Source organism: Microbacterium candidum, from assembly GCF_030315975.1.
In the GTDB taxonomy this organism is placed as follows: Bacteria; Actinomycetota; Actinomycetes; order Actinomycetales; family Microbacteriaceae; genus Microbacterium; species Microbacterium candidum.
In genome coordinates this window covers 253194-368536 of sequence record NZ_JASXSZ010000006.1, presented here as the reverse complement: position 1 = coordinate 368536, position 115343 = coordinate 253194, and the positions used below count along the sequence as shown (strand labels likewise).

The 115343-nt window shown below is 68.7% G+C and carries 104 protein-coding genes and 2 tRNA genes (2 of these 106 cut by a window edge); 43 read left to right on the top strand and 63 right to left on the bottom strand.

Going from position 1 to position 115343, the window contains the following annotated elements:
- On the bottom strand, positions 1-640 hold the 5' portion of the coding sequence (locus QSV35_RS18100; protein WP_286290278.1) for a phosphotransferase family protein. It extends 296 nt beyond the left edge of the window; 640 of the gene's 936 nt are visible here — the first part of the coding sequence; its start codon is at positions 638-640; the stop codon falls past the left edge of the window.
- A 3-nt stretch (positions 641-643) separates the two neighbouring features.
- Positions 644-1138 carry a YbaK/EbsC family protein gene (locus tag QSV35_RS18095; protein ID WP_286290277.1) on the bottom strand — a complete coding sequence of 165 codons (495 nt, stop codon included), beginning with the start codon at positions 1136-1138 and terminating at the stop codon, positions 644-646.
- A gap of 42 nt (positions 1139-1180) precedes the next feature.
- Here QSV35_RS18095 and QSV35_RS18090 point away from each other — a divergent pair, with 42 nt between their 5' ends.
- Entirely contained in the window at positions 1181-3067 is a 1887-nt protein-coding gene (locus QSV35_RS18090) for a heavy metal translocating P-type ATPase (protein ID WP_286290276.1), read from the top strand.
- Here the strand turns inward: QSV35_RS18090 and QSV35_RS18085 are convergent.
- Positions 3051-3845, bottom strand: coding sequence for a methyltransferase domain-containing protein (locus QSV35_RS18085; protein WP_286290275.1), 795 nt, complete (start codon positions 3843-3845; stop codon positions 3051-3053). The genes QSV35_RS18090 and QSV35_RS18085 overlap by 17 nt on opposite strands.
- A gap of 140 nt (positions 3846-3985) precedes the next feature.
- Here QSV35_RS18085 and QSV35_RS18080 point away from each other — a divergent pair, with 140 nt between their 5' ends.
- Positions 3986-5572: an AMP-binding protein gene (locus QSV35_RS18080; protein ID WP_286290273.1), complete on the top strand. Its 1587-nt coding sequence runs from the start codon at positions 3986-3988 to the stop codon at positions 5570-5572.
- Positions 5573-5611: 39 nt separating this feature from the next.
- On the top strand, positions 5612-6478 hold the full coding sequence (locus QSV35_RS18075) for an LLM class F420-dependent oxidoreductase (protein WP_286290271.1): 867 nt from the start codon (positions 5612-5614) through the stop codon (positions 6476-6478).
- Position 6479: 1 nt separating this feature from the next.
- Here the strand turns inward: QSV35_RS18075 and QSV35_RS18070 are convergent, their stop codons facing one another.
- The 6 genes from QSV35_RS18070 to QSV35_RS18045 all read right to left on the bottom strand — a co-directional run bounded on the left by QSV35_RS18070 (position 6480) and on the right by QSV35_RS18045 (position 14349).
- Positions 6480-7691, bottom strand: coding sequence for an MFS transporter (locus tag QSV35_RS18070; protein WP_286290270.1), 1212 nt, complete (start codon positions 7689-7691; stop codon positions 6480-6482).
- Positions 7688-8320: an ArsR/SmtB family transcription factor gene (locus tag QSV35_RS18065; RefSeq protein ID WP_286290268.1), complete on the bottom strand. Its 633-nt coding sequence runs from the start codon at positions 8318-8320 to the stop codon at positions 7688-7690. The genes QSV35_RS18070 and QSV35_RS18065 overlap by 4 nt, the downstream gene beginning before the upstream one ends.
- Positions 8321-8383: 63 nt before the next feature.
- The gene (locus QSV35_RS18060; protein ID WP_286290267.1) at positions 8384-9565 is read right to left on the bottom strand and encodes a cation:proton antiporter; all 1182 of its coding nucleotides are present in this window, start codon (positions 9563-9565) and stop codon (positions 8384-8386) included.
- A gap of 71 nt (positions 9566-9636) precedes the next feature.
- Entirely contained in the window at positions 9637-11115 is a 1479-nt protein-coding gene (locus tag QSV35_RS18055; RefSeq protein ID WP_286290266.1) for an APC family permease, read from the bottom strand.
- 124 nt (positions 11116-11239) lie between these two features.
- Entirely contained in the window at positions 11240-13252 is a 2013-nt protein-coding gene (locus QSV35_RS18050; protein WP_286290265.1) for an APC family permease, read from the bottom strand.
- Between the two features lie 89 nt (positions 13253-13341).
- Positions 13342-14349 carry a helix-turn-helix domain-containing protein gene (locus QSV35_RS18045; RefSeq protein ID WP_286290264.1) on the bottom strand — a complete coding sequence of 336 codons (1008 nt, stop codon included), beginning with the start codon at positions 14347-14349 and terminating at the stop codon, positions 13342-13344.
- An 85-nt stretch (positions 14350-14434) separates the two neighbouring features.
- Between QSV35_RS18045 and QSV35_RS18040 the strand changes: the two genes are divergently transcribed.
- Positions 14435-14659 (top strand): hypothetical protein, encoded by a 225-nt coding sequence (locus QSV35_RS18040; protein WP_286290263.1) that lies wholly within the window; start codon positions 14435-14437, stop codon positions 14657-14659.
- An 18-nt stretch (positions 14660-14677) separates the two neighbouring features.
- Here QSV35_RS18040 and QSV35_RS18035 read toward each other — a convergent pair whose 3' ends face one another.
- The 3 genes from QSV35_RS18035 to QSV35_RS18025 form a co-directional block, all read right to left on the bottom strand.
- Positions 14678-15784 carry an NAD(P)/FAD-dependent oxidoreductase gene (locus QSV35_RS18035; RefSeq protein WP_286290262.1) on the bottom strand — a complete coding sequence of 369 codons (1107 nt, stop codon included), beginning with the start codon at positions 15782-15784 and terminating at the stop codon, positions 14678-14680.
- A 39-nt stretch (positions 15785-15823) separates the two neighbouring features.
- Entirely contained in the window at positions 15824-17506 is a 1683-nt protein-coding gene (locus QSV35_RS18030) for a sialidase family protein (RefSeq protein ID WP_286290261.1), read from the bottom strand.
- Between the two features lie 162 nt (positions 17507-17668).
- A tRNA-Ala gene (locus tag QSV35_RS18025) sits at positions 17669-17741 on the bottom strand.
- A 60-nt stretch (positions 17742-17801) separates the two neighbouring features.
- Here QSV35_RS18025 and QSV35_RS18020 point away from each other — a divergent pair.
- The gene (locus tag QSV35_RS18020; protein ID WP_286290260.1) at positions 17802-18992 is read left to right on the top strand and encodes an amidohydrolase family protein; all 1191 of its coding nucleotides are present in this window, start codon (positions 17802-17804) and stop codon (positions 18990-18992) included.
- Between the two features lie 41 nt (positions 18993-19033).
- Here the strand turns inward: QSV35_RS18020 and QSV35_RS18015 are convergent, their stop codons facing one another.
- The 3 genes from QSV35_RS18015 to galU form a co-directional block, all read right to left on the bottom strand.
- Positions 19034-19930: a large exoprotein gene (locus tag QSV35_RS18015; RefSeq protein ID WP_286290258.1), complete on the bottom strand. Its 897-nt coding sequence runs from the start codon at positions 19928-19930 to the stop codon at positions 19034-19036.
- Positions 19931-19996: 66 nt separating this feature from the next.
- Entirely contained in the window at positions 19997-20626 is a 630-nt protein-coding gene (locus QSV35_RS18010) for a GNAT family N-acetyltransferase (protein ID WP_286290257.1), read from the bottom strand.
- A gap of 16 nt (positions 20627-20642) precedes the next feature.
- Positions 20643-21527, bottom strand: a complete 885-nt coding sequence (gene galU / locus QSV35_RS18005; protein WP_286290256.1) for a UTP--glucose-1-phosphate uridylyltransferase GalU — start codon at positions 21525-21527, stop codon at positions 20643-20645.
- Positions 21528-21609: 82 nt separating this feature from the next.
- On the opposite strand from galU, the gene QSV35_RS18000 reads away from it, so the two are divergent.
- From QSV35_RS18000 to mscL, 3 genes are read left to right on the top strand one after another with little or no spacing between them, the layout of a single operon-like run.
- Complete coding sequence (locus QSV35_RS18000; protein WP_286290254.1) at positions 21610-22206, top strand: 5-formyltetrahydrofolate cyclo-ligase; 597 nt, start codon at positions 21610-21612, stop codon at positions 22204-22206.
- 14 nt (positions 22207-22220) lie between these two features.
- On the top strand, positions 22221-22475 hold the full coding sequence (locus QSV35_RS17995) for an FmdB family zinc ribbon protein (RefSeq protein ID WP_286290253.1): 255 nt from the start codon (positions 22221-22223) through the stop codon (positions 22473-22475).
- 34 nt (positions 22476-22509) lie between these two features.
- Positions 22510-22920: a large conductance mechanosensitive channel protein MscL gene (mscL, locus tag QSV35_RS17990; RefSeq protein ID WP_286290251.1), complete on the top strand. Its 411-nt coding sequence runs from the start codon at positions 22510-22512 to the stop codon at positions 22918-22920.
- A gap of 26 nt (positions 22921-22946) precedes the next feature.
- On the opposite strand, the gene QSV35_RS17985 is transcribed toward mscL, so the two are convergent.
- Together QSV35_RS17985 and QSV35_RS17980 are read right to left on the bottom strand one after the other, a co-directional pair.
- Entirely contained in the window at positions 22947-23162 is a 216-nt protein-coding gene (locus QSV35_RS17985) for a hypothetical protein (RefSeq protein WP_286290250.1), read from the bottom strand.
- Positions 23149-26823, bottom strand: coding sequence for an AAA family ATPase (locus QSV35_RS17980; RefSeq protein WP_286290298.1), 3675 nt, complete (start codon positions 26821-26823; stop codon positions 23149-23151). Before QSV35_RS17980 ends, QSV35_RS17985 begins: the two co-directional genes overlap by 14 nt.
- 212 nt (positions 26824-27035) lie before the next feature.
- Between QSV35_RS17980 and QSV35_RS17975 the strand changes: the two genes are divergently transcribed.
- The 4 genes from QSV35_RS17975 to QSV35_RS17960 all read left to right on the top strand — a co-directional run bounded on the left by QSV35_RS17975 (position 27036) and on the right by QSV35_RS17960 (position 29521).
- Entirely contained in the window at positions 27036-27545 is a 510-nt protein-coding gene (locus QSV35_RS17975; protein WP_286290248.1) for a methylated-DNA--[protein]-cysteine S-methyltransferase, read from the top strand.
- Between the two features lie 80 nt (positions 27546-27625).
- On the top strand, positions 27626-28477 hold the full coding sequence (locus QSV35_RS17970) for a LuxR C-terminal-related transcriptional regulator (RefSeq protein ID WP_286290245.1): 852 nt from the start codon (positions 27626-27628) through the stop codon (positions 28475-28477).
- A gap of 75 nt (positions 28478-28552) precedes the next feature.
- Complete coding sequence (locus tag QSV35_RS17965) at positions 28553-28903, top strand: histone-like nucleoid-structuring protein Lsr2 (protein ID WP_286290243.1); 351 nt, start codon at positions 28553-28555, stop codon at positions 28901-28903.
- A gap of 87 nt (positions 28904-28990) precedes the next feature.
- A complete protein-coding gene (locus QSV35_RS17960) occupies positions 28991-29521 on the top strand; it encodes a MarR family winged helix-turn-helix transcriptional regulator (RefSeq protein ID WP_286290242.1) in 531 nt (176 codons plus the stop codon).
- Positions 29522-29533: 12 nt separating this feature from the next.
- On the opposite strand, the gene mmsB is transcribed toward QSV35_RS17960, so the two are convergent.
- The 3 genes from mmsB to QSV35_RS17945 are packed head-to-tail and all read right to left on the bottom strand — an operon-like array spanning position 29534 to position 33083.
- Positions 29534-30433, bottom strand: a complete 900-nt coding sequence (gene mmsB / locus QSV35_RS17955) for a 3-hydroxyisobutyrate dehydrogenase (RefSeq protein ID WP_286290241.1) — start codon at positions 30431-30433, stop codon at positions 29534-29536.
- A complete protein-coding gene (locus QSV35_RS17950) occupies positions 30430-31584 on the bottom strand; it encodes an acyl-CoA dehydrogenase family protein (RefSeq protein WP_286290240.1) in 1155 nt (384 codons plus the stop codon). Before QSV35_RS17950 ends, mmsB begins: the two co-directional genes overlap by 4 nt.
- 2 nt (positions 31585-31586) lie before the next feature.
- The gene (locus QSV35_RS17945) at positions 31587-33083 is read right to left on the bottom strand and encodes a CoA-acylating methylmalonate-semialdehyde dehydrogenase (protein WP_286290239.1); all 1497 of its coding nucleotides are present in this window, start codon (positions 33081-33083) and stop codon (positions 31587-31589) included.
- 204 nt (positions 33084-33287) lie between these two features.
- On the opposite strand from QSV35_RS17945, the gene QSV35_RS17940 reads away from it, so the two are divergent.
- Positions 33288-34715 (top strand): cellulase family glycosylhydrolase, encoded by a 1428-nt coding sequence (locus QSV35_RS17940; RefSeq protein WP_286290238.1) that lies wholly within the window; start codon positions 33288-33290, stop codon positions 34713-34715.
- Positions 34716-34755: 40 nt separating this feature from the next.
- Here QSV35_RS17940 and QSV35_RS17935 read toward each other — a convergent pair whose 3' ends face one another.
- Genes QSV35_RS17935 through QSV35_RS17920 form a run of 4 tightly spaced genes read right to left on the bottom strand, consistent with a single transcriptional unit; the run spans position 34756 to position 37281 of the window.
- A complete protein-coding gene (locus QSV35_RS17935) occupies positions 34756-35190 on the bottom strand; it encodes a cupin domain-containing protein (protein ID WP_286290237.1) in 435 nt (144 codons plus the stop codon).
- A 40-nt stretch (positions 35191-35230) separates the two neighbouring features.
- Positions 35231-35869: an NAD(P)H-hydrate epimerase gene (locus tag QSV35_RS17930; protein ID WP_286290236.1), complete on the bottom strand. Its 639-nt coding sequence runs from the start codon at positions 35867-35869 to the stop codon at positions 35231-35233.
- A gap of 9 nt (positions 35870-35878) precedes the next feature.
- On the bottom strand, positions 35879-36622 hold the full coding sequence (locus QSV35_RS17925; RefSeq protein ID WP_286290235.1) for an alpha/beta hydrolase family protein: 744 nt from the start codon (positions 36620-36622) through the stop codon (positions 35879-35881).
- A 35-nt stretch (positions 36623-36657) separates the two neighbouring features.
- Complete coding sequence (locus QSV35_RS17920) at positions 36658-37281, bottom strand: DUF1684 domain-containing protein (RefSeq protein WP_286290234.1); 624 nt, start codon at positions 37279-37281, stop codon at positions 36658-36660.
- Between the two features lie 77 nt (positions 37282-37358).
- On the opposite strand from QSV35_RS17920, the gene QSV35_RS17915 reads away from it, so the two are divergent.
- Positions 37359-38291, top strand: a complete 933-nt coding sequence (locus QSV35_RS17915; protein ID WP_286290233.1) for an alkaline phosphatase family protein — start codon at positions 37359-37361, stop codon at positions 38289-38291.
- 108 nt (positions 38292-38399) lie between these two features.
- Here the strand turns inward: QSV35_RS17915 and QSV35_RS17910 are convergent, their stop codons facing one another.
- Positions 38400-40067 carry a serine hydrolase gene (locus QSV35_RS17910; RefSeq protein ID WP_286290232.1) on the bottom strand — a complete coding sequence of 556 codons (1668 nt, stop codon included), beginning with the start codon at positions 40065-40067 and terminating at the stop codon, positions 38400-38402.
- Positions 40068-40624: 557 nt separating this feature from the next.
- Here QSV35_RS17910 and QSV35_RS17905 point away from each other — a divergent pair.
- From QSV35_RS17905 to QSV35_RS17880, 6 genes are all read left to right on the top strand, one after another.
- Positions 40625-41491: a PucR family transcriptional regulator gene (locus tag QSV35_RS17905; protein WP_286290231.1), complete on the top strand. Its 867-nt coding sequence runs from the start codon at positions 40625-40627 to the stop codon at positions 41489-41491.
- A gap of 134 nt (positions 41492-41625) precedes the next feature.
- Positions 41626-43518 (top strand): Xaa-Pro dipeptidyl-peptidase, encoded by a 1893-nt coding sequence (locus QSV35_RS17900; protein ID WP_286290230.1) that lies wholly within the window; start codon positions 41626-41628, stop codon positions 43516-43518.
- A 586-nt stretch (positions 43519-44104) separates the two neighbouring features.
- Positions 44105-44353: a helix-turn-helix transcriptional regulator gene (locus tag QSV35_RS17895; protein ID WP_286290229.1), complete on the top strand. Its 249-nt coding sequence runs from the start codon at positions 44105-44107 to the stop codon at positions 44351-44353.
- Complete coding sequence (locus QSV35_RS17890) at positions 44353-45792, top strand: HipA domain-containing protein (protein ID WP_286290228.1); 1440 nt, start codon at positions 44353-44355, stop codon at positions 45790-45792. The genes QSV35_RS17895 and QSV35_RS17890 overlap by 1 nt, the downstream gene beginning before the upstream one ends.
- Positions 45793-45920: 128 nt before the next feature.
- The gene (locus QSV35_RS17885) at positions 45921-46754 is read left to right on the top strand and encodes a hypothetical protein (RefSeq protein ID WP_286290227.1); all 834 of its coding nucleotides are present in this window, start codon (positions 45921-45923) and stop codon (positions 46752-46754) included.
- A 3-nt stretch (positions 46755-46757) separates the two neighbouring features.
- A complete protein-coding gene (locus QSV35_RS17880) occupies positions 46758-47657 on the top strand; it encodes a Fic family protein (protein WP_286290226.1) in 900 nt (299 codons plus the stop codon).
- 64 nt (positions 47658-47721) lie between these two features.
- On the opposite strand, the gene QSV35_RS17875 is transcribed toward QSV35_RS17880, so the two are convergent.
- Positions 47722-48342, bottom strand: a complete 621-nt coding sequence (locus tag QSV35_RS17875; RefSeq protein WP_286290225.1) for a hypothetical protein — start codon at positions 48340-48342, stop codon at positions 47722-47724.
- Positions 48343-48462: 120 nt separating this feature from the next.
- Between QSV35_RS17875 and QSV35_RS17870 the strand changes: the two genes are divergently transcribed.
- Together QSV35_RS17870 and QSV35_RS17865 are read left to right on the top strand one after the other, a co-directional pair.
- Positions 48463-48642, top strand: coding sequence for a helix-turn-helix domain-containing protein (locus QSV35_RS17870; protein ID WP_286290224.1), 180 nt, complete (start codon positions 48463-48465; stop codon positions 48640-48642).
- 154 nt (positions 48643-48796) lie between these two features.
- Complete coding sequence (locus QSV35_RS17865) at positions 48797-49084, top strand: hypothetical protein (protein ID WP_286290223.1); 288 nt, start codon at positions 48797-48799, stop codon at positions 49082-49084.
- A 135-nt stretch (positions 49085-49219) separates the two neighbouring features.
- Here QSV35_RS17865 and QSV35_RS17860 read toward each other — a convergent pair whose 3' ends face one another.
- The 6 genes from QSV35_RS17860 to QSV35_RS17835 form a co-directional block, all read right to left on the bottom strand.
- Positions 49220-50872, bottom strand: coding sequence for an ATP-dependent nuclease (locus QSV35_RS17860; RefSeq protein ID WP_286290222.1), 1653 nt, complete (start codon positions 50870-50872; stop codon positions 49220-49222).
- Between the two features lie 282 nt (positions 50873-51154).
- Entirely contained in the window at positions 51155-52006 is an 852-nt protein-coding gene (locus QSV35_RS17855; protein WP_286290221.1) for a bacteriophage abortive infection AbiH family protein, read from the bottom strand.
- A 282-nt stretch (positions 52007-52288) separates the two neighbouring features.
- Entirely contained in the window at positions 52289-55267 is a 2979-nt protein-coding gene (locus QSV35_RS17850; RefSeq protein ID WP_286290220.1) for a DEAD/DEAH box helicase, read from the bottom strand.
- Positions 55264-56076 (bottom strand): Hachiman antiphage defense system protein HamA, encoded by an 813-nt coding sequence (locus tag QSV35_RS17845; protein ID WP_286290219.1) that lies wholly within the window; start codon positions 56074-56076, stop codon positions 55264-55266. Before QSV35_RS17845 ends, QSV35_RS17850 begins: the two co-directional genes overlap by 4 nt.
- Before the next feature lie 252 nt (positions 56077-56328).
- Entirely contained in the window at positions 56329-59067 is a 2739-nt protein-coding gene (locus QSV35_RS17840; protein WP_286290218.1) for an AAA family ATPase, read from the bottom strand.
- Between the two features lie 696 nt (positions 59068-59763).
- Positions 59764-60192 carry a very short patch repair endonuclease gene (locus tag QSV35_RS17835; RefSeq protein ID WP_286290297.1) on the bottom strand — a complete coding sequence of 143 codons (429 nt, stop codon included), beginning with the start codon at positions 60190-60192 and terminating at the stop codon, positions 59764-59766.
- Between the two features lie 311 nt (positions 60193-60503).
- Here QSV35_RS17835 and QSV35_RS17830 point away from each other — a divergent pair, with 311 nt between their 5' ends.
- The 5 genes from QSV35_RS17830 (at position 60504) to QSV35_RS17810 (ending at position 66911) form a co-directional block, all read left to right on the top strand.
- Positions 60504-62777, top strand: coding sequence for a hypothetical protein (locus tag QSV35_RS17830; RefSeq protein WP_286290217.1), 2274 nt, complete (start codon positions 60504-60506; stop codon positions 62775-62777).
- A 5-nt stretch (positions 62778-62782) separates the two neighbouring features.
- Positions 62783-64603 carry a DEAD/DEAH box helicase gene (locus QSV35_RS17825; protein WP_353618988.1) on the top strand — a complete coding sequence of 607 codons (1821 nt, stop codon included), beginning with the start codon at positions 62783-62785 and terminating at the stop codon, positions 64601-64603.
- A gap of 185 nt (positions 64604-64788) precedes the next feature.
- Positions 64789-65910, top strand: coding sequence for a DNA cytosine methyltransferase (locus tag QSV35_RS17820; protein ID WP_286290216.1), 1122 nt, complete (start codon positions 64789-64791; stop codon positions 65908-65910).
- A 165-nt stretch (positions 65911-66075) separates the two neighbouring features.
- Positions 66076-66711: a hypothetical protein gene (locus QSV35_RS17815; RefSeq protein ID WP_286290214.1), complete on the top strand. Its 636-nt coding sequence runs from the start codon at positions 66076-66078 to the stop codon at positions 66709-66711.
- 32 nt (positions 66712-66743) lie between these two features.
- A complete protein-coding gene (locus QSV35_RS17810) occupies positions 66744-66911 on the top strand; it encodes a hypothetical protein (protein WP_286290211.1) in 168 nt (55 codons plus the stop codon).
- Here QSV35_RS17810 and QSV35_RS17805 read toward each other — a convergent pair.
- A complete protein-coding gene (locus tag QSV35_RS17805) occupies positions 66908-67261 on the bottom strand; it encodes a PDDEXK family nuclease (protein ID WP_286290294.1) in 354 nt (117 codons plus the stop codon). The genes QSV35_RS17810 and QSV35_RS17805 overlap by 4 nt on opposite strands.
- 956 nt (positions 67262-68217) lie before the next feature.
- On the opposite strand from QSV35_RS17805, the gene QSV35_RS17800 reads away from it, so the two are divergent.
- Positions 68218-69348 (top strand): site-specific integrase, encoded by a 1131-nt coding sequence (locus QSV35_RS17800; protein ID WP_286290209.1) that lies wholly within the window; start codon positions 68218-68220, stop codon positions 69346-69348.
- 209 nt (positions 69349-69557) lie between these two features.
- On the opposite strand, the gene QSV35_RS17795 is transcribed toward QSV35_RS17800, so the two are convergent.
- A tRNA-Arg gene (locus tag QSV35_RS17795) sits at positions 69558-69629 on the bottom strand.
- A gap of 48 nt (positions 69630-69677) precedes the next feature.
- Positions 69678-71708, bottom strand: coding sequence for an MDR family MFS transporter (locus tag QSV35_RS17790; protein WP_286290208.1), 2031 nt, complete (start codon positions 71706-71708; stop codon positions 69678-69680).
- A gap of 205 nt (positions 71709-71913) precedes the next feature.
- On the opposite strand from QSV35_RS17790, the gene QSV35_RS17785 reads away from it, so the two are divergent.
- Positions 71914-72195: a HesB/IscA family protein gene (locus tag QSV35_RS17785; protein ID WP_286290207.1), complete on the top strand. Its 282-nt coding sequence runs from the start codon at positions 71914-71916 to the stop codon at positions 72193-72195.
- 77 nt (positions 72196-72272) lie between these two features.
- Here the strand turns inward: QSV35_RS17785 and QSV35_RS17780 are convergent, their stop codons facing one another.
- From QSV35_RS17780 to QSV35_RS17770, 3 genes are read right to left on the bottom strand one after another with little or no spacing between them, the layout of a single operon-like run.
- Complete coding sequence (locus QSV35_RS17780; RefSeq protein ID WP_286290206.1) at positions 72273-73022, bottom strand: SDR family NAD(P)-dependent oxidoreductase; 750 nt, start codon at positions 73020-73022, stop codon at positions 72273-72275.
- Positions 73023-73553, bottom strand: a complete 531-nt coding sequence (locus QSV35_RS17775; RefSeq protein WP_286290205.1) for a dihydrofolate reductase — start codon at positions 73551-73553, stop codon at positions 73023-73025.
- Positions 73550-74362, bottom strand: a complete 813-nt coding sequence (locus QSV35_RS17770) for a thymidylate synthase (RefSeq protein ID WP_419956867.1) — start codon at positions 74360-74362, stop codon at positions 73550-73552. Before QSV35_RS17770 ends, QSV35_RS17775 begins: the two co-directional genes overlap by 4 nt.
- 95 nt (positions 74363-74457) lie before the next feature.
- Here QSV35_RS17770 and QSV35_RS17765 point away from each other — a divergent pair, with 95 nt between their 5' ends.
- The 3 genes from QSV35_RS17765 (at position 74458) to QSV35_RS17755 (ending at position 75857) form a co-directional block, all read left to right on the top strand.
- Positions 74458-74895: a thioredoxin family protein gene (locus QSV35_RS17765; protein WP_286290202.1), complete on the top strand. Its 438-nt coding sequence runs from the start codon at positions 74458-74460 to the stop codon at positions 74893-74895.
- Positions 74888-75355 carry a DUF4395 domain-containing protein gene (locus QSV35_RS17760; protein WP_286290201.1) on the top strand — a complete coding sequence of 156 codons (468 nt, stop codon included), beginning with the start codon at positions 74888-74890 and terminating at the stop codon, positions 75353-75355. The genes QSV35_RS17765 and QSV35_RS17760 overlap by 8 nt, the downstream gene beginning before the upstream one ends.
- 76 nt (positions 75356-75431) lie before the next feature.
- Complete coding sequence (locus tag QSV35_RS17755; RefSeq protein WP_286290200.1) at positions 75432-75857, top strand: OsmC family peroxiredoxin; 426 nt, start codon at positions 75432-75434, stop codon at positions 75855-75857.
- A gap of 156 nt (positions 75858-76013) precedes the next feature.
- Here QSV35_RS17755 and QSV35_RS17750 read toward each other — a convergent pair whose 3' ends face one another.
- Both QSV35_RS17750 and dapB read right to left on the bottom strand, forming a co-directional pair.
- Positions 76014-76463 (bottom strand): hypothetical protein, encoded by a 450-nt coding sequence (locus tag QSV35_RS17750; protein ID WP_286290199.1) that lies wholly within the window; start codon positions 76461-76463, stop codon positions 76014-76016.
- 13 nt (positions 76464-76476) lie between these two features.
- A complete protein-coding gene (gene dapB / locus QSV35_RS17745; RefSeq protein WP_286290198.1) occupies positions 76477-77226 on the bottom strand; it encodes a 4-hydroxy-tetrahydrodipicolinate reductase in 750 nt (249 codons plus the stop codon).
- Between the two features lie 22 nt (positions 77227-77248).
- Here dapB and QSV35_RS17740 point away from each other — a divergent pair, with 22 nt between their 5' ends.
- Positions 77249-77725, top strand: coding sequence for a GNAT family N-acetyltransferase (locus QSV35_RS17740; protein ID WP_286290197.1), 477 nt, complete (start codon positions 77249-77251; stop codon positions 77723-77725).
- A 4-nt stretch (positions 77726-77729) separates the two neighbouring features.
- Here QSV35_RS17740 and QSV35_RS17735 read toward each other — a convergent pair whose 3' ends face one another.
- The 3 genes from QSV35_RS17735 to QSV35_RS17725 form a co-directional block, all read right to left on the bottom strand.
- On the bottom strand, positions 77730-78332 hold the full coding sequence (locus QSV35_RS17735) for a histidine phosphatase family protein (RefSeq protein WP_286290196.1): 603 nt from the start codon (positions 78330-78332) through the stop codon (positions 77730-77732).
- A gap of 94 nt (positions 78333-78426) precedes the next feature.
- Positions 78427-79497 (bottom strand): aldo/keto reductase, encoded by a 1071-nt coding sequence (locus QSV35_RS17730; RefSeq protein WP_286290195.1) that lies wholly within the window; start codon positions 79495-79497, stop codon positions 78427-78429.
- A gap of 234 nt (positions 79498-79731) precedes the next feature.
- Positions 79732-81999 (bottom strand): polyribonucleotide nucleotidyltransferase, encoded by a 2268-nt coding sequence (locus tag QSV35_RS17725; protein WP_286290194.1) that lies wholly within the window; start codon positions 81997-81999, stop codon positions 79732-79734.
- A 216-nt stretch (positions 82000-82215) separates the two neighbouring features.
- Here QSV35_RS17725 and QSV35_RS17720 point away from each other — a divergent pair, with 216 nt between their 5' ends.
- Entirely contained in the window at positions 82216-83415 is a 1200-nt protein-coding gene (locus QSV35_RS17720) for an aggregation-promoting factor C-terminal-like domain-containing protein (protein ID WP_286290193.1), read from the top strand.
- Between the two features lie 32 nt (positions 83416-83447).
- Positions 83448-83630, top strand: coding sequence for a DUF5302 domain-containing protein (locus QSV35_RS17715; protein WP_286290192.1), 183 nt, complete (start codon positions 83448-83450; stop codon positions 83628-83630).
- Positions 83631-83782: 152 nt separating this feature from the next.
- Here the strand turns inward: QSV35_RS17715 and QSV35_RS17710 are convergent, their stop codons facing one another.
- The 6 genes from QSV35_RS17710 to efeU all read right to left on the bottom strand — a co-directional run bounded on the left by QSV35_RS17710 (position 83783) and on the right by efeU (position 89712).
- Complete coding sequence (locus tag QSV35_RS17710; RefSeq protein WP_286290191.1) at positions 83783-84427, bottom strand: FMN reductase; 645 nt, start codon at positions 84425-84427, stop codon at positions 83783-83785.
- The gene (locus QSV35_RS17705; RefSeq protein ID WP_286290190.1) at positions 84424-85638 is read right to left on the bottom strand and encodes an LLM class flavin-dependent oxidoreductase; all 1215 of its coding nucleotides are present in this window, start codon (positions 85636-85638) and stop codon (positions 84424-84426) included. Before QSV35_RS17705 ends, QSV35_RS17710 begins: the two co-directional genes overlap by 4 nt.
- Positions 85639-85747: 109 nt before the next feature.
- Positions 85748-86203, bottom strand: a complete 456-nt coding sequence (locus QSV35_RS17700; RefSeq protein WP_286290189.1) for a GNAT family N-acetyltransferase — start codon at positions 86201-86203, stop codon at positions 85748-85750.
- Positions 86204-86219: 16 nt separating this feature from the next.
- Positions 86220-87509, bottom strand: a complete 1290-nt coding sequence (efeB, locus tag QSV35_RS17695; protein ID WP_286290187.1) for an iron uptake transporter deferrochelatase/peroxidase subunit — start codon at positions 87507-87509, stop codon at positions 86220-86222.
- The gene (gene efeO, locus QSV35_RS17690; protein WP_286290186.1) at positions 87506-88735 is read right to left on the bottom strand and encodes an iron uptake system protein EfeO; all 1230 of its coding nucleotides are present in this window, start codon (positions 88733-88735) and stop codon (positions 87506-87508) included. The genes efeB and efeO overlap by 4 nt, the downstream gene beginning before the upstream one ends.
- Complete coding sequence (gene efeU / locus QSV35_RS17685) at positions 88732-89712, bottom strand: iron uptake transporter permease EfeU (RefSeq protein WP_286290185.1); 981 nt, start codon at positions 89710-89712, stop codon at positions 88732-88734. Before efeU ends, efeO begins: the two co-directional genes overlap by 4 nt.
- Positions 89713-89888: 176 nt before the next feature.
- Between efeU and QSV35_RS17680 the strand changes: the two genes are divergently transcribed.
- The gene (locus QSV35_RS17680; protein WP_286290184.1) at positions 89889-90905 is read left to right on the top strand and encodes an isopenicillin N synthase family dioxygenase; all 1017 of its coding nucleotides are present in this window, start codon (positions 89889-89891) and stop codon (positions 90903-90905) included.
- A gap of 117 nt (positions 90906-91022) precedes the next feature.
- Here the strand turns inward: QSV35_RS17680 and rpsO are convergent, their stop codons facing one another.
- Positions 91023-91292 (bottom strand): 30S ribosomal protein S15, encoded by a 270-nt coding sequence (gene rpsO, locus QSV35_RS17675; protein WP_179437729.1) that lies wholly within the window; start codon positions 91290-91292, stop codon positions 91023-91025.
- 154 nt (positions 91293-91446) lie between these two features.
- Here rpsO and QSV35_RS17670 point away from each other — a divergent pair, with 154 nt between their 5' ends.
- Genes QSV35_RS17670 through QSV35_RS17660 form a run of 3 tightly spaced genes read left to right on the top strand, consistent with a single transcriptional unit; the run spans position 91447 to position 93903 of the window.
- The gene (locus tag QSV35_RS17670) at positions 91447-91668 is read left to right on the top strand and encodes a DUF167 domain-containing protein (protein WP_286290183.1); all 222 of its coding nucleotides are present in this window, start codon (positions 91447-91449) and stop codon (positions 91666-91668) included.
- Positions 91668-92978: an MFS transporter gene (locus tag QSV35_RS17665; RefSeq protein ID WP_286290182.1), complete on the top strand. Its 1311-nt coding sequence runs from the start codon at positions 91668-91670 to the stop codon at positions 92976-92978. The genes QSV35_RS17670 and QSV35_RS17665 overlap by 1 nt, the downstream gene beginning before the upstream one ends.
- A 43-nt stretch (positions 92979-93021) precedes the next feature.
- Positions 93022-93903: a DNA-3-methyladenine glycosylase family protein gene (locus QSV35_RS17660; protein ID WP_286290181.1), complete on the top strand. Its 882-nt coding sequence runs from the start codon at positions 93022-93024 to the stop codon at positions 93901-93903.
- A 64-nt stretch (positions 93904-93967) separates the two neighbouring features.
- Here the strand turns inward: QSV35_RS17660 and QSV35_RS17655 are convergent, their stop codons facing one another.
- The 5 genes from QSV35_RS17655 to QSV35_RS17635 form a co-directional block, all read right to left on the bottom strand.
- Positions 93968-94336 carry an FKBP-type peptidyl-prolyl cis-trans isomerase gene (locus QSV35_RS17655; protein WP_286290180.1) on the bottom strand — a complete coding sequence of 123 codons (369 nt, stop codon included), beginning with the start codon at positions 94334-94336 and terminating at the stop codon, positions 93968-93970.
- Between the two features lie 176 nt (positions 94337-94512).
- A complete protein-coding gene (locus QSV35_RS17650) occupies positions 94513-95985 on the bottom strand; it encodes an aspartate ammonia-lyase (protein WP_286290179.1) in 1473 nt (490 codons plus the stop codon).
- A 122-nt stretch (positions 95986-96107) separates the two neighbouring features.
- Complete coding sequence (locus QSV35_RS17645) at positions 96108-97031, bottom strand: phosphodiesterase (RefSeq protein ID WP_286290177.1); 924 nt, start codon at positions 97029-97031, stop codon at positions 96108-96110.
- A 24-nt stretch (positions 97032-97055) separates the two neighbouring features.
- Positions 97056-97388, bottom strand: coding sequence for a peptidase (locus tag QSV35_RS17640; RefSeq protein WP_286290176.1), 333 nt, complete (start codon positions 97386-97388; stop codon positions 97056-97058).
- Complete coding sequence (locus tag QSV35_RS17635; RefSeq protein ID WP_286290175.1) at positions 97385-98719, bottom strand: inorganic phosphate transporter; 1335 nt, start codon at positions 98717-98719, stop codon at positions 97385-97387. The genes QSV35_RS17640 and QSV35_RS17635 overlap by 4 nt, the downstream gene beginning before the upstream one ends.
- Positions 98720-98870: 151 nt before the next feature.
- Here QSV35_RS17635 and QSV35_RS17630 point away from each other — a divergent pair, with 151 nt between their 5' ends.
- Both QSV35_RS17630 and QSV35_RS17625 read left to right on the top strand, forming a co-directional pair.
- Positions 98871-100985: a S9 family peptidase gene (locus QSV35_RS17630; RefSeq protein ID WP_286290173.1), complete on the top strand. Its 2115-nt coding sequence runs from the start codon at positions 98871-98873 to the stop codon at positions 100983-100985.
- A gap of 275 nt (positions 100986-101260) precedes the next feature.
- Entirely contained in the window at positions 101261-102163 is a 903-nt protein-coding gene (locus QSV35_RS17625) for an endonuclease domain-containing protein (protein ID WP_286290171.1), read from the top strand.
- A gap of 254 nt (positions 102164-102417) precedes the next feature.
- Here QSV35_RS17625 and QSV35_RS17620 read toward each other — a convergent pair whose 3' ends face one another.
- From QSV35_RS17620 to QSV35_RS17605, 4 genes are all read right to left on the bottom strand, one after another.
- Entirely contained in the window at positions 102418-103446 is a 1029-nt protein-coding gene (locus QSV35_RS17620) for an ATP-dependent 6-phosphofructokinase (protein ID WP_286290170.1), read from the bottom strand.
- Positions 103447-103620: 174 nt separating this feature from the next.
- Positions 103621-105783 (bottom strand): DEAD/DEAH box helicase, encoded by a 2163-nt coding sequence (locus QSV35_RS17615; RefSeq protein ID WP_286290169.1) that lies wholly within the window; start codon positions 105781-105783, stop codon positions 103621-103623.
- A gap of 228 nt (positions 105784-106011) precedes the next feature.
- Positions 106012-108141: a heavy metal translocating P-type ATPase gene (locus tag QSV35_RS17610; RefSeq protein WP_286290167.1), complete on the bottom strand. Its 2130-nt coding sequence runs from the start codon at positions 108139-108141 to the stop codon at positions 106012-106014.
- Positions 108141-108347, bottom strand: coding sequence for a heavy-metal-associated domain-containing protein (locus tag QSV35_RS17605; RefSeq protein WP_286290166.1), 207 nt, complete (start codon positions 108345-108347; stop codon positions 108141-108143). Before QSV35_RS17605 ends, QSV35_RS17610 begins: the two co-directional genes overlap by 1 nt.
- Before the next feature lie 113 nt (positions 108348-108460).
- On the opposite strand from QSV35_RS17605, the gene QSV35_RS17600 reads away from it, so the two are divergent.
- Entirely contained in the window at positions 108461-109984 is a 1524-nt protein-coding gene (locus QSV35_RS17600) for a hypothetical protein (protein WP_286290164.1), read from the top strand.
- Positions 109985-110221: 237 nt separating this feature from the next.
- Here the strand turns inward: QSV35_RS17600 and QSV35_RS17595 are convergent, their stop codons facing one another.
- Genes QSV35_RS17595 through QSV35_RS17580 form a run of 4 tightly spaced genes read right to left on the bottom strand, consistent with a single transcriptional unit; the run spans position 110222 to position 114502 of the window.
- A complete protein-coding gene (locus tag QSV35_RS17595) occupies positions 110222-111085 on the bottom strand; it encodes an aldehyde dehydrogenase family protein (RefSeq protein WP_286290162.1) in 864 nt (287 codons plus the stop codon).
- On the bottom strand, positions 111082-112521 hold the full coding sequence (locus QSV35_RS17590; protein ID WP_286290158.1) for an aldehyde dehydrogenase family protein: 1440 nt from the start codon (positions 112519-112521) through the stop codon (positions 111082-111084). Before QSV35_RS17590 ends, QSV35_RS17595 begins: the two co-directional genes overlap by 4 nt.
- Before the next feature lie 11 nt (positions 112522-112532).
- Positions 112533-113540 (bottom strand): deoxyribose-phosphate aldolase, encoded by a 1008-nt coding sequence (gene deoC / locus QSV35_RS17585; protein ID WP_286290157.1) that lies wholly within the window; start codon positions 113538-113540, stop codon positions 112533-112535.
- A complete protein-coding gene (locus QSV35_RS17580; protein WP_286290154.1) occupies positions 113537-114502 on the bottom strand; it encodes a sugar-binding transcriptional regulator in 966 nt (321 codons plus the stop codon). Before QSV35_RS17580 ends, deoC begins: the two co-directional genes overlap by 4 nt.
- Positions 114503-114655: 153 nt before the next feature.
- On the opposite strand from QSV35_RS17580, the gene QSV35_RS17575 reads away from it, so the two are divergent.
- Positions 114656-115343 carry the 5' portion of a pseudouridine-5'-phosphate glycosidase gene (locus QSV35_RS17575; protein WP_286290153.1) on the top strand. 224 nt of this gene lie beyond the right edge of the window, so only the first 688 of its 912 coding nucleotides appear in the window; its start codon is at positions 114656-114658; its stop codon lies beyond the right edge, outside the window.

Below are 115343 nucleotides of genomic sequence, written 5' to 3'. Positions count from 1 at the left end.
AGCCGTCGGGGCGCACGAGGAGGTTGTCCGCGCGCACGTCGAGGTGCAGGAGCGACGCGCCGTCGAGGTCCGACAGCGCGACAGAAGCCGCCTCCGCCAGAGCCGGCAGCCGCGCTGACACCCACGCGTCGAGCCCGTCCGGCAGTGCCAGCACGACGCCGCCCGCATCGAACAACCGGCGCCATCCTCCGAACGGCGGCCCGTACGCATCGGCGATCGCAGGCAGCGGCACGTCCGACCCGACCTCCGCCCGAGAGATCTCATGCAGCGCATCGAGGACAGCGGTCAGCTCATCCATGCGCCACGGCGTGTCCGGATGCCGCCCCTCGACGTCCTCGAACGCGACCGCGATCACGTCTCCGCCGTCGACGACGCCGAGGAGCCGAGGCGCCGGAACCGAAGCCGGCAGCGCCACCGCGATGGCCGCCTCCATCCGGTGGATCTCGACGCACTCGGCGTTGACCGCCGCATCCCCCGTCTTCACGAACGCGCGGCGGCCGTCAGCCAGGAGCACGCGATCGGCTGAGCCCGGCGAGAACCCGCCCGCCTGCGACTGTGCGTCGACGACCGCCGAGCCGAGCATCCGCTCGACGTCCGCCCGCAGCCCTGCCGACAGCTCGATCCAGAGCGGGCGCGGCATCCGTCAGTCGACCTTCAGCACGGTTCCGTCGGTCAGCCGAACGAGCTCGTCGTACGTCAGCGGGAAGACCGTGTGCGGCGTGCCGCCGGCCGCCCAGATCTCGGGGTACGCCGCGAGCGCCTCATCGACCACCGTCACGAGCGGCGCGGGATGCCCCGTCGGGGCGACGCCGCCGATCGCCTGACCCGTCGCCTCGCGCACCTGTTCGGGGGTCGCGCGCTTGATCGACGAACGTCCGAGCCGCGCGGCGAGGGCCGACGTGTCGACGCGGTGCGCGCCGCTCGTCATGACCAGCAGCGGCTCGCCGTCCGACCAGAACACGAGCGAGTTCGCGATCGCGCCGACCTCGACACCGAGCGCCTCGGCCGCGAGCACGGCGGTGGATGCGGCATCCGGCAGCACGACGATCTCGCCCTGGATGCCGGCAGCGCGCAGCGCGTCGTGCACGAGCAGAGACCGAGCGGGCAGGGCGGGCAGAGAGGGAGCGGCATCCGTCATCACCCCACCATATCGACGCGCCCCGGGTGCCAGAGTGGACCCATGAGGTTCCTCCGGTGGATGGTGCGCTTCCCCTTGGTGTGGCTCACGATCATCGTCTTGGCGCTCGTGCTGATCCTCAGCGCATCGGGTGCTCTGCAGACAGCAAGGTGGATCGCGGTCGTCTACGTGTCCCTCGTCATCGCGTGGACGCTCTTCGGCATGATCCGCGACGTGATGCGCGGGCACGTCGGACTCGACGTCCTGGCGGTCGTGGCCATGGTCGCGACGCTCGCCGTCGGCGAGTACGTGGCATCCCTCGTCATCGTCCTCATGCTCACCGGCGGCGAAGCGCTCGAGGACTATGCGGGCCGCCGCGCGAAGCGCGAGCTCACCGCCCTCCTCGACCGCTCCCCGCAGATCGCGCACGTGCTCGTCCATCCGCACTCCGACAGCGACGAGATCCAGGATGTCGCGGCCGACGACGTCGAGATCGGCGACCTCCTCCTCATCCGGCCGTCGGAGGTCGTCCCCGTCGACGGCGTGCTCCTCTCCGACGAGGGCTCGTTCGACGAGTCGTCGCTCACCGGTGAGAGCCTCCCCGTGCACCGCCAGGCAGGTGAGGAGGTGCTCTCCGGCGCCGTCAACGGATCGCGCGCCGTGCGCGTCCGCGCCCTCCGCCGCAGTGCCGACAGCCAGTACCAGCAGATCGTCGCACTCGTGCAGCAGGCGCAGGACGACCGGGCGCCGACCGTCCGCCTCGCCGACCGCTTCGCCATCCCTTTCACCGCCGTCTCCCTCGTCATCGCGGGAGCGGCGTGGGGCATCTCCGGCGACCCGGCGCGGTTCGCGGAGGTCCTCGTCCTCGCAACGCCGTGCCCGCTCCTGATCGCGGCGCCCGTCGCGTTCCTCGGCGGGCTGTCCCGCGCTGCCAAGACCGGCGTCATCGTCAAGGGCGGCGCCGTGATCGAGCAGCTCGCGCGCGTGCGCTCGGCCGCGTTCGACAAGACCGGCACGCTCACCGAGGGCCGCCCCGACCTCGTCGCCGTCCGCGCCGCCGGCGGCTTCGACGAGGACGAGGTGCTCGTCCTCGCCGCCTCCGCCGAGCAGTACTCCAGTCATGTGCTCGCCGACGGCATCCGTCGCGCCGCGGAGTCGAAGGGGCTCGCGCTGCGCCCTGCCGAGCAGGCGAGCGAGGTCGCCACCAACGGTGTGACGGCCCTCATCGGCGGGCGCACGGTCGTCGTCGGGAAACCGGCCTACGTCGAGTCGCTCGCGCCGGACACCGTCCGCGCCGACATCGAGGCGGGACAGGCAGCAGCCTATGTCGCCGTCGACGGCCGGTTCGCGGGCGTCCTCCTCCTCGCCGACGACCCGCGTCCCGAGTCCGCGGCGGTGGTCGCGTGGCTCCGCGCGCACGACGTCGAGCGCGTCACGATGCTGACCGGCGACGCGCGGGCGACGGCCGAGTCCGTCGCCCATCTGGTCGGGATCGACGACGTGCACGCCGAGCTCCTGCCGCCGGAGAAGGTCCACCTGGCAGGCCAACTCCGCCCCCGCCCCGTCCTCATGGTGGGCGACGGCGTCAACGACGCCCCGGTCCTGGCCGCGGCGGACATCGGCATCGCGATGGGCGCGAAGGGTTCGACCGCTGCGGGGGATGCGGCGGATGCCGTCATCCTCACCGACTCGCTCGCCAAGGTCGCCGACGCCGTCTCGATCGGAAAGCACACTCTCCGCGTCGCGTACACCGCCATCTGGATCGGCATCACGATCAGCATCGCGCTCATGCTCATCGCGACGACCGGCGTGATCCCGGCCGTCGCCGGCGCCCTCATCCAGGAGGGCGTCGACCTCGCGACGATCCTCTATGCGCTGCGCGCGCTCACCGGCCCGCCGACCGGTCTCGTCGTGCCGACGTCGGACAAGGAGCTCAGCCCCGCGCGATGACCTCGCCGTGCGGCAGCAGGAGCCAGCCGTCCTCCGACGCCGCCCACTCGCGCCATCCGTCGGAGATCCGCTGCAGCGCGACCTCGTCGGCCACGCCGAGCGCCTGAGCGCGGCGGGCGAAGTCGGACGCCACGACGCGGTCGGCCCACATCCCGCCCCACCATGCACGGTCCTCGGCATCCTCGAACAGCCACGTCGAGGCGGATGCCGTGACGTCGGTGAAACCCGCCTCGCGCACCCATGCCTTCAGCCGCCGCCCCGCGGCGGGCTCGCCGGACGACCCCCGATGCACCTGCAGATACACGGAGAGCCACTCGTCGAGCGCCGGGATGAGGGGGTACCAGATGACCCCCTCGTAGTCGACGTCGCGGACCGCGAGGATGCCGTCGTCCTTCAGCACGCGGCGGAACTCCTGCAGCGCGTTGACGGGCCGCTCGAGGTGCTGCAGCACCTGGTGCGCGTGCACGACGTCGAAGAAGTCGTCCCCGGCGTCGAGCGCGTAGGCGTCGTCCACGACGAAGTCGACGTTGCGCACGTCCTCCTCGAGCATCAGGGCCGAGGCCTTCTCGACGATCGCGGGCGCCGCATCCACCCCGGTCACGTGCCCGGGCGCGACGATCCGCGCGAGGTCGATCGTGATCGTCCCCGGGCCCGCGCCCACGTCGAGCACGCGCAACCCGGAGCGCAGGTGCGGCAGCAGGTAGGCGGCCGAATTCTCCGCCGTCCGCCACTCGTGCGAACGCAGGACGCTCTCGTGATGCCCGTGGGTGTAGCTCATGTTCCGACCGTACTCCCCTGTCCTCCAGCCCCGGCCGCGAACGCGGAACCCAGTTCCACAGAACGTGAGACTCGGTCGCAGCACGCCCGCGCTGCATGGCATGATGGAGCGAACATCACGGCGATCAAAGGAGACGCATCGTGTTCAACAGCCCGTTCCCCGACGTCGAGATCCCCGAGCTCAGCGTCTACGACTACCTGTTCACGACCCTCGAGGACGACGATCTCGCACGGATCGCGCTGATCGATCCCGCGACGGGCGCCGAGACGACGTACGGCCAGCTGCGCGGGCAGATCGACGCCTTCGCCGGTGCGCTCGCCGCTCGCGGCGTCGAGGTCGGCACGGTGCTCGGGCTCCTGTCCCCCAACATCCCCGCCTTCGCGACCGTCATGCACGGCGCCCTCCGCGCCGGCGCCACGGTCACGACGATCAACGCGCTCTACACGGCCGGCGAGATCGAGAAGCAGCTCAAGGATGCGGGCGCCACGTGGCTCGTCACGGTCAGCCCGTTCCTCGCCCAGGCCGAAGCGGCGGCTGCCGCCAGCGGCATCCCCGCCGACCACCTCATCGTCCTCGACGGCGCCGAGGGCCACCCGAACCTGCGCGAACTCCTCATGGAGGGCAACCCCGCGCCGGAGGTCTCCTTCGATCCGGCCACCCACGTCGCGGTGCTCCCCTACTCGTCGGGCACGACCGGCATCCCCAAGGGCGTCATGCTCAGCCACCGCAACCTCGTCGCGAACGTCGCGCAGTGCCAGGTGAGCCTCGACCTCAGCCACGACGACCGCGTCCTCGCGGTGCTGCCGTTCTTCCACATCTACGGCCTCACGGTGCTGCTGAACCTCGCGCTGCAGAAGCGCGCGAGCCTCGTCACGATGCCGAAGTTCGACCTCGAGGCCTTCCTCACGAACATCCAGAACTACGGCTGCACCTATCTGTACATCGCCCCGCCGATGGCGGTGGCGCTCGCGAAGCACCCGATCGTCGACCAGTTCGACATCTCCACGGTGCACACGGTGTTCTCGGGCGCCGCTCCCCTCGACCAGGAGACGGCGGAGGCGGCGGGCCGCCGCATCCACGCCCGCGTCCTCCAGGGGTACGGCATGACCGAGTCGAGCCCCGTGTCGCACGCGATCCCGGTCGACCGCACCGACATCCCGGTGAGCTCGGTCGGCCCGCTCCTGCCGAACATGCAGGCGAAGCTCGTCGACACGCTCACGGGTGAGGAGATCACCGAGACCGGGCCGGACGGCGCGACGGCGCCGGGTGAGCTGTGGATGCGGGGTCCGAACATCATGACGGGCTACCTCAACCGCCCCGACGCGACCGCCGAGACCCTCGACGCGGACGGCTTCCTGCACACCGGCGACGTCGCGACGTGGCACGAGGGCGACTACTTCACGATCGTCGACCGTGCGAAGGAGCTCATCAAGTACAAGGGCTACCAGATCGCACCGGCCGAGCTCGAGGCGCTGCTGCTCAGCCACCCCAAGATCATGGATGCGGCCGTCATCGGCGTGCTCGACGACGACAAGCAGGAGATCCCCAAGGCGTTCGTCGTCGCCCGCCCCGACTCCGGCCTCACGGCGGACGAGGTGATGGAGTTCGTCGCGGGCCAGGTCGCGCCGCACAAGAAGATCCGCCGCGTCGAGTTCATCGACGTCATCCCGAAGTCGAGCGCCGGCAAGATCCTCCGCAAGGACCTTCGCGCACGCGAGAACGCCTGAGCCGCCCTGCGCGTAAGACGGCGGGCATAGCCTGACGTCATGCGCGCAGGAATCCACTTCTGGAACTACAACACCCCCGACGGCGAGCGGTCGATCGCTCGCGCCGTCGCCGACACCGCCGCCACGGCCGAGGCGGGCGGCTTCTCCCAGTTCACCGTCATGGACCACTGGTTCCAGATGGAGATGACGGGCGACCCTGCCCAGCCGATGCTCGAGGCGTTCACGACGCTCGGCTTCGTCGCCGCGCAGACGACCTCGATGCGGCTCGGTCCTCTCGTCACCGGCGTGACGTACCGCTATCCGGGCCTGCTCGCGAAGACCGTGACGACCCTCGACGTCCTGAGCGAGGGTCGCGCCATGCTCGGCCTCGGCGCCGCGTGGTACGAGCGCGAGCATCACGCCCTCGGCGTCCCGTACCCGGCCATCTCGGAGCGCTTCGAGCGCCTCGAGGAGGCACTGCAGGTCGCCGAGCAGATGTGGTCGGAAGACACCGGGCCGTACCACGGCCGCCACTACCGCCTCGAGGAGACGCTGAACAGCCCGCGGCCGGTGAGCACGCCGCATCCCCCGATCATGATCGGCGGACGCGGAGAGAAGAAGACGCTCCGCATCGCCGCGCAGTACGCCCAGATCGTGAACCTCACGGCGTTCGACCCGGACGACGTCGCTCATCTCCTGGATGTGCTCCGCCGACACTGCGACGCCGCCGGCACCGACTACGACGCGATCGAGAAGCAGGCCATGGCGACGCGCCTGAATCCGACCGCGCCGGAGTTCTGGCCCACGATGGAGCGGCTCGCCGGCCTCGGCATCGACCTCGTCGTGTTCGGTGTGCGCCCGGACGATCAGGTCACGACGACCGCCCGGCTCGCCGAGGGCGTACTCCCCCGGCTCGCCGAGCTCTGAGTCACGCCGCCGTCGTCGTCTTCGTGCGGGTCGCGAGGGCGATCACCGCGCCCCCGATGAGCGCGACGACCGTGACGCCGATGAGGATGCGGTAGTCGACCACTGCGAGCAGGCCCGCCCCGGCGATCGACACGACCGTCTGCGGCACGTTGAACGCGACGTTCCCGGCAGCCGCCGTGCGTCCCTGCAGCTCGTCGGGCGTCGAGCGCTGGCGGAGGGTCACGAACGAGACGACGACGATCGGGATGCCGATCCCCATGACGACCATGCCCGCCCCGGCGAGCCAGATCGAACCGCCCAGCAGCGGGATCGTCCCGATCGCGACGAGGACCATGCCGAGGGCGGCGGCACGCCCTTCGCCGACGCGCGTGACGATCGTCGCCGAGAGCAGCCCGCCGACGACCGCGCCGACGCCCTGCAGAGGCAGCAGCACGCCGAGGACCGCAGGATCGGCGTGGAGCGCGTCGATCACCGCGAACACGGCGATGTTGAGGATGCCGGTGGCACCGAACGCGATGACGATCGCGACCGTGAGGAGCCGCAGCGGCCGCACGCGGAACAGCTGCGCGAACCCCGCGCCGAGCTCACGCAGGTACTCCCGCGCACCGGAGATCTCGGTGCGCTCCAGCGTCTCGGTGATCCGCAGCCCCGAGAGGATCACCGCCGCGACCGCGAAGCACGCGGCGGTGAGCCACAGCACCGCGTCGGGGCCGAGCCACACGTACAGCCCGGTGCCGACGAGCGGCGAGACGAGGCGCAGCGCGTTGTCGATCGTGGAGAGGATGCCGTTGCCCGGCGCCAGCTGATCGTCGCTCAGCATCCCGCGCACGATGCCCGATTGGGCCGCGATCGTGAGGTAGCCGCACGAGCTGTACACGAGGATGGCGACGTAGACGATCCACACCTGCTGCGGGCCGGTGACGAGCAGCATCGACAGGATCACCGGGACCAATGCGATGTTGGATGCCACGACCAGGCGCTTGCGCGGCATCCGGTCGGCGAGCATGCCGAGGAACGGGGCGAGGACCGCCGGAACCCCGAGCGCGACGAACACGAACGCGCCCGCGACGTCCGAGCCGGTGAGCTTCTTCACCCACACCGCCGCCATGAGGAACAGCGCGCCGTCCGCGAGGTTCGTGAACACCCACGCCGTCGACAGGCGCCGGAACCCCGGCGCGGACCAGACGGATGCCGGACGTACAGCGGTGCTCATCGCCCGGCCTCCTCGGACGTCTCCGCGGGCTTCTCCCCCGCGAACGGGGAGGACCACGGCTCGGGGTTCGCGATGGCCACCATGCGCGAGAAGCGTGCGCCGGGCGGCCGCTTCGACGGGTCGGCGCTCCGCCCGGCGAACCGGTCGGTGATCGTCTGCAGATCGCGGCTCAGCTGTGCGAGCTCTTCGGCCGTCGCCCAGAACGTGGCGCGCGTGAGGATGGACGCCTGGATCCACTCGTCGGTCTCACCACTCGTCTGCGAGAAGAACTCCCGCGTCCGCTCCCATTCCGCATCGAGCGCCAGGAGAGCGACCTCCTGCAGGGCGCGCAGCGACCCGGGACTGTCGGGGTCGGGGCGCATGTCCCACGATCGGGCGACGGGCCTCCACGGCCGTTCCCGCCCGCGCGTCTCGGCACGCTCGATGAAGCCGTACTTCTCGAGCATCCGCAGGTGGAAGGAGCAGCTCGCCGCGGATTCGCCGACGATCTCGGCGCATTCCGTGGCGGTCGCCTCGCCGCGCTCGGTCAGGACGTCGAGCAGCTGGATGCGCAGAGGATGCGCGAGGGCCCGCAGGCGGGCGGGATCGGTCACGCGCTGGAAGGATGCATCCTGCTCTTCGTCGCTCATGGGAGCGATGTTAGATCCTAAAGAACTCTTTCGCAAGCGTTCTTTCGCAACACTTGTTTAGGATCATCCCGTCGCGGCGGGTGTCGGAGGAGCTGCAGGCGCGGCAGGCACGGGCGCCTTCCTGACGTGCCGGGCCGCGAGCCCCGCCGCCCCGGCGGAGAACGCGATCGTGAGCAGCGCACCGAGGAGGATCGCCGCCCCCTCCCCCGGCTGCAGAGCACGGGTCTGGATGCCGAGCGCCACCGCCGCGATCGGCACGCCGAGCTGACCGGCCGACGCCACCGCGTGCAGCCACGGCAGTCCCACGGCACGGGCGGCGAGGTGCGCAACCACGGCGCCGAGGCCCAGCAGCACGCCGAGCAGCACCATCGACGGGTGCTGCACGAAGGTGCTCAGATCGATGGAGGCGCCGAGCCACACGAAGAACAGCGGCGCGAAGAACCCCTCCGTGATGCCGAACACTTGGCGGGCGAGACGACGCGGCTCGCCGACGGCGGCGAGCATGAGCCCGAGGGAGAACCCGGCGACCATGACCGACACGTGGGTGAGCTGGGCGATGGCTGCGAGGACGAAGAGGATGAGGAGGCTGATGCGCAGCTCCAGCGCGAAGTGGCGCCGCTCGGAGTACTGATGGAACCTCTTGCGCGCGCCGGATCGCTCGAGCCGTGCGAACACGATCCCGAGGACGACCACGACGAGGGTGATCGCCAGCGCACCGATCGCCGCCTCCAGCGCGCGGGGCGGGTCCATGACGAGCGGCAGCGCGACGATGCAGGCGATGTCGGCGATGGCGATCTGCGCGATGAGGCGCGGGGCCGATTCCGCGGAGATCCCGAGCGACTGCAGCATCGGGAGGACGAGAGCGGCGGATGAGGACGCCAGCAGCACGGCGAACAGCGCGCCGTGGGCCGAGTGCACCACGAGCGCGATGAGCGGGCCGAGGATCGCCGCCGCGATGCCCACGACGACCGCCCCGAGCGCCCCCCGTCCGACGGCCCCCCGCACTCCCGGATCGCGCACCGGGATCTGCGAGCCGATCACGAGCATCGTGAGCCCGAAGCCGATCGACGCGAGGAACGAGAACGTGGGGTCCGCCGCATCCACGAGCTTGAAGCCGGAGAGGCCGATCAGAAGTCCGGCGAGCAGCTCACCGACGACGAGCGGGATGCGCCAGGATTCCCGCGCCGCGAGCAGCGGCCCGGCCAGGCCCGCCAGGACGATGAGCGAGAGGATCGCGTAGTTCACGCGGAAAACGTACCGCGCGCGAGAACGCGGGGGTGGATGCATCCACCCCCGCGTTTCCCGTCTTCAGAACGTCAGGCCGAGAAGTCCTCCGGGACCTCGAGCGGACGGCGCGTGAAGTAGTGCTCCTTCGCCTTGCGGTAGAAGAGCGCGAGCGGGATCACGCCGAGCACGAGGAGGCCCACCCCGAGGTAGTCGACGACGATCGCGTCGTTCACGATGTTGTCGATGAAGGCGGCGATGAAGATGTACAGCATGAAAGCTGCGCCGACGAGCGGCCATACGCCGATCAGCAGGAAGTTCTTCACCGACTTCGTCAGCACCTTGCGGAAGCCGATCACGACCGCGAAGCCCGCGAGCGAGTAGTAGAACGCGATCTGGAGACCGATCGAGGAGACGGCCCAGCCGAGGATCTGCCCGACGCTGTTGCCGAAGACGTTGGCAAGGACGAAGAGCAGCAGAGACACGACCACGACGACGAGCGTCGCGAACACGGGCGTCTTCCAGCGGCGGTTGATCCGGCCGAACGCGAACGGGATCGTGCGGTCGCGGCCCATCGCGAAGAGCGTGCGGCTGACCTGCACGAGGGTCGTCTCGAGCGTCGCGATCGTGGAGAGCGCGACGGCGATGATCATGATCTTGCCGCCGATGCCGGGCATGATCGCGTCGCCCAGGACGCCGAGCACGTTGGCGGCATTGTCCTGGATCGTCTTGCCCGGCAGCATCACGAGGGTCGTCGACGTGTAGATCTCGAACAGGATGAACACGATCACGATGCCCAGGATGCCGGCGAGGCCGGTGGTCTTGTGCGCGTTCTTCGTCTCCTCGCCGAGGTTGGCGGTGACATCCCAGCCCCAGTAGTAGAAGGCGGCGATGAGCGCGGCGGAGACGAACACTCCGGCACCCGTCAGGTGACCGAATCCGAACCAGCTCCACGAGAACGCCTCGCCGGGGTGCGAGCCGCTGAAGAGCTTCGGCAGCGCGATGACCGCGAACACGACCAGGATGCCCACCTCGATGACGGACATGATCCACTGCGCGCGCTCGGTCGTGTGCACGCCGAAGACGACTGCCGCGGCCATGACGAGGAACCAGACCGAGCCGACGAGCGTCACGAGAAGCGTGTCATTGGCCTTGTCCGGCGCGAAGAGCGCCACGGTCATCGCACCGGCGGGAAGGGCGCCTGCAACCATGAAGATCGTCGCCGAGATCACGACGGCCCATCCGGCGAAGAAGCCCAGCCACGGGGTCAGGCCTCGCGCGACCCAGGAGAACGACGCGCCGGCGTGCGAGTCGACGCGGGCGAGGTAGCTGAAGGCGAACGCGATGCCGAGCATCGGGATGCCGCACCACAGCAGTGCACCGGGCGCTCCAACGCCGGCGGCGCCGATGAGCAGCGCCGTGCTCGCGGCGATGGAGTAGGCCGGCGCGCTTCCCGCGACGGCCATGAGCGTCGAGCCCGCCTTGGACACGCCGCCGGACTGCAGCGCGTGTTCCTGGTACTCGATCGCTCGTTGGTGAGACGTCTCCGTCTCGAGTTCTTGATGCGACATTGCATCCCTCTCGCATTGTGTCGGGTATTACGAGGACGGAGCGACGCTAGCACGCACGGACCGTCCTGCAACACGCCATTGCGGCGACTCGCCGCTGTCATTGTGTACGGCGCGTCTACTTCCGTCAGACGACGTGTACGGCGGGTCGGCGGCGCACGTCCGGCTCCGCCTCGCGCAGCACTTCGCGGGTCACTGGAGCGACCTCGCCGACGCCGGTGATGAGGTACCGCCACATGTTCGACACGGGATTGCCCTCCGTCCATTCGAAGTACGCGGTGGGCGCGACCCCGGTCAGATCGCGTGCCGCCAACAGCACCGCCGCGATCGTGTTGGGCACGTTCGCGCTTGTGACCTTGAGGATCCGGTAGCCGTACTTCTTCACGCCGTGGACGACGAGATCCTCTTCGAAGTCCGACGTGTCACTGCGGTGCACCTCGATGAACAGCGTCCGGGCGTCGCCCGGGATCTTGCTGTACTTCCGCTCGTCCTTGTCCTTCTGGGAGTACTCGCGGTTGACGTCGACGTGCGGTTCGTGGGCGATGAGGTGCAGCTGCCCGGTGGCCGCGTCGTCGAGGAGGAAGCGCTGGGCCTCGGCATCCAGCGTCACGGAGGTGGCGCGCAGCTGGAAGGACCGTCCGACGCGCGAGACCAGCGAGATGACGAGGATTCCGAGGATGAACAGGGCTGCGATCCGGATGCCGTCCGGTCGCTCGAACACATTGAGGACGGTCGTGTAGATGAAGATCGCCGTCACGATCCCGAAGCCGATGACCTGCGCGCGCTGGCGCTTCCGCCACGCCGAGGCCGCCACGGCGAACGACGCCGACGTGATCAGCACGAGGACACCGGTGGCATACGCGCCGCCCTGCGCGTCCACGCTCGCGTCGAAGACCCACGTGATGATGAACGCGATCGCCGTGAACACGAGCACGAGGGGTCGCACCGCGCGCGCCCACTGCGGCGCCATGCCGTAGCGCGGGAGATACCGCGGAACGAGGTTCAGCAGGCCGGCCATCGCCGACGCGCCCGCGAACCACAGGATGAGGATCGTCGAGATGTCGTAGACCGTGCCGAACGCGTTCCCGATGTACATATGGGCGATGTACGCGAGCGCACGGCCGTTAGCGGGGCCGCCGGGCTGGAAGTCCTTCTGCGGGATGAGGAAGGTCGTCATGAAGCTCGACGCGATGAGGAAGACGCTCATGATGAGCGCGGCCGTCGTGAGCAGGAGCCCGGCTCCGCGGATGCGGGTCTTGGGGTAGTCCGCCGGGTCGGTGTCGGATCCCTTGATCTGCGGCATGACCGCGACGCCCGTCTCGAATCCGGAGAGACCGAGCGCGAGCTTCGGGAACACGATGAGCGAGATCGCGATCACCATCCACGGGCTGCCGTTCTGCACGAACAGCAGCGACCACCAGTCCTTGACGACGACGGGATGCGCCACGACATGGCCGATGCCGACGACGACGACGACCGCGTTCAGCGCCAGATAGGCGGCGACGAGGATGACGGCCACGCCGATCGCCTCGCGGAATCCGCGCAGGAAGACCGCGCCGAGCAGCGCGATCAGCAGCAGTGTGATCCACATGTTTCCGCCGTGGAACCAGGACGGCGCGTACGGGTTCTCGATCGCGTGGGCCGCCGCATCCGCCGCCGACAGCGTGATGGTGATCATGAAGTCCGTGGCGGCGAAGCCGAGCAGGACGAGCACGAACAGCTTGCCCGCCCACCACGGCAGGAGCCGCTCCAGCATCGCGATGGAGCCCGAGCCGCGGAAGCTCTCGCGCGCCACCCGGCGATAGACCGGCAGCGCGCCGAACAGGGTCAAGGCGACGAGCACGATCGTCGCGAACGGCGAGATGAGTCCCGCCGCGAGGGCGGCGATGGCGGGTTGGTAGCCGAGGGTCGAGAAGTAGTCGAGGCCCGTGAGGCACATGACCCGCCACCAGGAGCTCTCCTTCTCCGCGTGTCGCGCGTGCGGGCCCTGGTGGCTCGCGGCGTCGTCGATGAGACCCGTGAGGAACCAGTCCCGCACGGGACGGTGCGGAGCGATGGCCGTCGCGCCGCTGACGATCGTGACGGACCCTCCGTCCCGCGGAGTCGCCGCGTCGGGCTCGGCTGACTGATCGATGGCCATATGCGCCACGCTCCCCCATGTCGGACGATAGAGCCTAACGCCGTTGGGTCTGCGTTTCGTCACGGATTGCGCGACGTGCCTGCGCCCCGTCAGACGATGAGGGAGGCGTCCTCTCGGATCCGGACCGGCTCGGCGGGTGCGGCGCACGCGAACGACCGGCGATAGGCCGTCGGAGCGACACCGACCTCGCGCGCGAAATGGTGGCGGAGCAGCGTGGCGCTGCCGAATCCGGCGGACGCGGCGATGTCGTCGATGGATGCATCCGTCGTCTCCAGCGCGAGTCGCGCGTGCAGGACGCGCTGCGCCGTCAGCCACTGCATGGGTGTCACGCCGGTCTCCGCGACGAAGCGCCGCGCGAACGTCCTCGTGGACATGTGGGCGAGCCGCGCGAGCGAGTCGACGGAGTGCTGCTCGGAGAGCCGGTCGCTCATGTGCGCGAGGACATCGGCGAGGGCATCGCTCTCCGTCTCGGGGACGGGCCGGCTGATGTACTGCCGCTGTCCGCCGTCGCGCTGGGGCGGCACGACCATGTTGCGCGCGATGACGTTCGCGACGGCGCTGCCGAGCTCGCGCCGCACGAGGTGCAGGCTCGCGTCGATACCGGCGGCAGTGCCCGCACTCGTGACCAAGTCGCCGTCATCGACGAACAGCACATCCGGATCGACGCGGGCGCTGGGGTGCCGCCGCTGCAGCTCGTCCGCGTAGCGCCAGTGGGTCGTGCACGGCCGTCCGTCGAGGAGGCCGGCCGCGCCGAGCACGAACGCTCCCGAGCAGGCGCTGAGCAGGATCGCGCCGCGATCGGCCGCCCGCTGCAGCGCGGTGAGCAGCTCGGACGGGTATTCGTCGGCCGGGCGGATCAGCCCCGCCGGCACGGCGATGACGTCGGCGTCATCCATCGCCTCGAGGCCGTGCACGGGCGTCACCTGCGCGCCCACCTGTGTCGTCACGGGCACGCCGGCCTCGACGCCGCAGACCTTGAAGTCGAAAGCGGGCACGTCGGAGTAGACGCTGCGATCGAGCCCGAAGACCTCGCTGAGAAGCCCGAACTCGAAGACGGCGAGGCCGTCGATGACCGGAAGCGTGATGCTGCGGAGCATGCATCAAGAATAGTGGCTGGATCTTTGTGAAGATAGTCCTTCTGCCATCTCGTGGCGGGATCTGCATGATCGTAGCTTTGATGCCATGACCGAGACAGCAGCAGCGACAGTCCGTCTCCGCGCCGGCGCGACACGTTCGGCACACGCCCGCACCCGTCGGGTGGAGCAGGCAGAGCCTGCCCGGACGCGGAAGGTCGCTCTGTGGTGGTGGTCCCCGCGCGGGATCGAGGACCGCGGCGGAGCCCCGACCCGCGAGCACGAACGCGGCTATCGCGACCTCCAGGCCGCGCGCGACCGCAGCGACTGGTGACCGACGGCCGCGTGCGGCCTACAGCGCCGCGGAGGGGTCTGGCGGCGCGACCGGCGCGAGCAGCGGGACATCCTCCCCTGCGATCGCGCGGGAGAGTGCGTCGCCGAGCAGCGGGCCCATCGTGAGCCCCGCGGCGCCATAGCCCGTCGCGACGAACATCCCCGCCCGGCCGGGGACCGCCCCGACGATCGGCACACCGTCATCGGCGAGCGGACGGAGCCCGACGCGCGTCTCGATCACGGTCGCGTCGGCGAGCCCGGGTGCGATCGCGAGGGCGTCCTGCAGCACCTGCAGCTGACCGGCCGCGGTCACGCGCGGGTCGAATCCGACACCGCTCTCCCGCGTCGCCCCCACGGCGAGCCGGCCGTCGTCGAACGCCACCAGGTAGTTGTGGGCGAGCGGGGTCACACTCGGCCACGTCGAGGTGTCGACGCCCGCGATGCGGAGGTGGGTGATCTGGCCGCGCTGCGGCGTGACCTGTGCGGACCGGCCGAAGTCTCCCAGGAGATCACGCGTCCACGCACCCGCCGCCACGACGACGGCATCCGCCGACGCGGGTTCGCCGTCGATCGCGACCCCGGTGCCGTCGACGGACGCACGGCCGGCGTGCACGGTGCCCCCGAGCCGCGTTCCCGCCTCGATCAGCGCGTCGCGCAGCGTGCGACCGTCGACGCGGGCGCCGCCCTCGATGAAGACGGCGTCGAGGTGCTCGGCGAGCGGCGGAAAGAGCTCACGCGCGCGGGCTCCGCGCATCCTCTCGACCCGCCCCATGGCGTCCGCCGCTCCCGCCCGACGCGCTTCGAGACGCTCCTCGATCTCGTCGAGGACCGCGGCGTCGTGCGAGACCACCAGTCCGCCCGGCCGCCGGAAGTCGGTGCGCGTCACGCCTGTCTCGGCGAGCTGCGAGAGCAGCTCGGGATAGTACGCGGCGCCCGCCGCATACAGCTCGTAGAAGGCTCCCGTCGAGGACGATGACCACGGCTGGATGATGCCCGCGCTCGCCGCGGTCGCCTGGCCGGGATCGCCGGCGTCCACGAGGGTGACGCGTGCACCGCGGCGGGCGAGCGCGAAGAACGTGCTCGCCCCCGCGATTCCGGAACCGATGACGACGACGGATTCAGTCATGGGGCCCACTCTCTCACCGAGAGGGTGGGCCCTCTGGAGCTACCTCACCGATCCGACGTAGACATCCTGGTTCGCCGGTGTCAGACCCGGGTCGCCGCGGAAGTCGGTCCACGCCGCGTGTGCCACACCGTCCACACCCGTTGCGATCTGGGAGTAGTCGCCGATGAACGACCCGTCCGCGAACTGGATGTAGGGGTTCGATCCCTCACTCGTCAGCCGCTGCTCGCTCGCGAAGCCGTCGGCCGACGTGCGCGCCGCGTAGTCGAGACACACCGACGAGGCCACCGGCTCGACGTGGATGCCTGACCCCGCACCGGTGATGACGTTACAGAGCGCGGGGTTGTGCGTCGCCGTGTAATCGCGCGTGTAGTAGCTCGCGGAGACGACGCCTTTGTAGATCGAGACCCCCGGGAACACCTTGTCACCCGCTCCCTGGGTGATCGTCATCGGCCCCGCCAGTGACCCCCAGGCGCCCGTCACGAGCTTCACCTGCGCCGATGTGGTGCCGGTGAAGGTCGTGCCGCCCGTGCCGCACGTGCCGGCGCCCTGGTCATCAGCCCAGACGACCGCGAGCTGCCCCGTGGCCGGATCGACGCTGAACGACGGATAGCTGTTGAGCCGGAAGTGCTCACCGCTGAGCGTCTGCCTGCCCGCGTACATCGGGTAGCAGTCGAGATCGTCGTACACCCGCCCGACCTCGACGTTCTGGAACGACCGGCCGCCGTCCGTCGAGCGCGCGATGATCGTGGCATCCGTCTGTCCGTTGGCCGCCGTTCCCTCGTACGCGACGTAGAGCGTCCCGTGGCTGTCGTAGACCGGCATCGACCCCTGGTCGAACGGATGCGCGGCATCCGACACCGGCGACCCCTGGCGGTTCCAGCTCTTCCCGTAATTGCTGGAGTACGCCGCGACGATCGGCGAGCTGAGATAGGTGGCACCCTTCGGTCCCTGGTTGAACCTCGTCCACGTGATGGTGACCTGGCCGTTCGGGCCGGCGCCCACCCACGCCTTGTCGTTGAAGTAGTTGGCCGCGGCCTCGTACGTCACCATGTTCGGCTTGTCCCACGTCATCCCGCCGTCGTGCGAGACCGCGACGGCCACGCCGTTCACGTTCGACGATCGATTGAAGACGATGTTGCCGTAATAGAGCGTCCCGCTGCCGTCCGGCGCGAACGACAGGGAGGGGTCCCCACCCGAATCGACGGTCGAGAAGGCGCCCGTGCCGCCGGTCTCCTTGGTGAATCCCGGCACCTGCACGTTCTTCCAGGTGGTGCCGCTGTCCCAGCTGACGTAGGCCCACACGGTGCCGTCGTTGAGTCCCTGACTGTCGCAGCAGACGCGGTAGTCGTTCGCCCCGACCACGATGTGATTCGGGTGATTCGGGTCGACCGCGATCGTCGTCTCGTTCTGCGCCGTCTTGCACCCGAAGTTCGAGACGCCGGAGTTGTTGTCGGCGTCCTTCACGATGGCGTCGACGTTCGTCGTCGGTGCGTACGCGACCGCGGTGTCGAAGGGCGCAGACCGGCAGAGCCCGGCAGCCGCGACGGAGCTGTCGATCGACTCTCCGTCTCCGGAGGCCCATGGCGCGGTGATCGATGGCGTGAATCTGTCGCCGTGGGGCGAACTCGCCCACCCCGGCGCGGCACCGGCCGCGATCAACCCGGCGACCGCGAGCGCCGTCGCCGCGATCCGAACCCTGACGTGTGTAACTGATCTGCTCATGGCGACCAATCGGCTCAGCACAGAACCCCGCCGCGACCGGGGTCTTCGGCGGCGGCGTCAGCGAGGCACGTGAATCGTAACGCCGACGGAACCGCGGCATAAGGGGCTCTTCGCCACGGACAAGGGAAACCCCCGGCAGCGGCGCTGACCGGGGGTTTTCGGTGGACCTGAGGGGATTCGAACCCCTGACCTCTTCATTGCGAACGAAGCGCGCTACCAACTGCGCCACAGGCCCTTGAACCTCAGAAAGACTATCACGGCCCACACGGTGGTTCCGACCGCGAGGATGGATGCCATGAGCACCGATCGCATCTCCCGGCTCCGAAACGTCCGTCCCTGGGGAGGAGAGCTGGTCGATATCGACATCGACGCGGACGGCCTCATCGCGGCGATCAGACCCGCCGCGTCCGACCCCGCGACGGACGACGGCGCCGAGGACGGCCGCGGCCTCCTCGCCCTCCCCGGACTCGTCAACGCGCACGCGCACGTCGACAAGTCGTGGTGGGGCCGGCCGTGGGAGTCGTACGGCGGCGACCGCGGAACGGACGGCCGCATCCGCCACGAGCGCGCGCGACGGGAAGAGCTCGGCATCCCCGGACTCGAGGGCACGGGGAACGTGCTCGCCGAGTTCGTGAAGCACGGCACCACCGCTATCCGCACGCACGTCGACGTGGACCTCGGCCTGGGCCTGCGCGGCATCGAGGTCGTCCGTGAAGCGCTCGACGCGTACGGAGACGCGATCCGCGCGGAGATCATCGCCTTCCCCCAGGACGGCGTGCTGCGCCGCCCCGGAGTGCTGGAACTCCTGGTCGAGGCCGCGAAGTCCGGCGTCGAGCACATCGGCGGTCTCGACCCCGCCGGCATCGACCGCGACCCGGTCGGCCAGATCGACGCGATCCTGGGCATCGCGGCGGAGTACGGAACCGGCGTGGACATCCACCTCCACGACCCCGCGGAACTGGGCGCCTTCCAGTTCGACCTCATCCTCGACCGCACCGAGTCCCTGGGACTCGCTCCCGGCGCGGTCAACATCGCCCACGGCTTCGCGATCGCCGAGGTCGATGCGTCTCGCCGCCACGACCTGCTCGCCCGCATGGGCGGCCTCGGCGTCACGATGACGACGGTCGCACCTCTGCGACTCCCCCAGCTCCCGCTGCACGAGCTGGATGCCGCGGGCGTGCGCTTCGCGTTCGGCACCGACGGCATCCGCGACCTGTGGAGCCCCTACGGGACCGGCGATCTCCTCGGCATCGCCTGGCAGTTCGCGCGCGCGTCGAGCCAGGTGCGGGACGAGGACCTGCTGCGCGTCGTTCAGCTCGCGACGCGCGACGGCGGCGCGTTCGCTGGTCTGCCGCAGCACGACATCACGGTCGGCTCGCGCGCGGACATCGTCCTGATGGATGCCGAGAACCCGATGGACGCGCTCGTCCGCACACCGGCTCGACAGCTCGTCCTCGGCGCCGGACGCGTGCTCCACCGCGCCTAGCTGCCGCGGCCGTCTGCGCCGCCGTGGTGTCCTGACCGGCGTCAGCCGGCGGCGCGGCGACGCAGCAGCTCGCGCACGTGCGCCTCGATCTCGGCGTCGTCCGAGGCGGCATCCGGGATCAGCTCCGGCGGGCGGCGACGCTCGGCCTCCGCGCGCTGCGCCTCCTCGAGCGCCGCCTGTCGGAGCGCGACGTGCGCGTCCGCGACATCGCGCTCGGCGGCCGCGCGCGAACCGGCGCGTGCCGTGAGCGGCCGCGGCAGCTCGCGAGGAGTCCAGCCCGGGGCTTGCGCCGCCAGCTCGTCGATGCTCTGCGCGACCTGCGGCTCGGCGGGCTCCTCGACGACGTCGGCATCCATCGCCCGCGCGTGCTCGCGCGCTGCGCGCGCCTCGACGCGGACCATCCGGGCCCGCACAGCCATGCAGGCCAGCGCCACGGCGACCGACGACCACAGCACGATCTGCGACCCGGACGCGACCACCTCCCACGCGCCCCACAGCGCCAGCGCCATGGCGGCGATAGCGGTCACCGTCACGACGGCGCGCGCCCGCCGGCGCGCACGCGCCCGCGTCGCCTCCGGCGAGTGGCGCGCGGTCAGGCGCTCGGCCCGCTCCCGCTCCGCCGCCCGCATCCGCTCCACGCGCGCCCGCTCCAGCTCGCCTCGCGCCTGCGCGAGCTCCGCTTCGTGCTGCGCCTCCTGCGCCTGCCGCGCGAGCCTCTGCTGCGCCGCGGCGGTGCGCGCGCTCAGTTCGAGGCGCACCTCCTCCGGCGTCTCGCTCGTCTCAGCCAGCACGCGCAGCGCCTGATTCAGCCGGACCGCGTTGCGTTCCGCCGCGTCGAAGCGGTGCTTGCTGTGCCACGACGGCAACAGATACACGAGCCACAGGAGCACGGCGACGAGCACAATGACTCCTCCACCGAGTACCTGCCCCCCACCCATGTCCTCCACGGTAGGCGACGGCGGCGAAGGGCCGAACCACTTCCCCGCGTGTCGTGCGACGTCGTCTCAGGCCTGGGCGCGATCGGCCGGGGGCACGGCGGCCGCATCCTGGGGTGCCCGCCCCTCGACCCAGCGCTTCAGGACGCCCTCGGGGACGTCCTCGCGCACGAGGGCGAAGCAGTAGTGGTCGCGCCAGTCGCCGTCGATGTGGATGAACCGGCGGCGCAGCCCCTCGTACCGGAAGCCGAGCTTCTCGACCACGCGCAGGCTCGCGCGGTTCTCCGGACGGATGCAGATCTCCATGCGGTGCAGCCGCAGCTCCGAGAAGCACACATCCGTCGCCATGGCCACGGCGGTCGGCGTGATGTTGCGCCCGGCGAACCGCTCGGACACCCAGTAGCCGATCGTGGCGGACGCGAGCGAACCGCGGGCGATCCCCCACACGTTCAGCTGCCCCGCGATCTCGCCGTCGTACTCCATCACGAACGGCACGCCGCCGCCGTCGCGGTACTGCTGCAGCAGCCGCCGGATGCCCATGCGCATGTCGAAGGACACCGGCCCGTCGGGGCTCGTCGCCTCCCACGGCCGCAGCCATGAGCGGTTGGACAGCAGTTCGCTCTGCAGGACGCGCGCATCGCGCGCCCGCACGAGACGGATCGATACGGGGCCGTGCTGGCGGGGGCCGGTCAGCTCCACGTCGCCCTCCCCTCCTCTACAGGGTCGCAGCGAAGTCCTTGAACCAGGGCCGCAGCGCCGGGCCGATGTCGTCGCGCTCGGAGGCGAGCTGGACGATGGCCTTGATGTAGTCCACCTTATCTCCGGTGTCATAGCGGCGACCGCGGAAGACGACGCCGTACACGCCGGCTTCGGGGTCGGCCGCGAGCTCCTGCAGCGCATCGGTCAGCTGGATCTCGCCGCCCTTGCCGGGCGCGGTGCGCTCCAGGATCGGGAAGACCCCGGGATCGAGGACGTAGCGTCCGATCACGGCGTAGTTCGAGGGCGCATCCTCGGCGCTCGGCTTCTCGACGAGGCCGGTCACCTTCACGACGCCCTCGGTGTCCGTCGCCTCCACGGCGGCGACGCCGTACATGTGGATCTGCTCCGGGTCGACCTCCATGAGGGCGATCACGGATGCCCCGCGCTTGTCGTACTCGGACATCATCTGCGGCAGCAGCGGGTCGCGCTCGTCGATGAGGTCGTCGCCGAGGAGCACGGCGAACGGGTGGTTGCCGACGTGCCGGGCGGCGCGCAGCACCGCGTGTCCGAGCCCCTTCGGCTCGCCCTGGCGGACCAGGTGGATGTCGGCCAGGTCCGTGGAGTGCATGACCTTCGACAGGCGATCTTCATCGCCCTTGGCGCGCAGCTTCTCCTCGAGCTCGGGCATCGAGTCGAAGTGGTTCGCGATGTTGTTCTTGTTGCGTCCGATGATGAGGAGGACGTCTTCGATGCCCGCGGCCACAGCCTCCTCGACCACGTACTGGATCGCAGGCTTGTCGACGACGGGGAGCATCTCCTTCGGCATCGCCTTGGTGGCGGGAAGGAATCGCGTGCCCAGCCCCGCTGCAGGGATCACGGCCTTGAAAGCTCGGTTAGACATGGGGTCCATGCTATCCGGGACACCGTCAGCGACACTGATGCTCCCCGGCCGACCGACGAAACCCTCACCTACAATCGAATCCATGGGAGACGGCACCGACAACGCGAAGCGCGCGCTGCGCGCCGACCTCCGCGAGCGCCGTCAGGCGATGTCGCAGTCCGCCCGGGAGGCGGCCGCGGACAGTCTCCGTCGCAATCTCGACGCGCTCGTCGACCGCTTCTCGGCGCGCACGATCTCCTGCTTCCTCTCCACGCCCATCGAGCCCGGCACCCGCCGGTTCGTGACGGATGCGGTGGGCCGTGGCATCCGTGTGCTCCTTCCCGTCACGCGCGCGGACGGGCTCCTGGACTGGGCCGTCGCCGACCCGGAGGGCGAGATCGCGGAAGGGCTGTTCGGCCAGCCCGAGCCCGTCGGCGAGCTGCTCGGGCCGATCGCGCTCGACGAGGCCGACCTCCTCCTCATCCCCGCCGCCGCCGTCGACCGCACCGGGATGCGGCTCGGCTGGGGCCGCGGGTTCTTCGACAAGACCCTCGGCTCCATGAACCACTGCCCGCCGGTGTACGCCGTCGTGTACGACTCGGAGGTGCTCGACATCGTTCCCCGCGACGCACACGACGAGCCCGTCACCGGAGCGGTCACCCCGACGCAGATCATCGAATTCGAGCGCTCCGCGCGCTGAGACACGGAAGAGACATGCCCACCTACTCCTACGCCTGCAAGCAGTGCGGCCACCGTTTCGACGCGGTGCAGTCGTTCGCCGATCCCACCCTCACCGAATGCCCCGAGTGCGGGGGCGCCCTGCGCAAGGAGTACGGCTCGATCGGCGTGACCTTCAACGGATCCGGCTTCTATCGGACCGACTCGCGCGGAAACGGTGGCGCGAGCTCGTCCGCGTCGCCATCATCGAAGTCGGAGGCGAAGTCCTCCCCGGCTCCGAGCGGTTCCTGAACGCGCGAAGCCGGCGATCCTGAGGGGGAGACCAATGATCAAAGGCTTCAAGGAGTTCATCACACGCGGCAACGTCATCGACCTCGCGGTCGCTGTCGTCATCGGCGCTGCGTTTTCAGCGATCATCGGCAAGATCGTCGATGGCTTCATCACTCCGCTCATCGGCGTCCTCTTCCAGCTGGGCGATCTCAACAAATGGGTCTGGGTCGTCCCGACGCTCTCGGGTGGCAAAGCGACATTCATGCTCGGCGCCATCATCGGCGCCATCATCAACTTCCTCGCCGTCGCACTCATCGTGTACTTCGTCTTCGTCTACCCGATGAACAGGTTCAAGGAGCGCCAGGCGGCGAAGGCCGGCGTCCCGGAGTCGGATGACGAGCCGGTGCTCACCGAGCAGCAGCTGCTCACGCAGATCCGCGACCTGCTGGAGAAGCAGAACAGCTAGTCAAGCGCCTGCGGGCCGCACCTGGGCTAATAGTGCGGCGGCACGTCCCGCCGCATCCGTTCGTCGTTCGGGCCGGATGCCTGCTTCCCCGTCGTGGGAGCGGCATCCGGTTCGTCGTCCGGCCGCTCATCCCCCGGCACCGGTTCCGAGGACGTCCCCGGCGCGGGCGTCAGCTTCGCACGACGCGAGCCCGGCACCTTCTCGACGCGCTGGCGCCCGCGCTTGCCGTCATTCGATGACATCGAGGGGCTGCGTGTCCGGATCGACGGCGGTGGTGTCGGGGCCGACGCCGAGCATCGCGGCGATGCGCGCGGCGACCTCCGCCGGGTCGCTGTACAGATCGAATGCGTGCACCCGCACGTAGTGCCACCCGAGACGGCGGAGGATCTGCGGGCGGAGCCGCAGCGACTCGCGCAGGGACTCGCCGTGCGCCTCGGGGTCGCTCTCTGCGACGACCGCACGGCCGCCGTGCTGGGCGACGAGCGGGAGCAGTCCGCGGTAGTGGACGTCGACAGAGACGCCGAGACGACGCAGTTCGCGTGCGAGCGCGAGGGTCAGCGGGTCAGCGAGATCCTCGAGGCGCGCCTCGCGTGCGCGCGCGGCGATGCCGCCGAGGATCCCCATGAGCGTCGCGGCGCCGTATTCGAGCCGCCCCTCGTCGAAGGCGCTCGGCCGGATCGACGACACGATCACCATCGAGCGCCGGGCACGCGTCATCCCGACCGTGAGCAGCCGTTCCCCGTCGACGGTGGAGAGGTCGCCGAAGTCGCTCAGCACGCGACCGTGCTTCGTGAGCCCGTAGCCGAGCGAGAAGATCACGCGGTCGCGGCTCTCCGCGACCGACTCCTCGAGGGTGAGGACGGCGAACGGCTCCGCGGTGTCACGCGACACGAAGTCCGCGACGTCGGAGCGGCCCGCGAACGCCTCGCCGACCGCCGCGCGCACGCGTTCGGCATGACGGCGGGATGCGGTGACCACCATGAGCGATTCGCTGCCGCGGTTGACGGCGTGCTCGACGACGAGCGTGACGACGCGCGCCACTTCGGCGTCCGGGCTCTCGACGGCGCCGGTAATCGGATCGGGCGCGCCGACGCCCCCCTCGACGTAGTCCACGCCGAGGCTCCCTCGGCCGAGGTACGAGCCCGCCCACGGCAGCGACACGATCTCGCCGCCGTAGAAGGCGTCGTTGACGAGTTCGGCGAGATCCTCTCCCCCGGCGCGATAGCTGTGGGTGAGCGTCTCCACGGGCAGGAGCTCGGCGAGCCGCTCGAATACGCTGACGTCGTCGAACGCGGGCGCCGGACGCTCCTCGTCGCTGCCGCGCAGCTCGGCGGCCACCTCGAACGCGGTCGGCTTCTGCGTCACGGGGTCGCCGAAGACGACGACCTGTCCCGCACGGCGCAGGGCGGGTGCGGCCTCCGCGAGGGACAGGGATGCCGCATCCGCGATCAGCACGGCGTCGAAGACCGGGTCGGCCGGGATCTGGGGCACGTCGTAGGGCGAGGCGAGCCACACCGGGGCGAGCGTCCGCATGAGGGTCGGAGCGGTCGCGGAGAGCTCCCTGGACGAGGAGACGCCGGCCTTCAGCGCCTGCTTGAGCGCGGTCGCCTCCTGCGGCTCATCGACGATCCCGATGCGCCACTGCGTGGCGAGGGCGGCTGCCAGGAGCGGCCCGGATGCGGCGGCGTGCGCCTCATCCACGAGCCGGAAGTCGCGCTCCAGACGATCGACGACGGCCGTGTTCGCACCCAGGAGCGCCTTGTCGGTGCGCAGAAGGTGCTCGAGCGCGGACTGCCACCACGCGAACTCGAGCTCGTCGCCGACACGGTCCTCCGGGACATGCCGCACGGAGAGCTCCGCGAGCAGCGGCTCGAGACCCAGAGCCGCGAGTTCGGTGCGCAGCGTCGCCCGCTCGACGAGGTTGTCGAAGTACGCCGACTCGGCGGCGAGACCGGCGAGCGCGCGCACGAGCTGGGCCACCGGGATCGCCGTCAGCCGATCGGCGCCGTCGCGACCGAGCACGGCGTCGAGCTCGCCGAGCTCGGCGTGCACGCGCTGCCACGCCACGAGCACGTCGGCGAGCCCCACCGGGACCTCCGGAGTGATGCCGACCTCGACGAGGCGCTGCCATTCGGTGCGCTGCTGCTGGATCCGCACGAGCGCGTCGTACATGTCCGGCACGTGGACCCCGGGGCGCACGTACTCCTTTGCGAGGCGCTTGAGCCTGCGGCGCTGCGCCCCGCTCAGCGGAGACGCATCCCGCCGCGGCGCATGCGCCTGGATGAGCTCGCCGAGCGGACGCTCGAACACGGTCATGCTGAACCGGTCGAGCGAGTCGCGGATGCCCTGGAGGAGCCGCAGATACGCGCCGAGCTCGTCGATCGTCTGGAACGGCCGCATCCGCGTCTTCGCAATGAGCTCGTAACCGCGCTCGAGGAGGGCGGGCACGTCGTGATGGTGCAGCTTCCGGGCGAGCGCATGCGTCGTGCGCGCCGCATCCGTCGTCTTGAATGAGACGCCGTACCACGGCGAATCGTCCGGCCCCCAGCGGAACTCGCCGAGCCGCGCCGCGGCTGCCAGCTTGAAGGCGGCTTCCCTGCGGTTCTTCGAGAGGCGCTCGAGGGCCGCGACGTCCAGGCGGGCGGCGGTCGACGGCGCCGGGGTCTGCGCGGCGAGGTCGGTGAGGCGGCGGACGATGTCGAGCGTCGAGACGCCGAAGGCGCTCCTGCGCTCGGTGAGCGCGGTCCGGTAGTCGCGCAGGACGGCGCGCAGGCGCACGAGCGCATCGTCGATGTCCGCGACGCGCGGCTGCTCCGCCTTCTCGTTGCGGCCGATCGCGCGCACGAGATCGCGGCGGATGCTGCGCGGCGAGACCGCCAGTCCGTCGAGGCCGATGCCGGCGAGCCGGTGGCGGACGCCCTCGAGGGTGGATCGACGGGCGCTCACGACCAGGACGCGCTTGCCGGAGCCGACGAGCGCGCCGAGCGCATTGATGACGGTCTGGGTGCCGCCGGTCCCGGGAAGGGTGTGCACGGCGATCGAGTGCCCCGCCGCGATCCGCGCGAGCACGCCCTCCTGCTCGCCGTCGGCGTCGAGGAGGAGGGTGTCGGATGCGGGCGGCCGCTCGTCCGGACCGACCTGCGCGGGGGTGTCCCGGCGCATCTTCAGCAGCTCGCGCGCATCGATGTGCCCCGCGAGCGCGTCCAGCACCGGATGCTCGAGGTCTGCGGCGTCGCGCTCCATGGCCGAGGCGACATCGGCGAACGTGGAGATGACGAGCCGCGGCTTGACGGCGAACGACGGCACGTCGACGGTGCGGGCACGCAGGTGGTCGATGACCGGCTGCGGCTTGAAGACGCCGCCGTCGTAGGCGAGAGCGGCCAGAGCGCGCCCGTCGATGGAGATTCCGTATTGCTCGGAGAGGGCGCGCACGATCTCCGGGTTGACGGAGAACGAGCCATGCGGCTTCAGTTCGAAGTCGGTGTGGTGACGTCGGATGGCGAGCGGTCGCAGCAGCACCGGCGCACAGAAGTCCTCGTCGTCGAACCGCCACGTCGCAAGCCCCACCGCGAGGTGCACGCCGTCGAGCCCCCGGGCGGTGCGCAGCTCCACGTTCTTCGCGGTGATGCGCTCGGCGGCGAGCCTCGCGTTGCGCAGGCCCACCTCGTCGCGGAAGAGGTTGGACAGAAGCGTCGACCGTCCGGTGAAGAACTGCGGAAGGCTCCCCGGGTGCGCCTTGGTGATCTCCAGCCCCGCATCGGATCCGTCGCGGAAGTGCAGTAGCGTCGATCGGCCCCCGAGCGTCGCTGCCTGCTCGCGCAGGCGCTGACGCTCAGGTTCGGCGACATGCGTCACGGTCACCCCCGGCTCCCCGAGCGCGAGATCGCCCGGCTTCACGGCCATGCGGAGGACGGGGTCCTCCACGCCGACCGCAGTCCGTCCTTCGCCTCGCCACACACGTGCCAGCGTATGCGGGCTCGCGAGGGTTCCCGGTCATTTCGGACGGCTTTCGCGGGATTCCTCCCCAACCCGCAGGCTCGGCCCGCCGGACCGCATCCACTCACAGAAGGCATTCGGTGAGCGCTGACGACGGGATGCCGGTTCAGGATGGTGCCATGACCGACGTCGCCTTCACGATCCACCCCACGCCCGTCGGCGACGCCCTCCTCGTCTTCGTCGCCGACCGGCTCGCCGCCCTCGAGATCCTCGACGGCCCGGCCGAAGCGGCGCTCGAGCGCATCGCCCTGGGTCTTCGCGTTGCTCCCCTCCACGACGATGCCGTGGGCGCGGACCTCATCACCCAGCTCGACGAGTACTTCGACGGCAGCCGCCGCGAGTTCGAGGTCGAACTGGACTGGGGCGATGTCGCCGGCTTCACGCGCGAGGCGCTGGAGGCCGTGCGCACCATCCCCTACGGAGAGACCGCCAGCTATGGCGAGGTCGCCGTGCTCGCCGGAAGACCCCGCGCGCATCGCGCCGTCGGCACCGCGTGTGCGCGCACGCCGTTCTCCCTCATCGTCCCCGCCCATCGCGTCGTCCGCGCCGACGGCTCGATCGGCGAGTACGGCGGGCATCCGGAGGTGAAGCGGGCGCTCCTCGATCTGGAGCGCGCCGCGAGCGAGTAGGCCGCCGCGGCGCGCTCCGGCACCGGTGGTATCTTCGATCCACGGCCCCGGAGCCGTCCCCCAGAGAGCAAGGAACGGGCATGCGTGCAGCGCCCCCGGATGCACCGGAACAAGCGCTCCTCGCCCGCGCCGTCGACGCACTGACGGCGCGCACCTCCTTCCCGGTCGCCTTCGGCGGGCTCGAGCGCGACGGGGCCGTCCACGTCAGCGCGATCTCCGGCGCCCGCACCCACCACCTCGAGGGGCTCGTCGTCCAGGCCGAGCGCGGACTCGGCGGCCGCGCGTTCGTCGAGCGCCGCCCGCGCCTCGCCCTCGACTACCGCACCGCCAAGACGATCACCCACGATTACGACCGCGCCATCCTCGGCGAGGGCATCGCGACCCTGTTCGCGGTGCCGATCCTCGTCTCGGGGCGCACGCGCGGCGTGCTGTACTGCGGCTCGTGGGCCCAGGCCCCGGTCGGCGAGACGCTCGCCCGGCCCGCCTTCGGCATCGCGGACGAAGTCGCCGCGGAGCTGAGGATCCGCGACGAGGTGCAGCGACGCCTCGCCCAGATCCCGCAGCCGGTCGAGGCGGCCGGGCTCGCACCCGCTGCCCGAGAGGAGCTGCGCGAGAGCTACGCGGAGCTGCGGGCGATCTCCGCGGAGGTCGGGGATGCAGCCCTGCGCGAACGGCTGCAGCACCTCGAGCGGCGCCTCGCCGCCCTCTCCAGCGAACAGGCCGACCTCGACGTCGACGTGCGGCTGTCTCCGCGCGAAGTCGACGTGCTCGCGTGTGTCGCACTCGGCGCGACGAATGCGGGAGTCGCCGAGACCCTCGGGCTCAAGGAAGTGACCATCAAGTCCTATCTCGCCTCCGCGATGGCGAAACTGGATGTCACGACTCGTCATGCCGCGGTGGCGAAAGCGCGGCGTGCGGGAATTCTGCCCTGAATCCATTCAGTGGACATAAACGACACGCGCAATTCCGGCGTGACATCGGCTCGAATGACCCGATAGGTTGGCCGCATGGCCAAAAAGATCATCCACCAGCTCGTCGATGACATCGACGGTTCGCTTCTCGAGATCGGACAGGGCGAAACCGTCCTCTTCTCTCTCGACGGAATCGCCTATGAAATCGACCTGTCGAGCGCGAATGCCGCAGCCCTGCGCGACGCATTCTCCGCTTATGTCGCAGCCGGTCGACGCATCTCCGGGCGCGCAGCGCCCGCATCCTCGGCTCGCCGCCCGCGCTCGCGTCGCGCGGCGGGGAACGAGAACCAGGCGATCCGCGAATGGGCCGATGCGAACGGATTCTCCGTCGCGACCCGCGGACGCATCCCGGAGAATGTCGTCGAGGCTTATCACGCCGCCCACTGATCGCAATTCCGCGCACAATGCGCGCGACCGCCGCGGCGCCCGCCGCCGGTCGCGCGCATTGTCCGTCTGAGCCGATTCGAGATTCCGATGCCGCGTCATGAGCCTCTTCCCATCGATCCCATCGCCGAGGCGAAAAGACAATGGGTCGCGCACGGATGGGACGATGCCGCCGAAGGCATGACCGTCGTCACCTCGATCATGCGCGCGCAACAGCTCATGCTCGCGCGCATCGACGCCGTTCTGAAGCCGTTCGGGCTCACCTTCGCCCGGTTCGAGCTGCTGCGGCTCATCGCATTCACCCACGAAGGCCGCGTGCCGCTCACGCGAGCGGTCAGGCGGCTCCAGGTGCACCCCGCGACCGTCACGAGCGCCGTCGACCGTCTCGTCAAGGACGGACTGGCCTCGCGCGAGCGGCATCCCGATGACGGGCGCGCAGCGGTGCTCGCCATCACGGAGGCCGGCCGTGACCTCGTCGATCAGGCGACGGACGCCCTCAACACCGTCTTCACCGACATCGGGATCCCGCAGGAGGACGCCGTGGACCTCGTGCGGATCATCGCACGCTTCCGCGAGCGTCAGGCGGACTTCGTCATCCGCCCGACGCCCGACCCGCTGTGAGCGGGACGCCGCTCAGCCGGCGGCGCGGATCGCGTTGATGATGCCGGAGAAGTCCTGGTTCGCGCCGTCGCCCTCGGCGAACGCCCGGTAGATCTCCCGGGCGTGCAGGCCCAGCTGCGCGTCTGCTCCGGTCAGGGCGATGGCCTGGGCGGCCAGTCCCAGATCCTTCGCCATGAGGGCGCCCGCGAAACCGGGCCGGTAGTCGTTGTTCGCCGGGCTCGTCGGCACGGGCCCCGGCACCGGGCAGTTGGTCGTCAGCGCCCAGCACTGGCCCGACGCGTGCGACGCCACGTCGAAGAGCGCCTCGTGCGAGAGCCCGAGCCGCTCCCCCAGCACGAACGCCTCCGCCACGACGATCTGCGAGACACCGAGGATCATGTTGTTGCAGACCTTCGCGGCCTGGCCGAGGCCTGCGCCGCCGCAGTGCACGATCCGGCCGCCCATCGTCTCGAGGAGCGGAAGGGCTGCGGCGAAGTCCTCGTCGGAGCCGCCGACCATGAACGCGAGCGTGGCCTTCTCGGCACCGACGACCCCGCCCGAGACGGGAGCGTCGAGACTGCGGTGGCCGGCCGCCTCGGCGAGCGCGTGCGCATCGCGCGCCTCGTCGACGGCGATCGTCGATGAGTCGATGAAGAGGGTTCCGGGCCGCGCCGCCTCCAGCAGGCTTCGCTGCGTGTCGGTGCCCCGGTACGCCTCGAGGACGTGCCGGCCCGCCGGGAACATCGTGATGACGACGTCGGCGGAGGCCGCGGCATCCGCCCCGGACTCCGCGATCGGCAGCCCGGCGTCGCGCGCCGCGTCCACCGCCGCCGGGACGACGTCGAACACGGTCACGTCGTGCCCTGCGGCCCGCAGGTTGCGCGCCATCGGCAGGCCCATGTGTCCCACGCCGAGGAAGGCGACAGCGGTCATGATGCGCTCCTTACTGCGCTGAAGAGGTCGCGGGCGACGATCCGGAGCATGATCTCGTTCGTCCCCTCGAGGATCTGGTGCACCCGCAGGTCGCGCACGACGCGTTCGATGCCGTACTCGTGCAAGTACCCGTAGCCGCCGTGCAGCTGGAGGGCCTCGTTCGCGACGCGGAACCCTGCATCCGTCGCGAACCGCTTCGCCGCAGCGCACGCTACGGTGGCATCGGGTGCGCCCGCATCCAGCTTCTCCGCCGCCCGCTGCACGAGGGCGCGGCCCGCCTGGAGGTCGATCTCCATCTCCGCGAGCGCGAACTCGACGCTCTGGCGGGTCGCGAGCGGTGCCCCGAACGTCTCACGCTCGCGCACGTACCGCAGCGTGCGCTCCAGCGCCCACTGGGCGCCGCCGAGCGAGCACGCCGCGATGTTGAGTCGGCCGCCGTCGAGGCCCTTCATGGCGATGCGGAATCCGTCGCCCTCCGCCGCGAGGCGGTTGCCGACAGGGACGCGGACGCCGTCGAAGATGACCTGACGGGTGGGCTGCGCGTTCCAGCCCATCTTCTTCTCGTGCGGGCCGAAGGACAGGCCGGGGGCGTCGCCCGGCACGACGATCGCACTCACGCCTCGAGCGCCCGGGCCGCCGGTGCGCGCCATCACGACGTACACCGCGGAGGTGCCGGCGCCGGAGATGAACTGCTTGACCCCGTTGATGACGTATTCGTCGCCCTCGCGCACAGCGCTCGTCACGAGCGCCGCCGCATCGGACCCGACGCCCGGCTCCGTCAGGCAGTAGCTGCCGAGATCCTCCATGGTGCACAGCCGCGGCATCCAGCTCGCGCGCTGCTCGTCGGTGCCGTTGGCGTCGATCATCCACGCGACCATGTTGTGGATGGAGATGTAGGCGGCGAGCGTCGGGTCGCCCTTCGCGAGCTCCTCGAAGATCGCGACGGCGTCGCTGCGGGTGAGGGCGGATCCGCCGAACTGCTCGCGCACGACGATGCCGCCGAGTCCGAGCTCGCCTGCGGCCCGCAGCGCGTCGAGGGGGAAGATGCCGCCCGCGTCGCGTTCGTTCGCGAACGGAGCGAGGTGGGCTTCGGAGAAGTCGCGGACCACGTCGATGAGCGCCGTGCGCTCCTCTGTCATTTCTGCGTACATGGTCAGTGCATCGTCGGGATGACGAAGCTCGCTCCTTCCTTGATTCCCGAGGGCCAGCGGCTCGTGACGGTCTTGGTCTTCGTGTAGAACCGGAACGCGTCCGGGCCGTGCTGGTTCAGATCGCCGAACATCGACCGCTTCCAGCCGCCGAACGTGTGGTACGCGATCGGCACCGGGATCGGCACGTTGACGCCGACCATCCCGACATCCACCCGCTCCGTGAAGTCGCGCGCGGTGTCGCCGTCGCGGGTGAAGATCGCGACGCCGTTGCCGTACTCGTGGTCCGTCGCCATCGCGAGGGCCTCTTCGTAGTCGGCCGCGCGGGCGATGACCAGCACCGGGCCGAAGATCTCCTCGCGGTAGATCGACATGTCCGTCGTGACGTGGTCGAACAGTGTGGGGCCGAGGTAGAACCCGCCCTCGTAGCCGGGCACGGTGAACCCGCGACCATCGGCGAGCAGGGTCGCCCCCTCGTCGACACCGGCCTGGATGTAGCCTTCGACGCGCTGCTTCGCCGCCCCCGTGACGAGCGGGCCGTAGTCGATCCCGGGCTCGAGCGACGGGCCGACCTTCAGCTCCTTCACGCGCTCCGCGAGCCGTGCGGCCAGGGCGTCGGCGGTCTCCTCGCCGACCGGGACGGCGACGGAGATCGCCATGCACCGCTCCCCCGCGGACCCGTAGCCGGAGCCGATGAGGGCGTCGACGGCCTGGTCGAGGTCGGCGTCGGGCATCACGATCATGTGGTTCTTCGCCCCGCCGAAGCACTGCGCACGCTTGCCGTGCGCGGCCGCCGTCGCGTAGATGTAGGCGGCGATCGGGGTGGATCCGACGAACCCGACGGCCCGCACTCGGTCATCGGTCAGCAGCGCGTCCACCGCCTCCTTGTCGCCGTTGACGACGTTCAGGACGCCGGCCGGAAGGCCCGCCTCCAGGAATAGCTCCGCGATCCGCAGCGGTACGGAGGGATCGCGCTCAGAGGGCTTCAGGATGAAGGCGTTGCCCGCCGCGAGCGCGGGACCCATCTTCCACAGCGGGATCATCGCCGGGAAGTTGAACGGCGTGATCCCCGCCACGACGCCGAGCGGCTGCCGGAGCGAGTACACGTCGATCCCGGTGCCGACCCCGGTGGAGTACTCGCCCTTCAGCAGATGCGGTGCACCCACGCAGACCTCGATGACCTCGACGCCGCGCTGGATGTCGCCCTTCGCATCCTCGACCGACTTGCCGTGCTCGCTCGAGAGCAGGCGGGCGAGGTCGTCCATGTCGCGCGCGACGAGTTCGAGGAACTTCATCATCACGCGAGCGCGCTTCTGCGGATTGGTCGCCGCCCACTTCGGCTGCGCGGCCTCGGCATCCGCGATCGCGGCCCGGACCTCGTCGGTCGAGGCGAGCGGCACCCGCGCCTGGACCTCCCCCGTGCTCGGATCGAAGACATCCCCGAATCGGCCGGATGCCCCCGCCCTGTGCTCTCCCCCGATGTAATGCGTCAGTTCCCGCATGTGCTCCGCCTCTTCGCGTTGTGCGCCGGTGATCGTCCTGCGATCTGGTGGATCGCAATAGTTGGATATCAAACTAGTTGCTTTGTCTTCAAAACGGAAGAACGCGGGCTGGGAGTCTCACCGGAGCATTTGGGACGAGTGTCCCACTTCGAGTATGCTCGCTTGCACCTTGTCCCTCCCCGCAATGACGCTCACGGAGAACTCATGACTGTGTCACGGACCCGGGGCCGCCTGGCCCGCACCGCATCCACCCTTGCCTTGGCCCTCGCCGCCGCGCTGGCGATCCCGACCGCCGCGCACGCTGCGCCTCCCGCATCCACGACCCCCGTGGCCGCAGGGCGCACCGCGGGGATCACGACCCCCGACGGCCGCACCTTCATCGCCGACCAGTCGGGTCGCGCCCTCGAGCTGCACGGCTTCAACGCCGGAAAGAACGGGCGTGTGAGCGCCGCCGACGTGCAGGAGATGGCGGCCAAGGGCCAGAACTTCCTCCGGCTCGTCGTGATGTGGCAGTACATCGAGCCGAAGCAGGGGCAGTACGACCAGGCGTACCTCGCGTACATCAACTCGGTGCTGACCGCGGCCGACAAGGCGGGCGTGCACGTCATGATCGACATGCACCAGGACGTCTACGGGCCCGCGTTCGGATCCAACGGGATCCCCGCCTGGGCGACCCGCACCGACGGCCTGCCGTTCCAGGCCGACCCGGACAACTGGTTCAACGGCTACTTCCAGCCGGCGGTCATGCGCGCATTCACACACCTCTACAACGACGCCGACCTGCAGAAGGCGCAGGAGGACCTCTGGGTCACGGTCGCGAAGAGCGTCCAGAACCACCAGAGCCTTCTCGGGTACGACCTGTTCAACGAGCCGTTCGGCGAGTTCCAGGACGGCGAGGACTACCCGACCGCGTCCGCTCGCATCGAGCAGACCGATCTCACGCCGATGTACAACCGGGTCATCAAGGCGATCCGCACCGTCGACCGCACCTCGTGGATGTTCGTCGAGCCGACGGTCCTCGTCGGGTACGGCGTGCCCACGCAGCTCGGCAAGATCGACGACTCCCGCGTCGGCTACGCGCCGCACTTCTACGACACGTCCGTCGAGGACGGGGCTGATTGGGACCCGTCGAACGGTTTCGTCGAGAACTACGAGGCGGCCATCTCGCTGTACGCCACGGAGAACAAGATGCCGCTCATCGTCGGCGAGTGGGGTCCGCCCAACTCACGCACCCCGGGCAACTCGGCGCTGGTGGCCGCCCAGGTCGCGTCGATGGAGCGCTTCGCCACCGGATGGTCGATGTGGTACTGGTGCAAGAGTGACCACGGCGGATACTGCGCGATGGATGCCGCAGGCAACCCCGCCCCCGGCGACGAGCCCGCCTTCGGCCCGTATGCCGCCGCGACGGCCGGCATCCCCGGTTCGGAGCACTACGACGCGACCACCGGAGCGTACGCCCTGACGTACACGGCGGGCGCGGGCTCGACCGAGATCTTCGTGCCCACGTCGGTGTACGGGTCGAAGCCCGTCATCGCCGTGACGGGCGGGCAGCCGCACTACGACGCCACGAAGCAGCTGCTGCGGATCACGGCGAAGCCGGGCACGGCGGTGTCGGTGACGCTCGGGAAGTAGGCGCCGGCCCGGCAGGCGCGAGGCCCTCGCTCTGGATCGCTCAGTCGGTCCAGGGCGAGGGCCGCTCCTCGTCACGGGTCGCGTCGTCGGGCACGTGCGGAAGCGCGCTCCCACCGGCGCGGATGCACAGCCAGCGGAGCTCGCCCGGAGAGTCGGGCATCGCGCGCCACGTCCGCCACACGCCCTGTCCCACCCGCACGGCGGTGCCGGGACCCACATCCACCACGTCCTCGTCGAGCCCCATCTGACCGCGGCCCTCGAGGAACACGTACAGCTCCTCGATCTGGTCGTGGGTGTGCCAGTACCCGGCCTCCTCGCCGGGAACGAAGGCGTTCGCCGTCATCCCGATGTACTGCATCGCGATGTCGTGGTCGACGGCCCTGCGGCCGTCACGGGAACTCGACGGACGCAGCCCGCCATAGTGCCCGCGCCACGTGTCGAGTCCGCCCATGTCCAGCACTTCGTAGTCGCTCATCACTTCAGGCTAGGGCGGATGCAGGGAGCGTCGGCTCGATTCAGCCGACCCTGACCTCGGCGACGGCCGCGGACCCGACGGGGTCCGTGAGCTCGAGGCCGAGATCGACGAGGATGACACGGCCGGCGAGGTCCACGCGTGCCGCGAGCCCCCTCTTCATCGCGCCGAAAGTGACGGTCGTCTCCGCCGGGAGGACCACCCCGTCAGAGGCGCCGTCATCCGCATCCAGGCCGCTGGGGAGATCGACGGCGACGACGCGGGGATGCAGCGGGAGCAGGAGAGTCACGATCTCCCTGGCCCGCCCGCGGAGTGCGCCACGCGCGCCGATCCCGAGGATGCCGTCGACGACGAGGCCGTACGAGGATGCCGGCTCGACGATCTCGTGCGCTCCGGCGGCGAGCGCTGCCGTCCACGCCTCGTCGTGGACACGATCCGCCGTCCGCAGCAGATCGACGCGGATGCCTTGCGTGGCGAGGGCGGCCGCTGCGAACAGTGCATCGCCGCCGTTGTCTCCTGCGCCGGCGAGGACGAGGATCGTCTGCGGCCCGTGCTCGGCGACGACCGCGGCCAGGGCGGCCGCGGCACGTTTCATGAGCGGGACGCCGGCCGCGAGCAGCGGCGCCTCGGCCGCCCGCACCTGCGCGGCGGTGTAGGTCGGGACCACGGATTTCACCGTCATCGCGCGCACCTAGGTCAGGTGTTCCGCGAGGAAGGCCAACACGGCTTCGTTCACGTCCGGATGGGAGAGCAGTTCGATGCCGTGGTCCTTCCCCGGGATCACGATGAGCTTCTTGTCGGTCGACGGCGAGACCTCGTAGAACGTCTTCGTCGCGGGCGTCGAGCCGAACCCGTCGTCATCCCCGGTGACGAACAGGGCGGGGCAGCGCACGGCGGCCGCCGACGGCTCGACGGGGACGCGCTGCAGTGCGACCTCGGGCGAGAGGCTCACGAGGGCGGCGGGTTGCGGGTCGAGCGCCGCTGCCGCGACGATAGACGCCTTCGCCCCCTCCGAGCCGCCCAGCACCGCGATGCTCCCCGCTCCACTCGCGCGCAGGTGCTTCACGACGGCCTGAAGGTTCTCTCCGGAGTTGCCGACATAGTTGTAGAGCGCGACGCGGAAGCCCTTGTCGAGGAGCGTCCTCGCGAACGGCAGCCACACGCACAGGTCGCCGTCGCTCTGATTCGAGATGACGACGGTGCGCGTGCCGGAGCCGAGCAGGACCACCTCGAGCCCCGGTGTGCCGGAGACGTCGGCGGTCGTCCCGCCGAGACCGGCCCAGCAGGGCTTCGGAGCGGATGCGGCGGCGGTCGGCGTCGGAGAGGTCGCCGCCCCCTCGGAAGGGCTGCCCGCGCTGCACGCCGCGAGGGCGAGGAGGAGTGCGGCGGATGCGGCGGCGACGGCCGCACGCCGACCGAGCGCCGAGGCGGACATGCCGCCAGCTGAGGAGCCCGCGCGAGACCGGACCATCATGTGAGGTACCGCTCACCGACAGGCACGGGAACCGACAGCACGTTGCCCGGCTGCGCGAGCGGGCACGCCCAGGCCGGGTCGTATGCGCACGACGGGTTGTACGCGAAGTTGAAGTCGACCACGATCGTGCCGCGTTCGGCATCCGATCCGAGGTCCGCTCCCTTGATCGTGTCGATGAGGTAGCGGCCGCCGCCATAGGTGCCGTTGTCGCGGCCCGCGAGGGCATCGCGCACGGGGATGAAGATGCCGCCGCCGTATGATGCCAAGCGCCACACGTCGAGGGAGCCGGCATCCGGAATCTCGATCCGGCCCACCCGTTCGAACGGAACTATGCCGTCCGTACCCGTCGCGAACTCGAAACCCCCTGGTTCGGCAGGGAGGATCGGCAGCTCGAACCGCCAATCGGGCTCGTACGGGGCGATCGGCAGCCCCTCGAAACCCGGCCGGTCCTCGGGCAGCAGCGGCGTCGCGGGATGCCGCAGCATCAGCTCATCGCGCCCCCGTCGCCACAGCTCGTGCGCCTCCCCGGGCTTCGGGGTCCGGCGCACCTCGGCGTAGAGGGCGTAGACGCGCCGCCGCCAGTCGACGACCTCGAAGGCAGTGCGCGCAGAGACGGCCATCCGCCCAGGCTACGCGCCGGCAAGACGGGACTGTGAGGCGATCGAGCGAGCGGTCGCCACTGGCCTACGCTTCGATCATGAAGTGGCGGACGGCACTTGTCGGCTGCGGCGTGCTGATTGCAGTGGCGGTGACCGGGTGCACCGCGAGTCAGGGCGCCCCGGTGACCCCGCCGGGACCAAGCAGTTCGCCGCTGCCGCAGACCGATGGTCCGTCAGGCCAGGCGACGCTCGAGCACATCGTGATCATCGTGGAAGAGAACAAGCCGGCGACTTCGATCATCGGCAACCCGGATGCCCCGTACCTCAACAGCCTCGCGCAGACCTACGCACAGGCGGACCGATACTCCGCCGTCACGCATCCGAGCCTGCCCAATTACCTGGCGCTGACCAGCGGCACGACCACCGGGATCACATCGGACTGCGCGCCCGGCGGCTCGTGCCTGGTGACCGGCCCGAACCTCGCCCAGGCGATCGACCGCTCGGGTCGAACCTGGAAGATGTACGCCGAGAGCATGACCGCGCCCTGCAGCACCGCGAACACGAACACATACGCGGTCAAGCACAATCCCTTCCTCTACTTTCCGAGCGTCACCACAGACCGCGCATACTGCTCGTCGCACGACGTGCCCTACGACCGCTTCGTCGACGACCTCGCCGGTACGAACACGCTGCCGAACCTCGCCTTCATCAGCCCGAACCTGTGCAACGACATGCACGACTGCTCGATCCAGACGGGCGACCACTGGCTCCAGGCCAACGTCCCCCGCATCCTGTCCTCGCCCGCGTTCACGTCCCAGCGCTCGCTCCTGGTGGTGACATTCGATGAGGGCGACGCAGCCGACAACACCGTGGCGTGCGTCTTCGCCGGACCGGTCGCGCGCTCGCACACGCGGTCGTCCACACCCTTCACCCATTACTCGCTGCTTCGGACGATCGAGTCGGAATGGGGGATCGCCCCGTTGACCGGGGAAGACGCCGCCTCGACCCCGATGACCGCGCTCCTCAACTGAGGTCAGTCGCGCCTTTCGGGTGCACCGTGAAGGGTCGAGCACGAGGATCGTTGTCGGCAGCTCCTCGACGACGACCGCCGCCAGAGCCGCGGCCGGGCTAGCCACCCCTCAGCCCGTCCGGGTGAAGACCCCGAGTCCCGTCGGCGTGGGAACCTGCGGGTAGGAGTTGAAGTAGGTCAGGGTCACGCCGGCGACTTTCCCCGCGGTGCGGGTGAAGACGGCGGACGACAGCGACCCGGGCAGCGCGTTCTCCCCGTGCGGCGCGAACGACAGCGTGTCGCCGTTCCAGGGGTCGATCGCGAAGGTGTAGCCCCCGGTCGGCCCCATGGTCCCCTGGAGCTTCCCGTTCTTCTCGGTGATGGTGAGGGTGCCGAAGTACGGGCTCGAGTAGGTGCCGGTGTAGTCGGTCGTCGGCCCGGGAGCGGCGGCGCCTGCGGGCGGCTTCTCGCCCGCGAGGTCGCCCGACGGAGCGTTGTAGTTCGCGAAGAACCCGCTCATCGTGCCGACCCAGTCGCGCGTCGGAGCGCCGTACATGACGTTGTCGAGGAACTCCTGCGTCACCGCCTCCGGCACGCCGATGGGCGCTCCGTTCGTGAGGACGACGATGCCGAGATCGAGGTCGGGGACCATGGATGCCGCGGTCGCCGTCCCGAGCCCGAAGGCTCCCGAGTGGCTCAGCACGACGCGTCCGCCCGCGCCGGAGCCGACGTTGATCCCGAAACCGTAGTGGCCGGGACGTTGGTCCAGCGTCGTGTTGTGCGAGCTGACGATCTGCGCCGAGAACGCCTGGGTCAGCGGCGCGGGGTCGATGAACGGCTTGCCGGCGACCTTCCCGTTGGCGAGGACCATCGCCATCCACTTCGCGACGTCGCCCGCGGTGGACGCGATGCCCCCTGCCGGCGCCTCAGCGTCCGGATCGCGATCGAACAGCGGCTCGAAGCTGTCCTTGCCGATCCGCGCGTGCTGGACGGCCCGATCGGGGGTCGCGAGGAAGACCGCGTGGGACGAGGTCGTCGACGTCATCCCGAGGGGCTTGAACAGCAGGTCGTCGGCGGTCTGCTCCCACGATTCACCACGCGATGCCGCGACCGCCTCAGCCCCTGTTGTCAGGCCGAAGTTCGAGTACTGGTAGGTGATCCGGAACGGCGCGAGCGGGATGTCGTGCAGGTGGTCGAGGATGTATGCGCGGTCGTAGCCGAGGTCCTCAAGATCGTCGCCGCCGCCCGTCGGGATGCCCGTGCGGTGCGCGAAGTAGTCGCCGATCTGGGCGTTGTCCGTCACGTACGGGTCGTTCATCGTGAAGCCGGGCATGAGATCGCGTACAGGCGTCGACCACGAGAGGCTCTTGTCCTCGGTCATCGCTTTCGCCGCGACGGTCGCCGAGATGGGTTTCGACAGCGAGGCGATCAGGAAGAGCGTCTTGTCGTCGACCTTCTGGCCCGTCCGTACGTCGCGCACCCCAAAAGAGCCCTGATAGATCGTCTTCCCCTTGGACACCACGGCGACCTGCGCGCCGGGCACGCCCGTGCGTTTGAGGGCGTCCTCGACCTCGCCGGGAAGCTTCTTCAGCGCGGCCTGGATCGCTGCGCCCCGCCCCGTGTACAGCGGGATGACGTCCTGGTTCGGCGCCTGTCCGGTATCGACGGCGATGGTGGATGCCGCTCCGGCCGATGCCGCCGCGCATCCTGCCGTCGCCCCCAGCGTGAGTGCCGTCAGCGCGACAGCGACGATCGCCCGCCGTGCGAGCACGCTCCGATTCATGTCCCCGATGCGCATAGCGATCCCCTTCCCCCACCTCACGCTAAGGCGCGTGCGAATCCAGGGGCTAGGGACTCAGGTCAGGGTTCCCGGGTGGCCGTCACCTGAAATGCGCGGTCACGGGAGTTCAGCGGACGCCGCACGTCGGCGTCGTAGCCCCCCGGGACTGACTCGGATACACTCATCCTCACAGCGAAAGTGATGTGATTTTCACAGCGATTGCTCAGGATGATGGGCAGACCTCCGGGGGTGAACGCGTGTCGCTCACACAGCTCGTGAACCATGTCGCGACAGAGGTGGGTCGTCCCGCGCTGCTTGAGGATCGTCGCCAGCGGGTGGTCGCATACAGCCCCCAGTCGGACGTGATCGACCCCGTCCGCGAGGTGTCCATCCTGCGTCACCGGGCGTCGCCCGCGGTGAGCGACTGGCTGCGCGACCTCGGCGTGTACCGCTCCCGCGAAGTCATGCACGTTCCCGCGAACTCCGCGCTCGGGATGCTGCCTCGATTGTGCATCCCGGTCTCCACCGGATCTTTCTCGTTCGGCCATCTCTGGTTCATCGAGGCGCCTGACGTGATGAGCGACTCGGACGTCCGGCGCGCCACGCGCTTCGCGGGCGCCATCGGCGAGGAGTGGCAACGGCAGGACGAAGATGAAGTCGAGTCCCGCACCGTCGAACGGGGGTTCGCCCGCACCTTGCTGACGGAGTCGGGCGACCAGGTCAGAGAGGCGGCCGAATGGGCGGTGGACCGTCTCGGAGTATCCAGTCGGGCGGCAGCACGCGCGTATGTGATCAGTTGCGATGTGGATGCGGACGCGGAAGTCGCCGAGCTGCGCGGCGCACTGGCGGTCGCCTCCCGGATGTCGGCTGGGGCCGTTGGCACCGCTCTGCGGCTGGTGCGCCACGACCACGCGGTGCTCATCGAAGCCGCGTACTCGCACGACGACATCGAGGACTCGGCGCAGCGGGTCCTCTCGATCAGCGAGGAGGTGCTCGGCCGACTGGGCACCGTCTCCGTGGGCGTCGGGCCGCTCGCACCGGCGCTGGCCGAGGTCCGCACCAGCTACGAGCGCGCGCGGGAGGCCATCCGGATCTCCCACGTCTTCCGGCTCGCGGATCGCATCACGCACTGGGATCGACTGGGCGCTTACCGGGGCTTGCACGCCGCGGCCGAGCGCGGCATGCGCGCGGATGAATTCCACGATGTCGAGCGGCTCCGCGCAGAGCGTGACGGCGACATGCTGCTCGCCACGCTCGCTGAGTTCCTTCGTCGTGGCGGACACGTGCAGAGCACCGCGAGCCGGCTTCGCGTCCACCGCAGCTCGCTCTATCACCGTCTCTCACGTATCGAGACCGTGCTCGGGGTCGACCTGCAGGACGGCATGCACCGGCTGGGTCTTCACATGGCCATCATGCTCTCGGAGGCCGAGAGGCCGGGCTGATCGCCGACGAGCGACATTCGTCGCATCTGCCTCGTCCGAGCCGCGTCATTTCGCGGATGCCCCGCCGAAGCGCCGTCCCTAGGCTCGACGGAGCGTCGGCCAACGAGGGCAGGCGTCGAAAGGAGCATCTCGACATGACGGATCTCGAGGAGCAGAGGACGCGGCGGCGTCGGCGGGGCCTCGCGGCCCTCCTGACAACGTCTGTCGTGGCCTGCGGAATGCTGGCGACGACTCCGGCGATGGCGGCCCCGGCGGAGGCCCCGGCCCCGGCGCCGATCGAGCCGACCTTCCAAGACGGCCTGTCGCAGGCCGTGTTCACGACGAACAAGGCGCAGTGGGTACGCCAGGAGGCATGGGTCGAAAGCAGCGTCGACTCAGACGGCGACGGCAAGAACGACCTCGTGCACATCGACGTCACGCGCGTCCCTGAGACGAATGACGGACTGAAAGTCCCGGTCATTATGGAGATGAGTCCGTACTACGCGGGCGGTAGCAGCGTCGGCAACTGGAGCGTGGATCACGAGATCGGGGCACCGCCGACCACGAAGCCCGGGTTCCCGGCACCCAAGGCCCCCGCCACGAGCCCCAAGATCTCCTCGTCATGGGAGAGCGCCTGGGTACCGCGCGGCTTCGCCGTCGTACACGCGGAGTCGCTCGGCAGCGGTTTCTCCGAAGGGTGCCCGACCTCGGGCGGACCCAACGAGTCGGCGGGCGGCAGGGCCGTGGTCGACTGGCTGAACGGGCGGGTGAAGGCGTACTCGAGCCCGGCCCGCACGACGGAGGTTTCGGCGAGCAGCTGGGCCACCGGCAGCGTCGGCATGATCGGGACGTCATACAACGGCACCCTGCCTATCGGTGTCGCCAGCACCGGTGTTAAGGGACTGGATGCCATCGTCCCGGTCTCGGCGATCTCGGACTGGTACAACTACTACCGCGCGAACGGCGCAGTCCGTGCGCCCGGCGGCTACCAGGGCGAGGACCTCGATGTTCTGGCCGACTACGTGCACACACGCCTTCCGCAGTCGCAGTGCCAGCCGTTCATCGATGAGTTGCGCGCGAAAGAGGACCGCGCGAGCGGTGATCGAACGGCGTTCTGGGCGGAGCGGGACTACCTCGCGCATCCCGAGAAGATCAAGGCGGCGACGCTCGTCGCACACGGTCTCAACGACTGGAACGTCATGACCAAGAACGCCTCGGACCTCTATGAGGCGCTCAAGAAGACCGGCACTCCGCATCAGATCTACCTGCACCAGGGCGGTCACGGCGGCAACCCGACGGACACGATGCTGAACCGCTGGTTCACGCGGTACCTGTACAAGGTGCAGAACGGCGTCGAGAAGCTTCCGAAGGCGTACGTGGTGCGCGAGGACAAAGTGCTCACCGAGTACTCGGACTGGCCTGACACGAATGCACGCCCCGCCACCGTGTGGCTGGGCGCCGCGTCCGAAGCGAACACCGTCGGAACGCTTCGGTTCACGAAGGACGCACAGGCCCCGACGGAGACGATCGTCGATGACGCGTCGAAGAAGGTGTCGGCGCTTGCCGCCGCGACGCAGTCTCCGAACCGCCTCGAGTACCGGACGCCCGTGCTGAACGACGATATGCGCCTGTCAGGTACGCCGACGGTGTCGCTGAACGTCTCAGTCGACCGTCCGAAGGCCAACCTCTCCGCGGTCCTGCTCCAATACTCGGACACGGGCGCGGCGAAGGTGATCTCGCGCGGCTGGATGGATGTCGAGAACCGCAACAGTGACGCGGTCACCGACTCGATCGAGCCCGGCCAGTTCTACCAGTTCTCGTTCGCGTTCGAGCCGAAGGACTACATCTTCGCCAAGGGCACCAGCATCGGCGTGATGGTGATCAGTTCCGACAACGAGTACACGGTCCGTCCTGCCGCCGGGACGACGCTCACCGTCAACCCGACGAAGTCCAAGGTGAGCCTGCCGATCGTCGGCGGCAACGCCAAGCTGGTCCAGAGCATCGACTTCCACGGAGCCGGGCTCGGAGCGCCAGGTCCTCGCAACTGAGGCTGTGACCTCGGAGCGGATGTGGGGCACGGGTCCGTCGACCCGTGCCCCACGTGACGTGACATTGATCGAAGCGAGTAGCCCCAGTCAGGAACCGGGGGGTCAGGGCGATGCTTGACCGCCCGCGATCTGATGCGCGGCGCGTGCTCACGACCTACTGTGCCCCCTGGAGGGACTCGAACACGTTTTGAGCATTTTGCATGACGACCTGAAACGACAACTTCCGCGGAATTACGCGGGGTTTCGGAAGCTCGACGACATCGAAAGACGTCCGAAAACAGCTAGCTGCGAACAGGATGCGGCCAAAATGCGGCCAAAAATGCCCCATCCGGGCCAGTGTCTGAGCGGATGTCGTGGAACCTTCTTCCAGGATGCGGCCACGCCCGAATTCTACGCGAGTGGTTTTGAGCATTCTGCTTGCGTGACGACGCCATATGCAGGTTCTTGAAGCAGACTGCTCAAATCTGTGTCCGATCGCGGACGGCGAGCGGCGCGACCGAAATGCAGAATACTTCCCCTCCGAGCCGAAGTGCAGTATTGTTCCCAATAGCGCCAACGAGAACCATAGTTCACATGGAGGCCTGACATGCAGCTGCCGTCCACCCCGGCGTTCGCGTCCGTCGTCCGCGGTCACCGGCTGCGCGCGAACATGACGCAGGACGAACTGGCCCAGGCCGTCCACAAGAGTCGCCGTTGGGTGCACGACCTCGAGTCGGGCAAGGTCGACCCGTCGCTCAGCGCCACGATCGATGTCGCTGCGGCCCTGGGGTTCACCGTGACCCTTGAACCCAGTGAACGCTCCGGCGTCCTCGACGCGTTGTTCGAGGACCTCTGATGGCCGACGCTCTCGATCTCTGGCTCGACGAGCGCTTCGCCGGCAAGCTCCTGCGCGGCGAGCAGAACCAGGTCGAGTTCCTCTACGACGAGGACTACCTCGGCCAGCGCGATGCGACCCCGCTGTCGGCGACCATGCCCGTGACCGAACTCGGGCACGGGCCGGACGTCGTCATGCCGTGGCTGTCGAACCTGCTCCCCGACGCCGAGGGGGTCCGCAGCCGGTGGGCGGCGAAGTTCGGCGAGCGTCGCACCGATCCGTTCACGCTCCTGGCCCACATGGGCGAAGACGCACCGGGGTCCGTCCAGGTCGTCCCCGAGGGTGTGGTGCCCTCCGACGCCGGGGAGCTGTCGCCGATGTCAGGGAGCGAGATCGCCCGGCGGGTGCGCGCCATCCTCGACGACCCGGACCATTGGGTCGATGACACGGATGACGATCAGAGCCGGTTCTCCCTCGGCGGCAACCAGGGCAAGTTCGCGCTCGCCCAGATCGACGGCCAGTGGTTCGAGCCGAATGGGCGGGCGCCCAGCACGCACATTGTCAAACCGGGGATGGTGCTGAAGACGGGGCACACGGACGACCACGTCCAAGCCGTCGAGTTCACCACGATGCGTGCCGCACGCGCCGTCGGGGTCCGCGCGGCCCAGGTCGACATCCTCGACTTCGCCGGCGTACCCGCGTTCGTGACGACACGATTCGATCGACGCCTCTCGCGAGAGGACAAGGTCCTGCGGGTGCACGGGGAGGACTTCTGCCAGGCCCTCCGCGTCTACCCCTCGCTTAAGTACGAGCAGGACGGCGGCCCGACCATGGCCGACATGGTGAGCCTTGTCCGTGGCACCTCGTCGCCGGCCTACCGCATCGAGGATGAGCGGGCCCTCACGAGGCTCTTCGTGTTCAACCTGCTCGCGGCGGGCGTCGACGCGCACGCGAAGAACCACAGCATGCTCCACCTCGGTGCGATCACCAGGCTCGCCCCTGCGTACGACCTCATCTCCGCGCACGGATTGTGGACCGAGGAGCGCGTGAAGTTCAGGGCGGATGCCGCGGTGAAGTATGGCAAGGAGCGCAAGTACCGTCAGATCTCCGGCCGAAACCTCGCGCGCAGCGCCGATGTCCTCGGAGTGTCCAGGAGCGCCTTCGACCGCGTTCTTCGGGAGATGGCCCAGCAGCTCCCCGACGCCGTCGAGGATGCCGTCACTGCAGTCCCTGGGACCATGGTGACTGACGAGCTGCGCGCCATGCCTGGCCGCCTCGACCGCTTCGCCTCGGAGTTCGTGGAGCGCTGGGACGGCGAAGACGTGACCCTGCGGGCCCTCCCCCGATTCCCAGGCGTGACGTCCGTCGCCCGCCCCGACGCCGGGCGGATCTGGGAACCTGGTCGCTGGCGCGGCGACCGATGGACCACAGGCCGATACCGCACCCGCTCCACGCGCTGACCCTCGACCGCCGCGCATGCCGCCCGGGAAGGACAGGCCCTTCGCATCGTCCTTTTAAAAGGACAAAGAACCACAACGTCCTGCTTACAGGACCCAGTGCTATGCTGTCCTGCAGGGAGGACGTCGTCATGGACGCTGTGACATTCGCCGATCTGATCGCGGCACCGCCGATTCCGCGGGTCGAGCTCGCGCAACGGGCCGGCGTCTCGCGCAACACGGAGTGGGTGCTGCGTCAGGACCAGAGTCGCGCGCGCCTGGACACACTCCGGGAGATCGCGCTGGCCTGCGGGTTCGACATCGAGATCCGCTTAGACCGTGCGTACCAGCCGGCGGCTGCGGCTGCGGCACGGGATCTGCTCGACGATCTGACCGACATGGACCCGCCCCTCTTGCGCGCCGATCTCGGAGCGTGGCGGGACAGACTGCTGCGGTATGTGCGAGCAGACGACGGGGATGAGGGCTCCGTTGACCCACTACGTCTCGTCTCCGAGGCTGCGGCGCTGTCTGCGCCGCAGAATTCCCCTGACGCGATCATGCTCGCCGGCCGCAACGACCTCGAGCGGTTGATGTCTGCAGCCAGCGCGACCTCCACCGAGTACCGCGACCACCGATATGTCTTCTCTGGTGGAGCGGCTCTTCGAGCACTGAGGGTCGAGCTGCCTCATGACCTCACCACGATCGCGAGTGCCGAGAGCGAGCAGGAGCGATGGGCGAAGATGCCGACCGTTGTGTGGACATCCTTGCCGACACAGTTCTCCCGCTACCTCATGGAGACACACCGGTCGGTACGCACCGCGCGCGCGGCGACGGTGATCATCGCGCCTCTGGCGCCTCATCACCTCGTTCGCGCAGCTGAGCCCGGCGGGGTTCCGCTGGTGTCCCCCATCCAGGCGGTCATCGACAGTCTGGGCGTCGGTGGCGACCTGGGCCTCACGGCGCTCGACTTGGCAAGGAGTTGGTGAACGATGACGGGCAATGACCGCAGCCCGCGCTGGGGCGCAGGGCCCGAGCAGTACGGGGCACCGACAGCGCGACCGCCGCGCACGCTCCCGGTGAGCGGGACCGCGCGGGTGCGGCCTGAGTTCGCCCAGGCCGCGCTCCAGCAGGAGCAGCTTCGCCTGACCGGCGTGTATTGGGACATCGCCCACGTCGACCTGTCCGTGATCGGACACGCCAAGGACCTCTCGACAAGCGACGCATCCGAGCGCGCGCGGCAGCGGTTCCGGGCACGCAAGCCCGACTTCATCTGGGATGCCGCACGGCTGGAAGGCAACACCTTCACGCTGCCCGAGGTGCGCACGCTACTGGAGGGAGTCACCGTGCAGGGCAAGCCTCTGGATGACCAGAACCAGATCCTCGCGCTGAACGAGGGCTTCAACGAACTGGACCGTCTGGTGGGGAACGGACAGTTCGATCTCACCAAGCCCGTTTCCGATCGGCTGCATGCGCTGGTCGCGGCACACGAGGCGATCGACTCCGGGATGTTCCGCGGAGAGGGTCAGGCGACAGGTGGCGGCACCGTGCGCCTCTCCTCCGGTGGGGTCGTCGACGGCCGACCGCACGGCGATGGTGGCGTGCTGCTGCGCGAGGCGTATGCGGACTTGCTGGACTACCTCACCGACGAGCCGGACCCTCGGGTTCGCGCGCTCGTGTACGCGGCGTCCGTGATCCGTCACCAGCTCTACTTCGACGGCAACAAGCGCACCGCGAAACTCATGGCCAGCGGCGAGCTCATGAGACATGGATTCGACGCGATCTCCATCCCGTACGCGCGGCTGTACGAGCAGAACCTCGCCCTCGACGAGCTCTTCACGACGGACGACGCCACCGGACTGATGAGACTGATGGCGGATTGCGCTCGATAACCCAGTGACTTACTGCCCTGCATGGGCCGGCAGGAGCCCCCGGAGGCCACTCGTCGTGGCCCGCTCAGCGTCCGAGCGATGGCCCGCCTGGGCCGGACGGACCGTAGAGAAGCCCCGTGCCGTACGGGTCGACGGCCGGCGCGCGCCGCGGCTCCTGGATGCGCACTTCGGGTGCGAGACCGAGGTCGCGCGCACGACTCATGATGCGCGTCGCGGTGCTCTGACTGATCCGGAGGGTGTCGGCGACGAGCTTGAGCGGCGGGAAGCTGAGCGCCGTCGCGATGCGGTAGACGGTGACTCCCTGATGGAGCAACTCCGAGCTGTCCCGCTCACCGCGCTCACGCTCGCGGCCGAGGAACTCTCGCACGGGGATGGGCCGGATCTCGCCGTCATCCGTGACGTCGTTGACCGTGACGACGTCGAAGGCCGACATCGTCATGATCCAGTGCGTGCGCACCTCGCGCAGCACCTGGCTCGTGATATCGACGCCTCCCCCGTCGCGCTCGAGGGCGGCGAGGGCGACTGCGGAGCGCCCGAGCTCGGCATCCCACTCGACGCGCACCGTGATCATTCCGGGCACGCCCTGCTCGCCCGAGACGCGCGCGTGCCACGACTTGGGGAGCGTCACGCCGCTCCCCAGATCGATGCGTTCGTCGCTGATGTCGTACGTCTGGACGTCTGCCATGAAGCCCACTATTCCAGGTTGTCGCGGATTCGTGAAGAAGAGTGTCGATCTTGGCTCACATCTGTGCTAGCTTTCGGTGAAGAGAGACTGACACTCTTGGCTCACGAAAGGAGAAGGGCGATGAACCGGTCACCGCAAAGCCTCGCTCTGACGATGAAGGATGCCGCGAAGCTCGTCGGCGTCGACTACCGCACGATCAAGCTCGGCATCGAGAGCGGGACCATCCCGACGGTCCAGCTGGGCCCGCGCCGGATGATCCCCCGCGTCGGGCTGCTCCGCGCCTTCGGCGTTGACGTCTAGTTCGCACCGTACGCGTCAAGGAGACGGGATCGCATTACGGGCCACTTGCCCATGCAACAGACCTATTTTCTGTGATGTGTCGATTTCGGAGGCGCTCGCACGTCGTACTGCTGAGTCGACATCCGACGTCGACCAGAGTCAGAAGGAGCACATCATGTCTGCTTACGTTTTTGCTTTCCGCAACAACCCCGCCGTGACCGCCACCGAGGAAGAGGTCGCTGCGTGGGGCGCCTGGTTCCAGAAGCTCGGCTCGGCGGTGACCGACATGGGCAGCCGCGTCGGGGCGACGGCGCTGCTGGGAACGTCCGCTGGACCCAACGCATTGTCCGGCTACGTGCTTGTCGATGCGGCCGACCTGACCGCGGCGACGGCACTGGCCGAAGGATGCCCCGGCCTCTCCCGCGGTGGCAGCGTCGAGGTGGGCGAACTGACCGAGATGTAGACCAGCGACGTTGATGGGGCGGTCAGGCGCCTTCGGCGTGGACGCCTGAACAACGGCCGAGGTCAGTACATCTAGGATTTCAGCATTCCCACTCCGCCGCTCGTGGTACTGGGGCCTCTATGTCTATGGGCAAAGTCACTGCTGCCTCGCTAGGCGCTCTATCTGAGTCTGGAGTGCGCTGTCGATCGCGGACAGGAACGACAACCATCGACGATCCCAGTCGACCATCGACGGAGCGGCCTGCTTGAGGAAACGAATCGCATCCGACTTGCGACCATCCTTGATCTGAAATGGCTCGAGGTCTCCAGACGAATCCACTGAGTAGGTCTGAAACCAACTGGAGTGCTGGTCGTGCATCTCCATCACCGCTTCGTCTGGGAAGAGTCCCTCGACGGCAAATCCATTGCGAACAGACACGAAGTCTCGGTTCGGGTCGAACGGAACCTCCTTCTGACCGAAGTATTGCTGGAGGTTTTGGCGCGACTGCTGACCGGCGCTGTCGCCATCGAAGACAGCCACCAAGGCGCGCTCGTCGCGGATTGGAGCGTATGTAGCCTTCAGGAAGCCCTCGAGTTGCTTCACGCCCCCGAAGTCCTCGAGCAGGCTTGCGCCCAGGAGGGGATATGTGACTCCGTTTGGGTCCAGTTGTGAGAGCGCCCAAAGCATCAGCTCTTTGTCGCTCGGTCCCTCCAGGAAGACGTTGCACTCTGCCAGGTTGTAGTAGTCCGAGAACTGCACGCCGAGAGATCGACGAATACGCTGGGTCGCCTCAGCATGCGATCGAAAGTCGCTAACCACAGTTCGGCGAGTAGCAGGATCGAGGTCGACTCCTTGAACCAGGCTGTGATCAGTCGGCACGAACGCGAGCGAATGCGTGGTAGCGACCACCGTGCTTGAGTTTGAGAGGGTTTCAAGTACCGCGTAGAGAGCCTTCGTGAGTTCGGGATGCAGGTACGATTCGGGTTCCTCGATGAGCCAAAGAGGGACGCCCTCAACCAGTTTCTCTTGCTCGGTGATCCAGGCAAATGAGGCGAATAACACCGTCGACTGAATTCCCTGACCCTTCTCGCTGAGCGTGGTGCTGCTCGGATCCGAGAGCATCAGCTCGAAGCCCGCGAGCAGATCTGTGGACCGCGTGGGCAGGCGAAAGCTCGACTGGATTCCTGACAGTCCGACCGCGTTCAGCTCCTCGTTCAAGCTCTGTGCGACGGAGTCAAGCTCTGCCTGAATGCCATCGAGGTGAGGCTCAATCGCTTGGAACGCTGCGTGGGTGACAAACGGCTTCAGCAGATCGTCGTAGAGACTCGTGATGCTCTTGGCTGACGGCACATAGTGCACGCGAAACGTGCCGAGAAGCAGCTCGACCAGCTGCTTCTGCTTTCGGCTAAAGGTCGGCCGATCAGCGACGGGCACTTTGACGTTGCCGAACACCCGGTAGACCGGGGTGTCGTTCACGCCCGTGAAGTAGAGATTCACCGTGAATGTGTCGGAGTCTCGTTGGGTCCCAACGATGGCGTGGAGTTCGTCGAGGAGCGTGAGAACCTCTGCATCGCGGGCATGCCCATCAATGGTGAAGCTGGCGACCAAGCTGGTCTGCTGCGATCCGGCACCGAAAGTCAGGTCGGTGGCGCGACGGTAGCCGAGGACATTCTCGTAGCCAGTGAAGAACATCTGAACGGCTCGCAGTAGGTTTGTCTTTCCGCTGTTGTTGGGGCCGACCAGGGTCATGCCCGGCAGAAGTGACAGTCTCTGCTCCGGGCCCACCGTCCGGTAGTTGCGGACGCGCATTTCGTTCAGAATCAAGCCCAACCCCCCAGTGCCGATTGTTCTGGGCGCGAGAACACTTCATCGTCGTCCGCCTCTGCACCGAGCGCCATCGGCGATACGATGGACTGCGCGGTGGTTTCTCCGGCTGGGAACCGTGTGCGCCGCTGAAGGAGAAGAGGGGTTGCCCAGGCCCACTCAATCACGATTGCGTCGAACACCTGAGCCTTGCCACGCCGGTGTTGTTCTGAATGCCGACTGTTCAGAGTCCGGTGGCGGTGACGGCCGACGGCTGTCAGCCTGTGTTCAGATGACGTGGCCCTCGTATACGACTCCCAACCGATAGGCATCCAGGGCTCGGCACATGTCTTCGAGGGCTTGATCGTTGTGGGCGAACACTGTCCACGGCACTCCGTCGAAACTCCGCGCTAAGCGATCGAAGTACGGCCTGTCCACGCTGCCGAAGGAGTGGCCGTAGATCTTGATCCCACCTGTGGAGGAAGGAATCTGACCGATGAACTCGGTCATCGCCTCATGCTGGTAGATCTTTTCGAAGTCGGCCATCCGTCGCGCGACCGCCTCGTACGCACGGGAGCGGTAGAATTCGAAATTCTCCTCACTGTCCCACTTGCCCAAGATCTCAGTCCCTCGCAGGCCTCCGGGCGCGTAGCCGAGGATTAGCCGGTTCACGCCAACTTCCCCATGCAGATGCAGGATTCGCGAGGGGGCAATGCCGTACAGGCGCTGAAGGGTGTGCGTGTAATTGAACGTCAGAAAGTAGTCGCCTTGGCCGAACAAGCCCGCGAACTTCTCCTGTGCCGCGGTATTCTCCAGCTCGGCGTCTGCGTTCTGCGCGAACTTATCCAGGGGGAATGATAGGAGCTGTTCGGCTTCGTGGATGATCCCGTCCCGGTCGCTCTCCCGGTCGGACAACACATCTGGAGCGTAGTACTCCAGATGTTCCAGGATCATGTCCACGTCGGGATAGGCGAGTCCCTCCTCCACTGCAGCCCAGAGATTCCCGGCAATGCTGTAGCTCTCCCATTCGCCAGGGAATCGCTCCCCCTCGATGGCAAGGGCCTTCAGATGAGGATCGTACGACGTTGGCAAGTGATGCTGCAGGTCAAACCCGTTGCCCAGGACGAAGAGACTCGACACGCAGTAACCTCTCTGCCCGACGGTGGCCCCCGCCGGAATCGAACATGCTCTCTCACATTATGGTCGCAGCGGCCAGATGCCGCCTCGGCGTTCAAGCGTTGGCCCTATCGATCCCACCGCGCATCGCGAAGCAGTCAGAGTCTGGCATGCGGCGCCCGGCGAGCCATAGCCAACAGGCTGGAATTGTTGTCGTCGTCGCGTCCGACACCGCCGATCTCGATACCGGGTGTGATGGGGTCGGACGACCTTGGCAATGAACTGAAGGTGAACGGCGATCAGCGCTCAGCCGACTTGCCCTTGTGTTCCTCGCCTTATGGCGACATCTGAAACGGTTCGACGATAAACCAGCGCACCGAGCCGGCGAAGCCAGGTGGCGTCATCCGTGAGCAGGTCCCGCGCGATCGACCACGGGGTCGCGAAGATGTTTGTGGAGGTGTGCATCGCCGGATCCGTGCCGAGGGCAATCGCTGCGCGCCGGTGTCGCATGCCACGTGCCATCAGTTCTCGCGCGGCGGACGTGGACACCCCGAAGCGGATGAAGTCAGGGAGGGAGGCGATGACCGGGGCAAGAGCTTCGTCACCTGTCTCGGGGAGGTATTCCTGGATTAGCGCGACGGCCTGCTCCACGAGAGTCACGAAGTTGAACAGCACTACCTTCGCGTGAATGCGCAGCAGCACATCCGTGGTGACACCCACACCGTCGGCGATGTGCTCGTACGAGCGGCCGTCCAGCCAGGCGAGTACCAGTGTGGTCAGCGAACCGCCGAAGTCCGTGATTTCCGTGCGGCGGTATTCGGTCTCTACGTCGCTCGCGAACCCGGGCTGCTCCAGCGCCCAGTCCACGAGAACACGGATGAGCCCTGCGTCCACGACTGAGTCCGTGGCACTCCAGTGTTCGTAGCGAGGGATCAGGTCATTGATCACCCGATCCACCAGACGCGGCCGAGCGGATGTGCTGCGCGCGAGCGCGAGACGTCCTGTCGAGCGCATCTCGACAATCCGCCGTGCGCGCAGTTCGAACACGGTGTGCAGCAGTGCACGCTCGTCGTTATTCGCCTTCGCGGCCGCGAATGTCTCCGCGGCGAGTCCCTCCGCGATCTGGATGAACTCGTCTGCACCTAGCTCTTCCCGAATGAGCTCGATGAGCGCGGCGTCGACACCATCCACGAGCGGGAACAGTGGTGCGTTCGCTTCCAGCACCCCGTTGGTCAGTTGTAGCTGATTGCGGGCCAGTGCTCGTGCCAGACGACGGATAAGCTCGATGACGGCACCCTCAACCGGCTCACCGGGTTGCCCTTCGGCGACCGGACTGACCACCGTCCAGTCGTCAGGATTGGCGCAAATCACTAGCCCGCGGGTGGAGCTTCCGGCCCGGCCCGCGCGGCCGACGAGGTTCTTGATGTCTCGCGCCAGCATCGCCTCGGGTGCGCTACCGTCCGAGCTGCGCTTCACCGAGTACAACACCATCGTCCGCAGCGGAAGATTGACCCCCTCAGCCAGGGTGCTGGTACACATCACCATGGAGACGTGACGGTCCGAGACCAACTCCTCGAGCACCTCGCGGGTCTCCTGTGGGACATCGCCGTGGTGCACGATCGCACCAGCGCGAAGCACGCTCGTGCCCACCCAGCCGTCCCCGAACTCGTAAGACAGGTACGCCACTACAGACTCGACCAGCTCGGTGTCGTTCACGTAGCTCAACGGCAGGGGAAGGGTGAGACCGGAGCCGATCTGCCTGAGGAGCTCCTTCGCCAACCCCACGACACCTCGGTCTCCGCCTTTCTCGGTCGCGAACACTGCGACCGGCCCAAGCGCGAGCGCCTTCCGCGCAGTTGCCACAGCTTTCGTCTTCGTCGACGAGTAGGCGTAGGTATTTCGTCGACCCGTGACCGGATTCGTGTACTGGAAGTCAGTGGGTCGCAGGAACTCTGGCAATGTGTGAGCCGGGACCGACGTGACTGGCTCGTGAAGTTCCAGCCCAATCGTCGCCGTCCGACCAGCGCCGACCGGACGAAGCACCGCGAACTCGGCGATGGAGGGGCGGTAGTCGCTTCTCACCACGGTTGCGTCGGATCCGCCGAGCCAGCTGTTGATCTCCTCGACGTTCGGGACGATCGCGGACACGAACACGGTCCGCGGGCTCGGGTCCCGCGCCTTCAGACGTGCGAGCAAAAGCTCCAGCCCCACTCCGCGCGCGCCGCTGTCAAGGAGGTGTCCTTCGTCGCACACCACCAGCGAGATTGTCGACAACAGTTCCGGGTGAGCGCCGATGAGGCCGGTGAGCGCCTCGGGTGTTGCGATGATGACGCGAACGTCGTCCAGATCCTCACTCTCTTCGATGCCAGGAACGGTGCCCCCGTAGACCGTCCGAGAGAGAAGACCCATCGACGTCAGGTGCCGGCCGACGCTTCCGCGCAGCTCCCGCGCCAGCGCGCGGTACGGCACGAGCAGGACCGCCTTATTGCCGGGCGAGCGCGTGAGGTGGTCGAAGATCAGGGTTTCGGTGAGCGCAGTCTTCCCTGCTCCCGTTGGCATCTGCAGCGAGTAGGACTGGGAACTCGTCAGCAGGCCCGCATCTATCGCCTCAATCTGCGAAGGGAAGAAGTCCCAGACCGGCCGCTGCCTGTCGAGGAACGACTCGACCAGAGGATCCCACCTGTCGATCACGCCATCCGGAAGAACCGCGCGCAGGTTGGTCTTCTGGAACCGCTGCAACAGTGCCAAGTACAGCCGATGCGCTACCCATTCCTCGGGTCCGACATCGAGAGCCTGGGCAACGCCGTCCTCCGCTGCGGCAACCGCGGCGTCAACGACCTGAAGGTCACCGGCCCGCACCGACCCCAGGAGCGCACCCGTGAGCGGCGAGCGCGGATTCGTGGAACGAGTCAGGAGCTCATACGCAGCCGCCTCAACGTCGGTTCCCAAATACTGAGGATCAGCGCGACGCATCGTCATGACGGCTGATGCCGGATAGCCACCCAAGTAGAACGCGACTGAAGAGAAGAACAACGCGTCCGCTTCGGCGCCGTCGTGAAGCTCACGGCTTACCGAGTCAAGACCACGGCCGACCGACGCCCAGTCGGCCGGATCGTTTGCTCCGGCTCTCACCATGTCGAGCAGCTCACCGACAAGCGAGTAGTACAGGTCCGTGCCGCGATCGTCGAGGTAGTCGAGCTGAGCCAGGCGCGCGTCGACCCGGAGGTCCTCAATTGCGTGGTTCGTCTCCGCATCCGCGATCCACCGTCCCAGGGTCTCCCTCATACGACAGCCCCGGACTCGTCGGCGCTGACCAACGCCGCGTCATAGACCGACTCGTAGTTGGCCTTCAGATCGGGCACGGAGATCACAATCAAAGCCCTCTCGTCCCCAGGCGGAGCCTCGACCCCCTCCAGCTCCGCCTCGACCAGGGCGGTGGAGATCACCGCAACGGCGCGGAACTCACGTCGTGCAGCTGGATGGTCGACCGCATGGATGAACCGATCCAGTTGCTGGACGGAGACAGTGGACAGGCCGGTGTCCAGCGCTCGCTCCTTCAACCAGTTCAACGTCTTCACAAATCGTCGGGAGCTGTCCTTCTCCGAGTCCTCAATGGCACTCGCAACAGGCTTCGAGTTCCCCTTAGTCGATTTCGTCTTCACCTCGGCACAGATGACACGGTCCTCGTCAGACGAGTCTGGCCAGTGCGGAAGGATCAGCTGCACAACATCGGAACCAGGAGCCGGCTTCGTGCGATCCTGCTTCAACCGCCACTTCTTCGGATCGAGCACCTCGCCCGGATGCTCGCGAGCCGCCTGAAACAGGGCGGTGAGAATCTCCCCGAAGTCGCCCGCCATCGTCGACCCACGATCGGGCAGCTTAGCGCCGATGATCGCATGCGCGGATGACTCAGTTTTCTCCATGCGCTCGCGAAGGGCTCCGTCTCCGATGTAACAGCGGCGAACGGGAACACCCAGCTGCCCGGCAAGCGCTGCCGCCTGCTCCGCGTCGATCTCGACCAGAGTGAAGGGACTGCTCTGAATGGTCGCGAAGAGAACTCCGAACGCTTCGAGGTCGACCTCAAGTTCCTGCATTGCGACCCACCTACCCCTTCCCGGGCTGACGTCACGCTCAAGAGCCCATCATGCCGCCTTGGAGCCGCGGCGCCGCGAGATACCGGCCTGCGCGGCGAGTCACAGATACCACGCCGCTTGGCCCACGTCATAGGGGGTACTTCATCAAGACAGGCGAGGAGACGTCGCGAGCGCCTCTCATGACACATCCGACCTCGCCCTAATAGCCGCCCCGAATGCCTGCCCGCTGAACGCCCCGCGTATCAAACGCCGCTACCTCCCGATCCCGCGCCCCGCACTCGGCGCCCCAACTACCGGCCCCGTCATCACAGCCGCCTCTCGGTTCCTCGCCGCGCGCCGCAACTCCGCCTCGACCGCGCGCACAGCATCTTGCACAGTTAGCTCCGGAGTGCCGCGCTGCATCGACTCGGCGATCCGCTCGCGCGCCGCAGCATCCGTCCGCGCGACGACGATCGCGACGTTGTCTAGCCGGCCGCGCGTGAGTCCGACGTAGAGTCCCGCGGCATCCACATCCGGCCCGACAACGGACGCGTCGGCCGTGTCGCCCTGGACCCCGTGAACGGTCGACGCGTAGGCGAGTTGAAGGTGCTCACGGGCGTACTCGGCAGACACCCGCCGCACCTCGCCGCTGTCGCCGACAGAGACGAGTGACACGAACTCGTCGCGGATGCCCCGCACGACCCACTGGGCGCGGTTCTCGACGCCCGTGAGCCGGTCGTTGCGGCGCGTCTGCACGGTGTCGCCGACGAGGATGCGCTGCTCCCCCATCCCCCACGCGACGACGCGGGCATCGAGCTCGCCCCGCTCGACGCGGCGCTGCTGAATGGCGTCGTTGATGGCATCCGCCTCAGCGTTGGTACCGGAAACCAACGTCACCCGCTTGCCGCGCGTGTGCCAGTCGAAGTACGCGTCGATCATCCGCTCGCGCGCCGCGTCGTGATGATCGACCCGCTCGAGGTGGCCGCGCTCGGCGAGCTCGCCGGCGACGCCGAGAGCGTGCTCGCGATCGCCCGCGTCGCGCAACCGCAGTGTGAGCGCCGCATACTCGGGGTCGCGGAACCGGTGCACAGTGTCGAGTTCGACGGGTGCGTTGGCGAGGCGGATTGCGGATGCCATCGCCCCGGCATGCCCGACCGGCAACGCTTGGTGCGGGTCGCCGACGAACACAAGACCGACCCGCAGCTCGAGCGCGAGCTCGGCGAGGACGTTCGCGGTCTGCAGGTCGAGCATGCCGGCTTCGTCGACGACGATCCGGTCGTGGGCACCCAGCGTCCACCGCACCGGACCGCTGTACGTGCCGCCCATCGGATCAGCATCGCCGCGGGCGAGCCGCGTCCACACCTTCGCGCCGGCTTCGTCGGTTCTCCACCGGTAGCCGTGATCGGCGAGCAGCGCATGAATGCTGGATGCCGCGGTCCCGATCTCGCGAGCCGCCACCGAGGCCGCCTTGCGGGTCGGAGCAACGACCAGCATCCTCCGCCGCTGCGCCGCGAGGGCTCGGAACGCGGCGCGTAGCATCGTTGTCTTTCCCGTCCCGGCGGGACCGGTCACCGCCACGAGCCCGTCGGTGCCGGCGATGGCACACGCGGCCGCGTTCTGCGAAGCATCCAGTATCGAGACGTCCCCCGCCGACGCGAGCCGGCGCAACTCCGTCGGCAGGAGAGAGCGCCCGGCCGTGGCGAGCGCGTCCAGGCGACCCGCGAGGCGGATCTTCGCGCGCACTGTTTCGGTCGCCATGAACGCCTTCACGTGCGAGGGAGCGTCATCAGCGACGAGCCGCACGACGGCCGTCGCAGCGCGCCGGCTGATCTCCGCGATGACACCGTCGAGCTGATCGCGCGGCGCAACGATGCGCGTGCGCGAGAGCGCGCGTGTCGCACCGGCGCGGATGTCGACGGCGCTGACCCGTCCACCGGATGATGTCGACCGTTCGTCCGCGTCGACGATCGCCATGGCTGCGAGCAGGTCGAGATCGAGAGCGTCGAGGTCTGTCGCATCGATGGCGATGGGCGCTCGCTCGGCGACCAGACTCGGGTCGATCGCCGCGATCTCGTCGCGGACTCTCGTCTCCCACGAGATCTCGTCGAGATCAGCCGGCTTGTTCGGGCGCGACACCGCCCACGCGCGCCGGTCGATCTGGTGCAGCACCTCGACGCTTGGCGTCGATCGCCCGTGCGTCGCCGACCACTCGGCGATGAGGCGCGCGCGGTTGGCCTCTATTTGCGCCGACCGACGCGAAAGCGCACGGACGGCACCGGCGAGCTCGGCGATCTCCCCCGCATCGTCGAGCGTGTAGCCGTGGCGCGCGAGCGCGGCGATCCACGCGGGATCGGTACGGGCGGCAAGCTCACCCTCCGCGTTCACGACGGTGTGCAGCTTCATCGCGACGCGCGAGTCGACGTTCGACCATCTCCCGTCCGCGCCGAGCACCTTGATGTTCAACCACAGGTGGCGGTGGATGTGCGGGTCGAGTGCGCGCGAGCGACGATGCTGCAACTCGACGACCTCGATGCGGGTGATCTCTTCGCGGACGAGCCCGCCGTGGCCGCGCCGCGCGTTCAGCTCGGTCTGCCACGTGAGCAGGATGCGGTCGCGCAGTCGATCTTGGAGCGCTTCGAACTCGGCAGCGAGTTCGGGATGCAGCAGCGCGGCGATGCTGTACGACTTCGGGTGGTTGAGCGTCCCGTCGAGCAGCAGGTCGGCGTCGGGGCTCAGCCGCTGGTGACCGCGCTCGTCCCCTGTGATGGGATCGTGCCCGGTGAGCCAGACACGAAGACCCCCGGCGGTGAGCTCGTCGGTGGTGATGACGCCGTTCTCGACGATGAAACGAGAGACTGTTGAATCGGATGCTGCGCCGTACGCCTCGAGCGCTTCGGCGCCGGTCGTGTCCTGCAGATGAGCGTCGCACGTGCCCTCGAGCGCGTACGAGATCGCCTGTCGGACGCCGTGAGAATCGACACCCCGTTTCCATCGCTCGAGACCGCCGCGCATGCCGCCAGGGTAGGTTAGGTTTTCACCGTTAGCCAGGGCTTTTTCTGCCGTGCAGGTAACTGTAGCGAAGAGGTTTCAAAGGTCGTCGCCCACCCATGGTGCCTGCGTGCATTGCTCTGTTTCGTATCTGCGTCGATCGCTCTGCTTCCGTCTCTGCACTGCTCGGTTCTTGGCTGGTCGACGCCTCTACTTCGTCTGCATTGCCCTTGTTCACGCCTGCATCGATCGCTCTGTTACGTGATCGATGCTCGCCTCGATCAGCCGATTCACCGCTCGGTCGGCTACGAACTCATCGGCGTGTGACGGCTTCATGCAGATCGCGATAGCCGGTCGGCTTCCAGGGGCTGAGGGCGTCGCGTTCCCAATGGTGAAGCGGTGGGTGCGGCTACTGCGGTTCTGATCCCAGCAGGTCGCTTCATGACCCGGCCTTACGCAATCACGACTGGTCACTCCACCTCAGCATGGAGGTCTACGGCGACAAGCCGGTTCGCCGTAGCGTCATCGGCCGACAAACCGAGGGAGCGCCAGTAGTTCCGCTCTGAGCGCTGTCGACAGAGTTGGAGGATCTGAGGCCTGTTGAGCACCGTCTGGCAGTCTGAGCGCTTGAGCTGGTTGGTCGTAAACGGCTGGAGCGTCAATTTGACGCCGGACACTTCATTGCTCTTGAACCAGCCTCCTGACCGGCGGCATTTCAAACTATCCGAGATGCGGCTCGCGCGACGGCGCATCGGTAGCGATTGTCTGCTCGCCGAGCCTGCGCGCCCGGACCTCGTCGGCGATCCTCTGTGCGATGTCGCCAGGCGGTTCATGCTCCCAGAAGCGCAGAACCATCCAACCCTCCGCACGAAGCGCACCATTGATCTGGCTGTCTCGTTCTCGATTGCGCTCGAGCTTCGGAAGCCAGTAGCTGGCGTTGCTCTTGGGCGATGTGGCGTGGACTGGGCATCCGTGCCAGAAACAGCCGTCAAGATAGACGGCGACTCGGGCACCGCGGAAGACGATGTCAGCGCGCGAACGCACTGTCGCGAGCGGGGCGAAGTCGACTCTGTACCGAAATCCGCGGCGGTGAAGCTCACACCGCACCGCAAGTTCGAATGAGGTGTCGCGGCGCTTGTTGCCCTTCATTGACTTCGCAGTGCCAGCACTCGACGCCCACGACTCCGAGCTGCTCATGGAACCAATTTATGCGTCATGGACTGGATCGGCGATCGGGTCTGATACTGTGGCGGCGAACAGATAACCCTGCTCGTGCCGTACCGAGGTCAGAGCGGGTTCCAATGCAGTGACTGAAGCTGTTGCGGTGCCCGAGATCGAAGTTCCGGTTCGAATGGAGGAAGTTTCGTGTTTAACAGGCGTGATGACTCCACGCCGATGTTGGATGCGTGTCTTCTGACGATCGACCAGCACGGGCCCGAATGACCCGAGGAGGTCAGATCGTGGCACGCACCACAACCAGCAAGAGCAAGACCGGCGCGGGGGTCCTGCGCCCGCTCGCGGATCCCGAGACCGCACCGCCCGTCTCACGCATCGTGGACCGCAAGCTACTCCCGATCCCGTTCCGCCCGGAGGCCGGCCGCCCTGACGAGCATGACGGCGCACCGCTGAGTCGGCTGGGCGGCCGATTCCGCGAGGTGTTCGCCGCGGAGCACGGCATCGCGGTGGACGCGGTCGACCTCGGCATCGTGCGGCAGGTGGAGGCTCTGAACGCCGACACCGACCGGAACATGAAGGCGCTCGGCGAGATCCAGACCAAGCGCACCGAGAGCGGGACTCTTCGTTTCGTCCGCCTCACCGTGAACACCCCGCTGATCTTCCCCTGGATGCTGAACGGCCGCGCGCTCCGTCGCATGGGGTCCGAACTGCGAGGCAGCGAGGTCCATCTGGTTACCACCGCGGAGGACCACCCGCTGCTGTCGCTCCCCACGATGGATGTCGATGGGCCGGAGAGCGTCATCGAGATCGTCTCAGCGCAGCGCCGTCTGCTCGGCCTGTCAAACTACACCGCAGCGGACGGCCCGAAGAAGGGACGCATCGACAGCATCATCCAGTTCGGTGTGCTCGATCCGCCTGACGTGGTCCTGACGCAGCTCAACTCGGCGACCGGAAGCGCATGGGTCGCTCAGGCAGCTGAGGGTGCGCAGCGCCTGTTCTCCGCTCTCGCGGCGATGGACGTGCTCGCCAATCGGAACGTCGCCAGCGTCGCTACCGAGCGCTGGCTGCGCAGTGCCCAACCGCGCCTGCGTGATCTCACTGCCGAGGATCTCTCGACCCTGTCGGAGAGCCTGAAGTTCTCCTCGACCGCCGCCGCAGGGTACTTCCCCGGTGCGACCAACGTCGAAGGGTGGGTCGAGTCTGTCGCCGCGGTCACGCCGGCTGCGGTCGCGTTCCAGCTCATCCGGACGATGGAGGTCAACCTGATCGTCGCCGTCAACCCCGATCCCGTCATCGCCGAACGTCGCGGGCTCGCGCACCCGGTGTCGGACACGGTGCAGGAGCTCATCCGGAGCTACCACATGCCTGGCAAGGCAAAGGAGCGGTGGAACGACGCAGACGTCCTCGGCCTGATCGCGATCGGCGCTGTGGACGACCTGGTGGCGGATTCGCGCGTCAGCCAGACGGAGCGCTCGATGTGGCTTGGCGAGTCACTTGCAGAATGGAGTGGTCCGCCGCAGACGGACGACGGCAATCCCGGCAACCTGCTCGTCTCGACGACGAAGCTCCTGGCAGCGCTCACCGTGCAGTCAGCAATGCCTCCGGCTGACGAGAGTTCGTCGGTGGACTCGCTTGAGATCGTCAACCAGCGCCTGCGCCTGAACAGCACGCGTGTACATTCGGACGATCGGGCGAAGGTGGCTGCCGCCCAGGCGATCGCGGCCCTCGGGCTCAACGGGTCCGGCTGGGAGGGAACGATTCAGGCTGCCATCTTCGGGACCTTCCGACACGGCTGGTTCTGGAAGACGAGTGAGCATGAGAACGAAGTCATCTGGCCGTCGCTTCTGACGCTGCCGCTCGCCGAGCTCACTGCCCTCGCCCAGGCGGAGCGAAGCAGCCGCAGCGCGGACGACGACCCTGACAACGCCGGGCCCGCACAGCGCGCGATCGCGGCGCTCGGAGGCCTCGCGCTGATGGCCAACCCGGGGCTCATCGCGCAGCGCACGGCACTGTCACGCACGGGCCTCGGCGCCGGTGGTAAGTCGAACGACATCTCGGCGAGCGACCCGAGCATCCTGCTCCGCACGATGGCGCAGCACGAGGTCGGCATCACCGAGCTGTCCGACGCCATCGCCGCGCTCACGGCGTCCGCAGCGCAGACCATCCCTCTTGATCGAGATGACGATCAAGAGCTCACGGACGTGTATCTCCGCCAGCGTTGGCTGGGCGCCCGCACCACGTCGGACAACCCGCAGACCGAGTTCGCACGACTGGTCCAGGAACTGGTCGACTCGCTCAAGCGGGCTCGCGATGGCGAGTTCGGATCGGAGCGTCTCAAGGAGATACTCCCTGGGGAGCTGCTGGGCCACACTCCGCCCAACGATGAACTTCCGCTTGAGACGGACTACGCGCCCGACCTCTGGGGTGAGCCGGTGTACGAGGAGATCGGCATCAACGAGATCCTCGTCGATGAGGTCATCCCAGTCCTGCAGTCACTGGTCGACTTCTTCCAGGTAGGCAAGGCGTACGCCCGCGCCGCGAGTCGCATATCCCGCTGATCGCCATGGAGAACGACTCACTCGAAGAGGGATCCTCAGGCAACGTATCTCGTCGGGGCGGCGATCTCATTGTCGTCGCCCCGACCGGGATGCCGCGGTCGGCTTGGCTATCGCTCGCCCAGGAGTTCCTACTCCAGACCGGCGCAAGCGACGATGGTGATCGGCGTCTTATTGTGCCAGTCGAGAAGGCCGGTGATGTGGCGGACATCCTCAGCCGTCCGTGGCCCGCAGGACGGTGGGAATGGCACTGGACGCAGGATGCTCGAGCAGCCGCAGGATCGGCGTCGGCAGTGCAGAGTGCCGTCGATCGAGTACTCGCGGCACCCGCCACGCGGGCCGGCGCAGACCTTGACCAGACGCTTCGTGACGCAGGATTCGCCCGTCAGCTGCTTCCAGCCCAGCGCGATGCCGTCGCCCAGCTCGTTTCGAGTGGCGGCGGCGGAAACTTCTCCGTACCCGGGAGCGGGAAGACCACCATGACCTACGCGGTCTACGCGCTGATGCGAGCCGCCGGGCTCGTAGATCGCATGCTTGTAATCGCTCCGCAGAGCGCCTACGAAGCGTGGGAGGACGAGGCGACGGACTGCTTCGCGATGGGCGACATCCCCGTCGTGGAGCTCGCGCCCACCTCGCCTTCACGACGAAGCGAGGTCTTGGTCTACAACTACGAGCGCGCCGCGCAACCCGGCGTTCGCGCGGCGATCGACGCATGGTCGCACGGGCGCCACTTCGCGGTCGTGTTCGACGAGGCACACCGGGCGAAGCGGGGCAAGGATGGTCTCCACGGTTTCGGCGCCGCGGACTTGGCCGGGATCGCCGCCGCGCGACTCGTGCTCACCGGGACGCCCATGCCGAATGGGCCTGAGGACCTCGTCGCGATCCTCGACCTTGCGTGGCCCGGTCAAGGCGCGCGACTCGCAAGCACGCACACTCCCCATGCCGAGCGCTCGTGGGTACGCATCACCAAGGACGGGCTGGGGCTCGACGAGGCTGTCATTGAGATCGAGCCGGTGCGGCTCGATGATGCGCACATGCGCGTGTACAACGCGCTGGCCAGCGGCCTCAAGAACAATCCGGAGTTGCAGGCAGAACACCCCGAGTACGTTCAGCAGGCCGTGACCCGCCTCATCGCGTGCGCGTCAAATCCAGCCCTTGTGGAGCCGGTGACGGACGGGGAGTTGGTCTGGCCGAGTGACATCGATGCCGGGCGCCCCCTCTCCGAGCTGATCGCCGATGTCCGAGCCGTCGCGAGACCGGGCAAGCTGCTCGCTGCAGCCCGGTATGCCGCCGACTACGCCTCGCGCGGCGAGAAGTTGCTGATATGGACAAACTTCCTCGGAAATATCGACGCGCTCCAGCGATTGCTGGAGCCTTACGCACCCGCGGTGATTACAGGAGCAACCCCACGTCACGACCCTGGCGCACCCACCGATCGCGAGCGTGAGCTGCGGCGGTTCCGCCACGATTCTGATTGCACGGTCCTGCTGGCCACCCCTCAGACCCTCGGTGAGGGAGTCAGCCTGCACCATGTCTGCCAAACCCAGTTACACGTCGACCGCACCTTCAACGCCGGGCTCTTCCTCCAGGCGCTCGACCGGACGCACCGCGTCGGGATGCCGCAGGGGACCACGGCGAGAGCGATCGTCTTGCAGGGGATCGAAACGATCGATGAGCGTATCGACGCCGCGCTGCGCCGGAAGCTACGGGCTATGGACGAGGTGCTCAACGACCCCACCCTCGAACGCCTGACCCGAGTTCAGATCGGTCCGGCCGCCGCTGGATTCAGCCGCGATGAGCTCGCTGATCTGCTCCGGCATCTGAACTGACCTTTCATCCACAGGCGCCCTCCGGTCGGGCACTTTCCCCAATTGTGGTTTCCGCTCGAGTTTTCTCAAGGGCGGAACTAAACTCAAGCGACATGCCAGCCTCGCCCGTTACCCCAGCCCCCGCCTTCCCCCTCCGGGAGAATGCTCGTCCGTCCTTCGAGTCGGGTGATCCTTCGTTGCGAATCGTGGACCTGTTCGCGGGCTGCGGAGGACTCACCCTGGGCGCCGCCCAGGCTGCCTCTGATGCCGGGCTCGCGCTCGATGTGCGCCTCGCGGTCGACTTCGAGCAGGCCGCAGTCGACGTGTATCAAGCCAACTTTCCCGGAGCGAACGCGGTGATGGCGTCCGTCGAAGATTACTTTGATGGCGAGCTGACCGATGAACTCACCGAGGCGGAGCTCAAGACGCGGAAAAGGATTGGGACAACGCATCTGCTGTTCGGCGGCCCGCCGTGCCAAGGACACAGCGATCTTAACAACCGAACGCGTCGCGATGATCCGAAGAACAAGCTCTACCTGAAGATGGCTCGGGCGGCTCTGGTTCTTGAGCCCTCGATCGTCCTGATCGAGAACGTACCCACGGTTCGTCTCGACACCGCGGGAGTTGTACAGACCACCTTCGACTTCCTTGAGAAGCTCGGCTATGACGTCGCGACCACCACGGTCGGCATGCACGCGCTCGGCGTTGCTCAGAAGCGTCGCCGCCACGTTCTCCTGGCGTCGAAAGTCGAAGGCATCGATCCGAAGCTCGTGCTCAGCGACCTCGCGTCCCGAGCCGAGGACTCATCGTTCAATCTTGAGTGGGCGATCGGCGACCTGAAGGAGCTTACGAACCCTACCGGCTATGACACGCCGCCGAAAGCGAGTGCCGCGAACATCGAGCGCATGGAGTACATGCAGGAGTCGGGAGACCTCGACCTTCCAAACGAACGGCGCCCGAAGTGCCATCAGGACGGCAATCACTCATACAAGTCGATGTATGGGCGGCTGAGTTGGAACGATCCCGCCCAGACGGTCACGAGCGGCTTTGGCAGCATCGGACAGGGGCGATACATGCACCCGAGCGCGCTGCGAGCGCTCACCGCCCACGAAGCCGCTCGGATCCAGGGCTTTCCCGACTACTTCTCCTTCAGCGTGGCCATGAAGCGCGCTGATCTTGCAACGATGATCGGCAACGCTGTCCCGCCCGCGTTGATGCGGGAAGTCGGTGCAGCGGTCATCGACTTACTCGCGCTCAAGCCGGGCACCATCGATCAACTCAGGCTCGAACCGTCCATGACCGGAGGCGAGTTGGCACTCGCTGTCTGATCAACTCACGGCTCAAGAGCTCGGCCAAGTCGTACCAAGATCGGCAGGGCGCCCTGCACTGCGCCCGTTCGGCGCGACAATGCTCGCATGTACCCGCGACGTGAAGTCAAGGTCGATTCGTCTCTCCCAGCATTCGGAGATCTTTGGGTTCCGAAGCCAAGCGACATGGATGAAGAAGGATACGCCGGGCTGTATTTCCGCGACGTCCGCGTGATTACAGGCACGCCCGTCGCAGATGCACGCGGCGTCATGCTTTGGGAGCAGAAGGCGGCGGCGTGGGTCGCCAATCACTCGGCCAATGAGGCCGAGTTCGAGGAGCTAGCGAAGGCGGCCGAGGGTATCGACGCTGATGGCGAGATCGAAGACCTTGAAGCGCTCGCAGACCTTCCTGCAACCCTCGCCGAAGACCAGCACTGCCTTTGGGGACTTGACTTGGGAGTCTCCGGCCTGAGCCATGTCCTCTCGGCACTTGGGTTCTATCCCGTAGCCAGTTGCCGGTCACACCTGGCTCACTCGTGGTCACCCGAGCCGGTGGTGCTATTCGCCTCAGATGAAGATCGCTTGAGGTTACTCCAGCCCTTCATCGCCGAGAGCGGCTGCGGGCTCGGACTCGACTCCAGCCGAGGCCACACCCTGGTTGTCGTCTACGCGCCTTCAATCGTCGAGATGCTCGCCCTCACGGCGTCGATCTTCGACGCGCGGGCGAGCTTCCGATCATTACCGAAGACGGCCCGCAAACAGTCCCAGCCGGATGAGGTCGTCGTCGCGGCACCGGAGGAGGGTCGGCCCACCTTGTTCTGACTTCTGCACGCGTTCCCCGCAGTGGGCAGGTCGTGAGAGATGCGATCTCGAAGCGCACCAGCCTGGCGACGATGATCGGTACCGCGGTGCCGCCTGCGCTGATGCGTGAGATTGCAGCCTCAATCCTCCTCTACGTCGGCGCGCAGGCGCATGGCGGGGCGCTGGTCGTCCCGACGAATCGTGTGCGCGTCGACGCCTAGTCCGCGACGGCGGTTGACTGGTGGGCCCACGCGATTCGCGGGGTCTCATCTCCATCACGGCGGGCACTGCTGATGACTGCCCCTGTGATGTGGGCAGCGTCTTCGTGCTTCCAGAACCGAAGCACGCTCCATCCTGCTTCGCCGAGCTCGCGATCGGTCACTCGGTCGCGTTCTGTGTTTCGGTACAGCTCCTGAGTCCAATAGTCGCTGTTACTGCGAGGACGGGTGGCGTGCTCCGGGTAGCCGTGCCAGAAGCAACCATCAATGAATACAGCGACGCGCGCTATCGTGAGCACTATTTCGGCTCGTCGACGATCTCCCAGAGGCGAATAGTCAACGCGACACCTCAGACCAGCTGAGTGGAGTAGCCTCCGGACGGCGAGCTCGGGTCTAGTGACATCGTCGCCGGTTGGCGATCATCGATCGACGTGCCCTGGTCGCCCAGGACGTGCCGTCACCTGACCGTTCATCTCCCGGGAGCCTCATACCGCCCTCATCCCCTCGACCGAATCAGAGCGTTGGCCGTGCTGCACATCCCCGCCCGCTTCGTCGACAATCGAGTGCCCGAACGCGCGTAGGAAGTAGCCCAACAAGCTCTGTGCGGCCGCTCGATCGAACTGGTAGGTCTGAGTGACGTGACGTTTTGAACTCGACTCAGCCGATCCGGACCCGAAGCTGGCGAGTTGAACGAGTACGTCGCCATTCGGGTCCTCGACTAGCTGTGCCGCGCACACAACCGTGGTGGGGTGGAATCTTGAGTCGAGCGTCCCGTGCTCTATACGTTGGATCCTCGCCATTTTCCGCTCCTCTGTGCACAACGTGGGTCAGAGTCTACGAGGGGCGGGAGGCACTCGTCCTCGTCGGTGCGATGGTCGCAGTGAGCTCCAAGCTCAAGCCGAAGCCCGATCATCTCGGCCTCTGAGCCGAGTCCGACTCCTTGCCACTGCGCGGGACCCAGCGGCCCAGTCGGCTGCTCCCTTCGCATCGCAGCATCGAGTTCCCACTGAGCCCCCTTCCTCCGACAATCAGCGGCCCAGCGATGGGGCGCGGCGCAGTGCTCGTCGTCGAACGGCTGCTAAGCGGAGCGCGCCAGCGCGGAGTCTGCAAGGAGTGAGCGGCGAGAACGGAGGCGCGATCGATCGCTACACTCTCGGCGTCGGAGAGAGGCGCCCCCTCTCCCCCAACGCCAGTTGACGACGTCGTCCGTCATCTGTCCACATCTCGCATCGGCCGCGTTGACGGCGCCCGATCAGTGTCCGACACTGAACGGATACTGACCGTCGAGCCGGCATGAGCGGAGGTCGAGATGGGCACCATCACCTCGTACGAAACGGTGAAGGGCCGCCGCTATCGCGTGCGCTATCGCAAACCAGACAGCACCGAAGCGCAGAAGCGCGGCTTCACGACGATCCGCGACGCGCAGCTCTACCTCTCCATGGTCACAGTGTCCAAGTCGAAGGGCGAGTACATCGATCCGGTGGCGTCGCGGGTTCCCGTCAGGATGTTCGCCGACAGCTGGCTGCGCTCCAAACAGCCGCCGATGTCGAAGCCCTCGTACTACATGACGCTCGAGCAGGCGTGGAAGAACCACGTCGCGCCAGTCTGGGCAGACAGAGAGATCTGGTCGATCCGGCGGTCTGAAGTTCAGGACTGGGTGTCAGAGCTCGCGACGGAGAAGTCGCGCACGGTCGTTCTTCGCGCGCTGGGAGTCCTCGCCGGCATCCTCGATGTCGCCATCGACGATCGTCGCCTCTCGAACAATCCGGCACGGCACATCCGCAATCTCCCTCGGAGCGGACCAGGCAAGCGCCGCGTCTATCTCTCCCATGACCAGGTGGCGGCCCTGGCGGCGTGCTCGGCCTATCCGACCCTTGTCCTGACTCTGGCGTACACCGGCCTCCGGTGGGGCGAGGCGACGGGGCTGCGCGTGCGCAGCGTGAACCGACTGCGTCGACGCTTCGTCATCGAGGAGAACGCGGTGATGATCGCGTACGAGATCCACGTCGGCACGCCGAAGACGCATGAGAAGCGCTCGGTCCCCTACCCCGAGCGTCTCGCTCCCCTGATCGAGCAGGCGTGCGCCGGCAAGGGCCCGGAGGGACTGCTGTTCGGCGACGGCATCAATCACATGCGCAACTCGGGCGAGAAGGGGTGGTTCGCCAACGCGGTCCGGCGCGCACAGGCATTGGATCCGTCGATCCCGCGGCTCACTCCGCACGATCTGCGGCACACCGCCGCCTCGCTCGCGATCAGCTCGGGCGCCAACGTCAAGGCCGTGCAGCGGATGCTGGGGCACGCGTCCGCGGCGATGACGCTGGACACCTACGCCGATCTCTTCGACGACGATCTGGATGCCGTGGCGACGCGGCTGAACGACGCGATGCCGCTGGTGGCGCTGCCGTCGGGTCCGCAGACCCGCTACGCACGGCCCCAGTGACCGCCGAGAGCAGATTGCTCAATTTTCCGGCCGGGCCACGAGGCGCTCAAAATGGTCGATTTCGACGTTCTGAGCCGCCCGACGAAGCGCTGTGCACGGCCTCGTTTGCGGCTCACAGCGTTCTCAAATGCGGCCAAAAAGCGGCCAAAAACGCATTTCGTGTGGTCTGACCACAGAAGAAATCCCTGATCAGAAGCAAAAAACGACTGTGCCCCTGGAGGGACTCGAACCCCCAACCCTCTCCTTAGGACGGAGCTGCTCTTCCATTGAGCTACAGAGGCAGGCGGCATCCAGTCTATCGACCGGACGCCGCCTGCCTGACGACGACGTCAGGGGATGATGAGCGCGCCCGTCTCCTCCGCTGCCGTGGTGGCCTGCAGCTTCGCTTCGTCGTGCGCCTCCTGGAGGGCCGACTTCGCGCGCAGCGGCGGCGTCTTGAAGAACAGCGTCAGCACGAACGCCAGCAGCACCACGATCAGCGACACCCAGTACACGGTGACCATCGACTCGGTGAAGGCGATCAGGATCGGCTTGGTGAGGCGCGGATCGGCGCCCTTGAGGAAGGACGTGTCGTTGGTGTCGAGCGAGCCGCTCTTCGTCGCCGACGACGACGAACCAGAACTCGTCTTGTCGACGGCCGTCTTCACGAACGCCTCTCGCGCGGCCGGGTCGGAGAAGTCGAGCGTGACCGTCCCGTCCGCGGCCACCTTCGCGACCGGGACCTGCTTCTCGATGGCGGCGCCGGCGAGTTCCGTGGCCTTCGCGACCGCGGCCGCCTCGGCGGCGGGCTGTGCGGCCGCCGGGATCTTGCCGGCCGCGACCTGCTCGGCGACGGCGTTCTTCGCAGCCTCCTGTGCCTTCGTGATGCCCGACTCGATCTGCTTGGTCGTGGCATCGGTGGCCTTCGCGACGATCGGACCGTAGACCTTGTCCATGATCGCCTTGTTCGCGGGATCCGACGCGACGGCCGGATCGAAGGCGGCGTTCAGCGCCTCGGTCAGCGTGGCCTTGTCGGTGAACGCGGTCTGGAAGTTCGAGGGCAGCACCGTGAACAGGAGCGACAGCAGCACGGCCGTGCCGAGCGTTCCGCCGATCTGGCGGAAGAAGGTCGACGCGCTCGTCGCCACACCCATGTCGCGCAGCCCGACCGAGTTCTGGCTCGCGATCGTGAGGGTCTGCATGAGCTGACCGAGACCCATGCCGATGAGCAGCATCGCGCCGGCGAGGACCCAGTAGGACGTGTCGTACTGGAGGTGCGTCAGCCAGAAGAAGCCGCCGGACAGGCACGCGGTGCCGATGATGGGGAACATCCGGTAGCGCCCGCTGCGGGAGATGATCTGGCCGCTGCCGATCGACGCCGCCATCATGCCCAGGATCATCGGGAAGAGCTGCAGACCGCTCTGCGTCGGGGTCGATCCCAGCACGATCTGCAGGTACAGCGGCAGCGTCATCATGGCGCCGAACATGCCGAAGCCGACCAGCACGCCGATCACCGTCGCCATGGAGAACGTCGGCGAGCGGAAAAGCTTCATCGGGATCAGCGCGTCATCCTTCATCGCGAACTCGATGATGATGAACGCGATCGCGCCGAGGCCGCCGATCACGTAGCACGCGATGGCGCCGGGCGACGTCCAGCCCCACGACTGCCCCTCCTCAGCCACGAGCAGCAGCGGGACGAGAGCGATGATGACGGTCGTGGCACCCCACCAGTCGATCCGCACGCGATCGTGCGGGTGGCGCGGGATGTGGAGGAACCGCCACACGATCGCGAGGGCGAGGAGGCCGATCGGGACGTTGATGAGGAACACCCAGCGCCAGCCGGCGATCCCGAGGATCTGGTCGGCGCCCGCGAAGAGGCCGCCGACGAGCGGGCCGATGACGCTCGAGACGCCGAAGACGGCAAGGAAGTACCCCTGGTATCTCGCGCGCTCTCGCGGGGCGAGGATGTCGCCCATGATCGCGAGGGGCATCGACATGAGGCCGCCGGCGCCCAGGCCCTGGATGGCGCGGAACGCCGCGAGCTGGACCATCGAGGTCGAGAACGACGCGAGGATCGACCCGATGATGAAGATGACGATCGCGATGATGAACAGCGGACGGCGACCGAAGATGTCGGACAGCTTGCCGTAGATCGGGGTGGAGATCGTCGAGACGATGAGGTACGCCGTCGTGACCCACGCCTGCTCGCTGAGGCCGTGCAGATCGTCGCCGATCGTGCGGATCGCGGTGCCGACGACCGTCTGATCGAGGGCGGACAGGAACATGCCGGCCATGAGGCCGAAGATGACGAACATGATCATCCGGTGGGTCATCACCGGGTTCGTCCCCGTCGTGGGCGCTTTCGTGGAAACGTCGGTCATGGGTCCTCGATCGAGGTGAGAGGCGGGGATGCATCGGCCCGATGCGGCCGGGAAGAGGACCAATAGTACGCGCACCTGTTAGGTCGTTCTGGCCGTTCTCCCAGGTCCGGGTGTGAGTCCCCTCCGAATGCGCGCGAGGCCTTGCACCTGCGGATCGACAGGGGCATCGTGGCCTGTTCCGGACAACCGAGCGTGAGGAGTCAACATGCTGACGATGACCGAGAATGCCGCGCAGGCGGTCAAGTCGATCGTGGAGCGCAACCCCCAGGTCGACGACGGCGGAGTCCGCATCCGCACCACCGGCACGGGTGAGGGTTTCGAGCTGAACGTCGTGTCCGCGCCGGAACCGGCCGACACGGTGATCCGCACCGATGGCGCGAGCGTCTACCTCGACGAACTGGCCGCGATCGCGCTCGAGGACCGCGTCCTCGACGCGGAGGTCAGCGACGAGGGCGCCGTGCAGTTCGCGCTCGCCGCGCAGCGCTGACGGCGCATCCGAGCAGGAGGGGTCGGCGACAGCCGGCCCCTCTTCGCATCACGACAGCCGCGCGCGCCAGGAGCGGATCAGCGCCCGCGTTGACCGAGCCGGGCGGAGACGGATGCCGGGAGGAGAGCGACGAGCCGCACGAGCGCCCCGTATCGGAGCGTCGGCACGGACACGGCCTTGCCGCGGGCGGCGTCGCGCAGGCCCTCGCGGACGACGGTGGATGCGTCGACCCACATCCAGTCCGCGATGCCCTCCTGTCCGGGAGGCAGTCCGAGCCGCTCATGGAAGTTCGTGTGCACGAACCCTGGGCACACCGCGGTGACGGTCACTCCGCGCGGGCGGTAGACGGCGTTCGCCCACCGGCTGAAGCTCACGAGGAACGCTTTGACCGCTCCGTACGTCGAGCGCGGCATGAAGGCGGCGACCGATGCGACGGCCACGATCCGCCCGCTCCCCCGCTCGAGCATCGACGGCAGCGCCGCGTGGGCGAGGCGGAGGAAGACCTCGTCGTGGAGCCGCAGATGCCGCACCTCGACCTCGATGTCGTTCTTCTCGAACGCGAGCGGCAGTCCGACGCCCGCGTTGCTGACCAGGACGTCGACGCCCTCTCCGACGCGAGCGGTCACGCGGTCCATGTCGTCGGGCTCCAGCAGGTCGGCCACGAGGATCTCGGCACGGCGACCCGCCGCGCGCACCTCGGCGGCGACCGCCTCGAGCGCCTTCTCGTCGCGAGCGACGAGGACGACATCCGCCCCCTTGGCGGCGAGCTGCCGCGCGAACTCGGCGCCGAGGCCCGAACTCGCGCCCGTGACGAGAGCGGTCGGCATTCAGCGCTCCAGACGCAGGAATCGATAGCGGATGCCGCTGCGCGAGGTGTGCCATCCGTCGGCGCTCGGATCGGCGGCGACCACGCGCCAGCCCGTTCGGTCGGGGCCGAACGTGTCCCCCGAGACCTCGAGGTCGAGTTCGGTGACCTCGAGCACGTCGGCGCGCCCGATCACCTCGGCGAACAGCTGCGCTCCGCCGATCACCCAGACGGTGCCGGCATCCGCCGCCGCGTCGGCGATCGCCCTGTCGACCGTCGCCGCGTCGGCGAGCGCCTCGTCCAGCGAGCCCGCACGGACCGCGCCCTCGGCCTGCCAGTCCGCGTTGCGCGTGACGACGATGTTGAGGCGACCGGGGAGCGGGCGGAAGCGGTCGGGGAACGACTCCCACGTGCGACGGCCCATCACGACCGGCGCTCCCATCGTGAGCTCTTTGAAATGGGCGAGGTCTTCCGGCACGTGCCACGGCATGCCGCCGTTGGCACCGATGACGCCGTCCGCGGCCTCCGCCCAGATCAGCCCGATGCGGCTCATACGGCGACGGCCGCGCGGATCGCGGGGTGGTGCTGGTAGTCCTCGACGACGAAGTCGTCGTATGCGTAGTCGAAGATCGACTCCGGCTTCCGCGCGAAGCGCAGCGTCGGGTACGGGAAGGGGTCGCGGCTCAGCTGCTCGCGCACCTGCTCGATGTGGTTGTCGTAGACGTGGCAGTCGCCACCGGTCCAGACGAAGTCGCCGGGTTCGAGGCCCGTCTGCTGCGCGATCATCATCGTCAGCAGCGCGTACGACGCGATGTTGAACGGGACGCCGAGGAACAGGTCGGCGCTGCGCTGGTAGAGCTGGCAAGAGAGCCGGCCGTCGGCGACGTAGAACTGGAACATCGCATGGCACGGAGCCAGCGCCATGTCGGGGATGTCGGCAGGATTCCATGCCGACACGATGAGCCGACGCGAGTCGGGGTTCGCGCGGATCTGCTCGATGACCTGCGAGATCTGGTCGATGTGCTCGCCGCCGGGCGTCGGCCACGAGCGCCACTGCACACCGTAGACGGGCCCCAGATCGCCAGAGGCATCCGCCCATTCGTCCCAGATCGAGACGCCGTGCTCCTGCAGCCACGAAACGTTGGACTCGCCGCGCAGGAACCACAGCAGCTCGTACGCGACCGATTTGAAATGCACGCGCTTGGTCGTGATGAGGGGGAAGCCCTGCGACAGGTCGAACCGGATCTGACGCCCGAACGCGCTCGTCGTGCCGGTGCCGGTGCGGTCGTCTTTGTGGGTGCCGTGCTCCAGCACATCGCGGAGCAGGTCTTCGTAGGGCGTCGGGATGCTCACGGATGCCACGATACCCGCGCCCTGCGACACGCAGCCGTTCGACACCGGTCGTCGCGCTTCGACACACTCGACCCTGCACGCTGTTCACGCCGTAGCCTGGATCGGTGAAGATCCTCAGCGCCCTCGTCGTGGTCGCCATCCTCCTGGCGGTCACGATCGGCGTCGGCGTCTACCTGCGCTGGCGGCAGAGCCGCCCTCGCCGCCACATCGCGCACGAGGTCGTCCAGCCGGAGCGGCTCGGCGCCGACGCCCTCGGCGAGAACGCGACGCTGCTGCAGTTCAGCACACAGATGTGCGCGCGCTGCCCGGGGGTCCACCGCATCCTCTCGTCCATCGCCGACGACCACGACGGCGTGCTCCATCTCGACGTCGATCTGACCCACCGTCCCGACATCGCGCGCCACTTCCACGTCCTCCAGACGCCGACGACGCTCGTGCTCGACGGGGCGGGTGCCGTGCAGACGCGATTCGGCGGCGCCCCCAGCCGCGACGTCATCGAACTCGAGCTCGCCCGCCTGACCGGAAAGACAGCCCATGCCTGACAAGACGCCCGCAGGGATCGATCCGCGCGGTCCCCGCTTCAGCGCCGCCATCACGTCGGTGCTGCTCCTCATCGACGTGTTCCTCGCACTCATCGATCTGACGGATGCCGCCTTCTGGCTGCTCGTCGTCATCGCCCTGCTGTTCCTGTGGGGCGTCGTCGCCCCGCGCACCGCGCCGTGGGGGGTCGTCTTCCGCAAGGTCGTGCGTCCGCGGCTCGCGCCGCCGGAGGAGCTCGAGGACCCGCGCCCGCCGCGCTTCGCTCAGGGGGTCGGCTTCCTCGTCACGGGACTCGGCATCCTCCTGCACCTGCTCGGCGTGCCGCTCGCCATCCCGGTCGCCGCCGCCCTGGCGTTCGTCGCCGCATTCCTCAACGCGGCTTTCGGATACTGCCTCGGCTGCCAGATCTGGCTCCTCCTCCAGCGGTTCGGGATCGTCGGACGCGAGCAGCGCGCGGCCTGACGTCGGTGCAGACGGCCGGTTAGGCTGGCCGCGGAGCACCGCGATGTGCGGCGCCCGCAGACCCCCGGAGGTACCGATGACCGTCACCAGTGAAGCAACCACCGTCTGGAAGGGCAGCCTCTTCGAAGGCGAGGGCGTCGTCTCCTTCGCCTCCTCGGGGATCGGCTCGTTCCCCGTCAACTGGAAGGCGCGCAGCGAGGGGTCGAACTCGGTCACCACGCCCGAGGAGCTCATCGCCGCCGCCCACGCCTCCTGCTTCAGCATGGCGTTCTCGAACGCGCTGGCCGCCAACGGCACCCCGCCGGCATCCATCGAGGCGACCGCGTCGGTCACCTTCAAGCCCGGCACCGGCATCACCGGCAGCCACCTGAACGTGAACGCGGACGTCCCCGGCATCTCGCCCGAGGACTTCGACCGCCTCGCCGCCGAGGCGAAGGCCGGCTGCCCGGTCTCGCAGGCGCTCGCCGGCATCGAGATCACGCTCGAGGCGACGCTCGCCTGATCCCGCCGCCTCGTTCGCCAGCGCCCGCGCCGCCCTCCCGGCGCGGGCGTGAGACAGGGGGTTCGCGCCGACACCAGGGGTTTACGACCCCGGTTCGGCACGAACCCCCTGTTTCGCGTTCGGGAGCGGATGCGGCGGCACGCGCGCGAGCGCAGATCAGTCGTGCCGGGCAGCCCGGTGCAGGGCGATGGCCTTGCGGATCGCCTCGCGCGCACGACGGCGATCGCCCGCCGCGTCGTACGCGACGCCGAGGCGATACCACGCCCGCCAGTCGTCGGGGTGCGCCTGCACGTCGTCGCGGTAGGCCGGGAACGCCGCATCCGCATCCGCGCGCTGCACGCGTCCGCTCGGACGCAGGGCGACGTCATCGGACGGCAGCGCGTGGTCGCGCTCGAGCTCCCGGCCGAGCTGCTCGGCGCGGAAGCCGAACATCAGCTCGCGCCACAGCGCCCACGCCGCGACGATCGGCAGGACGATGAGCGCCGCCCCCATCACGATCCCGAGAGGCTGTCCGCTCACGAGCAGCAGCCACGCCCGCTGGCCGACGAAGAAGATGTAGAGCGCGAGCAGCACCGCCATGACGGTGACGCCGATGCGGGCGCTCATGCCCGGTGCCCGCTCACGACGCCCGCTGTCCGATCCGCAGGTCGACGAAGCTGTCGAGACCTACGACGACGCCGCGCGCATCGCGGGCGGCAGGCAGGGCGAGACGGATACCGGGGGCATACGCGAGCGCCGGTTCCAGCGTGTCGTGCACGATCGAGAGCGACTCCCCCGCCCCGGAGAGGATGACCTCCTGGCGCGCGACGACGCCCGGTCGGCGGAGCGAGTGGATCGGAACGCTCGCCACCTGCTGACCGCGTGCCCGCTGGTCGACGTGCGGAGCCGCGACCGGCCCGACCTCGGAGCGCGCAGCCGCGATCAGCTCGGCCGTGCGCACGGCCGTGCCGCTCGGCGAGTCGATCTTCGTGTCCTTGTGCGCTTCGACGATCTCGATCGACGGGAAGAAGGATGCGGCGGCCGCCGCGATCGCCGAGCCGATGACCGAGCCCAGAGAGAAGTTGGGGACGAAGACGGCGCCGGTGCCGGCGGCATCCACGAGCGGACGGATCTGCGCGATCCGCTCCGCCGACCACCCCGACGTCCCGACGAGCAGGTTGGCGCCGCGCTCGATGGCCGCGCGCACCACTTCGCCGGAGACCGACGGCGTCGTCGCGTCGATCACGAGGTCGGCGCCGTCGAGCTCGGCGAGGTCGGTCCGCGACGAAAGCGCCGCGAACACCTCGTATCCCGGCTCATCGGCGACGACGTCGCGGATGACCGTGCCGAGCTTTCCTGTCGCACCGACGATGGCCACACGTGTCGTCATGCATCCAGCCTAAAGTGAGTGCGTGGTGTCCCTGCGCGAATCCCCCGTCGACGACCCGGTGGCGCACGAGCTGCTCGCCGAGTACTTCCAGTCCCGTGAGATCGGGTTCGCGCATCAGAAGGTCGTCTACACCGTCACATTCCCCGATCCGGCCGTCTTCACGCCCCCCGCAGGCGTCTTCGTCGTGGTCCTCGACGACGAGGGCGAGCCGGTGGGATGCGGCGGCATCCGCCGCATCCCGGACGGCGATGCCGGGGTCCGGTACGAGGTCAAGCATGTGTATCTGCGTCTGGAGACGCGCGGCCGCGGCTGGGGCCGCCTGCTTCTCGACGGCCTCGAAGAGCGCGCCCGCGCCTTCGGTGCGGCGGAGCTCGTCCTCGACACACACCACTCGCTGGAGGCGGCGGCCGGCCTCTATCGCACGTCGGGCTTCGTCGAGATCCCGCGCTTCAACGAGAACCCGAACGCCACCCGCTGGTACTCGAAGCTCCTCGCCTGAGCGCTCAGACGGGCGGGAGCTCGGGGAGGCCGGTACGCAGCTCGAACGGCAGGTGTCCGAGGTCGTTGTGCGTGACGAGGCTCCACGGGCGGCCATTGCGCTGCGCCAGGACGGTCAAGCCGCAATGCGCCTGATTGAGCGTCAGCCACCGCCAATCGGGCATCTCCATCGCCTCGCGCACGAACCAGGCGATAACTGTGTTGTGCGTGATCAGCAGCTCATGCACGTCACCGCTCTTGCGCACGAGGAACTCGGCGACCGCATCCGCCATCTGCGCGGAACCGGCCTCGATCTCGTCCTCCGTCACGCTGCCGAAGTACGACTCGAAAGCCGCGGGCGTGTCGGGGGTCATGCCCGTCGGCACGCAGTCGAACAGGAGCGCCGTCGGCTCCGGCGAGACGGACGGCAACCGGTCGGCGACCGCTCGCGCAGTCTCCGCAGCCCGTTCGAGAGGGGAATGCCACACGGCGCTCAGCGGCACGCCGGAGAGCCGGTCGGCCAGGGCCGCCGCCTGACGACGGCCGCGCGGCGACAGGGGGCCGTCGGCCAGCCCATGCTCTGCGTGCTGATGCTCGCCATGGCGCACGAGGTACAGGTAATGCGTCACGCCAGCTCACTTCATCGGGGGGGGGTGGGAGTGCCGCAGCCGCCTATCGCCGGGCACTCGTTCCAGCCTACGTCAGGAGTCTGGATAAAGGGTCTCAAGCAGTCGCGCGCGCGATCTCCGCGAGCTGCGAACGGCTCAGCCGAACGCCCGCGCCCTGCATGATCTCGAACACGTGCCGCTCGGTGAAGGCGTTCACGATGGGGGCTGCGACCGTGCGCTGCCCCAGGAGCCAGGCCACGGCGACCGCACTGTCGGACACTCCGAGCTCGGCGCCGATCCCGTCGAGCGCACGCAGCACGCGCTGCCCGCGGCGATTGAGGCTGGCGGCGATCTGCTGCCCGCGCGGCCCGAACGGCAGCCGGCCGCGGGAGCGGTGCTCGCCGGCGAGGAACCCGTGCTCGAGGGCGTGCGACGGCGTCACCGCGATGCTCTGCGCGCCCGCGACGAGTCGCAGGTCGTCGTCGTAGTCCTGGCGACGCAGGATGTTGAAGGGCACATCGAGGACCGTGATCCGCGGGAAGCCCGCCGACGAGAGGATGCGGGCCTCCACGAGATCTGCGGCGGTGAAGCCGTAGGCGCCGACGGCGCGGACCTTTCCGGCGTCCACGAGCCACTCCGCCGTGGCGAGCGTGTCCTCCAGCGCGGAGCGTCCGCCCGTCGCATCCAGGTACAGCACGTCGATGCGATCGGTGCGCAGGCGCCCGAGCGACGCTTCGACGGCGCGCACGAGATTGACCGGCCCGATGCCCGGGTTGTCGGGGTGCCCGCCGACCCGGGCGGCCAGCACGACCTCGTCACGCAGCCCGCGTGAAGCCAGCCACTGCCCGACGATGTGCTCGCTGCGACCGCCGGAATAGCTGTCCGCGGTGTGGATGACGTTGCCGCCGAGCTCCACATAGCGGTCGATGATGTCGTGGCTCGACTCGAGGTCGACGTTCCAGCCGAACTCGGCCGCGCCCAGCATGAGCGGGAAGATCTGGATGCCGGTCTCGCCGAGCGGAACGCGGATCTTCGACCCGATCGCGGGGCCGACGACAGGGATCGGGGCCGACGGATGCATCGGCAGAACCGGAGAAGCCGCGGTCGAAGAGCCGAGCACAGGGGTCTCGACGACCGTGCGAGACGCACGAGACGATCCGGCAGAACCGACACCGAAGATACTCATGACACCCCCCTCACGGCCTCACCGTGCGATATATCGCGCCCCCCGGCGCTACTTAGAGGGTAAAGCAGCACTCGAACCGATTCGGACTCTGTGACGTACAAAAGGTGAACTTTCGATAACGCTTATGTCACGAATCGGCCTTGTTGCGCGCATTCGTCCTCCTTTCGGGGGACAAATGCACCGCGCCCGCCCTCTTCACGAAGGAAGAGGACGGGCGCGGGTCCGTGATACGGATCAGGCCTCGACAGCGACCTCGGCCGGAGCCTCGGCGGTCTCCTCGAGCACCGGCTCGAGCGACAGCTTGCCGCGGTCGTCCACCTTGGTGATGCGCACGAGCAGCTTCTGGCCGACGGAGAGGACGTCCTCGACGTTCTCGACGCGCTTGCCGCCGGCGAGCTTGCGGACCTCGCTGACGTGCAGCAGGCCGTCCTTGCCCGGGAGCAGCGAGACGAACGCGCCGAACGTCGCGATCTTGACGACCGTGCCGAGGAACTGCTCGCCGACCTCCGGGTTGTGGGGGTTGGCGATCGCGTTCACCTGGGCGCGGGCGGCCTCGGCCGAGGGGCCGTCGGTCGCGCCGATGTAGACGGTGCCGTCCTCCTCGATGGAGATCTCGGCGCCGGTCTCGTCCTGGATCGCGTTGATCGTCTTGCCCTTGGGGCCGATGAGCTCGCCGATCTTGTCGACCGGGATCTGCACGCTGATGACTCGCGGCGCGGTCGGCGCCATCTCGTCCGGCGTGTCGATCGCGGCGTTCAGGACGCCGAGGATCGTGAGGCGCGCATCGTGGGCCTGCTGGAGCGCAGCCGACAGCACCGACGACGGGATGCCGTCGAGCTTCGTGTCGAGCTGGATCGCCGTGACGAACTCGCTCGTGCCCGCGACCTTGAAGTCCATGTCGCCGAGGGCGTCCTCGGCGCCGAGGATGTCGGTCAGCGCCGCGTAGCGGGTCTGGCCGTCGACCTCGTCGGACACGAGGCCCATCGCGATGCCCGCGACGGGGGCGCGCAGCGGCACACCCGCGTTCAGCAGCGACAGGGTCGAGGCGCACACCGAGCCCATCGACGTCGAGCCGTTGGAGCCGAGAGCCTCGGACACCTGACGGATCGCGTACGGGAACTCCTCGCGACCGGGCAGCACCGGCACGAGCGCGCGCTCGGCGAGGAAGCCGTGCCCGATCTCGCGACGCTTCGGGCTGCCGACACGGCCGGTTTCACCGGTCGAGTAGGGCGGGAAGTTGTAGTGGTGCAGGTAGCGCTTGTGCGTGACGGGCGACAGCGAGTCGATCTGCTGCTCCATCTTGAGCATGTTCAGCGTGGTGACGCCGAGGATCTGCGTCTCGCCGCGCTGGAAGATCGCCGAACCGTGGACGCGCGGGATGACCTGCACCTCCGCGTCGAGCGGACGGATGTCGGCGAGGCCCCGACCGTCGATGCGGACGCCGTCGGTGAGGATGCGGCCGCGGACGATCTTCTTCGTGACCGACTTGTACGCGCCGGAGAACTCGGTGGTCGCGACGGCCGGGAGCTCCCCCGCCTCGACGGCCGCGAGCAGCTCGCCCTTGACGCGGTCCTTGACCGCGTCATCCGCGTTCTGACGCTCGATCTTGTCGGCGATCTGGTAGACGCCCTTGAGGTCTTCGAGCGCGCGCGCCTCGACGAACGAGTAGACCTCGTCGCTGTACGGCGGGAAGACCGGGTAGGGCTGGATCTCCTTGGCCGCCGTGTTCGCCATGACGGTCTGTGCGGCGACGAGCTGCTTGAGGAACGGCTTCGCGGCCTCGAGGCCCTGCGCGACGACCTCTTCGCTCGGCTTGGTGGCGCCGGCCTTGATGAGGTTCCAGCTGCCTTCCGTGGCCTCGGCCTCGACCATCATGATCGCGACGTCTTCCTTGCCGTCCTTGTCGACGACGACGCGGCCCGCGACGACGAGGTCGAAGACGGCCTCCTCGAGGAGCTTGGCGTTCGGGAAGGCGACCCACTGGTCGGCGTGCTCACCGTGGCCCGGGATGAGCGCGAGGCGCACACCGGCGATCGGGCCGGAGAACGGCAGACCCGAGATCTGGGTCGACGCCGACGCGGCGTTGATCGCGAGGGCGTCGTAGAACTCGCCCGGAGCGATCGACAGGACGGTGATGACGATCTGCACCTCATTGCGCAGGCCGTCGACGAACGACGGGCGCAGCGGGCGGTCGATGAGACGGCAGACGAGGATCGCCTCGGTCGAGGGGCGGCCCTCACGACGGAAGAACGAGCCGGGGATCTTGCCGGCGGCGTACGAACGCTCTTCGACATCGACGGTCAGGGGGAAGAAGTCGAAGCCCTCGCGCGGCGACTTGCTCGCGCTCGTGGCCGACAGGAGCATGGTCTCCTCGTCGAGGTATGCCGCGACGGCGCCCTGAGCCTGCTGGGCGAGGCGTCCGGTCTCGAACCGGACGGTGCGGGTTCCGAAGCGTCCATTGTCGAGGACGGCTTCGGCTGCGGTGATTTCCGGACCTTCCAAGAGGTCCCTCTCTTTCCTCTTTGGACCCTTCCCCTGCCCGGGGAGGGCCTAATTTAAGCTCGCGCCGTCCGTGTGACGGGCGAGCATGTGCGAACGGATGCCGCAAGGGCAACCTTCCAGACTCTACCAGTGCGGCCCTGATCAGCCATATTCCGGCAGGGTCCGGCATTCTCGGGCGGGGTTACGGAGCGGGCGGTCGATGGCTACCCTTGTCACATGCGCCACTCGTGCACCACGCGCGGGCGCGCCTCAGCCGCCCGCCTGAGCCCGATCGCCGCGACCCTCGCCGCAGCGGCGTTCGTCGTCACGGCATCCGTCTCCCCTGTGGGGCCCGCTCAGGCATCGTCCGCCGACCAGTATCCGTCCTGGTCCGACGTCCAGGCCGCGATGCGGAACGAGGCGGCGAAGCAGGCCGAGGCGCAGACGGTCGCCGCCGCGCTGCAGACGGCGCAGGCCGCCGCCGCGGTCGCCGCGCAGAACGCCCTGAACGCGGCCGCAGCCTCGGAGAAGGCCCAGTCGGACCTCGCCGCGGCGACCGATCGCCAGAATGCGCTGGCTGCCCAGGCAGGCGCTGCGGAGGCCGACGCGCGCACCGCGCACGACGCCCTCGGGCGGGTCGCCTCGTGGCGGTACCGGGATGCATCGGCCGACACCGTGTCCCTGCAGATCGCGCTCTCCTCGGACCCTACGGGCCTCCTCGACCGCTTGAGCACGGCGGAGCAGATCGGCCAGGTGTGGCAGGCGCTGTCGACGAAGGCCGTGACGGCCGCCGGAGTCGCCGCATCCCTCCGCGATCAGGCGGTGCGTGCGGCGGCGGCGCGTAAGCAGCTCGCGGATGTCGCGCAAGCCGCCGCGGATGCCGCGAAGGCCGCGGACCAGGCCGAGCAGGCGGCCGTGGCGGATGCCTCCGCGCACGAGGCGACGGCGCTCGCTCAGCTCGCGGTCCTCCGCGGGACGACGGCCGATGTCCAGCGTCGCTATGAGCTCGGCGTGCAGGTGCGCGCGCAGCTCGCCGCCGTCGAGGCGGCGAAGGAGGCCGCGGCTCGCAGAGCCGGATCGGGGAGCTCATCGCGCGCCTACCTCACGAGCGGCGGAGTGGTCGTGGACCCTGCGGCCGCTCAGGCGTACGCGCGCGGCGCGATCCACTATTACGGGTGGGGTGACGCGCAGTTCCAGTGCCTGCTGAATCTCTGGAACATGGAGTCCGGGTGGCGTGCGGACGCCCTCAATCCGTCGAGCCTGGCGTACGGCATCCCGCAGTCCCTCCCCGCAGACAAGATGGCGACGGCCGGACCCGACTGGCGCACGAACGGGAACACCCAGATCGACTGGGGCCTGGCATACATCTCGAGCCGATACGGCACACCGTGCGGCGCATGGGGTCACGAGATGAGCGTCTACCCGCACTGGTATTGAGGCTCCGCTCGCGACGCGGGTAGCGTGGCGGGATGAGTACCGACGAGAACACCACAAGCGCGTCCGAGGACATGAAGCGGAAGTTCAAGGAGGCCCTCGACAAGAAGAACGCCGCCACGCACCCGACCGCCGACCACGCCGACGGCCACTCGTCCGTCGACCACGCGCAGGGCCGCGCCGGTCACAAGCGCGAGTTCCGCCGCAAGAGCGGGTGACATCACGTCTGAATCTGCGCCGCGGATCGTTGAGCGGGTGAGGAACGAGCGAGACGAAACGCAGTGAGGATCCGAGATCGGCTCACCGCGTCTCGACTCGCTTCGCTCGCTCAACGGCCCGCGGGACTGGGCCGGCTGGCCGCGAGGACGATCTACTCCCCCGCGAGTCCGCCGAGCAGGTGGCCGAACGAGCGGCCTTCGCCGAGATAGTTCGCGGGATCGAACGGGTCGGTCGACACGGCTTCGGCGCGGCCGGCGATCGCCTCGGCGAGTTCGCGCGCGCCCTTGTCGATGCGCGATGCGAGCGGTGCGACGTCGTCGCCGTGCCCGCCCCAGTCCGCCGACGCCGCGAACACACCGGTGGAGACCGGCTGCGCGTGCAGGTAGGCGAACAGCGGACGGATGGCGTAGTCGATCGCGAGCGAGTGGCGAGCCGTGCCCGCGTTCGCGCCGATGAGCACCGGCTTCCCGGTCAGCGCGTCCGGGTCGAGGATGTCGATGAACGACTTGAACAGCCCCGAGTAGCTCGTCGAGAAGATCGGCGTGACCACGATGATGGCGTCGGCGGAGACGACCGCGTTCACCATCGTCTCGAGCGCCGGCGGCGCGAAGCCGGTCAGCATGTTGTTCGTGATGTCGTGCGCGTGGTCGCGCAGCTCGAACGTGTCGACCTCCGCCTCGACCCCGCGCTCGGCGAGCTGGGCGACCGTCGCCGCCGCGAGACGGTCGGCGAGCATGCGGGTCGAGGACGGGTTCGACAGCCCCGCCGAGACGACGGCGATCCGGCGGCCGCTCATCGGTTGATCCCGAAGGCCGAGCCCTGCGGAGCGGGCGTGTCTGCGTACGGACGGTCGCCGACGAGGTTGTCGCCGCGGTTCGCACCGGGCCGCGGCTGCCGGGCCTCGGCATCCCCGTACTTCGCCTTCACGAGCGCTGCGTGGGTCGGGCCGTCCGGAACCTCGGCCGGGCGGTTCTTCGCAAGCTCCTTGCGCAGCACCGGAACCACCTCGCCGCCCAGGATGTCGAGCTGCTCGAGCACCGTCTTCAGCGGAAGACCCGCGTGGTCGAGCAGGAACAGCTGGCGCTGGAAGTCGCCGAACGCGTCGCGCATGCCGGCGTAGCGGTCGATGACCTGCTGCGGAGAGCCGACCGTGAGCGGCGTCATCTCGCTGAAGTCCTCGAGGCTCGGGCCGTGGCCGTACACCGGGGCGTTGTCGAAGTACGGCCGGAACTCGCGCACCGCGTCCTGCGAGTTGGCGCGCATGAACACCTGGCCGCCGATGCCGACGATCGCCTGCTCGGCGGTGCCGTGACCGTAGTGCTCGAAGCGCTGGCGGTAGAGCTGGATGAGGCGGGCGAAGTGGTCCTGCGGCCAGAAGATGTTGTTCGCGAAGAAGCCGTCGCCGTAGTAGGCGGCCTGTTCGGCGATCTCCGGCGTGCGGATCGAACCGTGCCACACGAACGGGGGCACATCGTCGAGCGGACGGGGGGTCGAGGTGAAGCCCTGCAGCGGAGTGCGGAACTTGCCCTCCCAGTCCACGACGTCCTCACGCCACAGCTTGTGCAGGAGTGCGTAGTTCTCGATCGCGAGCGGGAGGCCCTGGCGGATGTCCTTGCCGAACCACGGGTACACCGGGCCGGTGTTGCCGCGGCCGAGCATCAGGTCCGTGCGGCCTCCCGACACGTGCTGCAGCATCGCGAAGTCCTCGGCGATCTTCACCGGGTCGTTGGTCGTGATGAGCGTCGTGGCGGTGGAGAGGATGAGGCGCTCGGTCTGCGCGGCGATGTAGGCGAGGGTCGTCGTCGGCGACGAGGACCAGAACGGCGGGTTGTGGTGCTCGCCGATCGCGAAGACGTCGAGGCCGACCTCCTCCGCGTGCTTGGCGATCGTGAGGGTCGCCTGGATGCGCTCCGCCTCACTGGGGGTCTGCCCGTCGGTCGGGTTCTGGGTGATGTCGCTCACCGAGAAGATGCCGAACTGGACGGCCGGCTGCTGCTGCTCGCTCACGAGATCTCGCCTTTCAGGATGCTGATGCATCCAATTATATGCAGATGAATGTATCTGCTGTAACGCGGGCGTGCGCGTTCTATTCCCGAGTCCAGGGTAGATCTGGAGCTCAGCGGGCTGCAGGGGCCATGTCGTAGGTCACCCAGGGGGTGGCGGTCGCGTGCCTGTCGTAGAGGCTGCGGGCGGTGGCGTTGTCGGATGCGGTGATCCAGCGCACGACGCTGGCTCCCGCATCCGCCGCGATCGCGGCCGCCTCGCGCAGGAGTGCGGTCCCCGCACCCGTGCCCCGTGCCGCCGGCGACGTGAACAGGTCGTCGAGATACAGCCCGACCGTCGCCGTCGACGGCCGCGCGAACCAGCGCAGGTTGGCGAGTCCGACGAGCGCATCGTTCTCGTCGACGGCGACGAGTCCCTGCATCCCCAGGGCGCCCGTCGAGACCCACTCCCACGTGGTGCGCACCTTCTCCGGATCATCGTCGAGGCGATAGAACTCGCGATACCCCGCGTAGAGGGTCGACCACGGAACGAGATCCGCGGCCTCGACCGCGCGCACTCGGATGCTCATCCGACCAGCGTATGGGTCAGGCGAACAGGCCCGCGCCCACGTACGATCCCTGCTTCGCGCCCGGCGGGATCGCGAACACGGCCGAGCCGGTGTGCTGGATGTACTCGTTCAGCAGGTCGGAGCGCAGCGCCCGCTGGATCGTCACGAAGCGCTGCGGATCGCTCTGGTACGACAGGAAGAAGAGGCCCGCGTTGAGCGACCCGAGCGGATCGTTGCCGTCGACGAAGTTGTAGCCGCGGCGCAGGAGCCGGATGCCGTGATTGAAATCCGGATGCGCGAGCCGCACGTGCGCGTGCATGTCGATCGCGGGCTGCCCCGCGGCATCCTTCTTCGCGAAGTCCGGTTCTGTGAACTCCGTCCCGCCGGACAGCGGCGCCCCCTCGCCCTTGGACCGCCCGATGATGCGGTCCTGCTCGGTGAGCTGCTGGCGATCCCACGGCTCGATCTTCTGGCGGATCGTCCGCACGACGAGGTACGAGCCGCCGGCGAGCCATGACGGACCCGCCGCCCACACCTGCTCGTCGAGCGCCCTCTCGTCGTCGCCGAGGATGTTCGCGGTGCCGTCCTTGTACCCGAAGAGGTTGCGAGGGGTCAGCTGGTCGCTCGAGGTCTTCGAGGTGCGTCCGAAGCCGAGCTTCGACCAGCGGATCTGCGCGCGGCCGAACGCGATGCGGCTGAGGTTGCGGATCGCATGCACGGCGACCTGGGGGTCGTCGGCGCACGCCTGCACGCACAGTTCGCCTCCGGATGCCGCCGGGTCCAGCGCATCGCCGACGAAGCGCGGCAGCAGCTTCAGCGCGTCCGGACGGCGTGCCGCGATGCCGAAGCGGTCGACGCCGTTCTTCTCGAAGAGGTCGGGGCCGAGCCCGAACGTGATCGTGAGCGCGCTGGCCGGGAGCCCCAGTGCCTCGCCCGTATCGTCCGGGGGCGCGTCTGGCGAGCCGCCCACGGCTCCCGTCGCACTGACGTCGAGCCCCTGGGTCATGCGGGATGCGGCGTACGACCAGTCCTTCAGGAGCGAGATGAGGTCGTCGCGCGTCGCATCGTCGGCCATGTCGAACGCCGCGAAGTGCAGGTTCGCCTGCACGGGGGTCGCGATGCCCGCCTGGTGGGTGCCGAAGAACGGATGCACGACGCCGGTGGCATCGGCCGCGTTCGCGGTCGCGACCGCGGCGCCGATCGCCGCACCCCCGAGGCCGCCGACGACGAGTCCGCCGGCGCCCGCGCCGAGCAGCCCCAGCAGACCGCGTCGGCTGAGCCCGGGCCGCGGGACGACCGACTCCTCGGCGGGCACCGGCTCGCTCACTTCAGGACGGTCGAGGTCAGCTGAGACAGCGGCTCCGCGAGCGCATTGATGAGGTCGCTCAGCTCACGGCGCTGCGCCTCGGTGACCTGCGCGTAGTTCACGAAGCCGGCATCGAAGGAACCGTACGTCGCGAGCTTCGCCTCGATGTCGGAGTATCCCTTGTCGATCTTCACGACGAGCGCCTTGGAGGTCGCGTCCTTCGCCTGCGCGAGGTCGCGCACGAGGGAGAACGCCATCTTCGAGCCCTCGACGTTGGCGGTGAAGTCGTACAGGTCGGTGCCCGACCACCAGTCCTCCTCGCCCTCGATCTTGCCGGTCGCGACCTCGTCGAGGAGGGCGGATGCGCCGTTGGACAGGGCCGCGACACCCTGGGCCTCGAGGTTCTTCTGGAAGTCGCCGGCGTGCACGTAGTCGTACAGCGTCTGCACGTTCGCGACGAGCCCGTCGGCGTAGGTCTTGCGCTCGGCCGGCGTCGACGGCGCCCAGTCCTGCCAAGCGGGCGTGGATCCGTCGGAGTTCATGGCGTCCTTCGCGGGCTGCCACAGGTCCTTCTCGATCCGGTGGAAGCCCGTCCATGGCATGCCGTCCGCCTGCGCGTCGAGCTCCCGGAAATCGATCTTCGGGTCGAGGTCGGACAGCGAGCTCGCGACCGGCTCGATGCGCTCGTAGTAGCCGCGCACGACCGGGAACGCCGCCTTCGCGGAGGCGTCGTCGCCGGCGGCGTAGGCGGTGGCGAAGAGCGTGACGGCGGGCAGCATCTGCCCGACCTGGTCCTTCACGAAGGCAGCGTAGAGGTCGACCGCCTTCTTCTTGCTCGCGGCGTCGGCGCCACCCGTCTTCACGCGCTCGCCGGTCACCTCGAATCCGGCCTTGCCGACGCCCGCGCCGACCATGCCCGGCTTGCAGAGAGTCTTGTAGCTGCCCGGCTGCGCGACGACCGTCAGGGTGCGCGCCGCTCCCGGCGCGATGCTCTCGACCTCACCGACGATGCGCACGCCGTCCTCGGCGAACAGGTAGAACTCCGTCACCTGGCTGCCCTTGTTGTCTACGGCGAACGTGAGCGTGCCGCTCTTCGCGGTGGCGGTCGAGACGTCGCACGAGGTGTCGGTCGAGGTCACGGAGATCGACGGGGATGCGGCGGCGTCCGCCTTCGCGACGCACCCGGAGAGGGCGACGGCGGCGACGGTCACGGCGGCGGCAGCGGCGAGGGCGCGCGCGGTCGTCATGAGACTCCTTCTGCTGTGGCTCCGGCGGCGACGGCGGGCGTCGTCCCGATGCTCGTGGTGGTGGGCGCGGATGCGGGGGCCGTGGATGCCGCGGCCTTGGGCCGGCGGGCGCGCACCTGGGCGCGGATGAACAAGCCGCCGACGATCGCGATGTACAGCACCCACGCGACGACCTGGAGCCACGACATCTGCGGCATGAACCCGACGGTCGCCTGCAGGACCACCGCGAGAGGATCGCCCGGGTGGATGGCCGTGCTGACGTCGAACGCCCACCCGAACGGGAAGGCGCCCCAGCCGACGGCAACCTCGCCGGTCGTCGGGACGATGGGCGCGAACGCCGAGAACGGGCCGGCGAGCACCCCTGCCTCCTGCAGGTCCTTGACCGCGTAGGCGAGGACTCCCGCCGCGACGATCACGAGGAAGGCGCTCGTCCACAGGAAGAAGCGGCGCAGGTCCAGCTTCAGCATCCCCTTCGCGAGGAGCCAGCCGAGGCCGGCCGAGACGAGGATGCCGAGGACGGCTCCGAGCAGCGCCGTCGGGGCGTTCCCGAACGACTGCGTCATCGACCAGAGGAGCAGCGCCGCTTCGATGCCCTCACGCGCGACCGAGACGAAGCCGACGACGACGAGCGCCCACATCCCGCCCGTCGCGAGCGCCTTGTCGATCCCGCCCTCGAGGTGCTTCTTCATGTTGCGGGCGGTCTTCTGCATCCAGAAGATCATCCAGGTGACCATGGCGACCGCGATGAGCGAGAAGACGCCGCCGATCACCTCCTGGGCGGTCGAGGTGAGCTCGTACGCGCCGAAGGTGAGGATCGCTCCGATGCCGAGGGCGAGGAGGACGGCGAGGCCGATGCCCATCCACACGCGGGGAAGGACGTCACGGCGGCCGATGCGCGTCAGGTAGGCGGCGAGGATGCCGACGACCAGCGCGGCTTCGAGGCCTTCGCGCAGGCCGATCAGGAATGTTGCGAGCACGCGTTCTTGCTCTCTGTGCGGGGAGGGGATGGCCCGCCAAGTCAGGTAAGGCGAACCTCAGTAAGCACGACCTTACCTGGATCATCCGGGGCCTTCAAACCGAGGGAGGGTAGGCCGCGGCTTCATCCTGGGCAACAAAAGGCGGCAGGAGTCGCATCCCTCCCTACCCTCGGACCATGACGCTTCCGAACCTTCCCGTGCTCGACCTGTCCCGGCTCGACGAAGGCCCCGACGCGGCCGCCGGATTCCGCGACGACCTGCGCGCCGCGACCCACGACGTGGGCTTCTTCTACCTCACCGGCACGGGCGTGACGCCCGAACTCGAGGCGCGCCTGCATCGCGCTGCGCGTGACTTCTTCTCGCTGCCCGAGGACGACAAGCTCGCGATCGAGAACGTGCAGAGCCCGCATTTCCGCGGGTACACGCGCATCGGCGGCGAGCGCACACAGGGGCGGGTCGACTGGCGCGAGCAGATCGACATCGGCCCCGAGCGCGCCGCGATCGACGACCCCGAGGCACCGGACTGGGCGCGCCTCATCGGACCGAACCTCTGGCCGGCTGCCCAGCCGGAGCTGCGCGACGTCGTCCTGGAATGGCACGACCACTTGACCGGGGTCGCCCGCAAGCTGCTGCGCGCGTGGGCGCTGTCGCTGGGGGCTGCCGAGACGTACTTCGACGATCACTTCGGGGACCCGTCGACGCTGATCAAGATCGTGCGCTACCCCGGCACGACGGAGCCGGAGCCCCAGCAGGGGGTCGGCGCGCACAAGGACTCCGGCGTGCTGACCCTGCTGTGGGTCGAACCGGGCAAGGGCGGTCTGCAGGTCGAGCGCGACGGCGTCTGGGTGGATGCCCCGGCCATCCCCGGCGCGTTCGTCGTGAACATCGGCGAGCTGCTGGAGTACGCCACGCAGGGCTACCTCAAAGCCACGAACCACCGCGTGGTCTCGCCGCGGTTCCCGGGCGACCGGATCTCCGTGCCGTTCTTCTTCAACCCGGCGCTCGACCGCACGCTGCCGCTCATCGAGCTGTCGGACGAGCTCGCCGCACAGGCCCGGGGAGTGACCGACGACCCGTCGAACCCCATCCACTCCCTGTACGGCCAGAATGCGCTGAAGTCGCGACTGCGCGCGCATCCCGATGTGGCCGAGCGGTGGCACGCCGACCTGCTCGCTGGTCGTCCGTCAGCCTGACCACCCGCACCCGGAGGCGTGGATCAAGAACGAAGGCCTCCCCACACCGTGGGGAGGCCTTCGTCGTTCCGCGGTGCGGAACCAAGAATGTTTTGAGCGATTGAACGCTGGTCGCGCTTAGCGGCGGAGTCCGAGACGCTCGATCAACGACCGGTAACGGTTGATGTCGACGTCCTGGAGGTAGCCGAGCAGACGACGGCGCTGACCGACGAGCAGGAACAGGCCACGACGCGAGTGGTGGTCGTGCTTGTGCTCCTTCAGGTGCTCGGTCAGGTCCTTGATGCGCTGCGTCAGCATCGCAACCTGCACCTCGGGGGATCCGGTGTCACCGGGGTGCGTCGCGTACTCTTCGATGATCGCCTTCTTGACCTCTGCATCCAGTGCCATAGGTGATCCCCTTTCTCCTTGTTGCGCGGTGCCCACCGGCTGATCCGGGGGCGCTCTTTATCCGCGGCCGATCCAACGGCAACCTGAAGAGTCTACAGGATGCGGCGGCCTGCGGCCGACCTCGGGTCCGCAGGCGGGCCGGTAACCTCGAAAGGTGCAGGTGACCGTCCGTGTGAAGCCCGGAAGCCGGAAGGGCCCCCTGGTCGAGACGGTCGACGACGGCCTCGTCGTCCACGTGCGCGAGCGCGCCGTGGAGGGCGCCGCCAACGCCGGTGTCGAGAAGGCCCTCGCCGAGCACTTCGGCGTCCCGCCGAGCCGCGTGCGGATCGTCCGGGGCCACACCGCGCGGATCAAGCGCGTCGAGGTCGACGACTGATGGCCCGCGCGCGACTGCGCCGCGACCATTTCATCGACCTGCGCCCCCTCCGCACCCCCGCGTTCGCCCGCATGTGGGCGGGATCCACGCTCGCAGGCCTCGGCAGCCAGCTGACGACCGTCGCCGTCATGCTGCAGGTCTACGAGATCACCCATGACTCCTTCGCCGTCGCGATGATCGCGTTCGCGGGGCTCGTGCCGATGATCGTCGCGGGCCTGTACGGCGGGACGCTGGCGGACGCCTTCGACCGCCGTGTCGTCGCGCTCGCCGCTGCATCCGTCACCTTCGGATCGACCGCGCTGCTCGCCGCCCTCACGTGGGCGCACCTCGAGACGGTCTGGTGGCTGTACGCGATCAGCGTGGTCAACGCCGCGGCGAGCTCCATCGTGATGGCCGCCCGCGCCGCGATCGTGCCGCGGCTCATCCCCCGCGACCAGCTGCCCGCGGCATCCGCGCTGCAGGGCATCTCATACGGCCTCATGGTGATGGCAGGTCCCGCCCTCGCCGGCGTCCTCGTCGCGTTCGCCGGCTACGCGTGGACCTACACGGTGGACGTCATCCTCATGACCTCGCTCTTCCTGGGGCTGTGGACGCTCCCGAGCGTCAGGCCCGAAGGCGAGCTCATCCGGCCGGGCTTGAAGTCCCTCGCGGACGGGTGGGCGTTCCTGAAGAAGGCGTCGAACATCCGGCTGCAGTACATCCTCGACATCACCGCGATGACGTTCGGCCAGCCGCTGGCGCTCTTCCCCGCTGTGGGCGCGGTGCTTCTCGGCGGCGGCCCGATCACGACCGGCGTCCTCACCGCCGCCGTCGCCATCGGGGCCTTCCTCTCGAGCCTCTTCTCCGGCCCGATCGGACGAGTGCGCCACCACGGCGTCGGCATCGAGCGGGCGATCCAGGTGTACGGGCTGTCGATCCTGGCGTTCGGGCTCGTGCTCGCGGCGGGGGCGCTCGGCTGGTTCGCACCCGCGGACGTCGGGCCGGACTCCCCCAACGTCGTGCTCATCGCCGTAGCGGTGCTCTTCCTCGCCGTCTCCGGCGCCGCCGACAACGTCAGCGCGATCTACCGTTCGACGATGATGCAGGCCGCCGTGCCCGATTCGATCCGCGGCCGCCTCCAGGGCATCTTCATCGTGGTGGTCGCGGGCGGGCCGCGCATCGGCGCACTGTATGCGGGGACGCTCGCGACCCTCACGGCGCTGTGGTTCCCGCCGGTGCTCGGCGGCATCGTCATCGTGGCGCTCGTCGGCGTGCTCGTGCGGATGAACCCGCGGTTCCGCGCGTACGACGCCGAGCACCCCGAGCCCTGATCGCGCCCCGGGCCGTGTCGGACCCCCGGTGCATCATGGCCGCATGACGACACGCACCACGACGGTGCCGCTCCTCGGCGCATACGACCTGTCCGAAGTCGCGCTCATGGGGTTCGGCCACCGCGATGAGAAGAGCTTCGACGGCGTGATGCGGCTCGCCTTCTGCACCGATGCGCTCGACGGCCAGGTGGGCGTCGAGGTGCGCCAGGGCGGAGCCGAGCTGAACCTCACCGTGCACGGCGACGGCGATCTCGACGCCATCGCGCGCCAGGTCGCCCGCGTCGTATCCGCCGACCATGACGGCGTGGCCTGGGCAGCCGTGTGCTCGGCCGACCCTGTGCTCGCACGCGTGTATGCGGCGGCGCCGGGATTCCGCCCCTCGAACTTCTACAGCCCGTACGAGGCGGCCGTCTGGGCGGTGATCTCCGCCCGTCGCGCGCGGCCGCAGGGCATCGCCCTCCGGCGCCGCCTGAGCGAAGCACACGGCGCCGTCTTCGAGCTCGCGGGCTCCCGTGAGGCCGCGCTCCCCATGCCGGCGCAGCTCCTCGGCATCGACGCGTTCCCCGGCCTGCCGGCCGATCGGGTGCCGAGGCTCCACGGGATCGCGCGGGCGGCCGCCGACGGTCTCCTGGACGTCGAGCGGCTGACCGCGATGGAGCCCGCCGAGGCGATGGCCGACGTGCAGCGGCTCCCCGGCATCGGACCGTTCTACAGCGCTCTGATCGTCATCCGCGCGTGCGGGCTCACCGATGTGCTCTCCACCCAGGAGGATCACACGCGCGCCGCGGTGGAGGAGTTGTACGGGCTCGATCACCGGCCCGACGACGCCGAGCTCGAACGCATCGCGGAGGCGTGGCGCCCCTTCCGCACGTGGGCGACCGTGGCGCTGGGCGCCGTCGGGTCCCGGCTCGACGCGCACGTGTGAAGCCGTCGGTGAAAGCACGGATGCCGCGACCTCGCGGCCGCGGCATCCGGAGTGCTCTGTCAGGTCAGCCGACGGCGACCAGGTCGATGACGAAGATGAGCGTCTTGCCGCCGAGGAAGTGGCCGCCGGCGGGGCCGTAAGCCAGGTCCGGCGGGATGATGAGCTCGCGACGGCCGCCGACCTTCATGCCGGGGATGCCGTCCTGCCAGCCCTGGATGAGCCCGCGGAGGGGGAACTGGATCGTCTCGCCACGCACCCACGAAGAGTCGAACTCCTCGCCGGTCTCGTACTCGACGCCCACGTAGTGCACCGTGACGTTTGCGCCGGGCGTGGCCTCGGCACCGTCGCCCACGATGATGTCGCGGATGACGAGCTCGGTGGGAGCCGGGCCCTCGGGGGCTTCGATCTCGGGCTTCGTGCGGTTGTCAGTCATGACTCCATCCAACCCGACGCATCGTCCGGGGTCAAAAGGTCCGAGATCACAAGACGGACCGGCGAAAGGGTTGACTCGCCCCGGGGGTGCGCGGCATCCTGAAGACGTAGTTCAGCGCTCGGAAGCACGCAGGCATTGCCGCGGCACCGAGCGCTGAACTTTTTGTGTGAGGTTCCTCAGTGCTCTTCGGCGACGACGTTCTCCGCCGCGGCGTGCATGACCGGAATGGCCGCCGTGATCGCCTCGAGGCCCGACAGGCGGGCGGGCGACAGCTGCTTGGTGACCTCTTCGCGCGACATGAGGCCCGCCTCGACGACGAGGTCGGCGACGTTGCGACCGGTCAGCAGAGCGGTCTTCGCGAGCGCCGCGGATGCGGCGTACCCGATGAACGGCGTCAGGGCCGTGACGACGCCGACCGACGAGCCGACCATCGCGCCGAGACGCTCGCGGTTCGCCGTGATGCCGTCGACGCAGTTGACGCGGAGGGTCCACATCGCCTGACGCATCCACATGATCGACTGGAAGATCGAGTGCGCGATGACCGGCTCGAACGCGTTCAGCTGCAGCTGGCCGCCCTCGACCGCCATCGTGACGGTCATGTCGGCGCCGGCGACGGCGAACGCGACCTGGTTGACGGCCTCCGGGATCACCGGGTTGACCTTGCCCGGCATGATGCTGGAGCCCGCCTGCACGGCGGGGAGGTTGATCTCGCCGAGACCGGCCTGCGGGCCGGACGACAGGAGGCGCAGGTCGTTGCAGATCTTCGACAGCTTGATCGCGTTGCGCTTGAGGGAGGAGGAGAACGACATGAAGGATCCGGTGTCGCTCGTCGCCTCGACGAGGTCGGTCGCGGTGGCGAGGTCGAGACCCGTGATCGCGCGCAGGTGCTTGAGCACCGCAGGCGCGTAGTCCGGGTGGGTCGTGATGCCCGTGCCGATCGCCGTCGCGCCCATGTTGATCTCCCACAGGAGGTAGGCGTTCTCGTTGAGGCGCTGGTAGTCGTAGCCGAGCGTCGAGGCGAAGCCGTGGAACTCCTGGCCGAGCGTCATCGGCACGGCATCCTGCAGCTGCGTGCGCCCGACCTTCAGGACGTCGTGGAACTCCGACGCCTTCGCGAGGAAGGACTTCCGGAGGAGGTCCAGCTCGTCGAGCAGGCTCTGCAGCGTCAGCGACAGGCCCACCTTGATGGCCGTCGGGTACACGTCGTTCGTCGACTGGCTGCGGTTCGTGTGATCGATGGGCGACAGGAACGCGTAGTCGCCGCGCGCACGGCCGGCGAGCTCGAGCGCGATGTTGGTGATGACCTCGTTCGCGTTCATATTGGTCGACGTGCCTGCGCCGCCCTGGATGACGCCCACGACGAACTGGTCGTGGTACTGGCCGTCGATGACGAGCTGGGACGCGCGGTCGATGAGGTCGGCCCGGTCCTGGTCGAGGACGCCGATCTCGGCGTTGGCGCGGGCGGAGGCCTGCTTCACCATCGCGAGGGCGCGCACGAGATCCGGGTAGACCGAGATCGGGCGCTTCGCGATCGGGAAGTTCTCGAGTGCGCGAGCGGTATGGATGCCCCAATACGCCTCCGCGGGGATCTCCATGGATCCCAGCGAGTCGATCTCGGTGCGCGTGCGCGTCATTGCGTCCAGAACCATGTGGTGTTCGTCCTTGTGGGTTTCACGGCGGGTTGCGGTCCCCCTCAGCGTACGCGTCGGCGCTTGTGAGGACGATGGACGAATCGGCGTACCGGATGCGGCGCGATGTACGCCGCGGCGAATCACCTGCCGGGCTTGCGAGAGAACCGTTCGAGCCGCTCGTCGTGCGTCAGCGCGGCCATGCGCGCCACCCACTCGGCGGAGAAGAAGTCGGCCGTCTCGGCCTCCACGACCGGCACGACAGCGTGGGTGATGGTGTCGTCGTAGATGTGCACGAGATGGAAGGCCTGCCCCGCATCCATCCCGTTGACCTCGACCGCCGGCAGCGACAGGTTCATCGTGTAGCACGTGGCGGAGGCGACGTGCACGGGCACCCCGGCGAACATGCCGCTCGTCGCATAGTGGAGATGCCCCGCGAGGATGGCCCGCACGTCGGAACCCGCGATCGCATCGGCCAGGGCGTCCTGGTGGCGGAGTTCGAGGATGTCGAAGAACGGGATGTGACTCGGCAGCGGCGGGTGGTGCAGGGCCAGGATCGTGCCGAGCGGCGCGGGCGTCGACAGGACGTCTCGCAGCCACTCGAGCTGCGCCGCATCCAGGTCGCCGTGATGCCATCCCGGCACGGTGGAGTCGAGGGTGACGAGGCGGAGGCCGCCGAGGTCCCACACGCCGGTCACGGGTTCCTCGGTCGGCTCCAGGCCGAGGAGCTCGCGGCGCAGATCGGGCCGCTCGTCGTGGTTCCCGGCGACCCACACGATCGGCGCGCCGAGCCGCTCCGCGACGGGCTCCACAGCCGCGCGCAGGGCGCGGTAGGCGTCGGGCTCGCCGAGGTCGGTGAGGTCGCCCGTGAACACCAGGGCGTCAGGGCGCACGCCGGTGCGCTCGATCGAGGCGAGGGTCCGCTCGAGGTTGACGACGACGTCGTACCGGCCGACGAGGCGCGCACCGCCGGCGAGGAGGTGCGTGTCGCTCACGTGCACGATCGTGCGGCGTGCAGGCTCGTGCGCGCCGAAGCGCACGGATGCGCCGTCCCTGCCCTGATCCATGACCTGAGCCTAGGACGACATGCGCTACTTGACGACGATGAGGACGATGCCGCCGATGACGGCGAGGCCGCACACCGCGAACGACGCGTAGGCGCCGAAGAGGGCGAGACGCTTCTGCCCATCCGTCAGGGGGCTCTTCTTGGCGGCCTTCGCCGCGGCCTTCGCCGCACGCGCCTGATCCTTCTCGGAGACGACCGTGATGGCGTCGGTGAACTCCGCCGGCGCGACGACGGGCGCACGGCCCGCTCGCACCATCAGCCGCATGGCGATCGCGTAGAAGCCGACGACGAGGAGGGTCCCGATGAGGGCGGCCGCGAACACCTGGACGAAGGCCAGCCAGTTGACCGTGATGTTCACTTCTTGGCCTCCGACTTCTTCTTGGCGGTGGATGCGGTGTCCGCATCCTTCTTCGCCTTCGCCGCGGCCTTCTCGTCGGCCTTGCGCTTCGCGCGCTCCTTGGCCTCGAGCTCCGCACGGCGGCGCGCCTCCTCGCGCATGATCGCGCGCTGACGGCGGGTGGGCGGCGGGTTCTTCTTGACCTTGACGGCGAGGCCGGAGTCGGCCACCTCGCTCATCGCGTTGGAGGCGTTGACCGCGTCACGACGCGAGCGCAGGAACAGGAAGAGGACGATCGCGACCGCGAGGATCGTGTCGACGAGGATGCCCCACATCCCGAGCCACACGACGAAGAGGGCGGCGAAGGCACCGACGAGCCCGGATGCCGGGAGGGTCAGCAGCCAGCCGACGCCGATGCGGCCGACGGTGCGCCAGCGGACGGTGGACCCGCGTCGTCCGAGGCCCGAGCCGATCACGGAGCCCGACGCGACCTGCGTGGTCGACAGCGCGAAGCCGAAGACGCTCGAGGACAGGATCGTCGCGGCCGTGGAGGTCTCGGCGGAGAAGCCCTGCGCGGGCTTGACGTCCGTGAGCCCCTTGCCGAGCGTGCGGATGATCCGCCAGCCGCCGACGTAGGTGCCGAGGGCGATCGTCGCGGCACAGGTCACGATGACCCAGTACGGCACCGCTTCCTCCGGCGTGGGGGTGAACCACCCCACCGAGATGAGCAGGAGGGTGATGATGCCCATCGTCTTCTGCGCGTCGTTGGTGCCGTGCGCCAGGGCGACGAGCGAGGACGAGAAGATCTGGCCCCAGCGGAAGCCGTCACGGCCGTCCGGCTTGCTGTCGTAACGGCGCGTCAGGAGGTATGCGAGGCGCGTCGCGAGGAAGGCGATGACACCCGCGGTGAACGGCGCGATGACGGCGGGGAGGATGACCTTGTCGATGACGACGCTGAAGTTCACCGCGTACCAGCCGACGCCGACGATCGTCGCGCCGATGAGGCCGCCGAACAGTGCGTGCGACGAACTCGACGGCAGGCCGAGCAGCCACGTCAGCATGTTCCACGTGATCGCGCCGATGAGGCCGGCGAAGATCACCGCGGGGAAGATCCCGTTGGAGATCTCATTCTCCTGGATGATGCCGCCCGAGATCGTCTGCGCGACCGCGGTGGACAGGAACGCACCGACGAGATTGAGGCACGCCGCGAGCAGCACGGCGACCTTGGGCTTGAGCGCACCCGTCGCGATCGGCGTCGCCATCGCATTCGCGGTGTCGTGGAAGCCGTTCGTGAAGTCGAAGAAGAGTGCGAGAGCGATGACCAGAACGACGATCAGGGCTGCGGTTTCCACCGGTCGCTTTCCATGAGGAGGGAGGAAGGGAAGTGCCGACGGAATCGGCTTGCGAACGAAGAGTTCACGGTGGCTTCAACATCCGGTAACCGGGCCATGTGAATAATACATCGTCGATCCTGGAGTCGACGCCCTCGGATAGCGTGAGACGGTGACTTCCTCCGCATCCCTCCAGCCGCCCGTCGCGGACCGCCGCCCCACCGTCCGCACCTTCCACGGCGACGACGTCGTCGACGCGTACGAGTGGCTCCGCGCCAAGGACGACCCGGCGGTCATCGCGCACCTGGAGGCGGAGAACGCGTACACGCAGTCGCGCACCGCCCATCTGGAGCCGCTGCGTGAGCGCATCTTCCAGGAGATCAAGGGGCGCACCCGCGAGACCGACCTGTCGGTCCCCGCGCGCCGCGGCGACTGGTGGTACTACGGCCGCACCGTCGAGGGCAAGCAGTACGGCATCCAGTGCCGTGCCCCGCTCGCGTCTCCCGACGACTGGACTCCCCCGTCGCTCTCCCCCGACGTCGATGTGCCCGGCGAGCAGGTGCTGCTCGACGCGAACGTCGAGGCGGATGGCCACGAGTTCTTCTCGATGGGATCGTTCGAGGTGTCCAACGACGGCGCGCTGATGCTCTACGGCATCGATCTCGAGGGCGACGAGCGCTACACGCTGCGCGTGCGCGACCTCGCGTCGGGCGTGGATCTCGACGACGTGATCCCCGGCACGTTCGCGGGCGCATCCTTCTCCCCCGACGGCCGTTTCATCGTCTACTCGACGGTCGACGACGCCTGGCGCCCCGACACGGTGTGGCTGCACGAGCTCGGCGCTCCCGTCACGTCCGATGCCCGGCTCTTCCACGAGCCCGACGAGAGGTTCTGGGTCGGCGCCGGCTTCACGCGCAGCGACCGTTACCTCGTCATCGAGGTCGGTTCGTCCATCACATCGGAGGAATGGCTCGTGGATGCCGCGGACCTGCGTTCCGCGCCGTCCGTCGTGTGGCCGCGTCGCGAGGGCGTCGAGTACGAGACGTCGCACGCGGTCGTCGACGGCGAAGACGTCCTCTACGTCCTGCACAACGACGGTGCCCTCGACTTCGAGCTCGTCCGCGTCGCGGCCGCCGATCCGCTCGGCGCGCGGGAGACCGTCATCCCCCACCGCCCGGGCGTGCGACTCCTCGGTGTCTCCTGCTTCCGCGACTGGGGCGTGATCGGCTATCGCCGCGAAGGGCTCGCCCGGCTCGGGCTGCTCTCCTACGCCGACGGCTCTGTCGACGAGATCGGGTTCGACGAGCCGCTGTACTCCGTGGGCACCGGCGGCAACCCGGAGTGGGCGCCGCCGGTCCTGCGCATCGCCTACGGGTCGTTCGTCACCCCTTCCACCGTCGCCGATCTCGACATCGCGACGCGGTCGCTCATGGTCCGCAAGCAGCAGCCGGTCCTCGGCGGCTACGACCCGGAGGACTACGGCCAGGAGCGCGTGTGGGCGACGGCGGCCGACGGCACGCTCGTGCCGATCTCCGTCGTGTGGAAGCGATCGTTCGGCTCTCCGGGATCCTCGGTCCGTCCGCTCCACCTCTACGGGTACGGGTCGTACGAGCACTCGATCGACCCCGGTCTGTCGATCGCGCGTCTGTCCGAGCTCGACCGCGGCGTCGTGTTCGCCGTCGCCCACGTGCGCGGCGGCGGCGAGATGGGTCGCGCCTGGTACGAGGACGGCAAGATGCTCGCGAAGCGGAACACGTTCACCGACTTCGTGGATGCCGCGCGGCACCTGATCTCGCTCGGCTACACCTCGGCCGATCGCATGGTCGCCGAGGGCGGCTCGGCCGGCGGGCTGCTGATGGGTGCGGTCGCGAACCTCGCGCCTGAGCTGTTCGCCGGCATCCTCGCGGACGTCCCCTTCGTCGACGCGCTGACCTCGATCCTCGACCCGTCGCTCCCGCTCACCGTCATCGAGTGGGACGAGTGGGGCGACCCGCTGCACGACGCCGACGTGTACGCGTACATGAAGTCGTACACGCCGTACGAGAACGTGCGCGCCGGCGTCGCGTATCCCCGCATCCTGGCCGTGACCTCCCTCAACGACACTCGCGTGCTGTACGTCGAGCCCGCGAAGTGGGTCGCGCGCCTGCGCGAAGTGGGCGCCGACGCGATGCTGAAGTGCGAGATGGTCGCCGGCCACGGAGGCGTCAGCGGCCGCTACAACTCGTGGCGCGAGCGCGCGTTCGAGCTGGCGTGGCTCTTCGACGTGCTCGGCGTCGCCGAACGGTAGGCGCCGCGGCCGAGCCGCCGTGCGGATCCCCGCCGGCATCCTGTCTCGTTCCGGATGCCGCACGCGCCCGCCACGCCTTGGCCCTCGCGCCCAGAACAGGTGTTTCGGCGACGACAGGAGGAAAAGGCTGCAGAATTCCCTGTTCTCGCTGACACACCTGTTTTCAGTTGATGGCCTGGCGGCGGCTTCTCCTCCACAGAGCCAGTCGAGCAGCGGGACTCCACAACCGGACCGCGGTCCGGGGCAGCTCGCCCCGGACGCGCCAGCATCGGAAGATGCTCCGCGCCGTTGATTCGCAACCCTCCCGCCGTATTCGAGAGCTGACCGCCTGGGTCGCGGGGCGCAACGGGGTGGCCCATACGTCCGATGTGCGAGCGACGCATTTCACCGCCGCCGAGGTGGCGAGGGCAGTCCGCGAGGAACGACTCTTCCGCATCCGACGCTCGTGGCTCGTCGCACCCGACTGCGATCCGCGGCGCATAGCGGCGGCGTCGGTCGGCGGGCGCCTGACGTGTATCAGCGCCGCGGCGGTACGCGGTCTTTGGGTTCCTGCCGTCCGCGACGGCTCGCCGGGCCTCATCCATGTCGCGGTGCCCGGCAACTCGTCCCGCCATGACGCCGAAGGGATCCATCGACACTGGGGCACTGGACCGGCACCAGTCGCGCGCAATTCGAACGACGACCACATCCTGAACGTCCTCTTCCACGCAGCTCATTGCCTCGCCCGACGCGACGCGCTCGCCGTATGGGAATCGGCGATCCGCCAAAGACAGATCGAGGCAGGTGTCCTCCGTGGGATCGCATGGCGAAGCGCCGCCGCTGCGTCGCTCGCGACGGTTGCCTCGGCGCTGTCCGAATCCGGGTTGGAGACCTACTTCGTCGATGGGATGCGCAACGCGGGGGTGTTGGTCCGACAGCAGGTCTGGATCGATGGACACCCCCTCGACGGGCTCATCGCCGACTCACTCGCCATCCAACTCGACGGGTTCGCTCATCACAGCAGCCCTGTCGATCGACGCCGCGACATCGCGGCGGACGCACGGCTCACCAACCTCGGGTACGTCGTCTTGCGGTTCGACTACTACCAGGTGCTCTTCGAGTGGCCGGTCGTGCTGGAAACGGTGCTGACGGCGATCGCCCGAGGCGCTCATCGGCGCGCCGTTCTCCCGCACCGATGATCTGAGCGATCGTCGGCTGAACGATTTGCCGCATGTCAGCGAGCCTCTCCGCAACCTCAGAACAGGTGTTTCGGCGAATGCAGGAACTTCAGGCCTGAATGCTCCTGTTCTAGCCGAAACACCTGTTTTGAGTACCGGCTCTCCGGGCGGGCAGCGACTCGCGGCACTGGAGACGACCCGCGGTGTGGGGCAACCGGCAGAAACGCACCATCCGCCTGCCTCCGCGCGGTGGCACAGGGACGCGAAGCGCGGGATCAGCCGAAGAGGGCGGCGGCCTCTTCGTAGCGCGACAGCGGGACCGTGTTCAGCTCGCCGAGCGCCTCGGCGAACGGCACCCGGACGATGTCGGTGCCGCGCATCGCGACCATCTGACCCCAGGCGAGGTCGACGATCGCGTCGGAGGCGTGCAGGCCCAGGCGCGTGGCGAGCACGCGGTCGAAGCCGGACGGCGAACCGCCGCGCTGGATGTGGCCGAGCACGGTGGAGCGGGTCTCGATGCCGGTGATCCGCTCGATCTCCGGCGCGAGCACCTCGCTGATGCCGCCGAGGCGGGGGCGGTTGAAGGCGTCGAGGCCCTTGTCGCTGTAGGCCTCCTCCATGCCGGTGAGGGTGAAGCCCTCCGACACCACGACGAGCGGTGCGCGGCCCCGGTCGTACGCGCTCGTGACGAGCGTGCAGATCTCGTCGATCGTCATCGGCACCTCGGGGATGCAGATCACGTGGGCGCCCGAGGCCATGCCGGAGTGCAGGGCGATCCAGCCCACGTGGCGGCCCATCACCTCGGCGACCATGCACCGCTGGTGCGAGTCGCCGGTCGTGCGCAGACGGTCCATCGCATCGGTCGCGATGTTGACCGCGGTGTCGAAGCCGAACGAGTAGTCGGTCGCGCGCAGGTCGTTGTCGATCGTCTTCGGCACGCCCAGCACGTTGATGCCGTCGTCGTACAGCCGCTTCGCGGCCGCGAGGGTGCCCTCGCCGCCGATCGCGATGATGCCGTCGATGCCGTGGCGCTCGAGGTTCTTCGCGATGTTCTCGGCTCCGCCGCGCGGCCCCTCGTAGGGGTTCGTGCGACTGGTGCCGAGGATCGTCCCGCCGACCTTCGACAGACCCTTCACCTCGTGGCGGGTGAGGGGGAAGAAGTCGGCGTCGACGACGCCGCGCCATCCATCCCGGATGCCGACGAATTCGAGTCCGTACGTCGTCGTGCCCTTCAGCACGACGCCGCGGATCACCGCGTTGAGGCCGGGGCAGTCGCCGCCGCTGGTCAGGATGCCGATCTTCATATGTCGTCCCGCGAGTTTTGGAGGGGTTGGGGGAACTGGCGACGCTGCCTCGATCAGTATGCACGATCTGCCGAAGGTGCACTCATTCCGGATGAGTGCACCTTCACCAATGCGTCGAGGGTGCACCCGTAGGAGACGAGTGCACCCTCGACGGGGTGGTTCAGGCGGTGGGGATCAGGCTCCCAGCGCTTCGCGCAGCAGATGCATGAGCGCAGACAGCTGCACCGAGTCGCTCGACTGCGGGTCGACGGCCTCGCCGTCGAGCGCGCGGGCGGCGAGCCCCTGCTTGGAGTCGATGAGCTCCGCGATCTTCGTGTCGATCGTGTGCGCGGCGATGATGCGCCACGCCGTGACCGGCTCGTCCTGTCCGATGCGGTGCACGCGGTCGATCGCCTGCGTCTGCTCGGCAGCGGTCCACGACAGCTCGGACAGGACGACGTTCGACGACGCCTGCATGTTGACGCCGACACCGGCAGCCGTCAGCGAGCAGACCGCGATCGCGACGCCCGGGTCGTTGTTGAAGGCGTCCACCGCCTGCTGGCGGGCGGGCGCGGTCTGGTCCCCGCGCAGCGACACCGTCCGGAGCCCTGCTGCGGCGAAATGCGCCTCCGCGGCATCCATCACGTCGATGTGCTTCGCGAAGAAGACGACCTTGCCGACCGAGCGCTGCAGCTGCACCGCGTAGTCGGCGGCGAGGAGCGCCTTCGCCTGGCCGATGCGACGGACCATCGTGAAGACGTTCTCGGTGCCCGCGGGCGCGTTCTTGGACTCTTCGAGCTCGGCGTGGGCGACGAGGCGCACGATGTCCTCGTCGATCTCGCCGGGCTCGAGCACCCGGTGGCTGCGCGCCTCGACGATGCGGCGGTACTTCGCCGCGAGACGGGCACCGAGCTCGCGCTCGGCCTGCCGGATAGACCGTCCGAACTCGTCGTCGAGCTCCACGGGGAGGTCGGCGATGAGCTTGTCCGGGAGGTCTTTCGCGACATCCGTCTTGCGGCGGCGCACGATGCCCATCGAGATGACGGCCTCGCGGGCCTCCGGGTAGAAGGACTTGTCCGCCGGGGTGAGGCCCGTGGCATCCAGTCGCTCCATGAGCTGCGCGCCCGGCTTCTCGCCGTTCGTCCACCCGAGGAAGCGCCAGATCGCGTCGAAGTCCTCGACGTCGTTGATGAGCGGGGTTCCGGTGAGGGCGAGCAGCAGCGGGTTGCGGACCTGCTCGCGGATGCGGTTCGCCAGCGCCAGGACGTTCTGCGAGCGCTGAGACGACAGGTTCTTGATGAAGTGCGCCTCATCGACGACCATGCCCTTCAGCCCGATCGCGCTGAGCCAGGACAGGTGTCGGTCGAGCACCTCGTAGTTGACGATGAAGACGTCGGCGAACGCGTCGATCGCGTCGCCGTCGCCGTGGATGACGGTCGCGCGGCGCTGCGGCGTCCACCGCTCGACCTCGCGCGCCCAGTTCATCTTCACGACGTTGGGGACGACCGCGAGGAGCGGATAGGCATCGGCGACGGATGCGGCGAGCACCGACTCCGCGGTCTTGCCGAGACCGGGCTCGTCGGCGAGGAGGAACGACCGGTGGCCGGCACGGACCGCTTCGAGGAACCGCGACTGATGCGGCATGACCTCGAGACCGCGCGGCGACAGGCGGTCGAACTCGGGGACGGGCGGGAGCGGCATCGTGGCCGAACCGCCGCCGGCGCCGATCTCGAAGGCCTTGTAGAGCGGACCCATGAGCTCCCAGCCGTCGAGGCGGCGGCGCGCCGTAGACGCGGGCTGGCGCAGCGTCAGGTCGGGCGGGAGGAACGGGTTCGCATCCCGGCGGGCCTCGACCTGCGGCGGGACCACCTGACGCTCGGCGAGCGCGGCGGGAACGACGGGTGCCTGGACCGGCGCCACGTCCGTGATGATGAGCTCGTCGGGGGCGAGCTCCGCTCCCGACTCGAGGAGCCAGTCGCGGCGCATGCGCTTCGCGACCGGGGACGTGGCCTGATCGACCTCGAGCAGCTGGATGAGGGACGTGTCGCGCGCCGCTGTCTTGGCGAGGATCGTCGCCACGCCGTCGAGGCGCTTGAGCAGCTCGGAGCGCACCGCATCCGTGACCTCGGTGTCGGCCTTCACCCGCGCGCGCTCCTCGCGCACGAGGAAGGCGATCACCTGGAACTTGACCCGGTTGGTCGGCCCGAGCTTGCCGCGCTGGGCCTTCGCCTCGACCTCGCGCACCTTGCGGGCGAGGATCGGGATGATGGGCGCGTCCTCATCGCGGCGCGCGGACGACGGGCGCCGACGGCGCTGCTGCGTCTTGACGTTCTGGACGTCGGTTGCCGTGGTCGGCATGCTCCTCCTGAGCGTGAATGCCGGGAACGGCCCGGCTGCGACCGGTTGGACGCCGGTCAGGTCTGCGGTGCGTCGTGCCGGCCCGGGAACCGTGTCGGGAAGAGCCGGGTGGACGCGATGCAGGATCGTTGCGCTGCGCTCCCCCGCTTCAGCGGGACGGCGGCGTGAAACCCCGCCAGACATTCTATGCCATTGCCATGCCCGCGCGCAGGATATCCGCCGCGTCGCTCAGGGCGCGCGGCGCAGCCGCAGGCTGTTGAGCACGACGAAGACGCTGGAGAACGCCATCGCCGCCCCCGCGATCATCGGGTTCAGGAGCCCGAGCGCTGCCAGCGGGATCGCTGCGACGTTGTACGCGAACGCCCAGAACAGGTTGCCGCGGATGACGCCCATCGTGCGGCGGCTGAGCCGCAGCGCGGTGTCGACCTGCTCGAGGCCGTCGCGCATGAGGGTGAGATCGCTCGCGTGCATCGCGGCATCCGTCCCGGAGCCGACGGCGATGCCGAGATCAGCGGTCGCGAGCGCCGCCGCGTCGTTGACGCCGTCGCCCACCATCGCGACGCGGTGACCCGCCGCCTGCAGCCGCGCGATCTCGTCGACCTTCCCCTCCGGCAGCACCCCCGCCACGACCCGATCGATGCCGACCTCGTCGGCGACCGACTGGGCGACCGACGCGTTGTCGCCGGTGAGGAGGACGACGTCCAGCTTCAGCTCGTGGAGGGATGCGATGACGTCGGCGCTCTCCGGACGCACGGTGTCCGCGACGGCGAAGACGGCGCGGGCATGTCCGTCCCATCCGGCCACGACGACCGTGCCGTGGGCTTCGCCCGACGCCACGGCGTCGGCGAGCGCGGCCGAGACGACGGCTCCCTGCGAGGCCGCGAAGGCCGGGCGCCCCGCGAACACGGCGAGCCCGTCGACGGTTCCCGTGACCCCGCGACCGGCGTGATTGCGGAAGCCCGTGATCTCGGCATCCCCGACGCGCCATGCGGCGATCGCCTTGGCGACCGGGTGCTCGCTGTGCGCCTCGAGCGCGCCGACGATCCGCAGCGCCTCCTCGCGGGCGATGCCGTCGACGGCGACGTCGGCGAGCGCCATCCGTCCTTCCGTCACGGTGCCCGTCTTGTCGAGCACGACGGTGTCGATCTTCTCCGCCTGCTCGAGCGCCTCGGGACCCGTCACGAGGATGCCGAGCTGCGCGCCGCGCCCGGTGCCGACGAGGATCGCGATGGGTGTCGCGAGCCCGAGCGCGCACGGGCACGCGATGATGAGGACCGCGACAGCGGCCGTGAACCCGTCGGCGACCGGGTGGCCTGTGACGATCCACCCCAGCAGCGTCAGGATCGAGAGCGCGATCACGATGGGGACGAAGACGCCGGAGATGCGGTCGGCGAGCCGCTGCACGCGGCTCTTGCCGGTCTGCGCGTCTTCGACAAGACGCGCGATGTGGGCGAGACGCGTGTCCTCGCCGACGGAGGTGGCGCGCACGACCAGGCGACCGTCCGCAGCGATGGTGCCGCCGGTGACGGATGCGCCCGCCTCGACGTCGACAGGCACGGATTCGCCGGTCAGCATGCTCTCGTCGACGGATGCCGCTCCCCCGACGACGACGCCGTCCGTCGCGACCTTGCCGCCGGGCCGGACGACGAACTCGTCGCCGACGCGCAGCTCCTCGATCGGAACGCTGCGCCCGTCCGCGAGCTCGACGTCCTTCACTCCGAGGCTCATGAGGGCGCGCAAGGCGCTCCCGGCCCGGCGCTTCGAGCGCTGCTCGATGAAGCGCCCGAGCAGCAGGAACACCGTGACCGTGACGGCGACCTCGAAGTAGCTCTCGTGCGCCGTGCCGAACACCATCGCCCACACGCTCCACACGTAGGCGGCGAGCGTGCCCAGCGTGATGAGCGTGTCCATCGTCATGGCGCCGTGGCGCGCGTTCGCGATGGTCGCGCGGTGGAACGGCCAGCCGCCCCACAGGACGACGGGCGTCGCGAGGACGAACGACGCCCACTGCCAGCCGGGGAACTGCAGCGCGGGGATCATCCCCAGCGCGACGACCGGGACCGCGAGGATCGCGCTGACGATGAGGCGGAGGCGGAGCGGGCTGACCGGCTCGTCGGCCGGCGCCTCTGGGGCGACGGCGGGAACGCGCACGTGCGCGTCGTAGCCCGCCTCGCGGACCGCCTGCACGAGTCGCTCCTCGTCGACGCCCACCGGGAAGCTCACTTTGGCCGACTCGGTCGCGAGGTTGACGGCGGCCGAGACCCCGTCGACGCTCTGCAGCCGCTTCTCGACGCGGGCGACACAGCTCGCGCACGTCATGCCCTCGATGTCGAGGGTGGCTTCCCGGAGATCGGTCATCAGGCGCGGCCCGCCAGCGTGTAGCCCGCCTCGGCGACGGCCGCCGCGATGTCCGCTTCGGCGAACTCGCCGCTCACGGTGACGGTGTTCCCCGCGAGGTCGACGGCTGCCTCGGAGACGCCGGCGACGCCGCGCACCTCGCGTGTGACGCTCGCCGCGCAGTGCCCGCAGGTCATTCCCTCGACGGTGTAGATCTCGGTGGTCATGTCTGTTCCTTCCGAACGGTTCACGTGCAAGAACCACTATACCCCCCTGGGGTATTCCCGGAACCCTTGATCGCATGAGGTAGCGTCGCTGTGACGACGCGGAAGGGAGACGGATGCCGAGTCCCCGCCCCCGCCCGCGCCCTCCCGTCTGGGCCCGTGAACTCGCAGGCCTCCTGGCCGCGTGCGCCATGGCGCTCATCGTCGTCGGGCACCTCGCGTCCGACCCCGCCCGCGGGAACCTGCTGCTGCTCGACCCCGACTCGATGCTCAATCAGCTCGTCGTCTCGTCGCTGCACGCCGGCCAGGGCCAGGACTGGGCGATGTCGCCCGTGCTCTTCATTCCGGAGATCGGGCTCTACTGGCTGATCTCGCTTCTCGGCCTGAATGTCTCCGCGACGCTGCTCGTCAGCGCGGTCGTGAACGTCGTCCTCCTCTACGGCGCCGTGCGGCTCGTCGCCGGACGCCGCGAGCGCCTCGCCCACCCGGTCACGGGTGCGCTCCTCACCTACGGCCTGTACTGCATCCTGGCGCTTCTGGAGAGCGGCGGCGACCGCGACAGCATGGAGCTCGCCTCGCTGCTGGCGACGACGACCTACTACGCGATGAGCGTGCTGGCGGCGGTCGTGACGATCGGGCTGGTGCGCCGCATCCTGGGTCGCACGACCGTGATCCCCGTCATCGCGCTCGCCCTCGTCGGTCTCGTCTCCGCCTTCACGAACCCGCTGTTCGCGCTGTGGGCGACGGCCCCGGCGGCTCTGGCCCTCATCGCCGTCGGCCGGCGAGCGCTGTCCTGGCGGGTGCTGCTCATCGTCGAAGGCGCGCTCATCGTGCCCGCGGCGATCGGCATCTTCGCGCGCACTCCGCTCAAGCGGCTGATCGTCGCGAACCCCGATCTCTACGCCAAGCCCGACCAGTGGCAGCAGTCGATCGCGTACTACTTCGGGCTCGTCGTCGACCTGACCCGGACACCAGGCGGATGGGCGGAGATCGCCCTCGTTCTCCTGCTGCTGGCGCTGCCGCTCGTCGCCACCGCGCTGACCCGGCGGGCCGACGACCGGTTCCTCGCCGTCGTCGGGTGGCTCTCACCGCTCGTGACGGTCGTGTGGGCGATCGCGTTCGGGACGGTCGCCGCGCGCTATCTGCAGCCGCTCGTCTACCTGCCGCTGCTGACGGCGGTCCTGGTGCCGACGTTCGTCTGCGCTCGCGTCACGTGGACCCGTGCGCGCGTCCGCGCCCTCCGCATCGTCGCGGCCGTCGCAGCCGTCGTGCTCATCGCCCTGGCGGCCGTGCAGCCCGCGCGCATCGCGGATGCGTCGGCGAGAGCCGAGGCATCCGTCGCGTGCGTCGTCGACTGGATCGACCACGCGGGGCGCACCGGCGCGGGGCAGTTCTGGACCATCCGGCCCGTCAAGGCGCGCCTCGCGGACCCCGCCCGACTGCTGCAGACTGGGCCCGACTTCGTGCCCTACCTGTGGCTCGTGAACCGCCAGGACTACCCGGGCGCGAAGATCACATTCGCGGTGACCGATGCCGCATCCTTCCCCTTCCAGTACCCGGCAGGTGCGCAGATCACGGACCTGACCTGCGGGAGCTACACGATCCACGACTTCAGAGACACGCCGGTCTTCCTGCCGTGAAGGGTCGCCGCGCGGTCAGCCGAATCACTCCAGCGGCGGAGAGGGATACCTCCCGAGGATGACGCTTCACAGGGCCGCGCACCTCGGCACCGAGTTGGGCCCTCGACGATGCCCCATCGGCGTACGAGGCGAAGAACGTCTTCGTCTGCGGTGACTGGAGCGTGATCCCCGCCGATGGGGGCTGGCTCGGGTGGACTCCCAATTCTCATGAGGAGAAGGAAGCCGCGCTGAGGCAGGTCAGATCATCGACTTCGGATGCCACACCGTCTTGATCTCGGTGAGCGCCGTGATGCGCTGCAGGCTCGGGGCCGCCGCATCCTTCCCGTCCTGAGGCGGGATGACGCGCGTCAGCGTGTCGGCCGCGGCGATCTGCAGGTCGACCCAGTCGAGCGCACCGGCGCCGGTGAGGTCGAGAGCGCGGACGTCGGGGTGCGAGGCCAGCCACGGCGCGAGCTCGGCCGCAGAGCCGGTCAGCACGTTGACCACGCCGCCGGGGACGTCGCTCGTCGCGAGGACCTCGGCGAGGCTGATCGCCGACAGGGGGTACTGCTCGCTCGCGACGACCACCACGGTGTTGCCCGCCACCAGGGCGGGAGCGACGACCGAGACGAGGCCGAGCAGCGCCGAGTCCTGGGGCGCGATGATCGCGACGACGCCGGTCGGCTCGGGCACAGAGATGTTGAAGTAGGGCCCCGCGACCGGGTTGGCGTTACCGGCGACCTGGGCGAACTTGTCCGTCCACCCCGCGTACCAGACCCAGCGGTCGATCGCCTCGTCGACCTCGGCGCGCGCCTCCGCGGCCGTGGCCCCGGTCTGCGCCTGGATCTCCTCGACGAACTGGGCGCGACGGCCCTCGAGGAGCTCGGCGACGCGGTACAGCACCTGGCCGCGGTTGTACGCGGTGGCACCTGACCAGCCCTTGATCGCGCCGACGGCGGCGGACACGGCATCCCGCGCGTCCTTGCGGGACGCCTTCGCGGCGTTCGCGAGGAACCCGCCGTCCGGGGTCGCGACCTCGTAGGTGCGCCCCGATTCACTCCGCGGGAACGCCCCGCCGATGAAGAGCTTGTAGGTCTTCGGAACCGTCAGCCGCGCGCTCACGCCGCCCCCTTCAGGTAGGCGAGGAGGCCCTGGCGGCCGCCCTCGCGCCCATAGCCCGACTCCTTGTAGCCGCCGAACGGCGACGTCGGGTCGAACCGGTTGAATGTGTTGGCCCACACGACGCCGGCGCGGAGGCGGTCGGCGACGGCGAGGATGCGGCTGCCCTTGTCGGTCCAGATGCCGGCGGACAGGCCGTACGGCGTGTTGTTGGCCTTCTCGATGGCCTCCCCGGGCGTGCGGAATGTCAGCACCGACAGGACGGGGCCGAAGACCTCGTCGCGCGCGATGCGGTGGCTCGTCTGCACGTTGTCGAAGATCGTGGGCGCGAACCAGAACCCGCGGTCCGGAATGGCGCATTCCGCCGTCCAGCGGTCGGCGCCCTCCTGCTCGCCGATGTCGCTCAGCTCCCGGATCCGCTGCAGCTGCTCGGCGGAGTTGATCGCGCCGATGTCGGTGTTCTTGTCGAGCGGATCGCCGAGGCGCAACGTCGACAGGCGCGTCTTCAGGCGGTCCAGGACCTCGTCGTGGATCGACTCCTGCACGAGGAGGCGGCTGCCCGCGCAGCACACGTGCCCCTGATTGAAGAAGATCCCGTTGACGATCCCCTCCACGGCCTGGTCGATCGGCGCGTCGTCGAAGACGATGTTCGCCGCCTTGCCGCCGAGCTCGAGCGTGAGGCCCTTGCCACTGCCCGCGACGGTCTTCGCGATCGCGCGGCCGACGGCGGTCGAGCCGGTGAAGGCCACCTTGTTCACGTCGGGGTGCGCGACGACGGCGGCTCCCGTCGCACCGGCGCCCGTGACGATGTTCACGACGCCCGGCGGCAGGTCGGCCTGCTGCAGGATCTCGGCGAAGATGAGGGCCGACAGCGGCGTCGTCTCCGCGGGCTTCAGCACCACGGTGTTCCCCGCCGCGAGCGCAGGGGCGACCTTCCACGCCAGCATCAGCAGCGGGAAGTTCCACGGGATCACCTGACCGGCCACGCCGTACGCCTTCGGGTTCGCCCCGAGGCCGGCGTAGTCGAGCTTGTCCGCCCACCCCGCGTAGGAGAAGAACCATGCCGCGACGAGGGGGACGTCGACATCCCGGCTCTCCTTGATCGGCTTGCCGTTGTCGAGGCTCTCCGCGACCGCGAGCTCGCGCGCCCGCTCCTGGATGAGCCGCGCGATGCGGTACAGGTACTTGCCGCGTTCGCGGCCGCTCATCTTCGACCACACCTTGTCGTGGGCGCGACGGGCGGCGGCGACCGCCGCATCCACGTCCGCATCGGATGCTTCGGCCACCGTCGCGATGCGCGTTTCGTCGGCGGGCGAGATCGTGGTGAACGTGCCGCCGGTGCCCTCGCGGAACTCGCCGTCGATGAACAGGCCATACTCGTCGCGGAGGTTCAGGATCGAGCGCGACTCGGGGGCGGGTGCGTATTCCAGGAAGCTCATGTCTCGGTTCCTCAGTCGATCGTCACGTAGTCGGCGCCGGCGTAGTGGCCGGTCGTGATCTTCTGGCGCTGGCGCAGCACGTCGTTGAGCAGGCTCGAGGCGCCGAAGCGGAAAAGGTGCGGCTGGAGCCACTCCACGCCGACGGTCTCGGCCACCGTCACGACGTACTTGATGGCATCCTTCGACGTGCGGATGCCGCCCGCGGGCTTCACGCCGATCCGCTCGCCGGTCAGGCGGTGCCAGTCGCGCACGACCTCGAGCATCAGGAGTGTCACGGGCAGCGTGGCCGCCGGCGACACCTTGCCGGTCGAGGTCTTGATGAAGTCGCCGCCCGCGATGATCGCGAGCCACGACGCGCGCTTGACGTTGTCGTAGGTGTTCAGCTCGCCCGTCTCGAGGATGACCTTGAGGGATGCGTAGCTGCCGTCCGCGCGGCGGCACGCCTGCTTGACGCGCGCGATCTGCTCGAAGACGAGCCCATATCGGCCCGCGAGGAAAGCCCCGCGGTCGATGACCATGTCGATCTCGTCCGCGCCGTGCGCGACGGCATCGGCCGTATCGGCGAGCTTGATCTCGAGCGACGCCCGGCCGCTCGGGAACGCCGTCGCGACAGCCGCGACGCTCACCAGGCCGTCGTCCGGGTCACCGTGCGCGGCCCCCAGTGCTGCGACCGCGTACGGGACCATGTCGCCGTAGACGCACACCGCGGCCACGCGTGGGCACGTCGGGTCCCCAGCATCCGGGTTCAGCGCCTTCGCGACGAGCGAGCGCACCTTGCCGGGAGTGTCGGCGCCTTCGAGGGTCGTCAGGTCGATCAGCGAGATGATCCTGTCGAGCGCCCACGCCTTCGACGAGGTCTTGATCGAGCGCGTCCCCAGGGCCGCGGCGCGCTGCTCGAGCCCGACCGCATCCACGCCCGGGAGTCCGTGCAGGAAGCGGCGCAGCGTCGCATCGTCGGGTTCACCGCCCAGGAGCTCGAGGGCCCGCTCCCCTTGTCTCTGGATCTCGGTCAGACTCATGATTCCTCCAGCAGTGCTCTGGCCGTGGTCTCGTCGGTCACGATCACCGTACACAGTCCCGTACCCACGACGGTACGGGCCAGATCGTGCTTCGCCGCCCCGGCCGTGACGAAGATCGCCGTCGCCGCGGACCGAAGCCGCGACAGGGGCATCCCGACCGTGCGGACGTCGAGCGCGGGGTCGACGATGTTGCCGTCCGCGTCGATGTATCGGCCCAGGACGTCGCCGACAGCGCCGCGCTGCTGCAGCCGGCGGATGTCGGCGAGAGTCAGATATCCGTTTTCGACGTGGGCGGAGGATGCGTCACAGACCCCCGCCGAGAAGATGTAGGCGTCCGCGTCCGCGGCGCGATCGAGGACCGCCGCGACGGTGCGGTCGGCTTGGATCGCGTGCGCCGTCTCCTCCTGTTCGAGGATCGCCGGGCTCGGCAGCAGCACGACGTCGCCCGATGCGCGTTCGGCGATCGTGGACGCGAGATGCGCCGCTCCGCCGGGGCGGCGATTGACGCTGACGCCGCCGTTCACCTGCACCACCGTGACGCCCCGCGCCCATCCGTTCTGCAGACGATCGGCGACCGCGGTCAGCGTGCGACCCCAGCTCACCCCGAGCGTGCGCGGAACCGGTCGGAGGGCGCGAAGATGTTCGGCGGCCGCCTGCGACACGCGGTCGACGAGAGCGGCCTCATCGTCGAACGCGGGGACGACGACCGCGTCGGTCAGCCGCGGGAACCGCGTCCGCAGGGCGCGCTCGACGCCGAGCCGCCTGGCGCTCGGATGCACGATCTCGATGCGCACGATGCCGGATTCGCGCGCCTGGGTCAGCAGCCGGCCGGCCTTCCAGCGCGAGATGCCGAGCAGCGCACCGATCTCGTCCTGCGTCTTGCCCGCGTCGTAGTACAGCTCGGCGACGCGGACGGAGAGGAGCTCCTCGTCCACGATCACTGAGGTGTCCACGGTCTCCACGTCTTCGAGGGTACGCGCATGCCATCATCCGCGCACTGCCGTGCTCATATGAGCAGGGGTTGTGCTCGGGGTTGCTCATCCGCGAGGACGTCCTCATTGATGCCTTCCGTGCCAGCCCCTATCGTGGACGGACCGTCGCCGAGGAAGGCAGCCATGACCGATCCGATCCGCATCGCCACGCACGTGCTCGACGCCGTCTCCGCGGGCAGACCCGTGCTGGCGCTGGAGTCCACGATCCTCACACACGGCCTGCCGCGTCCGCGCAATCTCGATGTCGCCCGCGAGGCGGAGGAGCGGGTGCGCGACGAGGGCGTCGTCCCGGCGACGATCGGCATCGTCGACGGGGTCGCCGTCGTGGGCCTCGACGACGACGAGCTCGAGCGGCTCGCGTTCGACGACGGAGTCGTCAAGGCGAGCGTGCGCGATCTGCCGATCCTCGCGGCGAAGCGGATGAGCGCGGGCACGACGGTCGCTGCGACCGCGTATCTCGCGCACCGCGCCGGCATCCGGGTCTTCTCCACCGGCGGCCTCGGCGGCGTCCATCGCGGAGCCTCGGAGACGTTCGACGAGTCCGCCGACCTGCCGTCCCTCGCGACGCTGCCGATCGTGCTCGTGAGCGCCGGCGTGAAGTCGATCCTCGACATCCCGCTCACCCTCGAGCGGATGGAGACGCTCGGGCCGACGGTCGTGGGATACGGCACGACGGACTATCCCGGCTTCTACATCGCCGACTCCGGTTTCGACGTCGAGTACTCGGTCGACACTCCGGAAGAGGTCGCTGCCGTCGCCGCGGGCCGCGACGCGCTGGGCCTGCAGTCCGCGGTCCTCGTGGCGAACCCCG

Coding starts and splice junctions, on each gene's coding strand:
- QSV35_RS17665 (WP_286290182.1), top strand. CDS start 91,668: ATGGCCCGCGCGCGACTGCGCCGCGACCATTTCATCGACCTGCGCCCC.
- QSV35_RS17755 (WP_286290200.1), top strand. CDS start 75,432: ATGACCGTCACCAGTGAAGCAACCACCGTCTGGAAGGGCAGCCTCTTC.
- QSV35_RS18015 (WP_286290258.1), bottom strand. CDS start 19,930: ATGGGTGGGGGGCAGGTACTCGGTGGAGGAGTCATTGTGCTCGTCGCC.
- QSV35_RS17975 (WP_286290248.1), top strand. CDS start 27,036: ATGACCGACGTCGCCTTCACGATCCACCCCACGCCCGTCGGCGACGCC.
- mscL (WP_286290251.1), top strand. CDS start 22,510: ATGATCAAAGGCTTCAAGGAGTTCATCACACGCGGCAACGTCATCGAC.
- QSV35_RS17835 (WP_286290297.1), bottom strand. CDS start 60,192: ATGAAGGGCAACAAGCGCCGCGACACCTCATTCGAACTTGCGGTGCGG.
- QSV35_RS17760 (WP_286290201.1), top strand. CDS start 74,888: ATGCCTGACAAGACGCCCGCAGGGATCGATCCGCGCGGTCCCCGCTTC.
- QSV35_RS17790 (WP_286290208.1), bottom strand. CDS start 71,708: ATGACCGACGTTTCCACGAAAGCGCCCACGACGGGGACGAACCCGGTG.
- QSV35_RS17785 (WP_286290207.1), top strand. CDS start 71,914: ATGCTGACGATGACCGAGAATGCCGCGCAGGCGGTCAAGTCGATCGTG.
- QSV35_RS17920 (WP_286290234.1), bottom strand. CDS start 37,281: ATGGCCGTCTCTGCGCGCACTGCCTTCGAGGTCGTCGACTGGCGGCGG.
- QSV35_RS18070 (WP_286290270.1), bottom strand. CDS start 7,691: ATGAGCACCGCTGTACGTCCGGCATCCGTCTGGTCCGCGCCGGGGTTC.
- QSV35_RS17750 (WP_286290199.1), bottom strand. CDS start 76,463: ATGAGCGCCCGCATCGGCGTCACCGTCATGGCGGTGCTGCTCGCGCTC.
- rpsO (WP_179437729.1), bottom strand. CDS start 91,292: ATGGCACTGGATGCAGAGGTCAAGAAGGCGATCATCGAAGAGTACGCG.
- QSV35_RS17700 (WP_286290189.1), bottom strand. CDS start 86,203: ATGAGCATCCGAGTGCGCGCGGTCGAGGCCGCGGATCTCGTTCCGTGG.
- QSV35_RS18000 (WP_286290254.1), top strand. CDS start 21,610: ATGGGAGACGGCACCGACAACGCGAAGCGCGCGCTGCGCGCCGACCTC.
- QSV35_RS17970 (WP_286290245.1), top strand. CDS start 27,626: ATGCGTGCAGCGCCCCCGGATGCACCGGAACAAGCGCTCCTCGCCCGC.
- QSV35_RS17775 (WP_286290205.1), bottom strand. CDS start 73,553: ATGAGCCGCATCGGGCTGATCTGGGCGGAGGCCGCGGACGGCGTCATC.
- QSV35_RS17935 (WP_286290237.1), bottom strand. CDS start 35,190: ATGAGCGACTACGAAGTGCTGGACATGGGCGGACTCGACACGTGGCGC.
- QSV35_RS17660 (WP_286290181.1), top strand. CDS start 93,022: ATGACGACACGCACCACGACGGTGCCGCTCCTCGGCGCATACGACCTG.
- mmsB (WP_286290241.1), bottom strand. CDS start 30,433: ATGACCGCTGTCGCCTTCCTCGGCGTGGGACACATGGGCCTGCCGATG.
- QSV35_RS17895 (WP_286290229.1), top strand. CDS start 44,105: ATGCAGCTGCCGTCCACCCCGGCGTTCGCGTCCGTCGTCCGCGGTCAC.
- QSV35_RS17885 (WP_286290227.1), top strand. CDS start 45,921: ATGGACGCTGTGACATTCGCCGATCTGATCGCGGCACCGCCGATTCCG.
- QSV35_RS17965 (WP_286290243.1), top strand. CDS start 28,553: ATGGCCAAAAAGATCATCCACCAGCTCGTCGATGACATCGACGGTTCG.
- QSV35_RS18020 (WP_286290260.1), top strand. CDS start 17,802: ATGAGCACCGATCGCATCTCCCGGCTCCGAAACGTCCGTCCCTGGGGA.
- QSV35_RS17900 (WP_286290230.1), top strand. CDS start 41,626: ATGACGGATCTCGAGGAGCAGAGGACGCGGCGGCGTCGGCGGGGCCTC.
- QSV35_RS17915 (WP_286290233.1), top strand. CDS start 37,359: ATGAAGTGGCGGACGGCACTTGTCGGCTGCGGCGTGCTGATTGCAGTG.
- QSV35_RS17930 (WP_286290236.1), bottom strand. CDS start 35,869: ATGACGGTGAAATCCGTGGTCCCGACCTACACCGCCGCGCAGGTGCGG.
- QSV35_RS17715 (WP_286290192.1), top strand. CDS start 83,448: ATGAGTACCGACGAGAACACCACAAGCGCGTCCGAGGACATGAAGCGG.
- dapB (WP_286290198.1), bottom strand. CDS start 77,226: ATGACGACACGTGTGGCCATCGTCGGTGCGACAGGAAAGCTCGGCACG.
- QSV35_RS17910 (WP_286290232.1), bottom strand. CDS start 40,067: ATGCGCATCGGGGACATGAATCGGAGCGTGCTCGCACGGCGGGCGATC.
- QSV35_RS17950 (WP_286290240.1), bottom strand. CDS start 31,584: ATGTACGCAGAAATGACAGAGGAGCGCACGGCGCTCATCGACGTGGTC.
- QSV35_RS17985 (WP_286290250.1), bottom strand. CDS start 23,162: ATGTCATCGAATGACGGCAAGCGCGGGCGCCAGCGCGTCGAGAAGGTG.
- QSV35_RS17610 (WP_286290167.1), bottom strand. CDS start 108,141: ATGACCGATCTCCGGGAAGCCACCCTCGACATCGAGGGCATGACGTGC.
- QSV35_RS17655 (WP_286290180.1), bottom strand. CDS start 94,336: ATGACTGACAACCGCACGAAGCCCGAGATCGAAGCCCCCGAGGGCCCG.
- QSV35_RS18075 (WP_286290271.1), top strand. CDS start 5,612: ATGCGCGCAGGAATCCACTTCTGGAACTACAACACCCCCGACGGCGAG.
- QSV35_RS18085 (WP_286290275.1), bottom strand. CDS start 3,845: ATGAGCTACACCCACGGGCATCACGAGAGCGTCCTGCGTTCGCACGAG.
- QSV35_RS17995 (WP_286290253.1), top strand. CDS start 22,221: ATGCCCACCTACTCCTACGCCTGCAAGCAGTGCGGCCACCGTTTCGAC.
- QSV35_RS17880 (WP_286290226.1), top strand. CDS start 46,758: ATGACGGGCAATGACCGCAGCCCGCGCTGGGGCGCAGGGCCCGAGCAG.
- QSV35_RS17960 (WP_286290242.1), top strand. CDS start 28,991: ATGCCGCGTCATGAGCCTCTTCCCATCGATCCCATCGCCGAGGCGAAA.
- QSV35_RS17940 (WP_286290238.1), top strand. CDS start 33,288: ATGACTGTGTCACGGACCCGGGGCCGCCTGGCCCGCACCGCATCCACC.
- QSV35_RS17875 (WP_286290225.1), bottom strand. CDS start 48,342: ATGGCAGACGTCCAGACGTACGACATCAGCGACGAACGCATCGATCTG.
- QSV35_RS17605 (WP_286290166.1), bottom strand. CDS start 108,347: ATGACCACCGAGATCTACACCGTCGAGGGAATGACCTGCGGGCACTGC.
- QSV35_RS17860 (WP_286290222.1), bottom strand. CDS start 50,872: ATGCGCGTCCGCAACTACCGGACGGTGGGCCCGGAGCAGAGACTGTCA.
- QSV35_RS17680 (WP_286290184.1), top strand. CDS start 89,889: ATGACGCTTCCGAACCTTCCCGTGCTCGACCTGTCCCGGCTCGACGAA.
- QSV35_RS17625 (WP_286290171.1), top strand. CDS start 101,261: ATGCTCCGCGCCGTTGATTCGCAACCCTCCCGCCGTATTCGAGAGCTG.
- QSV35_RS18055 (WP_286290266.1), bottom strand. CDS start 11,115: ATGTCGCATCAAGAACTCGAGACGGAGACGTCTCACCAACGAGCGATC.
- QSV35_RS17710 (WP_286290191.1), bottom strand. CDS start 84,427: ATGAGCGGCCGCCGGATCGCCGTCGTCTCGGCGGGGCTGTCGAACCCG.
- QSV35_RS17850 (WP_286290220.1), bottom strand. CDS start 55,267: ATGAGGGAGACCCTGGGACGGTGGATCGCGGATGCGGAGACGAACCAC.
- QSV35_RS17890 (WP_286290228.1), top strand. CDS start 44,353: ATGGCCGACGCTCTCGATCTCTGGCTCGACGAGCGCTTCGCCGGCAAG.
- QSV35_RS18050 (WP_286290265.1), bottom strand. CDS start 13,252: ATGGCCATCGATCAGTCAGCCGAGCCCGACGCGGCGACTCCGCGGGAC.
- QSV35_RS18030 (WP_286290261.1), bottom strand. CDS start 17,506: ATGAGCAGATCAGTTACACACGTCAGGGTTCGGATCGCGGCGACGGCG.
- QSV35_RS18045 (WP_286290264.1), bottom strand. CDS start 14,349: ATGCTCCGCAGCATCACGCTTCCGGTCATCGACGGCCTCGCCGTCTTC.
- QSV35_RS17720 (WP_286290193.1), top strand. CDS start 82,216: ATGCGCCACTCGTGCACCACGCGCGGGCGCGCCTCAGCCGCCCGCCTG.
- QSV35_RS17815 (WP_286290214.1), top strand. CDS start 66,076: ATGGATGAAGAAGGATACGCCGGGCTGTATTTCCGCGACGTCCGCGTG.
- QSV35_RS17825 (WP_353618988.1), top strand. CDS start 62,783: ATGGAGAACGACTCACTCGAAGAGGGATCCTCAGGCAACGTATCTCGT.
- QSV35_RS17905 (WP_286290231.1), top strand. CDS start 40,625: ATGAGCGACTCGGACGTCCGGCGCGCCACGCGCTTCGCGGGCGCCATC.
- QSV35_RS17980 (WP_286290298.1), bottom strand. CDS start 26,823: ATGGCCGTGAAGCCGGGCGATCTCGCGCTCGGGGAGCCGGGGGTGACC.
- QSV35_RS17620 (WP_286290170.1), bottom strand. CDS start 103,446: ATGAAGATCGGCATCCTGACCAGCGGCGGCGACTGCCCCGGCCTCAAC.
- efeO (WP_286290186.1), bottom strand. CDS start 88,735: ATGACGACCGCGCGCGCCCTCGCCGCTGCCGCCGCCGTGACCGTCGCC.
- galU (WP_286290256.1), bottom strand. CDS start 21,527: ATGTCTAACCGAGCTTTCAAGGCCGTGATCCCTGCAGCGGGGCTGGGC.
- deoC (WP_286290157.1), bottom strand. CDS start 113,540: ATGAGTCTGACCGAGATCCAGAGACAAGGGGAGCGGGCCCTCGAGCTC.
- QSV35_RS18035 (WP_286290262.1), bottom strand. CDS start 15,784: ATGACTGAATCCGTCGTCGTCATCGGTTCCGGAATCGCGGGGGCGAGC.
- QSV35_RS17845 (WP_286290219.1), bottom strand. CDS start 56,076: ATGCAGGAACTTGAGGTCGACCTCGAAGCGTTCGGAGTTCTCTTCGCG.
- QSV35_RS17800 (WP_286290209.1), top strand. CDS start 68,218: ATGGGCACCATCACCTCGTACGAAACGGTGAAGGGCCGCCGCTATCGC.
- QSV35_RS17615 (WP_286290169.1), bottom strand. CDS start 105,783: ATGCCGACCACGGCAACCGACGTCCAGAACGTCAAGACGCAGCAGCGC.
- QSV35_RS17590 (WP_286290158.1), bottom strand. CDS start 112,521: ATGAGCTTCCTGGAATACGCACCCGCCCCCGAGTCGCGCTCGATCCTG.
- QSV35_RS17645 (WP_286290177.1), bottom strand. CDS start 97,031: ATGGATCAGGGCAGGGACGGCGCATCCGTGCGCTTCGGCGCGCACGAG.
- QSV35_RS17870 (WP_286290224.1), top strand. CDS start 48,463: ATGAACCGGTCACCGCAAAGCCTCGCTCTGACGATGAAGGATGCCGCG.
- QSV35_RS17780 (WP_286290206.1), bottom strand. CDS start 73,022: ATGCCGACCGCTCTCGTCACGGGCGCGAGTTCGGGCCTCGGCGCCGAG.
- QSV35_RS18040 (WP_286290263.1), top strand. CDS start 14,435: ATGACCGAGACAGCAGCAGCGACAGTCCGTCTCCGCGCCGGCGCGACA.
- QSV35_RS18090 (WP_286290276.1), top strand. CDS start 1,181: ATGAGGTTCCTCCGGTGGATGGTGCGCTTCCCCTTGGTGTGGCTCACG.
- QSV35_RS18095 (WP_286290277.1), bottom strand. CDS start 1,138: ATGACGGATGCCGCTCCCTCTCTGCCCGCCCTGCCCGCTCGGTCTCTG.
- QSV35_RS17840 (WP_286290218.1), bottom strand. CDS start 59,067: ATGCGCGGCGGTCTCGAGCGATGGAAACGGGGTGTCGATTCTCACGGC.
- QSV35_RS17865 (WP_286290223.1), top strand. CDS start 48,797: ATGTCTGCTTACGTTTTTGCTTTCCGCAACAACCCCGCCGTGACCGCC.
- QSV35_RS17945 (WP_286290239.1), bottom strand. CDS start 33,083: ATGCGGGAACTGACGCATTACATCGGGGGAGAGCACAGGGCGGGGGCA.
- QSV35_RS17730 (WP_286290195.1), bottom strand. CDS start 79,497: ATGAGTATCTTCGGTGTCGGTTCTGCCGGATCGTCTCGTGCGTCTCGC.
- QSV35_RS18065 (WP_286290268.1), bottom strand. CDS start 8,320: ATGAGCGACGAAGAGCAGGATGCATCCTTCCAGCGCGTGACCGATCCC.
- QSV35_RS17600 (WP_286290164.1), top strand. CDS start 108,461: ATGCCGAGTCCCCGCCCCCGCCCGCGCCCTCCCGTCTGGGCCCGTGAA.
- QSV35_RS17650 (WP_286290179.1), bottom strand. CDS start 95,985: ATGGTTCTGGACGCAATGACGCGCACGCGCACCGAGATCGACTCGCTG.
- QSV35_RS17925 (WP_286290235.1), bottom strand. CDS start 36,622: ATGTCCGCCTCGGCGCTCGGTCGGCGTGCGGCCGTCGCCGCCGCATCC.